This window comes from Bradyrhizobium elkanii USDA 76 (genome assembly GCF_023278185.1).
Classification (GTDB): domain Bacteria; phylum Pseudomonadota; class Alphaproteobacteria; order Rhizobiales; family Xanthobacteraceae; genus Bradyrhizobium; species Bradyrhizobium elkanii.
This window is the reverse complement of record NZ_CP066356.1, coordinates 5,517,275-5,631,769: the sequence shown is the minus strand read 5'-3', so window position 1 is coordinate 5,631,769 and position 114,495 is coordinate 5,517,275. Positions and strand designations below refer to the sequence as shown.

The 114,495-nt window shown below is 64.8% G+C and carries 102 protein-coding genes and 1 tRNA gene (2 of these 103 only partly in view); 64 read left to right on the top strand and 39 right to left on the bottom strand.

Going from position 1 to position 114,495, the window contains the following annotated elements; genetic code table 11:
• On the bottom strand, positions 1-534 hold the 5' portion of the coding sequence (locus tag JEY66_RS27425) for a TerC family protein (RefSeq protein WP_018271081.1). 99 nt of this gene lie to the left of the window's left edge; only the first 534 of its 633 coding nucleotides appear in the window; the start codon lies at positions 532-534; its stop codon lies off the left edge, out of view.
• Between the two features lie 178 nt (positions 535-712).
• Entirely contained in the window at positions 713-1,006 is a 294-nt protein-coding gene (locus JEY66_RS27420; RefSeq protein WP_026192632.1) for a hypothetical protein, read from the bottom strand.
• A gap of 325 nt (positions 1,007-1,331) precedes the next feature.
• On the opposite strand from JEY66_RS27420, the gene JEY66_RS27415 reads away from it, so the two are divergent.
• On the top strand, positions 1,332-2,159 hold the full coding sequence (locus JEY66_RS27415) for an SDR family NAD(P)-dependent oxidoreductase (protein WP_016846301.1): 828 nt from the start codon (positions 1,332-1,334) through the stop codon (positions 2,157-2,159).
• Here JEY66_RS27415 and pdxR read toward each other — a convergent pair.
• Positions 2,137-3,591 carry a MocR-like pyridoxine biosynthesis transcription factor PdxR gene (gene pdxR, locus JEY66_RS27410; protein WP_018271082.1) on the bottom strand — a complete coding sequence of 485 codons (1,455 nt, stop codon included), beginning with the start codon at positions 3,589-3,591 and terminating at the stop codon, positions 2,137-2,139. The genes JEY66_RS27415 and pdxR overlap by 23 nt on opposite strands.
• Positions 3,592-3,679: 88 nt before the next feature.
• Between pdxR and JEY66_RS27405 the strand changes: the two genes are divergently transcribed.
• From JEY66_RS27405 to JEY66_RS27385, 5 genes are all read left to right on the top strand, one after another.
• Positions 3,680-4,087: a cupin domain-containing protein gene (locus tag JEY66_RS27405; RefSeq protein WP_018271083.1), complete on the top strand. Its 408-nt coding sequence runs from the start codon at positions 3,680-3,682 to the stop codon at positions 4,085-4,087.
• Entirely contained in the window at positions 4,084-4,551 is a 468-nt protein-coding gene (locus tag JEY66_RS27400) for a carboxymuconolactone decarboxylase family protein (protein WP_016846305.1), read from the top strand. Before JEY66_RS27405 ends, JEY66_RS27400 begins: the two co-directional genes overlap by 4 nt.
• Before the next feature lie 697 nt (positions 4,552-5,248).
• Positions 5,249-8,239, top strand: coding sequence for a DUF5801 repeats-in-toxin domain-containing protein (locus tag JEY66_RS27395; protein WP_129964976.1), 2,991 nt, complete (start codon positions 5,249-5,251; stop codon positions 8,237-8,239).
• Positions 8,240-8,335: 96 nt separating this feature from the next.
• Positions 8,336-10,252 carry a type I secretion system permease/ATPase gene (locus JEY66_RS27390; protein WP_018271085.1) on the top strand — a complete coding sequence of 639 codons (1,917 nt, stop codon included), beginning with the start codon at positions 8,336-8,338 and terminating at the stop codon, positions 10,250-10,252.
• Positions 10,249-11,559, top strand: a complete 1,311-nt coding sequence (locus JEY66_RS27385; RefSeq protein ID WP_016846308.1) for an HlyD family type I secretion periplasmic adaptor subunit — start codon at positions 10,249-10,251, stop codon at positions 11,557-11,559. Before JEY66_RS27390 ends, JEY66_RS27385 begins: the two co-directional genes overlap by 4 nt.
• Positions 11,560-11,563: 4 nt before the next feature.
• Here the strand turns inward: JEY66_RS27385 and JEY66_RS27380 are convergent, their stop codons facing one another.
• The 3 genes from JEY66_RS27380 to JEY66_RS27370 all read right to left on the bottom strand — a co-directional run bounded on the left by JEY66_RS27380 (position 11,564) and on the right by JEY66_RS27370 (position 14,636).
• A complete protein-coding gene (locus JEY66_RS27380; protein WP_018271086.1) occupies positions 11,564-12,160 on the bottom strand; it encodes a DUF2889 domain-containing protein in 597 nt (198 codons plus the stop codon).
• Positions 12,161-12,334: 174 nt separating this feature from the next.
• Positions 12,335-13,891, bottom strand: coding sequence for an acyl-CoA synthetase (locus JEY66_RS27375; protein WP_018271087.1), 1,557 nt, complete (start codon positions 13,889-13,891; stop codon positions 12,335-12,337).
• Entirely contained in the window at positions 13,821-14,636 is an 816-nt protein-coding gene (locus JEY66_RS27370; RefSeq protein ID WP_018271088.1) for a TetR/AcrR family transcriptional regulator, read from the bottom strand. The genes JEY66_RS27375 and JEY66_RS27370 overlap by 71 nt, the downstream gene beginning before the upstream one ends.
• Positions 14,637-14,730: 94 nt before the next feature.
• On the opposite strand from JEY66_RS27370, the gene JEY66_RS27365 reads away from it, so the two are divergent.
• From JEY66_RS27365 to JEY66_RS27345, 5 genes are read left to right on the top strand one after another with little or no spacing between them, the layout of a single operon-like run.
• On the top strand, positions 14,731-15,915 hold the full coding sequence (locus tag JEY66_RS27365; protein ID WP_016848399.1) for a lipid-transfer protein: 1,185 nt from the start codon (positions 14,731-14,733) through the stop codon (positions 15,913-15,915).
• An 8-nt stretch (positions 15,916-15,923) separates the two neighbouring features.
• Positions 15,924-16,379 (top strand): MaoC family dehydratase N-terminal domain-containing protein, encoded by a 456-nt coding sequence (locus JEY66_RS27360; RefSeq protein ID WP_018271089.1) that lies wholly within the window; start codon positions 15,924-15,926, stop codon positions 16,377-16,379.
• A complete protein-coding gene (locus JEY66_RS27355) occupies positions 16,376-16,780 on the top strand; it encodes a MaoC family dehydratase (protein WP_016848405.1) in 405 nt (134 codons plus the stop codon). The genes JEY66_RS27360 and JEY66_RS27355 overlap by 4 nt, the downstream gene beginning before the upstream one ends.
• 8 nt (positions 16,781-16,788) lie before the next feature.
• On the top strand, positions 16,789-17,616 hold the full coding sequence (locus JEY66_RS27350) for an SDR family NAD(P)-dependent oxidoreductase (RefSeq protein WP_016848406.1): 828 nt from the start codon (positions 16,789-16,791) through the stop codon (positions 17,614-17,616).
• A 12-nt stretch (positions 17,617-17,628) separates the two neighbouring features.
• Positions 17,629-18,774 carry an acyl-CoA dehydrogenase family protein gene (locus tag JEY66_RS27345; protein ID WP_026192633.1) on the top strand — a complete coding sequence of 382 codons (1,146 nt, stop codon included), beginning with the start codon at positions 17,629-17,631 and terminating at the stop codon, positions 18,772-18,774.
• 20 nt (positions 18,775-18,794) lie between these two features.
• Here JEY66_RS27345 and JEY66_RS27340 read toward each other — a convergent pair whose 3' ends face one another.
• The gene (locus tag JEY66_RS27340; protein WP_038379838.1) at positions 18,795-20,285 is read right to left on the bottom strand and encodes a methyl-accepting chemotaxis protein; all 1,491 of its coding nucleotides are present in this window, start codon (positions 20,283-20,285) and stop codon (positions 18,795-18,797) included.
• A gap of 894 nt (positions 20,286-21,179) precedes the next feature.
• On the opposite strand from JEY66_RS27340, the gene JEY66_RS27335 reads away from it, so the two are divergent.
• Complete coding sequence (locus JEY66_RS27335; protein WP_016848410.1) at positions 21,180-22,841, top strand: thiamine pyrophosphate-binding protein; 1,662 nt, start codon at positions 21,180-21,182, stop codon at positions 22,839-22,841.
• A gap of 42 nt (positions 22,842-22,883) precedes the next feature.
• The gene (locus JEY66_RS27330; protein ID WP_026192634.1) at positions 22,884-24,155 is read left to right on the top strand and encodes an NAD(P)/FAD-dependent oxidoreductase; all 1,272 of its coding nucleotides are present in this window, start codon (positions 22,884-22,886) and stop codon (positions 24,153-24,155) included.
• A gap of 20 nt (positions 24,156-24,175) precedes the next feature.
• On the opposite strand, the gene JEY66_RS27325 is transcribed toward JEY66_RS27330, so the two are convergent.
• Positions 24,176-24,409, bottom strand: coding sequence for a hypothetical protein (locus JEY66_RS27325; RefSeq protein ID WP_016848412.1), 234 nt, complete (start codon positions 24,407-24,409; stop codon positions 24,176-24,178).
• 195 nt (positions 24,410-24,604) lie between these two features.
• Between JEY66_RS27325 and JEY66_RS27320 the strand changes: the two genes are divergently transcribed.
• Entirely contained in the window at positions 24,605-24,763 is a 159-nt protein-coding gene (locus JEY66_RS27320; RefSeq protein ID WP_157183449.1) for a hypothetical protein, read from the top strand.
• Positions 24,764-24,769: 6 nt separating this feature from the next.
• Here JEY66_RS27320 and JEY66_RS27315 read toward each other — a convergent pair whose 3' ends face one another.
• Both JEY66_RS27315 and JEY66_RS27310 read right to left on the bottom strand, forming a co-directional pair.
• Complete coding sequence (locus tag JEY66_RS27315; RefSeq protein WP_018271094.1) at positions 24,770-24,958, bottom strand: hypothetical protein; 189 nt, start codon at positions 24,956-24,958, stop codon at positions 24,770-24,772.
• Positions 24,959-25,251: 293 nt separating this feature from the next.
• The gene (locus JEY66_RS27310) at positions 25,252-26,232 is read right to left on the bottom strand and encodes an NADPH:quinone oxidoreductase family protein (RefSeq protein ID WP_018271095.1); all 981 of its coding nucleotides are present in this window, start codon (positions 26,230-26,232) and stop codon (positions 25,252-25,254) included.
• Positions 26,233-26,606: 374 nt separating this feature from the next.
• Between JEY66_RS27310 and JEY66_RS27305 the strand changes: the two genes are divergently transcribed.
• The 7 genes from JEY66_RS27305 (at position 26,607) to JEY66_RS27275 (ending at position 35,092) form a co-directional block, all read left to right on the top strand.
• A complete protein-coding gene (locus JEY66_RS27305; RefSeq protein WP_018271096.1) occupies positions 26,607-27,380 on the top strand; it encodes a motility protein A in 774 nt (257 codons plus the stop codon).
• A gap of 28 nt (positions 27,381-27,408) precedes the next feature.
• Entirely contained in the window at positions 27,409-28,239 is an 831-nt protein-coding gene (locus JEY66_RS27300; protein ID WP_018271097.1) for an OmpA/MotB family protein, read from the top strand.
• Positions 28,240-28,352: 113 nt separating this feature from the next.
• Positions 28,353-30,251, top strand: coding sequence for a potassium transporter Kup (locus tag JEY66_RS27295; RefSeq protein WP_026192635.1), 1,899 nt, complete (start codon positions 28,353-28,355; stop codon positions 30,249-30,251).
• Positions 30,252-30,405: 154 nt separating this feature from the next.
• A complete protein-coding gene (locus tag JEY66_RS27290; protein WP_018271099.1) occupies positions 30,406-32,331 on the top strand; it encodes a potassium transporter Kup in 1,926 nt (641 codons plus the stop codon).
• A gap of 137 nt (positions 32,332-32,468) precedes the next feature.
• Complete coding sequence (locus JEY66_RS27285; RefSeq protein WP_016848419.1) at positions 32,469-32,798, top strand: rhodanese-like domain-containing protein; 330 nt, start codon at positions 32,469-32,471, stop codon at positions 32,796-32,798.
• Positions 32,799-32,806: 8 nt separating this feature from the next.
• Positions 32,807-33,976: an aminotransferase gene (locus tag JEY66_RS27280; RefSeq protein ID WP_018271100.1), complete on the top strand. Its 1,170-nt coding sequence runs from the start codon at positions 32,807-32,809 to the stop codon at positions 33,974-33,976.
• 6 nt (positions 33,977-33,982) lie between these two features.
• Positions 33,983-35,092, top strand: a complete 1,110-nt coding sequence (locus JEY66_RS27275) for a polyamine ABC transporter substrate-binding protein (protein ID WP_016848421.1) — start codon at positions 33,983-33,985, stop codon at positions 35,090-35,092.
• A gap of 146 nt (positions 35,093-35,238) precedes the next feature.
• On the opposite strand, the gene JEY66_RS27270 is transcribed toward JEY66_RS27275, so the two are convergent.
• The 6 genes from JEY66_RS27270 to JEY66_RS27245 form a co-directional block, all read right to left on the bottom strand.
• Positions 35,239-36,174, bottom strand: a complete 936-nt coding sequence (locus JEY66_RS27270; protein WP_018271101.1) for a lipid A biosynthesis lauroyl acyltransferase — start codon at positions 36,172-36,174, stop codon at positions 35,239-35,241.
• A 17-nt stretch (positions 36,175-36,191) separates the two neighbouring features.
• Positions 36,192-37,469, bottom strand: a complete 1,278-nt coding sequence (locus tag JEY66_RS27265; protein ID WP_016848423.1) for a beta-ketoacyl-ACP synthase — start codon at positions 37,467-37,469, stop codon at positions 36,192-36,194.
• 27 nt (positions 37,470-37,496) lie between these two features.
• A complete protein-coding gene (locus JEY66_RS27260) occupies positions 37,497-38,681 on the bottom strand; it encodes a beta-ketoacyl-ACP synthase (RefSeq protein ID WP_018271102.1) in 1,185 nt (394 codons plus the stop codon).
• A complete protein-coding gene (locus JEY66_RS27255) occupies positions 38,674-39,150 on the bottom strand; it encodes a 3-hydroxyacyl-ACP dehydratase FabZ family protein (protein ID WP_016848425.1) in 477 nt (158 codons plus the stop codon). Before JEY66_RS27255 ends, JEY66_RS27260 begins: the two co-directional genes overlap by 8 nt.
• Before the next feature lie 9 nt (positions 39,151-39,159).
• Positions 39,160-39,459 carry an acyl carrier protein gene (locus JEY66_RS27250; protein ID WP_024582229.1) on the bottom strand — a complete coding sequence of 100 codons (300 nt, stop codon included), beginning with the start codon at positions 39,457-39,459 and terminating at the stop codon, positions 39,160-39,162.
• Positions 39,460-39,640: 181 nt separating this feature from the next.
• Positions 39,641-39,982, bottom strand: coding sequence for a hypothetical protein (locus tag JEY66_RS27245; RefSeq protein WP_026192636.1), 342 nt, complete (start codon positions 39,980-39,982; stop codon positions 39,641-39,643).
• A gap of 461 nt (positions 39,983-40,443) precedes the next feature.
• On the opposite strand from JEY66_RS27245, the gene JEY66_RS27240 reads away from it, so the two are divergent.
• Positions 40,444-41,070 (top strand): ParB-like protein, encoded by a 627-nt coding sequence (locus JEY66_RS27240; RefSeq protein WP_016848428.1) that lies wholly within the window; start codon positions 40,444-40,446, stop codon positions 41,068-41,070.
• Here the strand turns inward: JEY66_RS27240 and JEY66_RS27235 are convergent.
• The 3 genes from JEY66_RS27235 to JEY66_RS27225 form a co-directional block, all read right to left on the bottom strand.
• Positions 41,031-41,543: an MgtC/SapB family protein gene (locus JEY66_RS27235; protein WP_018271103.1), complete on the bottom strand. Its 513-nt coding sequence runs from the start codon at positions 41,541-41,543 to the stop codon at positions 41,031-41,033. The two genes, JEY66_RS27240 and JEY66_RS27235, sit on opposite strands and share 40 nt — an antisense overlap.
• 8 nt (positions 41,544-41,551) lie before the next feature.
• A complete protein-coding gene (locus JEY66_RS27230; RefSeq protein ID WP_016848430.1) occupies positions 41,552-42,130 on the bottom strand; it encodes a peroxidase-related enzyme in 579 nt (192 codons plus the stop codon).
• A gap of 97 nt (positions 42,131-42,227) precedes the next feature.
• Positions 42,228-43,976: an ATP-binding protein gene (locus JEY66_RS27225; RefSeq protein WP_026192637.1), complete on the bottom strand. Its 1,749-nt coding sequence runs from the start codon at positions 43,974-43,976 to the stop codon at positions 42,228-42,230.
• 397 nt (positions 43,977-44,373) lie between these two features.
• Here JEY66_RS27225 and JEY66_RS27220 point away from each other — a divergent pair, with 397 nt between their 5' ends.
• The 8 genes from JEY66_RS27220 (at position 44,374) to ggt (ending at position 54,013) form a co-directional block, all read left to right on the top strand.
• Entirely contained in the window at positions 44,374-46,266 is a 1,893-nt protein-coding gene (locus JEY66_RS27220; protein ID WP_370144021.1) for a putative bifunctional diguanylate cyclase/phosphodiesterase, read from the top strand.
• Between the two features lie 182 nt (positions 46,267-46,448).
• Positions 46,449-47,408, top strand: coding sequence for a catechol 2,3-dioxygenase (locus tag JEY66_RS27215; protein WP_018271106.1), 960 nt, complete (start codon positions 46,449-46,451; stop codon positions 47,406-47,408).
• A gap of 154 nt (positions 47,409-47,562) precedes the next feature.
• Entirely contained in the window at positions 47,563-48,033 is a 471-nt protein-coding gene (locus tag JEY66_RS27210) for a DUF1801 domain-containing protein (RefSeq protein WP_016848434.1), read from the top strand.
• 215 nt (positions 48,034-48,248) lie between these two features.
• Positions 48,249-49,526, top strand: a complete 1,278-nt coding sequence (soxC, locus tag JEY66_RS27205) for a sulfite dehydrogenase (protein ID WP_026192638.1) — start codon at positions 48,249-48,251, stop codon at positions 49,524-49,526.
• Positions 49,527-49,560: 34 nt separating this feature from the next.
• Positions 49,561-50,058 carry a c-type cytochrome gene (locus tag JEY66_RS27200; RefSeq protein WP_050999462.1) on the top strand — a complete coding sequence of 166 codons (498 nt, stop codon included), beginning with the start codon at positions 49,561-49,563 and terminating at the stop codon, positions 50,056-50,058.
• Positions 50,059-50,238: 180 nt separating this feature from the next.
• A complete protein-coding gene (locus JEY66_RS27195; protein ID WP_018271109.1) occupies positions 50,239-50,547 on the top strand; it encodes a BA14K family protein in 309 nt (102 codons plus the stop codon).
• A 146-nt stretch (positions 50,548-50,693) separates the two neighbouring features.
• The gene (locus tag JEY66_RS27190) at positions 50,694-52,193 is read left to right on the top strand and encodes an amino acid permease (protein ID WP_026192639.1); all 1,500 of its coding nucleotides are present in this window, start codon (positions 50,694-50,696) and stop codon (positions 52,191-52,193) included.
• Between the two features lie 83 nt (positions 52,194-52,276).
• On the top strand, positions 52,277-54,013 hold the full coding sequence (ggt, locus tag JEY66_RS27185; protein WP_026192640.1) for a gamma-glutamyltransferase: 1,737 nt from the start codon (positions 52,277-52,279) through the stop codon (positions 54,011-54,013).
• A gap of 114 nt (positions 54,014-54,127) precedes the next feature.
• On the opposite strand, the gene JEY66_RS27180 is transcribed toward ggt, so the two are convergent.
• The gene (locus JEY66_RS27180; RefSeq protein ID WP_016848439.1) at positions 54,128-54,463 is read right to left on the bottom strand and encodes a hypothetical protein; all 336 of its coding nucleotides are present in this window, start codon (positions 54,461-54,463) and stop codon (positions 54,128-54,130) included.
• A 558-nt stretch (positions 54,464-55,021) separates the two neighbouring features.
• On the opposite strand from JEY66_RS27180, the gene JEY66_RS27175 reads away from it, so the two are divergent.
• The 4 genes from JEY66_RS27175 to JEY66_RS27160 all read left to right on the top strand — a co-directional run bounded on the left by JEY66_RS27175 (position 55,022) and on the right by JEY66_RS27160 (position 58,792).
• Complete coding sequence (locus tag JEY66_RS27175; protein ID WP_018271113.1) at positions 55,022-57,502, top strand: penicillin-binding protein 1A; 2,481 nt, start codon at positions 55,022-55,024, stop codon at positions 57,500-57,502.
• A gap of 211 nt (positions 57,503-57,713) precedes the next feature.
• Positions 57,714-57,917, top strand: a complete 204-nt coding sequence (locus JEY66_RS27170; protein WP_018271114.1) for a hypothetical protein — start codon at positions 57,714-57,716, stop codon at positions 57,915-57,917.
• A gap of 221 nt (positions 57,918-58,138) precedes the next feature.
• Positions 58,139-58,212 (top strand) — tRNA-Gln (locus JEY66_RS27165).
• A gap of 172 nt (positions 58,213-58,384) precedes the next feature.
• A complete protein-coding gene (locus tag JEY66_RS27160) occupies positions 58,385-58,792 on the top strand; it encodes a GNAT family N-acetyltransferase (protein WP_018271115.1) in 408 nt (135 codons plus the stop codon).
• A 10-nt stretch (positions 58,793-58,802) separates the two neighbouring features.
• On the opposite strand, the gene JEY66_RS27155 is transcribed toward JEY66_RS27160, so the two are convergent.
• The 3 genes from JEY66_RS27155 to JEY66_RS27145 all read right to left on the bottom strand — a co-directional run bounded on the left by JEY66_RS27155 (position 58,803) and on the right by JEY66_RS27145 (position 63,733).
• A complete protein-coding gene (locus tag JEY66_RS27155; protein WP_050999463.1) occupies positions 58,803-59,309 on the bottom strand; it encodes an invasion associated locus B family protein in 507 nt (168 codons plus the stop codon).
• Positions 59,310-59,414: 105 nt separating this feature from the next.
• Positions 59,415-62,567: an efflux RND transporter permease subunit gene (locus JEY66_RS27150; protein ID WP_018271117.1), complete on the bottom strand. Its 3,153-nt coding sequence runs from the start codon at positions 62,565-62,567 to the stop codon at positions 59,415-59,417.
• The gene (locus JEY66_RS27145) at positions 62,564-63,733 is read right to left on the bottom strand and encodes an efflux RND transporter periplasmic adaptor subunit (protein WP_026192643.1); all 1,170 of its coding nucleotides are present in this window, start codon (positions 63,731-63,733) and stop codon (positions 62,564-62,566) included. The genes JEY66_RS27150 and JEY66_RS27145 overlap by 4 nt, the downstream gene beginning before the upstream one ends.
• Before the next feature lie 182 nt (positions 63,734-63,915).
• On the opposite strand from JEY66_RS27145, the gene JEY66_RS27140 reads away from it, so the two are divergent.
• The 7 genes from JEY66_RS27140 to JEY66_RS27110 all read left to right on the top strand — a co-directional run bounded on the left by JEY66_RS27140 (position 63,916) and on the right by JEY66_RS27110 (position 70,603).
• Positions 63,916-64,377, top strand: a complete 462-nt coding sequence (locus tag JEY66_RS27140; protein WP_016841339.1) for a MarR family winged helix-turn-helix transcriptional regulator — start codon at positions 63,916-63,918, stop codon at positions 64,375-64,377.
• A gap of 126 nt (positions 64,378-64,503) precedes the next feature.
• Entirely contained in the window at positions 64,504-64,743 is a 240-nt protein-coding gene (locus tag JEY66_RS27135) for a hypothetical protein (RefSeq protein ID WP_016841340.1), read from the top strand.
• A 258-nt stretch (positions 64,744-65,001) separates the two neighbouring features.
• Positions 65,002-67,569: a TonB-dependent receptor gene (locus tag JEY66_RS27130; protein WP_016841341.1), complete on the top strand. Its 2,568-nt coding sequence runs from the start codon at positions 65,002-65,004 to the stop codon at positions 67,567-67,569.
• A 20-nt stretch (positions 67,570-67,589) separates the two neighbouring features.
• Positions 67,590-68,279: a Fe2+-dependent dioxygenase gene (locus tag JEY66_RS27125; protein WP_018271121.1), complete on the top strand. Its 690-nt coding sequence runs from the start codon at positions 67,590-67,592 to the stop codon at positions 68,277-68,279.
• Positions 68,280-68,282: 3 nt separating this feature from the next.
• The gene (exbB, locus tag JEY66_RS27120; protein WP_018271122.1) at positions 68,283-69,329 is read left to right on the top strand and encodes a tonB-system energizer ExbB; all 1,047 of its coding nucleotides are present in this window, start codon (positions 68,283-68,285) and stop codon (positions 69,327-69,329) included.
• A gap of 3 nt (positions 69,330-69,332) precedes the next feature.
• Positions 69,333-69,797 (top strand): TonB system transport protein ExbD, encoded by a 465-nt coding sequence (exbD, locus tag JEY66_RS27115; protein ID WP_018271123.1) that lies wholly within the window; start codon positions 69,333-69,335, stop codon positions 69,795-69,797.
• 11 nt (positions 69,798-69,808) lie between these two features.
• Positions 69,809-70,603, top strand: a complete 795-nt coding sequence (locus JEY66_RS27110) for a cell envelope integrity TolA family protein (RefSeq protein ID WP_018271124.1) — start codon at positions 69,809-69,811, stop codon at positions 70,601-70,603.
• Between the two features lie 140 nt (positions 70,604-70,743).
• On the opposite strand, the gene JEY66_RS27105 is transcribed toward JEY66_RS27110, so the two are convergent.
• From JEY66_RS27105 to JEY66_RS27090, 4 genes are all read right to left on the bottom strand, one after another.
• Positions 70,744-71,979, bottom strand: a complete 1,236-nt coding sequence (locus JEY66_RS27105) for an ABC transporter substrate-binding protein (RefSeq protein WP_018271125.1) — start codon at positions 71,977-71,979, stop codon at positions 70,744-70,746.
• 195 nt (positions 71,980-72,174) lie between these two features.
• Positions 72,175-72,582: a hypothetical protein gene (locus JEY66_RS27100; RefSeq protein ID WP_026192644.1), complete on the bottom strand. Its 408-nt coding sequence runs from the start codon at positions 72,580-72,582 to the stop codon at positions 72,175-72,177.
• A 101-nt stretch (positions 72,583-72,683) separates the two neighbouring features.
• On the bottom strand, positions 72,684-73,364 hold the full coding sequence (locus JEY66_RS27095) for a site-2 protease family protein (RefSeq protein WP_018271126.1): 681 nt from the start codon (positions 73,362-73,364) through the stop codon (positions 72,684-72,686).
• 85 nt (positions 73,365-73,449) lie between these two features.
• Positions 73,450-74,352: a DMT family transporter gene (locus JEY66_RS27090; RefSeq protein WP_018271127.1), complete on the bottom strand. Its 903-nt coding sequence runs from the start codon at positions 74,350-74,352 to the stop codon at positions 73,450-73,452.
• Between the two features lie 93 nt (positions 74,353-74,445).
• On the opposite strand from JEY66_RS27090, the gene JEY66_RS27085 reads away from it, so the two are divergent.
• Positions 74,446-75,318 (top strand): LysR substrate-binding domain-containing protein, encoded by an 873-nt coding sequence (locus JEY66_RS27085; RefSeq protein ID WP_016847201.1) that lies wholly within the window; start codon positions 74,446-74,448, stop codon positions 75,316-75,318.
• Here the strand turns inward: JEY66_RS27085 and JEY66_RS27080 are convergent.
• The 4 genes from JEY66_RS27080 to gntR form a co-directional block, all read right to left on the bottom strand.
• Positions 75,315-76,061 carry an SDR family NAD(P)-dependent oxidoreductase gene (locus JEY66_RS27080; RefSeq protein ID WP_018271128.1) on the bottom strand — a complete coding sequence of 249 codons (747 nt, stop codon included), beginning with the start codon at positions 76,059-76,061 and terminating at the stop codon, positions 75,315-75,317. The two genes, JEY66_RS27085 and JEY66_RS27080, sit on opposite strands and share 4 nt — an antisense overlap.
• A 12-nt stretch (positions 76,062-76,073) precedes the next feature.
• Positions 76,074-76,808: an SDR family oxidoreductase gene (locus JEY66_RS27075; protein ID WP_018271129.1), complete on the bottom strand. Its 735-nt coding sequence runs from the start codon at positions 76,806-76,808 to the stop codon at positions 76,074-76,076.
• A gap of 113 nt (positions 76,809-76,921) precedes the next feature.
• Positions 76,922-78,760 (bottom strand): IlvD/Edd family dehydratase, encoded by a 1,839-nt coding sequence (locus JEY66_RS27070; protein WP_018271130.1) that lies wholly within the window; start codon positions 78,758-78,760, stop codon positions 76,922-76,924.
• A 212-nt stretch (positions 78,761-78,972) separates the two neighbouring features.
• On the bottom strand, positions 78,973-80,001 hold the full coding sequence (gene gntR / locus JEY66_RS27065) for an HTH-type transcriptional regulator GntR (RefSeq protein WP_018271131.1): 1,029 nt from the start codon (positions 79,999-80,001) through the stop codon (positions 78,973-78,975).
• Between the two features lie 206 nt (positions 80,002-80,207).
• On the opposite strand from gntR, the gene JEY66_RS27060 reads away from it, so the two are divergent.
• From JEY66_RS27060 to JEY66_RS26990, 15 genes are all read left to right on the top strand, one after another.
• Positions 80,208-81,275, top strand: coding sequence for an ABC transporter ATP-binding protein (locus JEY66_RS27060; RefSeq protein WP_018271132.1), 1,068 nt, complete (start codon positions 80,208-80,210; stop codon positions 81,273-81,275).
• Between the two features lie 76 nt (positions 81,276-81,351).
• Positions 81,352-82,671, top strand: coding sequence for an ABC transporter substrate-binding protein (locus tag JEY66_RS27055; protein ID WP_018271133.1), 1,320 nt, complete (start codon positions 81,352-81,354; stop codon positions 82,669-82,671).
• A 109-nt stretch (positions 82,672-82,780) separates the two neighbouring features.
• Positions 82,781-83,740, top strand: coding sequence for a carbohydrate ABC transporter permease (locus tag JEY66_RS27050; protein ID WP_018271134.1), 960 nt, complete (start codon positions 82,781-82,783; stop codon positions 83,738-83,740).
• Positions 83,733-84,656: a carbohydrate ABC transporter permease gene (locus JEY66_RS27045; RefSeq protein WP_016847193.1), complete on the top strand. Its 924-nt coding sequence runs from the start codon at positions 83,733-83,735 to the stop codon at positions 84,654-84,656. Before JEY66_RS27050 ends, JEY66_RS27045 begins: the two co-directional genes overlap by 8 nt.
• Positions 84,657-84,711: 55 nt before the next feature.
• Positions 84,712-85,698: a D-erythronate dehydrogenase gene (gene denD / locus JEY66_RS27040; RefSeq protein WP_026192645.1), complete on the top strand. Its 987-nt coding sequence runs from the start codon at positions 84,712-84,714 to the stop codon at positions 85,696-85,698.
• A 130-nt stretch (positions 85,699-85,828) separates the two neighbouring features.
• A complete protein-coding gene (locus JEY66_RS27035) occupies positions 85,829-86,785 on the top strand; it encodes a sugar kinase (protein WP_016847191.1) in 957 nt (318 codons plus the stop codon).
• Positions 86,782-87,432: a bifunctional 4-hydroxy-2-oxoglutarate aldolase/2-dehydro-3-deoxy-phosphogluconate aldolase gene (eda, locus tag JEY66_RS27030; protein WP_018271137.1), complete on the top strand. Its 651-nt coding sequence runs from the start codon at positions 86,782-86,784 to the stop codon at positions 87,430-87,432. The genes JEY66_RS27035 and eda overlap by 4 nt, the downstream gene beginning before the upstream one ends.
• Before the next feature lie 45 nt (positions 87,433-87,477).
• Positions 87,478-88,647, top strand: a complete 1,170-nt coding sequence (locus tag JEY66_RS27025; RefSeq protein WP_016847189.1) for an acetyl-CoA acetyltransferase — start codon at positions 87,478-87,480, stop codon at positions 88,645-88,647.
• Position 88,648: 1 nt separating this feature from the next.
• Entirely contained in the window at positions 88,649-90,187 is a 1,539-nt protein-coding gene (locus JEY66_RS27020; RefSeq protein ID WP_018271138.1) for a class I adenylate-forming enzyme family protein, read from the top strand.
• A 143-nt stretch (positions 90,188-90,330) separates the two neighbouring features.
• A complete protein-coding gene (locus tag JEY66_RS27015; protein WP_016847187.1) occupies positions 90,331-90,540 on the top strand; it encodes a hypothetical protein in 210 nt (69 codons plus the stop codon).
• 163 nt (positions 90,541-90,703) lie between these two features.
• Complete coding sequence (locus JEY66_RS27010) at positions 90,704-91,903, top strand: CaiB/BaiF CoA transferase family protein (protein ID WP_018271139.1); 1,200 nt, start codon at positions 90,704-90,706, stop codon at positions 91,901-91,903.
• 11 nt (positions 91,904-91,914) lie between these two features.
• On the top strand, positions 91,915-93,081 hold the full coding sequence (locus JEY66_RS27005) for an acyl-CoA dehydrogenase family protein (protein ID WP_016847185.1): 1,167 nt from the start codon (positions 91,915-91,917) through the stop codon (positions 93,079-93,081).
• Between the two features lie 13 nt (positions 93,082-93,094).
• The gene (locus JEY66_RS27000) at positions 93,095-94,231 is read left to right on the top strand and encodes a thiolase family protein (RefSeq protein WP_018271140.1); all 1,137 of its coding nucleotides are present in this window, start codon (positions 93,095-93,097) and stop codon (positions 94,229-94,231) included.
• On the top strand, positions 94,228-94,587 hold the full coding sequence (locus JEY66_RS26995; RefSeq protein WP_018271141.1) for a Zn-ribbon domain-containing OB-fold protein: 360 nt from the start codon (positions 94,228-94,230) through the stop codon (positions 94,585-94,587). The genes JEY66_RS27000 and JEY66_RS26995 overlap by 4 nt, the downstream gene beginning before the upstream one ends.
• Before the next feature lie 626 nt (positions 94,588-95,213).
• Positions 95,214-95,741 carry a carboxymuconolactone decarboxylase family protein gene (locus JEY66_RS26990; protein ID WP_018271142.1) on the top strand — a complete coding sequence of 176 codons (528 nt, stop codon included), beginning with the start codon at positions 95,214-95,216 and terminating at the stop codon, positions 95,739-95,741.
• A gap of 338 nt (positions 95,742-96,079) precedes the next feature.
• On the opposite strand, the gene glsA is transcribed toward JEY66_RS26990, so the two are convergent.
• The 4 genes from glsA to JEY66_RS26970 all read right to left on the bottom strand — a co-directional run bounded on the left by glsA (position 96,080) and on the right by JEY66_RS26970 (position 101,707).
• Complete coding sequence (glsA, locus tag JEY66_RS26985) at positions 96,080-97,939, bottom strand: glutaminase A (protein WP_018271143.1); 1,860 nt, start codon at positions 97,937-97,939, stop codon at positions 96,080-96,082.
• Between the two features lie 22 nt (positions 97,940-97,961).
• Positions 97,962-100,025 carry a TRAP transporter permease gene (locus tag JEY66_RS26980; RefSeq protein WP_018271144.1) on the bottom strand — a complete coding sequence of 688 codons (2,064 nt, stop codon included), beginning with the start codon at positions 100,023-100,025 and terminating at the stop codon, positions 97,962-97,964.
• Between the two features lie 142 nt (positions 100,026-100,167).
• The gene (locus JEY66_RS26975) at positions 100,168-101,331 is read right to left on the bottom strand and encodes a TAXI family TRAP transporter solute-binding subunit (RefSeq protein ID WP_018271145.1); all 1,164 of its coding nucleotides are present in this window, start codon (positions 101,329-101,331) and stop codon (positions 100,168-100,170) included.
• Between the two features lie 154 nt (positions 101,332-101,485).
• A complete protein-coding gene (locus JEY66_RS26970; protein ID WP_016847177.1) occupies positions 101,486-101,707 on the bottom strand; it encodes an acyl-CoA carboxylase biotin carboxyl carrier protein subunit in 222 nt (73 codons plus the stop codon).
• A gap of 129 nt (positions 101,708-101,836) precedes the next feature.
• Here JEY66_RS26970 and JEY66_RS26965 point away from each other — a divergent pair, with 129 nt between their 5' ends.
• On the top strand, positions 101,837-102,811 hold the full coding sequence (locus JEY66_RS26965; protein WP_026192646.1) for an IclR family transcriptional regulator: 975 nt from the start codon (positions 101,837-101,839) through the stop codon (positions 102,809-102,811).
• Positions 102,741-104,300, top strand: a complete 1,560-nt coding sequence (locus JEY66_RS26960) for an acyl-CoA carboxylase subunit beta (RefSeq protein ID WP_018271147.1) — start codon at positions 102,741-102,743, stop codon at positions 104,298-104,300. Before JEY66_RS26965 ends, JEY66_RS26960 begins: the two co-directional genes overlap by 71 nt.
• A gap of 105 nt (positions 104,301-104,405) precedes the next feature.
• Here the strand turns inward: JEY66_RS26960 and JEY66_RS26955 are convergent, their stop codons facing one another.
• Positions 104,406-105,569 (bottom strand): patatin-like phospholipase family protein, encoded by a 1,164-nt coding sequence (locus tag JEY66_RS26955; RefSeq protein ID WP_018271148.1) that lies wholly within the window; start codon positions 105,567-105,569, stop codon positions 104,406-104,408.
• A 261-nt stretch (positions 105,570-105,830) separates the two neighbouring features.
• On the opposite strand from JEY66_RS26955, the gene JEY66_RS26950 reads away from it, so the two are divergent.
• The 3 genes from JEY66_RS26950 (at position 105,831) to JEY66_RS26940 (ending at position 109,143) form a co-directional block, all read left to right on the top strand.
• Positions 105,831-106,616, top strand: a complete 786-nt coding sequence (locus JEY66_RS26950; protein WP_018271149.1) for an acetoacetate decarboxylase — start codon at positions 105,831-105,833, stop codon at positions 106,614-106,616.
• A gap of 142 nt (positions 106,617-106,758) precedes the next feature.
• Positions 106,759-107,778, top strand: coding sequence for a transporter (locus JEY66_RS26945; protein ID WP_018271150.1), 1,020 nt, complete (start codon positions 106,759-106,761; stop codon positions 107,776-107,778).
• Positions 107,779-107,826: 48 nt separating this feature from the next.
• Entirely contained in the window at positions 107,827-109,143 is a 1,317-nt protein-coding gene (locus JEY66_RS26940; protein ID WP_018271151.1) for a carbohydrate porin, read from the top strand.
• A gap of 27 nt (positions 109,144-109,170) precedes the next feature.
• On the opposite strand, the gene JEY66_RS26935 is transcribed toward JEY66_RS26940, so the two are convergent.
• The 3 genes from JEY66_RS26935 to JEY66_RS26925 form a co-directional block, all read right to left on the bottom strand.
• A complete protein-coding gene (locus tag JEY66_RS26935) occupies positions 109,171-110,475 on the bottom strand; it encodes an MFS transporter (RefSeq protein WP_018271152.1) in 1,305 nt (434 codons plus the stop codon).
• 216 nt (positions 110,476-110,691) lie between these two features.
• Complete coding sequence (locus JEY66_RS26930; protein ID WP_018271153.1) at positions 110,692-111,888, bottom strand: acetyl-CoA C-acyltransferase; 1,197 nt, start codon at positions 111,886-111,888, stop codon at positions 110,692-110,694.
• 314 nt (positions 111,889-112,202) lie between these two features.
• Positions 112,203-112,370, bottom strand: coding sequence for a hypothetical protein (locus JEY66_RS26925; protein WP_016846528.1), 168 nt, complete (start codon positions 112,368-112,370; stop codon positions 112,203-112,205).
• A 177-nt stretch (positions 112,371-112,547) separates the two neighbouring features.
• Here JEY66_RS26925 and JEY66_RS26920 point away from each other — a divergent pair, with 177 nt between their 5' ends.
• Positions 112,548-113,210 (top strand): hypothetical protein, encoded by a 663-nt coding sequence (locus JEY66_RS26920; protein WP_129964978.1) that lies wholly within the window; start codon positions 112,548-112,550, stop codon positions 113,208-113,210.
• A gap of 228 nt (positions 113,211-113,438) precedes the next feature.
• On the top strand, positions 113,439-114,495 hold the 5' portion of the coding sequence (locus tag JEY66_RS26915; RefSeq protein WP_018271155.1) for an MFS transporter. It continues 200 nt past the right edge of the window; the window shows 1,057 of its 1,257 coding nt (coding positions 1-1,057); the start codon lies at positions 113,439-113,441; its stop codon lies beyond the right edge, outside the window.

The window sequence follows — 114,495 nt, the reverse complement described above, 5'->3', positions numbered from 1 at the left end:
GTGGTTCTGCAGCAGCCGCGCGATGAAGGAGGCCGCTGCGCCCATCATCGCGATCGAGAGCGCGAGGCCGAACACCAGCACGATCGGCTGTTCCCGCGCCGCGCCCGCGACCGCCAGCACGTTGTCGAGCGACATCGAGACGTCGGCAACGATGATCTGTGTGGTGGCCTGCCACAGCGTCTTGCGCTGGCCCTTTGCGCCATCGGCATGTTCGGCCGTGGTCTCGTGCGCGTCGGCGCGCAGCTCGCGCCACATCTTCCAGCACACCCACAATAGCAGGATGCCGCCGGCCAGCAGGAGCCCGACGATCTGCATCAGCTGCGTGGTGACCAGGGCGAACAGGATGCGCAGCAGTGTCGCGGCACCGATGCCGATCAGGATCGCCTTGCCGCGTTGCTTCGCCGGCAGGCCGGCCGCGGCAAGGCCGATCACGACGGCATTGTCGCCGGCCAGCACGAGGTCGATGACGACGACTTGCAGCAATGCGCTGAGGGCGTCGAGTGAAAGCAATTCGGGCGAAAATAGTTCGGACATGGTCGCATTCCCCTTGAGGTCGGGGAGCGGACCCTTTCGACGAAACCGGCTCTTGCCGTCATGCGGACGGCAAATCCACCGCGACGCTTATTCGCGTCACGGGTCGAAGCAGGGCCACTCCAACTGAGTTCCAGTCCGACATCGCAGCTTGTGGCTGCCAGAGGGGCCCGGCCTGGGATTACGGTCGTGACACCGGACGCATTGCTGCTTCTTCCTCGAAGAACAGCGCCGCCTGATCAGGTTCGCCGAGGATCGCCGCAGCGCACCCCATGAAGGTGAACGCGCCGGCAAAATCCCACAGCGTGAGGTTCGCCACGCTTGTGCGCACGTGGATCACGCGCGCCGCAATCGCGGTAATGGCTGCCTGGACGAACAGCAACAGGCTGAGCACGGGCAGCGCGAGTGCGGGCTCAACCAGACGAAGCGTCAGGACGATCGGCAGTGCGGTCAGCGCGCCGAACAACAGGAGCATGCCGAACGGCTCCAGCGAGGGAGTCTTTCGCAAGGTCCTGTCTGGAATGGTCGAGGACATTCCGGTCCTTTGCCGATCTTGTGCCGATTTTGGCTTGTCACGTCGAGGATATCAGAACGCGATCTGCCTGACGCGCGACGCGGCGCCGCGCGACCGCCGGCCGCGCGACAAGAAGTACGTATGCGGTTCCCGAGAAGGCCGGTGCCCCGGGGCGATCCTGCACGCCGCTTTGGCGCCGCCGGCGCGGTGGCATGCCATGGCAAAGTCCGCGCGGCGCCTTTATCTTTGCTGACAGCGCTGGGTGAACGATCGAAAGGCAATTTCGATGAATATGGCAGGCAAGACGGTGCTGATCACCGGTTCCACCGACGGCGTCGGCCGTTATGTCGCGATGAAGCTGGCGTCGGCCGGCGCCCGGGTCCTGATCCATGGCCGCGATACCAAGCGGGCGCAGACGCTGGCCGACGAGATCAAGCGCCTCAGCGGCCGCGAGCCGATGTTCTACCAGGCCGATCTGTCCTCGCTGGCCGAGGTTCGCGAGTTCGCCCAGCTGGTGCTCGACGACCAGGAGCGCCTCGATGTGTTCGTCAGCAACGCCGGCATCGGTTCGCAAAACGAGGGGCCGGCGCGGCAGACCAGCAAGGACGGCCACGAGCTGCGCTTCGCGGTCAACTATCTCGCTGGCTTCCTGCTCGCGCATCTGTTGCTGCCGCGGCTCAAGGCGAGCACGCCGGCGCGCATCGTCAATGTCGCGTCGCTCGGCCAGCACCCGATCGATTTCGGCGACGTGATGATCACGAAGAACTACAGCGGCGCGCGCGCCTATGCGCAGAGCAAGCTGTCGCAGATCATGTTCACCATCGACCTGGCCGCGGAGCTCGAAGGCTCCGGCGTGACCGTCAATTCTCTGCACCCTGCGACCTATATGAACACCACGATGGTGCGCGCCAGCGGCGCGACGCCGATCTCGACCGTCGAGCAGGGCGGTGATGCCATCCTGCGTCTGGTCCAGGACGACGATGTGGCTGGCCGGAGCGGGCTGTTCTTTGACGGCAAGCGCGAGGCCCGCGCCCATGCTCAGGCCTATGACGCCGAGGCGCGCAAGCGGCTCAAGGCGCTGAGTCTTACGCTCACCGGGTTGCGGGCTTCCTGATCCGGAGCGGCGCCGGCCCCTCCTGGATGCGACTTTGGGCGCGGATCGCCTCGAACAGGCGCTTGCATGCGGCCGGAACGCCGCGATCCGGCACCGTTGCAATGCCGAGCAACAGACCCGGCTGCGCGCGCTTCGGTGAAACATACCAGGGCGAGAGCGGGGCGGGCGCCAGCCCGTGCGCGAGCAGTGCCCTGGCGATCTCGACATCGGCGGTCTTGTCCGGCAGCGTCAGCATGACCGCGAGTCCGGCAACCCGCGCGTCGTTGCTCCAGCTCCGCAGCGCCGTCGTCAGCGCATCGCGCCTGTCGCAATACGCCCGCTTGGTTCGCCTGAGATGGCGAATGTAGTGGCCGTCGCGCATGAACTCCGCGGTGGACAGCTGCACGGCCGGGCCGGGAGCAGGGACAAGGCACGTCGCGACATCGGCGAACTGCGCCGCCAACGGCTCCGGAGCAACCAGGAAGCCGAGGCGAAGCGTCGGCGAGATCGTCTTGCTGAAGGAGCCGAGATGGATCACCCGGCCGGCGCGGTCGAGCGAGGCAAGCGCCGGCGCGGCGCGGCCGTCGAGCTGCAACTCACCGAGATAGTCGTCCTCGATGATGAAGGCTCCGGATTGCGCGGCCCAGTCGAGCAGCTGCGCGCGCCGTTTCGGCGACAATGGCGGACCGAGCGGCGCCTGCTGGCCCGGCGTCACGACCGCGAGCGCCGCGTCGGGGGCGTGCTTGAGACCGTACTCGACATCGACGCCATTAGCATCGACAGGGATCGGGACGACCTCCAGCCGCGCGAGCTCGAGGCCCTTTCGCGTCAATGGAAATCCCGGGTCTTCCATCCACACGCGGCGGCCTTCGAGGCCGAGCACGCGCAGCGCAAGGCCGAGCCCGCCGCTGAATCCCGAGGTGATGACGATCTGCGCGGGCGAGCATTCGAGCCCGCGCGCGATCGCGAGGTGCGCCGCGATCTCGCGTCTCAATTCGAGCTCGCCGCGCGGATCGACATAGCGCATCACCGCGCTCAATTCCGCCCGGACGGCGCGCGCGCGGATTCGCGCCAGCAGCTTGGCGGGGAGGCTATCCTGCGCGGGGACGCCCATCCGAAAGTGTCCCTGACCGCTCAGATCGCGAAACATCTCCACGACCGATCCGCGAGCGACCGGCGCATCGGGCTTGGCGGCCTTCCTGGGCCGCCTCGCGACGGTGGTGCCGCCCGCCTTCGACGACACGATGTGCTGGGCGTCCGACAGTTTGTCGTAGGCCGCCCGCACGGTGCCGCGCGCAACGCCGAGCTGCGCGGCAAGGTCGAGCCAGGAAGGCAGCCGGGCGCCCGGCACCAGCACGCCGTTGTCGATCGCCGCCGCGATCGCCTTGCGGATCTGCTCGGAGAGCGGCGTCCTGGCCGACCGGTCGAGCGCGATGGGAAGCGGGGTGGGCATGGCTCGTGGTACACCAATTCGGTTCATTCTTGGTGCTTCTTTTTGGCGAGGCGTGCCCGCATCTATCCGGTAGCAATGGAGGCACGAGATGAAGACCTTGATGACGACGCTGCTGGCCTGCGCCGCGCTTGCGACCCCCGCCTTGGCGCAATCGGTGACGCCGAAGTTCGAGCATATGATCACGAACATTCCCGGCAAGTCGCTGATCGCGGTCGAGGTCAACTTCCCGCCCGGCGAGCCCTCGGCGCCGCATCATCACGCCAAATCGGCGTTTCTCTATGTCTACGTGCTCCAGGGCGCGATCGAGAGCCAGCTCGAGGGCGAGGCCGCGCACATCTATCGGGCCGGCGACAGCTTCTTCGAGCCGCCAAGCGCGCATCACGTGCTCGGGCGCAACGCCAGCGCGACCGAACCGGCGAAGCTGCTTGCGGTGTTCGTCGTCGACAGCAACGACAAGGCGCTGACCGTCTTCGACAAGGAAGGACACAAGCAATGAGCATGCGGATCGATTACAACAAGGTCGCGCCCGCGGGCATCAAGGCGCTCGGTGGCGTCTATGGCTACATCACGCAAAGCGGCCTCTCGGCGACGCTGATCGAGCTCGTCTATCTGCGCATCTCGCAGATCAACGGCTGTGCCTATTGCCTCGACATGCACACGCGCTCACTGCGGAAAATGGGTGTCGCGATCGAGAAGCTGGCGCTGCTGCAGGTCTGGCGCGAGGCGGAGGCGCTGTTCGACGCCGAGGAGCGCGCCGCGCTGGCCTGGGCCGAAACCGTCACCCGCGTGGCGGAGACCGCGATTCCGGACGACGCGTATGAAGCGGCGCGCGCCACCTTCAGCGAGAAGCAGCTGGTCGACCTGACCATCGCGATCGGCCTGATGAACACCTACAACCGCATCGCAATCGGCTTCCGCAACCCGCCGCAGGCCGTAGCCGAGCATTCCGCCGCGGCGTGATTTGGCAGGGCGGCTGGCGCGCGCACTCACGAGATCGCGAAGCTCCGCTTTTCGACTGAAAGACGTTGTTGAGGCCGACAGCACCCATGTCGGCCTTGTGCCAGGAGCTGATGTTCCGGCAACTCAGATTCCAGTGCACTTATTGCATGATCATCGCGCCGGCTTGTCCGCACGCTGTTGGCAGCATCCCGCGCCGTTTACACACGTGCAGCGCGACATTGTCGTCCTCATGTCAGAATAGATGTACGACGATGCGCCTTACCTCATAGGTGGTACTGCTTCTTTACCCTTTACCTTGAATTTTCTCACTCCTTTACTGGAAAAGTTCCATTGGGAGGCTTGGCCTCGAAATTCATTGAACGGTGTTTGCTTCTCCACTTGCGTTCGCAGCAGTTTGCAGCAGATCGAGGGAGAATAGCATGCAAGAGCATCTGATCATTCGATTGCAGGTACTTCTCTCCGCGACTGATTATTCAGGCAGCGTCGGAGGGGCGTAGCCGAAGTAGCGACAAGCTTCCGCTGCGCCCCATCTTAATGGACTGCCAGAAACTGACGTCTCCTCCGGCGACGGAATGTCGCCGACGAGTGCACGCACGCTTTTTTTGACGTGAAACCAGGGGCCGATCGCGCGCCCGGGCGGCTGTCGCTTGCGCCGGAGCAGGTGCGAGGCGAACCCGCCTTTCCCAGGGAGGAAATCATGGCAGTATTGACCATCAATGGCAATCTCATCATCGACGAAGCCGCGAGCTTGCAGACCAGCGGCACTGACAATGACACGGGCGTGCCGGCGGGGCCCGACAACGAAGTTGCCTGGTCTTACCTGCTTGCGAACATGAGCGCAGCGCTCAAGACCAGCCTGGGCATTGCGGACGGCTCCACCGGCGAAGAGTCGGGCAATACGAGCGTGGTGTTTCCGCAAGCTGCGGCACGGACGATCGGCAGTGCCGGCACCGATTTCATCCAGCTCGGCACGACCACCGTCACCGACCTGCAGTTCTCGAACTCCACGGGGGGGACGATCACCAACGGCACGCCGACCCAGATTTTCGCCACCGGCGATGGCGCGCAGATCTTCCTCTACACCGATTCCAACAGCCACATCCTGCTCGGGCGCGAGGGCCAGTTCAACGGCACGACCTGGATCCCCAACTCCAACGGCACCGTCGCCTTCACTATCGTGCTGGACGAGACCATCACCTCCGGCAACGTGACAGGCGGCAACGTCTGGACCATCCAGTACGAGGCGCTGAAGCACACCAACACCAGCGGGATCGACGACGCCGATACGCTTAACCTTTCCGGCCTCGTCGATGTGAAGGCCTCGTTCACCACGACGACGACCGTCAACTTCGGCGATTTCAGCCACGTGCCGTCCGGGTCTGACGACTGGTCGGCCATCGAGCAGACCGCGACCGCCGGGACGGACACCAGCGATCCCGACATGCTCATCACCGGCCTGGTGCCGGGCTCGAAAGTGACCGTCAGCACACAGGGCCTCGGCAACAATTCGCAGGCGCTCAATCCCGGAGAGGCGGTGCGCGTCGATGTCGTCAATCACGTGAACTACCCCGACTTCCCCCTGACAAATCCAGACGTGCATGATCTGACGAAGCTCAGCTACAGCACGCATGTGGCCTCGGTGACGGACGCGAGCTTTTCGTTGACCCAGGTGAACCCCGGGAACGCGAACACCACCGTCAAAGTGCACATATATGCCTTCAACGAAACGAGTGATCTTCAGGCCGGCAATCTTGTCTCGACCACCAGCATCGGCAGCAGCGGCTTGGCCGGCAACGACCAGACGCTGGTCCCGATCCTCGGCAACACGATCAAGGTGTATTCCGACCTCGCGAAGACCCAGCTGGTCACGACAGGCATCAACATTACGGCCGCGGGCGACGGATCGTACTTCATCGATGGCCTGAAAAAGAACTACACCGTCGACTTCCAGGTCGCTGAATCTAGCCACATGGATCGCTTCGTGGTCGGCAACGCCCAGCCGCTCAGCGGCAGCGGATCCAATGTCAGCTTCGACGCAGGCAATTTCACGTTCAGCGTCTCGAACACGACGAGCGGGACCGAGCATACCGGCGTCGGCGGCAACCTGTTGTTCGAGGACGATGGGCCGACCATCCTGGCGAACGGCACAGCCACCGCACTCCAGCTCGACGAGAGCTATCTTGCGGCCGGCTCCACCCCCAACGCCGCGAACACCAGCACGTCCGGCAGCTTCAGCGGCCTGTTCACACCCAACTACGGCGCCGACCAGGCTGGAACGGTCGGCGGGTACACGCTCGGCGTCAAGTCCGCCAATGTCGATTCCGGACTGATCGATTCACTGTCAACGCAAGCTGTCCTGCTGAGCGTTGCAAGTGCTGACGACGTCGGAGGCAAATTCCTCAAGGGAGACGTTATCGGCACGACGAGCACGGGCGGTGATCTCGTCTTCACCGTTCACGTCGATTCGACGGGCACCGTGACGTTCGCGGAATTCCGGGCCGTCCACGAGGCGACCGCCGACACCACGAGCACTGATGGGGCGGTCGGCGACAGTTCCGAAGCCAGCGCCACCATGGCCGCGGACCTGATCACGCTCTCGGCCACCGCCACCGACAAGGACGGTGACACGAGCGCCGCCGCGGCGGCTAACATCGGAAACAAGTTCCAACTTCTCGACGACGGTCCAAGCCTCAGCGGGGTGGAGAGCCTCTCCGGACAGGACGCCCAGCATCCGGCCGTCGGCTTCACTGCCGGCTCCTCGGGATCGGACTCGTTCACGTCACCCGACGGCGCCGACGGGGCCAAGGTCACGATCGATGCCGCCGCTGCCATCACCGGGCTCACGCAGTCATACAACACTGATCATACTGTCCTGACCTACAAGGATTCCGGCGGCAACGGTGTCTACCAGCTGAGCGTAACCGACACGGGTTACACCTTCACGGTGCTGCAGACGCTCGCCAACCCGCCGGAGACGCTCAACTTCAGCGCCATCAAGTCGGGGAGCCCGGTCGAGACGCTCAATGTCAGCACGAGCGGCGGCCACCACATCGTCTTCAACGGACTGCTGTTCCCCGCCGCCGATACAGGTGCTCTCGGACTCCAGACCCAGTCCCAGTTGCTGACCGCGGATCTCGGCACCTCGAACCCGGCCGACGACCTCAACCCCGACAATATCGGATTCGGAGTGAAGAACGGGCAGGCGTCGCAGATCAACATGAACGAGGGCTTCTTCTTCAATGAAGGCAGCGGCCTCAACCTCAAGAATCTGGCCTTCGACGTGGCTGGAATCGGCAACATCAACAGCATCAAGGCGGAGTATTGGCTGTTCAACTCCGCCGGCGATTTGATCGACTACGAGAACCCGACCATCAGCAATCTCAAGCAAGGCAACGCCCACGTCACCCTTGCGGACTTGGGCAATACTATCGTGCCCGGCACCAATCACGATGCTGCCGGAGAGTCGTTCTCGACCGGCTACATCCGGTTCTACTTCGATCCAGTCGACACCAATGCGGGGGTCCGCATCATCAACTTCACCACCCAGGTGGCGGCCCCGGTGAACGATCAGGACATCCAGTTCCGGATCGTCAACACCGACGCCGATGGCGATACGGCCAAGGCCACGTTCAACGTGCTGGTAGACAACCCGGACTCGACGACCGTGAGCCACTGGCCGTTGGCCTAATTCCGTCGCCCGCGGAGACGCATCCGACATGGGTGCGCCTCCGCGCCGCCGAGCCAAAGCCTCTCGAGTTCGAAAGCCTCTAGGAATCGATACGTGTTGGACATTCTCTCGGAGTGTTGGTCTCAAGTCGCCGCCAACGCGCAAGCCTGGTTCGGCCCGGCTCTCGACGGGCCGCGCGACTTCATGCTCCGCGCGGCCCTGCCTATCGTGGCGGCAATCATCATTCTCCGCTTGGCGCGACGGCGGCGGGCGCACGCGCGCCTTGCCTCTGCCAGCGATCACGAAGGTTCATCGCCCGCACACGATCTTCCTTCGCTGCTCCGCGCCTGCCGCGGCGTGCTGATCGGCATCGGCCTGATCACGGCCATGCTGAACGTGCTATATCTCACCAGTTCGTTCTTTATGCTGGAAGTCTATGACCGCGTGGTGCCGAGCCACAGCGTGCCGACGCTCGTCGGCCTCGTCGTCCTGGCCTGCGGCCTCTACCTCTTCCATGCATTCCTTGACATCTTGCGCGGGCGCATCCTGATCCGCATCGGCGACTGGCTCGATCGCGCATTCTCGGAGCGCGCTTATGACATCGTCGCCCGCTGGCCGCTGCGGGCGCGCATCAGCGGCGACGGGCTGCAGCCGATGCGCGACCTCGATCAGGTGCGCAGCTATCTCTCGGGGCTCGGGCCGACCGCGTTGTTCGACCTGCCGTGGATCCCGTTCTATCTCACAATCTGTTACCTGTTCCACCCGCTGCTGGGGCTCACCGCGCTGATCGGCGCGCTGCTGCTCGTTTTGCTGACGCTAGTCACCGACCGGCTGACGCGTGCGCACACCAGGGACATCACCGGGCGGGTAGCACAGCGCAATGCCCTGGCCGAGGCCAGCCGCCGCAATGCCGAGGTGTTGCAGGCCATGGGCATGCGCGGGCGGCTCTCCGCGCGCTGGACGGCGGCGAACGATGGTTACATGGCCAGCCAGAGGCGCGCCGCCGACATCGCCGGCGGTTTCGGCTCCGCCTCCAAAGTGCTGCGCATGGCCTTGCAATCGGCGGTGCTCGGCGTTGGTGGCTACCTGGTCATTCGACAGGAGGCGAGTGGCGGGATCATCATTGCCGGCGCCATCCTCACGTCGCGCGCGCTCGCCCCGGTCGAGCTCGCCATCGCGCACTGGAAAAGCCTGGTCGCCGCCCGGCAGAGCTGGAAACGTCTACAGCAGTACTGGGCGCAGCTCCCGGACGAGTCGGAGAAGACTCCGCTGCCGCCGCCGTGCAAGGGCCTCGCCGTCGAGACCGTCTCCGTGGCGCCGCCGGGCGATCAGCGCGTGGTGGTGCTCGAGGCTTCCTTCACGCTACAGCCCGGACAAGGGCTCGGTATCGTCGGCCCGAGTGCGTCGGGTAAGTCATCGCTGGTGCGCGCCATCGTCGGCGTGTGGACGCCGGCAGGCGGCAAGGTGCGGCTCGACGGCGCCGCGCTCGAACAGTGGAACTCGGAGACACTCGGGCCGCATCTCGGCTATCTGCCGCAGGACGTCGAGCTGTTCGCCGGCACTGTGGCCCAGAACATCGCCCGATTTGATCCCGAACCCGACGTGCCGGCGACCATCGCCGCCGCGACAGCGGCCGGTGTGCATGAGACAATCCTGCAACTGCCTGATGGTTACGACACGCAGATCGGCGAGGCCGGAGCTGCGCTCTCGGCCGGGCAGCGTCAACGCATCGCGCTCGCCCGCGCTCTCTACCGCGATCCTTTCCTGGTGGTCCTCGATGAGCCCAACTCCAACCTGGACATGGAGGGCGACCAGGCCCTGACGCAAGCCATCATGGGCGTGCGCGCACGCGGCGGCATTGTCATCGTCGTCGCACACCGAACCAGCGCGCTCGCCGGCGTCGACCAGTTGATGGTGATGTCGCAGGGGCGTGTGCAGACGCTCGGGCCGAAGGACGCGCTGCTGGCCAAGATGATGCAGCCGCGGCCGGCGCCGGTACCGCTCAAGGTCGTGAGCGAGGGAGCAAGCCCATGAACCGCGAGCCGGTCAACGTCGTGCCGCTCTCGATCCGCCGGCACCTCGGCGCGGGGCTGGCGGGGGTCATCCTCCTCGCCGGCGCCGTCGGCGGCTGGGCTGCCACGACGGAACTCGCGGGCGCCGTCATCGGCGCAGGCACGCTGGTGGTCGACAGCTACAGCAAGAAGGTGCAGCACCCGACCGGCGGCGTGGTGGGTGAACTCAATGTCCGCGAGGGCTCCAGGGTGAAGGCCGGAGACGTGCTGCTGCGCCTCGACGAGACGGTGACGCGGGCCAACCTTCTGGTCATTCTCAAGAGCCTCGATGAGCTGGCGGCGCGCCAGGCCCGGCTCGAGGCGGAGCGCGACGACCAAAAGCGCGTTGACTTTCCGGCGGACCTTATCGCGCGTATCTCGGACACGGACGTGGCGCGCGTGCTCCTCGGCGAGCACAAGCTGTTCGAGCTGCGCGGGACCGCCCGAGCAGGCAAGAAGGCACAGCTCAACGAGCGCATCGGGCAGCTGCGAGAGCAGATCCGCGGCTTGGAAGAGCAGATCGAGGCGAAAGACGGCGAGACGACGTTTGTCGACCAGGAACTCGTTGGCGTGCGCGAGCTGTGGCGCAAGAACCTGGTCCAGATCACGCGCGTGACCACACTTGAGCGCGATGCAGTGCGCCTGCACGGCGAACGCGGCGCTCTGGTCGCGTCTATCGCCGAAGCCAGGGGCCGGATCACCGAGACCGCGCTGCAAATCATGCAGATCGATCAGGATCTCCGCACCGAGGTGGGAAAGGAGCTTGCCGAGATTCGCGCGAAGACCTCGGAACTGGCCGAGAAGCGGGTGGCCGCCGAGGATCAGCTCAAGCGCATCGATATCCGCGCGCCGCAGGACGGCACCGTGCAGCAGCTCGCGCTACACACGATAGGCGGCGTCGTCACCGCCGGCGAGCTGATCATGCTGATCGTCCCCGCCCACGACTTGCTCGTCGTCGAGGTGCGCATCGCCCCACAAGAGATCGATCGCGTGTCCATCGGCCAGCCGGTGCTGCTGCGCTTCACCGCCTTCAACCAACGGACAACGCCCCAGCTCAACGGTGAAGTGAACCACGTGTCCGCCGATGTCACGAACGACCAAAAGAGTGGAGCCAGCTTCTATGTCACCCGCATTGCGGTGACGGAGGCGGAGATGGCCCGCCTCGGCAATGTGAAGCTAATCGCGGGCATGCCGGTCGAAGCCTTTATTCAGACCGGGCAGCGCACAGTGATGTCTTACCTCTTCAAGCCGTTCTCCGATCAGCTGATGCGCGCCTGGCGCGAGCGCTAGCGGCTCACGAACCCGGCTTCGCCTCGACCGGCTTCTTCGCGAACTGCGGAAAAGTCTCGGCCACGACCGGTCCATCCAGCCGCCATGAATAGCAGCCGCCGACGAAGAACGGTGGCTCGATGACATCGCGCTGATGATCGAGCGCGCCGCGGCCCTGCGGGTCCTTGCCGGAGGTTGCGGTCTGGAACAGCGTCGTCACCGCCGGTCCCAGGAGCTCGGCGAGATGCGTGCAGGTCTCGAGCTTGCCGATCTTGCGACGGACCAGTTCGCGCCAACCCTTGCCGATGCGTTCGCCGACCAGGCGCTGCAGGATGCCCTCGACGTCGAGGCAGGACGGGTAGGGCGTCGAGGCCATCGTGGTGCCGGTCTCGCGGATCGTAAAACTGTCGTCGACCGCAAGCCGCAGGCGGATGTCGTGCACGGGATCGTCGGGCTGCTGCAGCCCGCGATGCTTGTCCTGTCGGGCATAGGGTTTGGTGTCGACCAGCCGCGCCTCGACTTCCCACAATCCGTCGTCACGGAGATAGCCGAGACATTCGACGGAGCGGCGGTGCATCAGGCGGCGGGGCTTGCCGTCGGCATTGGTATCGGGTGCGGACATCGGAACTCGCTGGATTGAACCTATTGCCGATCCAATCGGTGGTGTGTCCCGATGTCAACGCTCGGGCTTGAATGGCGTCATGAGATGTCGTCATTCCGGGATGGCGCGTGAGCGCCAGATCCGGATCTCTCGATTCCGGGTTCGGAATGACGGGGGTGACGTCGAGAGCTGCCCTCAGCTCACGCGCCGTTCGCGGTTCTCCCAATACGGCTTGCGCAACTCGCGCTTCAAAATCTTGCCGGCGCCGGAGAGCGGCAGCGGGGTCGCTGTGATGTCGACGCTGCGCGGGCATTTGTAGCCGGCGATCAGCGCCTTGCAGTGCTCCATCAACTCTTCCGGCGTGGCGCTGGCACCGCCCTTCATCACCACGACGGCGTGAACCTGCTCGCCCCAGCGTTCGCTCGGAATGCCGATCACGGCGCATTGCGCCACCGCTGCATGCTGGGCGAGGGCGTTCTCGACCTCGGCCGAATAGACGTTCTCGCCGCCGGAAATAATCATGTCCTTGACGCGGTCGACGACGTAGACGAAGCCGTCCTCGTCCATGTAGCCGCCGTCGCCGGTGTGCATCCAGCCGTCGATCACGGCGCGCGCGGTCTCTTCCGGACGTTCCCAATAGCCCATCATCACCATGTCGCCGCGCACCGCGATCTCGCCGACGGTGCCCGTCGGCACCACCTTGTCCTCCGCGTCGACGATCTTGACCTCCGCGCCGAGCGTGGCGCGGCCGGCGCCGCGATGCCGTCCCTTGGCGCGGCCGTCGCCGATATGCTCCTTCCAGTGCAGCAGGGTCGCGATCGGCGACAACTCGGTCATGCCGTAGGCTTGCGTGAACTCGACATGCGGCAGCGCCTTCATGGCCCGCATCAACACGGCGTCGCTGATCACGGAGGCGCCGTAGGAGATCCGCTTCAAGGACGACAGATCGTAATTGCCGAGCGTCGGGTGATCGACGAACATCTGGATCATGGTCGGCACCAGCAGCACGTCGGTGATGCGCTCCTTCTGCACGGCGGCCGCGACGCCGTCAGGCGTAAAGCCCTGGATCACGACGTTGGAGCCGCCGGACAGCAGCACCGAATACATCGCCGCGCCATTGGCGAGGTGGAACATCGGCGCCGCGTGCAGATAGATCGTGCTGCTCGGCCACAGGCCTTCGCCGAGCGCGTTGAGCGCATTGGCCATCAGATTGCCATGGCTCAGCATCACGCCCTTGGAGCGGCCGGTGGTGCCGCCGGTGTAGAAGATGCCGGCGAGATCGTCACGGCTGCGCATGGCATCGGCCATCGGTGCGCTGCGCGCGATCAGCGTCTCGTAATTCTCCATGCCGGCCGGCGTCTCGCCCTCGTCGGCATAGACCAGCTTCAGGCCGGGGATGGCGCCTGCCAGCGCCGCGCCGACCGGCGCAAACGCCTTGTCGACGAACAGGATCGTTGCGCGGCAGTCGCGCAGCGCGTCCTCGTTCTCCAGCGGAGACCAGCGGATGTTGAGCGGCACGATCACGGCGCCGGCCCAGCCGACGGCGAGGTAGAGCTCGAGATAGCGGTCGGAGTTGAGCGACAGGATCGCGACGCGGTCGCCGTCCAGCGCGCCGAGGGCGCGGATCGCGGCGGCAAGGCGGGCGACGCGGTCGCCGACCTCGCGCCAGTTGCGCCGCCGCTCACCGCAGACGATTGCGAGCCCGTTTGGATTGACCTGCAGCGCGCGCCGCAGTCCGTGCGTGATGTTCACTCGTCTCCTCCCTTGATGCGTTTCCCTTGCGAGGCGGTTTGTCCGCCTTCTCTGTAGCCGGAACGGCTGCTTTGTGCGCCGTTGTCTTGCGCGATGATGTCATTTGCGTTGCCATTTTGGCGATGCCTTCGGTGAGGCGGATCGCGAATTCCTCGGCGACGGCGCGTCCGCTCAGTTCGCCGCCCGGCTGGAACCAGTGGCCGATCCAGTTCAGCGAGCCGGCAATGGCGAAAGCCGCGAGCTTCGGGTCGCAGGGTTTCACCGAACCGTCCGCGACGCCCTGTGCGATATAGTCGCGGAAGGCGCGGTCGATCCGCCGCTTGGCGGTCTGCACGATCTTGCGGTTGTCCTCGCTGAGATCACGGATGTCGAAGCGGACCAGGCTCTTGCCGTAGTCCGCGGTCATCAGCTCGGCATAGCGGACGGTGAGCTTGCGCAGCTTATCGAGCCCTGAGCCGCCGCCGGCCGATGTTTCGGCAATGCAGTCGTCGACCAGTTCGTTGCCGATCGACCAGCACTCGTACAGGATCTCGTCCTTGCCGCGGAAGTAGTTGTAGAGTGCAGGCTTGGTGATGTTCAGCCGCTTGGCGACTTCGTTCAGCGTGGCGCGGTGATAGCCCTGTTCGAGGAACAGCGCGACCGCGGTGCGCAGCACCGCTTCGCGCTTCTCGTCGCGGGCGCGGCGCCGGCTCTCGAACGGCAGCCAGGGTGACTCGGTGTTGGAGGAGGGAGGGCTGGCGTCCATCGCGTGGCTGTTGTCGCATTGACTCCGGAAGGTTGCCCGTATATTACCCATGGGTAATAAATAGTCCAGAGGGTAATTTCCGGGAGGACACGCGATGACGTCACGCACCTATGTTGCCGGGGTCGGCATGATCCCGTTCGTCAAGCCAGGCGCCAATGCGCCGTATCACGTGATGGGCGCGGAGGCCGCGAAGCTGGCGCTTGCCGATGCCGGGCTCGATTACGGCCGTGTGCAGCAGGCCTATGTCGGCTATGTCTATGGCGACTCCACCTGCGGGCAGCGCGCACTCTATCCGGTCGGCATGACCGGCATCCCGATCGTCAACGTCAACAACAACTGTTCGACCGGCTCGACCGCGCTGTTCCTGGCGCGGCAGGCGATCGAGTCAGGCGCGGCCGATTGCGTGATGGCGCTCGGCTTCGAGCAGATGAAGCCCGGCGCGCTCGGGGCCGTGTTCACCGACCGCCCGAGCGCGTTCGATGATTTCGACGCCGCGGCCGACAAGCTGGTCGACGCGCCCGGCGTGCCGCTGGCGCTGCGCTATTTCGGCGGTGCCGGCCTCAGCCATATGAAGAAATACGGCACGCCGCTCTCCGCCTTTGCAAAGGTGCGCGCCAAGGCGAGCCGTCATGCCAAGAACAATCCGCTGGCGCTGTTCCGGAAAGAGGTCACCGCCGACGACGTGATGAACGACCAGGTGATCTGGCCCGGCGTGATGACGCGGCTGATGGCGTGTCCGCCGACCTGCGGCGGCGCTGCCGCGATCCTGGTCTCGGAGAAATTCGCCGACCAGCACGGCCTCAACAAGCAGGTCCGCATCGCGGCGCAGGCGATGACCACGGATACGCCGTCGACCTTCGGTGCCTCAGACATGATGCAGGTGGTCGGCTACGACATGGCGCGCGATGCCGCCAAAAAGGTCTATGAGGCCGCCGGCATCGGGCCTGATGATCTCGACGTCGTCGAGCTGCACGACTGCTTCGCGCACAACGAGCTGATCACCTATGAGGGGCTCGGCTTGTGCGGCGAGGGCGAGGCTGCGAGATTCATCGACGACGGCGACAACTCCTATGGCGGCAGGATCGTCACCAACCCGTCCGGCGGTCTGCTGTCGAAGGGCCATCCGCTCGGCGCCACCGGGCTTGCGCAGTGCTTTGAGCTAACGCGGCAGCTGCGCGGCACCGCTGCGGCGACGCAGGTGGAGGGCGCGCGGATCGGCTTGCAGCACAATCTCGGCCTCGGCGGCGCCTGCGTCGTGACGCTCTACGAACGCGCCTGAGGCCGCCCATGGTCGATCAATCCGCTGTCGGGCGTACATTTACGCCGGTGACCGCGCGCGTGGAGCCGGGGCGCCTGCGCTTCTTCCTCGATACGCTCGGCGAGACGAATGCCGTCTATCGCGACGAGGCGGCCGCGCGGGCGGCCGGCTTCGCGGCGGCACCGGTGCCGCCGACCTATCTGTTCTGCCTCGAGATGATGGATGCACCTGACCCGTTCGAGTTCCTCACGGCGCTCGACATCGATCTGGCGCGCGTGCTGCACGGCGAGCAGCGCTTCGACTATCACGCTCCCGTCGTGGTCGGCGACACTTTGACCTTCCACCCGCGCGTCACTGGCGTGACCGACAAGAAGGGCGGGACGATGACGCTGATCGTGGTCGACACCCCGGTCACCAACCAGAACGGCGTCCATGTCGCCGATGTCTCGCGCACCGTCGTGGTGCGCAATGCGAGGCCGTCATGACCAGCTCTCCCGCGGTCGGCGACCGCATCGTCCGCAAGGAGTTTCCGCCGATCACCCGCCATCGCCTCGCGCTGTATTGCGGCGCTTCCGGCGATCACAACCCGATCCATGTCGATATCGATTTCGCGAAGGCGGCCGGCTTCCCCGACGTGTTCGCGCACGGCATGCTGGTGATGGGTTATCTCGGCCAGGCGCTGACCGACGCGGTGGCGCCGTCGCGTATCCGCTCGTTCTCGACCCGCTTTGCTGCGATCACCCAGCTCGGCGCGAAGCTGACCTGCGAAGGCACGGTGACGGAGCTGATCGAGCAGGGCGGCGAAAAGCGCGCAAAACTTGCGCTGACGACGAAGGATCAGAACGGCGAGGTCAAGCTCGCTGGCGAAGCGGTTATCGCGCTGTAGGAGAGATTATGTCGAAGCTGAAAGGGAAGGTCGCGCTCGTCTCCGGATCGGGTCGGGGCATCGGGCGGGCGATTGCGCTGAAGCTCGCCAGCGAGGGCGCGCGCGTCGTGGTCAACGATCTCGATGCCGAGCCGGGCGATGCGGTCGTTGCCGAGATCAAGGCCATGGGCGGCGAGGCGATCGCGGTCAATGGCAGCGTGACCGAGGCCGGGTTTGCCGATCGCTTCGTCGGCAGCGCGATCGAGCAGTTCGGCGGTCTCGACATCATCGTCAACAATGCCGGCTACACCTGGGACTCGACGATCCAGAAGATGACCGACGAGCAGTTCCAGGCGATGCTCGACGTCCATCTGGTCGCGCCGTTCCGCATCATGCGCGCGGCGTCGGAGCCGATCCGGGTGATGGCGAAGAGGGAGGCCGAGGCGGGCCGCGAGGTGTTCCGCAAGGTCGTCAACATCTCCTCGATCGCGGGCCTTTACGGCAATGCCGGGCAGGCAAGCTATTCCTCCGCCAAAGCCTCGCTGATCGGGCTGACGCGCACGATGTGCAAGGAGTGGGGCCGCTACAAGGTCAACGTCAATTGCGTCGCGTTCGGCCTGATCAACACCCGCCTGACCCAGCCGATCGAGAGCCAGCAGAAAACCATCGACGTCGCCGGCCGCGACATCAAGGTCGGCGTCCAGCCGCAGATGCTGGAGGCGATGGGCCGCATGATCCCGCTCGGCCGCGGCGGCACGCCGGAGGAGGCGGCCGATGCGGTCTATCTGTTCTGCGCTCCGGAATCGAACTACATCAGTGGTCAGGTGATCGTCGCCGGCGGCGGTCTGCTGATTTAATACGAGGGCAGAATGCACTACCGATCGTCCTGGATGACCGAGGAGCTGGACACCTTCCGCGACCAGTTCCGCAAATTCCTCGCCAAGGATCTGGCGCCGCACGCCGAAAAATGGCGCGAGCAGAAGCTGGTCGACCGCTCGGCCTGGCGCGCGCTCGGCGAAATGGGCGCGTTGCTGCCGAGCGTGCCCGAGGCGTATGGCGGCTTAGGGGCCAGCTTCGCCTATGACGCCGCCGTGCTCGATGACCTCGAGAGCACGGTGCCGGAGCTGACCACCGGCGTCTCCGTGCACAGCGCGATCGTCGCGCATTACATCGTCAACTATGGCTCGGAGGAGCAGAAGAAGCGCTGGCTGCCGAAGATGGCGTCGGGCGAGATGGTCGGCGCCATCGCGATGACCGAGCCCGGCACCGGTTCCGACCTGCAGGCCGTCAAGACCACGGCGAAGAAGCAGGGCAATTCCTATGTCATCAACGGCCAGAAGACTTTCATCACCAACGGCCAGGCCGCCGATCTCGTCATCGTGGTGGCGCGGACCGGGGCGCCGGGCGCCAAGGGCATCTCGCTGATTGTCGTCGAAACCGCGGGCGCCGAGGGCTACCGCCGCGGGCGCAACCTCGACAAGATCGGGCTGCACGCATCAGACACGTCGGAGCTGTTCTTCGATAACGTCACGGTGCCGCCGGAAAACCTGCTCGGCGCTGAGGAGGGCAACGGCTTCGTGCAGTTGATGCAGCAATTGCCGCAGGAGCGGCTGTCACTCGCGGTCGGCGCGGTCGCCTCGATGGAGCGCGCGGTCAGGATCACCGCCGAATACACCAAGGAGCGCACTGCGTTCGGCAAGCCGCTGCTCGAATTCCAGAACACCGCCTTCAAGCTCGCCGAGCGCAAGACCGAGGCGATGATCGCCCGCGTGTTCGTCGACTGGTGCGTCGAGCGCCTGGTCGCCGGCGACCTCGATACCGTGACGGCGTCGATGGCGAAATGGTGGTGCTCGCAGAAGCAGGTCGAGACCGCCGACGAATGCCTGCAGCTGCATGGCGGCTACGGCTACATGCAGGAATATCCGATCTCGCGCATGTTCATCGATTCCCGCATCCAGAAGATCTATGGCGGCACCAACGAGATCATGAAGCTCCTGATCGCGCGCTCGCTGTAGGCAAACGCGCGATCCGGCGCCTACATCGCGCGCACGTTCTTGAGGAACTTGTCGACCTGGACTTCCAGCTCGGACGCGTTGCTGGCGAGCTCTCCGGAGGCCGCCAGCACGTTCTCGGCGGCCTTGCTGGCGTCGTCGATCGCCTTGGTCGTGCCGTTGATGTTGGCGGTGACCTCCTTGGTGGCCGCGGCCTGTTCCTCGACGGCGCTGGCGATCACGGTCGAGATCTCGCTGATCTGGACGATGACCTGCGAGATCGCCTTCAGCGCCGTGGCGGTGTTGCCGGTCGCGGCCTGCATCTCGTTGATCTGCGCCGAAATGTCTTCCGTGGCCTTGGCGGTCTGGTTGGCCAGCGCCTTCACCTCGGAGGCGACGACGGCGAAGCCGCGTCCGGCCTCGCCGGCCCGCGCGGACTCGATGGTTGCGTTGAGCGCAAGCAGGTTGGTCTGGCCGGCGATCTGGCTGATCAGCGCGACGACGTCGCCGATCTTCTGCGCCATGGTCACGAGACCCGCGACCAGCTTGTCGGACTTCTCGGCTTCTTCGACCGCCATGCGGGCGATGCGGCTCGCCTCGGTCACCTGGCGGCTGATCTCGTTGACCGAGGACGACAGCTCCTCGGACGCGGACGCCGCGCTCGCCGAGCGCTGATTGACGAATTCGGCGGTCGTCGTCAGCGATCGGGCCGTGCCCTGCATTTGCGTCGAGGCCGACGCCAGCATCCCTGCAAGCCCCTTCACATCCTTCTCGAAATCGTCGGCCAGCTTCACATTGCCTGTCACGACCGACCAGCTCAGCATCGCGCCGGTGTAGTTGCCACGCTTGTCGGTCAGCCCGGAGACCCGCAGGTCGAGCGTTTCCGGCCCGAGCTTGATCTTGGCCGCATGCGGCAGGTTCTTGGGATCGCCGACGATGCGGCGCTGGTGCGACGGGTTCTTGTGGAAGATGTCGAACGAGTTGCCGAGGATCTTGTCCGGCGCCACCGGAAGCAGGTGCTTCACGGTGTCGAGCGTCTTGAGGCTGGTCTGGTTGATGTAGGTGATGTTGAAATCGGTATCGCACATCATGATGTTGATCGGCATGCTGTCGAGCATCTGCAACAGCCGTTCGGTCTGGGTTTCAAGCCGCGCCTTCTCGGTCGCGAGCTCCCAGGTCAGCATCGGGCCGGTGTAGCGGCCGCGCGAATTGGTCATGGCCGTCACGGTGAGATCGAGCGTCTCGCCGCCGATGGTGATGCGCGCCCTGTGCGGCAGGTTCTTCGGGTCGGACAGCAGCCGGCGCTGATGCTGCGGGTTCTTGTGAAAGATATCGATCGATTGCCCGATCAGCGCGTCGACCTTCACCGGCAGCACGTGCTCGATCTTCTTCAAGTTCTCCCGCGTCGACTCGTTGATGTAGGTGATTTTGAAATTGTCCAGCTCGCAGAGCATGACACTGATCGGCATGTCGTCGAACAGCCGGTACGAACTGTCCGAGCCGATCACGCTTGCGACGCTCTTCATCCCCAACATGCATTGTCCTCCAGCCTTGATAATGATCTTGGTGAATTGAAACGGTGCACCTGATCGGCAGCGGAATGCCTTCCATCGCCGGCTCCACGCAGGTGCGCTACACAATTTACAATTTCTGACTGCGTGGAACGGTAGGCGATTCGAATTCCATCAAGAAGGGCGTGCAATGCGCCGCGTGCGATCGCGCAAGACGCGCAAGACGCGATGCAGCGATGAGTGCAGTCGAAATCGCTGCGCAACACCGCGATTTGCTGCGTAATCCGCGCGATCCTGCGCTGCAAGGTGCGAAGCGACCGATCGCTGCACCGTAGTCTTACGGAAGCAGACGCGTGCGCTCCTAATGATTGTTATCGTGCACATGACGCGTTGGCTTATGCAGATTGTGCCACGCCATCGCGCGCAGCGGAGCGCTCCTGACTGCAATCGTCTCGGCGGCCGCGCGCTGTCGGTCTTGGCGATGTGGCGTGCGAGCATTGTTCCGCCTGCGCTCTGTTGCGGCGATCGGCGACCTCGCGATGATCGCGAGGTCGCCGCATCGTCGATAGGAGTGCCAATGAAAGAAGCACGCTCAGGTAGAGACCGTCGCGCGAAGCCCGATCGAGGCCGCGGACCGGCGTCGTGACGTCGGTCCCGCGAGCGCGACGAGATCGCCCTGGAGCCGAACGACGGCGAGCTGCGCTGCTGGCCGGCCGGCGGCTTCAATCCTGCCGGCGATCCTCCGCTCTGCGGAAATCGATGATGAAACAGCGTTGCCCATTGCCTACCGCATGGCTTGGCGCCGCTGCGACCGCGAGACGTAGCTTCGGCCTTGCACCCCATTTCCGTCTATCATACCCCGTAGGTCCACGATCCGCGCGAAGCCCAAGCGCGCGCCAGTACTTGCAGGGAGCCCTCATGACCAAAAGCAATGCCCGCACCGGAGGCCAGATCCTGATCGACCAGCTGGTCGCGCAAGGGGTGGAACGCGTCACCTGTGTGCCGGGCGAGAGCTATCTGGCCGCGCTCGACGCCTTGCACGACAGCCCGATCGACGTCGTGATCTGCCGCGCCGAGGGCGGTGCCGCGATGATGGCGGAGGCCTACGGCAAGCTGACGGGACGTCCGGGCATCTGCTTCGTCACCCGCGGTCCGGGCTCGACTAATGCCGCCCATGGCGTCCACATCGCGATGCAGGACTCCACCCCGATGATCCTGTTCGTCGGCCAGGTCGACACCGGCATGCGCGAGCGCGAGGCGTTCCAGGAACTCGACTACAAGGCGGTGTTCGGCACGATGGCGAAATGGGCGGTCGAGATCGATCGTCCGGATCGCATTCCGGAACTGGTCGCGCGCGCCTTCCGCGTCGCGCTGCAGGGCCGGCCCGGTCCGGTGGTGATCTCGCTGCCGGAGAACATGCTGACTGAAACCGCCGCGGTCGCCGACGCGCCGAAGGTCGAGCCTGCGGCGACCTGGCCGGCGCCGGCCGATCTCGAGCGCCTCGGCAGCATGCTCGCCGGCGCCAAGGCGCCGATCGTGGTGCTCGGCGGCTCGGCCTGGACCGCGGAGGCCGCCAAGGGCATCGCGCGCTTCGCCGAGCGCTTCGACCTGCCGGTTACAACCTCGTTCCGCCGCGCCTCGCTGTTCGACGCCGACCACTCGCATTATGCCGGCGATCTCGGCATCGGCCCGAGTCCGAAGCTCAGGGATCGCATCACCGGCGCCGATGTCATTCTCCTGATCGGCGGCCGCATGTCGGAGATGCCGTCGTCGTCCTACACGCTGCTCGACATTCCGGTGCCGAGCCAGAAGCTGATCCATGTCCATCCCGGCGCCGAGGAGCTCGGCCGTGTCTACCAGCCGGCGCTGGCGATCCAGGCGACGCCTGCGGCCTTTGCCGCCGCGGTCGAGACCATGAAGCCCGCGGCTGCGCCCGCCTGGAAGGGCGAGGCGGCCAAGGCACACGCGGATTACCTCGCCTGGACCGACAAGCCGCGCGAGCTGCCGGGCAGCTTCCAGTATGGCGAGGTCGTGACCTGGCTGCGCGATCGGCTGCCGAAGGATGCCATCGTCTGCAACGGCGCCGGCAACTACGCCGGCTGGATTCACCGCCACCATCGCTTCCACGCGTTCGCCGCCCAGCTCGCGCCGACCTCGGGCTCGATGGGCTACGGCGTGCCGGCGGCCGTGATGGCCAAGCGGCATCATCCGGACCGCGTCGTCGTGGCGTTCGCCGGCGACGGCTGCTTCCTGATGAATGGGCAGGAGTTCGCCACCGCCGTGCAGTACGACGCGCCGCTGATCGTCGTCGTCATCGACAACGCGCAATACGGCACCATCCGCATGCATCAGGAGCGCGACTATCCCGGCCGCGTCGTTGGCACCCAGCTCAAGAACCCGGACTTCGCGCTTTATGCCAAGGCGTTCGGCGGCCATGGCGAGCGTGTCGAGCGCACCGAAGACTTCGCGCCGGCGTTCGAGCGCGCGCTGGCCTCCGGCAAGCCCGCGATCCTGCACTGCCTGGTCGATCAGCGCGCGCTGTCGGTCGGCAAGGACTTTGTGCCGCAGGCCGCGCGCTAGGGCATGATCCGGAAAAGTGCGGAGCGGTTTTCCGAGGAGATCATGCCCAAACAAGAGTCCCGTCATGTCGCGATCATCGGGGCCGGCGCGGTCGGCGTGATCAGCGCCATCGAGGCGCTGCGTGACGGCCACAGCGTCACCTTGATCGATCCGGGCGAGCCCGGCGGCACCCAGGCGGCGAGCTACGGCAATGCCGGTTGGCTGTCGTCGCATTCGGTGATCCCGCCGGCCGAGCCGGGCACCTGGAAGAAGGTGCCGGGCTATCTGATGGATCCGCTCGGTCCGCTGGCGATCCGCTGGTCGTATTTGCCGAAGGCCTTGCCCTGGCTCGTCAAGTATCTGCTGTCGAGCCGGACCGAGGCGCAGGTCGAGGCCACCGCGCGGGCGATGCGCGATCTGTTGAAGGATGCGCCGCTGCTGCACCGGCAGCTCGCCGAGGAAGCCGGCGTGGGCGAATTGATCGAGCGGCGCGGGGTGATGCATGTGTTTCCCTCGCGCGTGCCGTTCGACCGCGATCTCGGCTGGCGCATCCGCAAGCGTGTCGGCATCGAATGGCTGGAGCTCGATGAAGATGAGATGCGCCAGCGCGAGCCCGATCTGCATCCGCGCTACAAATTCGGCGTCGTGGTGGAGGAGGCGGGACGCTGCCGCGATCCCGGCGCCTATGTCGCGGCGCTCGCCGCCCACGCCATCGCAAACGGCGCCGAGCGCGTCGCCGCCAAGGCCACGGGCCTCAGGCTTGCCGGCAACAGGCTGGTCGCCGTGGTCACCGAGAGCGGCGAGATCGCCTGCGACGCGGCTGTCGTCGCCGCGGGCGCGCGCTCCAGGCAACTGACCGCCTCGATCGGCGATCCGCTGCCGCTGGAGACCGAGCGCGGCTATCACGTCATGATCGAGAATCCGGAATCCGGCCCGCGCAATTCGATGATGGCCTCCGATGCCAAGATGGTCGTCAACTGGACCGACAAGGGCCTGCGCGCCGCCGGTACGGTGGAGATCGCGGGGCTTGACGCCGCGCCGAACTGGAAGCGCGCCGAGATCCTGCGCGAGCATCTCTTCAGCATGTTCCCGAAGCTGCCGAGGGATATTCCGCCATCGCGGATCAACACCTGGTTCGGCCATCGGCCGAGCATGCCCGACGGGCGCCCTTGCATCGGTTATGCCCGTGCGACGCGCGATGTGGTTTACGCCTTCGGCCACGGCCATGTCGGCCTGGTCGGATCGGCCCGCACCGGCCGGCTGGTCGCGCAACTCCTGAGCGGCAAGGCGCCGGAGATTCCGCTCGCCCCGTTTGCCCCCTCGCGCTTCCTGTAGGAGGCAACGGCGGCGAAGCCTCAGCTGTCGCCGGCCCAGGCCGTGATCGCGGCCGGCGCGATCACGCGTCTCGGTATGTGCGGATTGATCGTTCCGGCGCTGATGTCCTGCGTCTGAACGAGCAGCGTGCGCGCAAACGCCTTGGCATCCTGCTCGGTCGTGAAGGTACGGGTCTGGCGCGCGAAACGGTGATGTCCGGCGTCAGGATTTCGCATGGCGAACGAGACGTACCAGATGGCCTTGTCGGTCTTCATCGCGCCTCTTTGGTGGTAATCCGCCCGCGCGATCGCGACGTCCTGCTCGATGCTCGATGTGCAAAAAGTGCCAAGACAAAGAATCCTGAAATACAACACATTGCGGCGAATAGACTCCTCGGCGAACCAGCGATGCTAAAGGATCGGCACGTCTACCGATACTGGCGGCATACTACTTGTCAACCGATGGGTGAAATGACAATGCGCCGTTGCGACGTTGGTTCCATCCGGCAATTTGCCATGTCGGACAAGGCGCTGGTCGCGGCCCGCGAGGGCGAAGCGGCGGCCCTGAAGCCCGTGAACTGGTGGCGAGCCGTCACGACAAGTGTCGATACTTTCGAACGCACGACGTAGGCCTCGCTAGATGACTTGGTCCCCCTTGCGTGCTGCGTTGATGGTTTCCTCCACCTCGGCGGCGAGGGCCGTGAGATGTTCGGCGAGCTTGCTGAACAACTCGCGCTTGCGCATGTCAGTCGCCAGGTCGCGGATCAACGCACACTCCGCCGCGTCGCGGCGAAGCTTTTCGAGATGCGTCAGCATGTCCTGCATTTTTCGTCCCCGAATGCCGTACGCCGCAACGCTAAGGCGGCACAGAACCGCGCAACAATAACCTGTGATAGTTTTCGCGGACCTTGGCGACGGTCGCGTATCTCTCCGACCTCTAGGCAGGCTTGGCTTGCGACATTCAGTGTCGTCCCTGCGAAAGCAGGGACCCATAGCCACAAGTGCTGATTGGTGTGCTTCGCTGGAATGACTAGCTCTGTTCACAACATCCGCCGCGGCGTATGGGTTCCTGCTTTCGCAGGGACGACAGCGAGGATGAGGCGATAGTGCTGCCTCTCTCACGACCCGATCCGCACCACCATCTTGCCGAGCGCCGCGCGGGTCTGCATCGTGGTGAAGGCCGCGCGAAAATCGTCGAATGCGAACACCTTGCCGACAACAGGCGTCAGTCGACCATCGTTCAGCCATACCGATAATTGCGTCATCACGCGCGCCTGCGCCTCGGGCTCGCGCCGCGCGATCTGGGCGGCATCGACGCCGATCAGGAGGCCGCCTTTCAGGAGCGGCAGATTGAACGGCAATGCGGGAATGCTGCCGGCCGCGAAGCCGACCACGACATGGCGGCCGTTCCAGGCGATCGAGCGGAACGCCTGCAGCGAGACCTCGCCGCCGACCGGATCGAAGATGACGTCAGGGCCATGGCCGCCGGTCGCGTCCTTCAGCGCCTCGCGCCAATCGGGCTTCGTGTAGTCGACGACCGCGTCGGCACCGAAGCTTGCGGCGAAGCTACGCTTCTCCTCCGTCGAGGCCGCGGCGACGACGCGCGCGCCGAGCAGCTTGCCGACTTGAATGGCGGCGATGCCGGTGCCGCCGGCGGCGCCGAGCACCAGCAACTGCTCGCCGGCCTTGAGCGAGCCGCGCTCGCCGAGCGCATAGAGCGCGGTGAGGTAATTGGTGCGAAAGGCCGCGGCGGCCTCCATCGAGAGTCCGTCGGGCATGATCTCGACGGCATCGGGCGGCACCACGATGTGCTCGGCCAGCGCGCCCGAGCGCGTCGCGCCCATCACCCGCATGCCCGGCGCGATGCCGGCGACGTCGCCTGCGACCGCATCGACCACGCCGGCGAATTCCGCGCCCGGCGTGAAGGGCAGGGCATCCTTGGTCTGATAGCGGCCCTCGACCTTCAGGCCATCGACGAAGCCGATGCTCGCGGCGTGGACCTGGACGCGGATCTGTCCGGGGCCGGGTTCGGGGGTGGCGATCTCCCTCAGCCCGATCTGATCGATGGGTGCGTATTGCTCGACGACAACCGCCTTCATCCTGTCCTGCTCATTGGTTGGTTTCCTCAAGGGGCTTTTCCGTTCCGATTGAATCGGAACGGGGCCCCGGATTCTTGTGTTGACGCGTTTTCTTCACGCGGGCCGGTAGCCAGCTTGTGCGAAAACGCTTCCGGCAAACCTATCCCATGTCCGTTGTTCTACGGGGAGGGGTTTTGCGCATGCAACGGCAGGCTCGCTTGCGGAAAGCCAGCATCTTCAACGACATCGCGAAAAGAACGTCGTTTACCCGTTGTTATCCCTACCAAATTCGGTAACGCGTCCTTAATGGCGTTAACGTTAGGGTTTTCCACGCGGCCCGCCTTGGGCTGCGCGCCGTCCAGGACGGGCAGGTTGCGTACGCGTTGGAGTCTCCTATGGATATCATGACTGGCGCCGGGTTGTTGGCTGGCATCATTGTCATCGCGGTGATGATGTTCATGGGCGGCGACCTGCACATGTTCATCTCCGAACATGCCATGATCATCATCTTCGGCGGTTCGATTTCGGCGACGATGATCCGCTTTCCGCTCGGCGTGATGCTGCATGGCCTGCCGCTCGGCGCCAAATATGCCTTCACGATGAGCCGGCTGTCGGCGCGCGACCTCGTCGACGAACTTGCCCGCATCGCCGAGATCGCCCGCAAGCAGGGGCCGGTCGGCCTGGAAAAAGTCGAGACCGACGAGCCGTTCCTCGCCAAGGGCATCCGTTACGTCGCCGACGGTTACGACCTCGAATTCATCCGCGACAACATGGAACGCGACCGCGACAACTTCCTGATGCACCTCGACGAGGGCAGCAAGATCTATCGCGCGATCGGCGACTGCGCGCCGGCATTCGGCATGATCGGCACGCTGATCGGCATGGTGCAGATGTTCGCCAACATGACCGACCCCTCCAAGCTCGGCCCGTTCATGGCGACCGCCCTGCTTGCGACGCTGTACGGCGCGCTGGTCGCCAATTTGTTCTGCCTGCCGATCGCCGACAAGCTGCATGGCAAGCTGCTCGACGAGGAGACCAACCGCACGCTGATCATCGACGGCATCCTGATGATCCGCGACTCCAAGAGCCCCGCGCTGGTGCGCGAGATGTTGCTGGCCTATCTGCCGGAGAAGCATCGCCAGGAGGAAGGCGAGCCGGTTCCGGCCTGACCGGACCGCGCTTTCGGGAAACGCAGCGATGGCCAAGAAAAAGCGCGGCGACGCCCATACCGGAGGTCACGGCTGGTTCGTGACCTTCGCCGACCTGATGGGCCTGATGATGAGCTTCTTCGTGATGCTCGTCGCGTTCTCCACCATGGACAACAACAAGCTGAAGATCGTCGCCGGCTCGATGCGCGATGCTTTCGGCGTGCAGACCAATGTGCGCTATTCCGGCATCGTCGAATCCGACGGCCTGCCGACCCGGCCGAAGCTGAAGAACGTCGAACACATCTCGCCGGAGGACTCTTCGGCCAATCCGACGCCGGACGAGAAGGAGCGCAGCCAGATCAACGGCGCGCGGCTGAAGATCGACCGCGAATTCGCGCTCGCCTCGGCCTCGCTCCGCCAGGCGCTGCAGGACATGCCGGAGCTGACCGAGATCTCCAAGAACATCATGTTCGAGGAGACCAAGGAGGGGCTCAACCTCGAGATCGTCGACCAAGACGGCCGCTCGATGTTCGCCGACGGTTCCAGGGAGCCGTATGACCGCACCCGCCGGCTGATCCAGAAGCTGGCCGCGCCGTTGAAGGCGACGCCGCTGCGGGTCGCGATCGTGGGGCATACGGCCGCAGGCTTCGTGCCGGCGCGCAGCGATTATGACGGCTTCGACCTGTCCGCGGACCGCGCCAACGCGGTGCGGCAGATCCTGGAGCGGGAAGGGCTGCCGCCGTCGCATATTTTCGCGGTTTCCGGCAAGGCCGACGGCCAGCCGCTGTTTCCCGACGATTCGACGCTGCCGGCCAACCGTCGCGTGACCATCACGTTGATGCGGGAAAATCCGCCACTGCCGCCGGATCTGAAGCCGTAGCTCCGGGTTACCATGCTACCGTCAACTACCACCTGTTGCGCGGTTGACACGCGAAGCGGAAGCGTCGATAGCCGCGCGGATCAAATCAACCGATCGGGCGTTCCAACCTCGCCATGGCTGTCAGCGTCTCATCTACCGAAGCTCAGGAAGGGCAACCCACCTCCAGCTTCTGGGCCCTGACACTCGGCAGCATCGGGGTGGTGTTCGGCGACATCGGAACTTCGCCGCTCTATGCATTCCGCGAAGCGGTCGGCGGCGCCGCGCACGGCCAGCCGGTCACCCGCATCATGGTGCTGGGCGTGCTCAGCCTGATCCTGTGGGCGCTGTTCACCGTCGTCACCGCGAAATACGTGCTGCTGCTGCTGCGCGCCGACAACAATGGCGAGGGCGGCACGCTCTCGCTGATGGCGCTCGGCCAGCGCGCGATCGGACGACGCAGCTGGCCGCTGCTCGCGCTCGGCGTGGTCGGCGCCTCGATGTTCATCGGCGATTCCATGATCACGCCGGCGATCTCGGTGCTGTCGGCGGTCGAAGGCCTCAAGCTCGCCACCCCGCATCTCGAGCACTATGTGGTGCCGCTGACGATCCTGATCCTGGTCGTGCTGTTCTCGGTGCAGAGCTCCGGCACCGCGCGCGTCGCTTCCGCCTTCGGTCCGGTGATGGTGGTGTGGTTCGCCTCGCTGGCGGTGATGGGGCTCGTCCACATCATGGACGACCCGTCGGTGCTGGCGGCGATCAATCCTTATTACGCGCTCCAGTTCATGCTGACCCACGGCACCATCGGCCTGGTGACGCTGGGCGCGGTGTTCCTCGCGGTGACCGGCGGCGAGGCGCTGTATGCCGATCTCGGGCATTTCGGCCGCAAGCCGATCCAGTCCGGCTGGCTGTTCTTCGTGCTGCCCTCGCTGCTGCTGAACTATTTCGGGCAGGGCGCGCTGGTGCTGTCCGATCCCAGCGCGATCGAGAACTCGTTCTACCGCATGGTGCCCGACGTGCTGCTGCTGCCGCTGGTCGGGCTCGCCACCGCCGCGACGGTGATCGCGAGCCAGGCGGTCATCACCGGCGCCTATTCGCTGATCAGCCAGGCGGTGCAGCTCGGGCTCTTGCCGCGCTTCGAGGTCCGCTACACCTCGGAGACCCATGCCGGCCAGATCTACTTGCCGCGCGTCAACCGGCTGCTGCTGATCGGCGTGCTGCTGCTGGTGCTGCTGTTCCGCACCTCGAGCGGGCTGGCGTCGGCCTACGGCATCGCCGTCTCCACCACCATGGTCGCCGACGGCATCATGGGCTTCATCGTGATCTGGAAGCTGTGGAACTGGCGCGTGGCATCGGCCGCCGCGTTGATCCTGCCGTTCGTGATCGTCGACATGACCTTCTTCAGCGCCAATCTGTTGAAGCTGTTCGAGGGCGCCTGGGTGCCGCTGCTGTTCGGCGTCGTGATGGCGACGATGATCTGGACCTGGCGCCGCGGCGCCGCGATCCTGGTCGCCAAGACCCGACGCATCGAGGTGCCGCTGCGCGACCTGATCCACAGTCTGGAGAAGCGGCCGCCGCATATCGTCAAGGGCACCGCGGTGTTCCTGACCAGCGATCCGAGCTTCGTGCCGACCGCGCTGCTGCACAATCTCAAGCACAACAAGGTGCTGCACGAGCACAATGTGATCCTGACCATCGAGACCGCCCCGACGCCGCGCGTCGATCTGTCCGAGCGCGTCAACATGGAGAAGGTGAGCGACAAGTTCACCGCGGTGCGGCTGCGCTTCGGCTACATGGAATCGCCGAACGTGCCGAAGGCACTGGCGGTCGCGCGCAAACTCGGCTGGCAGTTCGACATCATGTCGACCTCGTTCTTCGTGTCGCGGCGGTCGCTGAAGCCCTCGGTCCAGTCCGGCATGCCGCAATGGCAGGACCACCTGTTCATCGCGATGAGCCGGTCGGCTAACGACGCCACCGACTATTTCCAGATCCCGACCGGGCGGGTGGTTGAAGTGGGTACTCAGGTAACTATTTGAGCTGGCAGCGAATTCCGGCGTTGAAAAGCCGCGATCTATGCGTGATGCGCATAGTGGAGGCCTGAATCCGTGCTAACCTATGCATTCCTGCCGGGAGTATAGGCCTGCAACCCGGCATTGTGCAGTGCGGCAGAAGACAGAGGCGCAGCTTCCCATGTCATCCGAGAATGCGATCACCGCGGCGGAAACGCCCGCGGCAAACGGCCATGGCGAGGCGCATTCAACCGCCACCTTCAAGGCATTGATGCTCGGTAGCATCGGTGTCGTCTATGGCGATATCGGCACCAGCCCGCTCTACGCGCTGCGCGAGGCCGTCGTCGCTGCTGCCGGCGGCGAGGGCGCCGTGACGGCGCATGCGGTGCTCGGCGTGCTCTCGCTGATCCTCTGGGCGCTGATCGTCGTCGTCACGCTGAAATACGTCGTGATCCTGCTGCGCGCCGACAACAATGGCGAGGGCGGCACGCTGGCGCTGATGGCGCTGGCGCAGCGCGCGGCGACCAAGGGCGGCGCCGCGATCGTGCTGCTCGGCATCATCAGCGGCGCGCTGTTCTATGGCGACGCCGTCATCACGCCGGCGCTCTCGGTGCTGTCGGCAATCGAAGGCATCAAGCTCGTCACCTCGACATTCGATCCCTATGTCGTGCCGCTCACGGTGGTGATCCTTGTCATGCTGTTCGCGGTGCAGTCGCGCGGCACCGCGCGCGTCGCGGCCTTTTTCGGCCCGGTGATGTGCGTGTGGTTCGCCCTGATCGCGGTCGCGGCGCTGCCGCAGATCGTGCGGCATCCCGAAGTGCTGTACGCGTTCAATCCGATCCTCGCGGTGTCGTTCATGCTGCATCACGGCGTGATCGGCTTCATCACGCTCGGTGCGGTCTTCCTCGCGGTGACCGGCGCCGAGGCGCTCTATGCCGACCTCGGCCATTTCGGCAAACGCCCGATCCAGACCGCGTGGCTGTTCATAGTGCTGCCGTCGCTGGCGCTGAACTATCTGGGGCAGGGCGCGCTCTTGATCGGCAATCCCAAGGGCATCGAGAACCCGTTCTTCCTGATGTTCCCGGACTGGGCCCTCATCCCGATGGTCGCGCTGGCGACCATGGCGACCGTGATCGCGAGCCAGGCCGTCATTACCGGCGCGTATTCGCTGACGCGGCAGGCGATCCAGCTCGGCCTGTTGCCGCGGTTCGAGATCCGTCACACCTCGGAAGCGCATTCCGGGCAGATCTACATGCCGCGCATCAACCGCTTCCTGTTCATCGCGGTCATCGTGCTGGTGCTGATGTTCCGCTCGTCGAGCGCGCTGGCCTCGGCCTACGGCATCTCGGTGACCGGCACCATGGTGGTGACGGCGATGATGGGTTTTGTCGTGATCTGGAAAGTGTGGCGCTGGTCGCCGATCGCGGCCGCCGCGCTGGTCGCGCCGTTCCTGTTCCTGGACATCACCTTCCTGGCCGCCAACCTGCTCAAGGTGTTCGAGGGCGGCTGGGTGCCGCTCGCACTTGGCGGCGCCATGATCGTGGTGATGTACACCTGGCGGCGCGGCAGCCGGCTGTTGTTCGAGAAGTCGCGCAAGCTGGAATTCCCGCTCGCCGATCTCGTCGCGATGCTGGAGAAGCGGCCGCCGCAGCGGGTCTCCGGCACCGCGGTGTTCCTGACCAGCGACCCCGTCAGCGCGCCGACCGCGCTGATGCACAGCCTCAAGCACTACAAGGTGCTGCACGAGAAGAACGTCATCCTGACCATCGAGACCGCGCCAACGCCGCGCATCGATCCGTCCGAGCGGGTGCGGATGGAGCAGCTGAGCGAGACCTTCTCCAAGGTGACGCTGAAGTTCGGCTTCATGGAACAGCCGAACGTACCGAAGACGCTGGCGATCGCCCGCAAGCTCGGCTGGCAGTTCGACATCATGTCGACCTCGTTCTTCCTGTCCCGCCGTGCGCTGAAGCCGGCGGCGCATTCGGGCATGCCGAGTTGGCAGGACCATCTGTTCATCGCGCTGAGCCGCTCCTCGAACGACGCCACCGACTATTTCCAGATCCCGACCGGGCGGGTGGTCGAAGTCGGCACGCAGGTCACGATCTAGGGGCCACGATCCAGCTTTTCCGCGTGGCATCTAACCCGTTTCGGACGCTTGATTTTCTCTGCGCAAGAGGCGACTTTGCGGCCCGGAACGGCGAGCCGCGCGACGCTCGCCAAAGATGATGTCGGGAGGATATTTCCGTGGCGGACCACAAGGTGGAAGATTTGTTTCCGGACGAGGTGTCGAAGGGCATAGCGGAAGGCCGCTATCTGCTGGTCGACGTCCGTGAGCCCAATGAGGTCGCCGTCGAGGCCTATCCCGACGGCGTCGTGGTGCCGCTGTCGACGTTCGATCCGGCGGCGATTCCCGATCCGCAGGGCAAGCAGGTGGTGTTCGCCTGCCGCTCCGGCAAGCGCTCGGTGACGGCCTCGCTGGCCGCCCAGGCCGCGGGCCTGCCCTATGACAAGCATCTGGCGGGCGGCATCATCGGCTGGAAGGCGGCGGGACTGCCGACCAAGACCGGCGGCTGATCCCTGACATGACCTCCATGAACAAGGTCTTCGCGGACCTTCCTGTCACCATCTTCGAGGCGATGTCGCAGGCCGCGCGCGACAACAACGCCATCAATCTCGGCCAGGGCTTTCCCGACGATCCCGGTCCGGAGGACATCCGCCGCGCCGCCGCCGACGCCTCGATCAACGGCTATAATCAATATCCGTCGATGATGGGCATCCCGGAGCTCCGCCAGGCGATCGCATCGCATTACGGCCACTGGCACGGGCTCGAGCTCGATCCGATGACCGAGGTGATGGTCACCTCCGGCGGCACCGAGGCGCTGACCTCCTCGATCCTCTCCGTGGTCGAGCCCGGTGACGAGGTGGTGTGCTTCCAGCCGGTCTATGATTCCTATCTGCCGATCATCCGCCAGGCCGGCGGCATTCCGCGGCTGCTGCGGCTCGAACCGCCGGAATGGCGGCTGAGCGAGGAGATGCTGCGCAGCGTCTTCAATCACAAGACCAAGGCGGTGCTCTTCAACAATCCGCTCAATCCGGCGGCGGTGGTCTATCCGCGCGAGGACCTCGAACTGCTGGCGCGGTTCTGCCAGGAATTCGACGTGGTCGCGATCTGCGACGAGGTCTGGGAACACGTGGTGTTCGACGGCCGCGAGCACATCCCGCTGATCACGATCCCGGGCATGCGCGACCGCACCATCAAGGTCGGCAGCGCCGGCAAGATCTTCTCGCTGACCGGATGGAAGATCGGCTTCGTCTGCGCCGCGCCGCCGCTGCTGCGCGTCGCTGCGAAGGTGCACCAGTTCCTCACCTTCACGACGGCGCCCAATTTGCAAGCGGCGGTGGCATATGGTCTCGGCAAGCCCGACGGCTATTTCCTCGACATGCGCAAGGACATGGCGCGGAGCCGCGACCGCCTGACCAGGGGGTTGGAGAGCATCGGCTTTCCGGTGCTGAAGTCGCAGGGAACCTACTTCCTCACCGTAGACCTGTCGCCGCTCGGGCTCAACGAGACTGATGCCGAGTTCTGCTGGCGGATCGTGCAGGACTACAAGGTTGCGGCGATCCCGGTGTCGGCGTTCTACGAGCAGGATGCGGTGACGTCGGTCGTGCGATTTTGTTTCGCCAAGAAAGACTCGACGCTCGATGCGGCGCTGGAGCGGTTGTCCGACGCCGTCCACCGCCGCAAGAGGTAGGCCAGAATGCGAGAGCAGAACCGTCGTCTCGTCAGCTTCGTCGGCGCGGTCGCGACGGTCCTGCTGCTCTCGGCCTCCGCTGACGCCGAGGAGCGCACGGTCAACTTCTACAACTGGTCGAACTACATGGCGCCGGAAGTCCTGGAGGACTTCACCAAGGAAACCGGCATCAAGGTCGTCTACGATACGTTCGACGCCAACGAGACGCTGGAGACGCGGTTGCTCGCTGGCAAGTCGGGCTACGATGTCGTGGTGCCGACGGGCTACTTCCTGCAGCGCCAGATCACCGCGAAGGTGTTCCTCAAGCTCGACAAGTCGAAGCTGCCGAACCTCGCCAATGCATGGCCCGTGGTAACGAGCCAACTTGCCACCTACGATCCCGGCAACAATTACGGCGCCAACTACATGTGGGGCACCACCGGCATCGGCTACAATGTCAAGATCGCGGAGAAGATTCTCGGTCCCGACGCGAAGATCGACAGTTGGGACATGGTGTTCAAGCCGGAGAACCTCGCCAAGTTCAAGGATTGCGGCATCCACATGCTGGATTCCGCCGACGACATCCTGCCGGCGGCGCTGAGCTATCTCGGCCTCGATCCGAACTCGACCAAGCAGGCCGACCTCGAGAAGGCCGCCGATCTCGTCATCAGGATCCGGCCCTATGTGCGCAAATTCCACTCGTCCGAATATCTCAGCGCGCTGGCCTCGGGCGAAATCTGCTTCGTGGTCGGATGGTCGGGCGACATCATGCAGGCGCGCAGCCGGGCGGCGGAAGCCAACTCCGGCGTCGAGATCGGTTACACGATCCCGAAGGAGGGCGCGCAGATGTTCTTCGACAATCTGGCGATTCCGTCGGATGCGAAGAACGTTGCAGAGGCCTATGAGCTGATCAACTACCTCTACCGTCCCGAGGTCGCGGCGAAGAACTCGAACTTCCTGTCCTACGCCAACGGCAATCTGGCGAGTCAGAAGCTGATCGATCCGAAGATCTTCACCGACAAGAACATCTATCCCGACGAGGCGATGCAGAAGAAGCTGTTCGTGATCACCGCGCGCGATCCCGCGACGCAGCGGATCATCAATCGCTTGTGGACGAGGGTGAAAACCGGGAAGTGACGCGACGCGTCATTCCGGGATGGTGCGTCAGCACCAGACCTGAGATGCGCAATTGCGCATCGGGGAATCTCGAGATTCTCGGTGCGCAATTGCGCACCTGAGGGTTCGATGCTTCGCATCGCCCCGGAATGACAAGTCGGATGAGCCTATCGCCAGCGCCGGTGCAGCCAGAGCCATTGATCGGGATACTCACGGATCCAGCCCTCGACGACGTCGGTGACCGCCTGCATGGTGCCCTGGATATCGATCTGGCCGGATGCGTCGAACACCGGCTTGACTTCCTCGGTGACCTCGCCGCGGAAGCGACCGTCGGGCAGGCGGATGATCCGCGTGCCGTGGATGGGGCAATCGATCTGCCGGCGCAGGCGCGCCAGCAGCGGATTGGCCGTAGTCTTGCGGCCGAAGAAGGTGACGGGAACGCCGTTGGTCAAATACTGATCGACCAGCATCGCGACGTGCTGGCCGTTCTTCAGCGCCTGCGCCAGCTTGAGCGGCGCGTCGCGGCCGGCCGGCACCAGTGTGCCCAGATTGACCGCGCGGATGCGCTCGATGGCGCGGTCGGCGGCTTCGATGTTCGGCCGCCGAAACAGGATGGTGGCGTCGAGCCCATGCGCTGCTGCGGCAATTGGAGAGAGCTCCCAGTTGCCGAGATGTGCGGCGAAGAACAGTGCCGGCTTGCCGTCGTCACGCAACTGGTCGAACAGCTGCTTGCTGCGCGCCGAGAATTCGACGCGACCCGGCTTGTCGGGATTCTGGGGATCGTGATCCCAGATGCGGTCGATGTGCGCGAATTCAGCGCCGATGCGTCCGAGGTTGTGCCAGACGCCCGTCAGGATCTCCTCGATCTCCTCCGGTGACTTTTCTGGAAATGCGGCCGTGAGATTCTCGCGACCGATGCGATCCTCACGCAGCCGGCGGCCGATGAAATGGGCGGCACGGCCGAAGAACCTTGCGGTCTTCTCGGGATCGAAATAGCGCGTTGTACGCAGCAGGCCGATCGTCAGCCCGCCGATCGCCGCGTCGGTCACGGGCTTCGCGGCGTCACGCAGGTGCGCCCTGGCGCGAAGGAGCAGACGTTTCATCTGATGAGGCGAGGGCGCTAAGCCGGCTCGCGCGTCAAGATCAGTGAGGCGTTCTGCCCGCCGAACCCGAACGAGTTCGACATCACGGCGGTCACCTTGGCATCGCGCGCCTTGTTGCCGACCACGTCGAACGGGATCGCGGGATCAGGCACCTCGTAGTTGATCGTCGGCGGAATCCGCTGATGCTCGAGCGTGAGCAGCGAGAAGATCGCCTCGACTGCACCGGCGGCCGAGATGGTGTGGCCGACCATCGACTTGTTCGACGACACCGGAATGTTTTTGGTGTGTTCGCCAAACACGGCCGAGGTCGCAAGATACTCCATCTTGTCGTTTTCCGGCGTCGAGGTCCCGTGCGCGTTGATGTGATCGATTTGCTCGGGCTCCATTCCAGCATCGGCGAGCGTCTTGCGCACGCAGCCGATCGCCGGCTTGCCGTCCGGGCTCGAGCGGGTGCGGTGGAAGGAATCGGTGAGCTCGCCGCAGCCGGCAACGACGCCGAGGATGCGCGCGCCGCGCGCCATCGCGGCGTCGTAGCTCTCGAGCACCAGCGCACCGGCGCCCTCGGCCATCACGAAGCCGTCGCGGTTCTTCGAGAACGGTTTTGAGGCGGCCTGCGGCGGGTCGTTTTGGGTGGAGAGAGCCGACAGCAGCGAGAAGCGCACCATGGCTTCGGGATTGACCGAGCCGTCGGTCGCGATGCACAGCGTTGCATCGGTTTCACCGCGGCGGATCGCCTCGACGCCGAGCTGGATCGCGGTCGCGCCGGACGCGCAAGCCGTCGACAGCGAAATCGGCGACCCTTTGGTGCCGAAGGTCTCGGCGAGGTGGAGCGCGACGGAGCCGAAGGTGAAGCGCCGGTGAAAGTGCGCGAACTTCCCGCCGCTGCAGGTCGCCAGGTATTCGATGATTCCAAAGTCCTTGGTCGGAACCTCGCGCGCGACTTCGAGCCGCTGCGGCCACTCGGTCTCGATCGGTGCGACTGCCAGGAACAGCGGGCCGGGAAAGTCGCCCTTGCTGCCGATGCCGGCTTGCTCGAGCGCTTCTTCGGTCGCGATCTCCGCCAGACGCTGCGACAGGCTGGTCGAGGAGAACGGGTCGACGGTGACGAAATCGACGGCGCCGGCCATCGTCGTCTTCATACTGTCGAGTGGGAAGCGTGTCACGGTCTTGATGCCGGACTCACCCGCGGTGAGGCGCTTCCAATTGTCGGTCTTGCCGCCGCCGAGCGACGTCACGATTCCCATGCCGGTCACGACGACGATCGGTCGGCCGAATTTATCGCGTGGTGCTGTCATGGTGTCCCCGTCGGTGCTTGCGCCGAATTACTTGACGGCCTCGACCAGTGCCATGCCTTCGCCCTGCCAGTGGCCGACCCCCACGACAACAATCTGGGTTGGCGCTTCGGTTTTTTCAACCTCCAGCCCGGTCGGGTCGTTGGCCGGATAGAGCGCGCCGCGCGAGATCGACAGCGCGGCCAGCGCGAGCCCGAGCGGGAACTGCGCCTCCATGGTGTGGCCAAAGGTCGTTCCGGTGGCGCGGACGGCAAAGCCGGCATGCTGGCTGAGGAATGCGCGCTCTTCGGCGGTCGCAGGCTCGGCGCCGGTCGCGCCCGTGATCAGGATACCGTTGTCGCCGCTGACGCCGAGCTGCGGCCACAACGCCTGCAGCGATTTCGTCACGGCGCCCGGCTCCTTGCGTCGGGCAAGGTCGGCGACCACCTTGGTCAGCTTGGCGTACGGCTCGGCGCCGCGGGCCTCGGCATGTTCGCGCGATTCCATCACCAGGAAGGCGCCGGCGGAGCCGATGGCAAAGCCCGGGTTGTTCCTGCGGGCCCAGACCGAGCTATGCTGGTCCTTGAGGGCGAGATCGCCGAATGCATAAAGCATCAAGAGGTCGCCGCGATCGCCGTTATGAGCGGCGCCGACCAAGGCGATGTCACTTTGGCCGGCCCCGATGCGCGCGACCGCGATCCGTGCCGCGTCGATGCTTGAGGCTTCCTCGCCCATGAAGGTGCGCGAGGTCCCGCACACGCCGTGAACGATCGCGATGTTGCCGGCGAGCAGGTTGGAGAGCTGCGCCAGGAACAGCGTCGGGCGCAGCTCGTTCATCAGCTTCTCGTTGAGCAGGGCGGGCGGCAGCTTGCCCTGCGCGTCGGCGTTCATGATCGCCAGGTCGACATTGAGGTCACGCTCGCCGCCACCGGCTGCGATGATCATGTCCATCCGCGACAGGATTTCCTGATTGCCTTTGACGCCGGCGGAATCGAGCGCCAGCCCGGCGGCATAGGTACCGATCCGCTGCCACGTTTCCATCTGACGCTGATCGCCTTTCTTCGGGATCTGGGCGTCGAAGCTGACGGGGGCGATCGGATGGATCACGTATGGCGCGAGACGCTTCTCGTCGGCATTGACGCGCCGGGCGCCGAGCGCCTCCCAATGCGCATCCAGCCCTTCGCCAAGCGAGGAGAGCAGGCCTACGCCGGTGATCCAGACTTCCTTCTCAGCCATGACTCATTGCCTGCTGCGGAAACCCGATCTTGGTGGCCATCGCATCCATGTGCACGCGCAAGTCCGGGCTGGGAAAGGGGATATGACGGAAGGTCAGCTCGGCATTGCACTTGAGCTCCTTGCCGACGCGAACCTTCGCCGAGGTCACGGCGAAGCCTGAACCTTCGTGCTCGATCTTGGCCTCGATGGTCAGGAGCGAACCGGGGCTGACGAAGCCGCGCATCTTGGCTTCCTTGACCATGGCGAGGAAGGGCATGCGCTCGAACTTGGTCAGACCGAGGATCAGCCAGCCCGAGCTCTGGGCCATTGCTTCGGTCAGCAGCACGCCGGGCATGATCGGATAGCCCGGGAAGTGCCCTGCGAACACCGAATGGCTGTCGGGCGGGACATCCGCCTCGACGACAATGGTCCTTGCGTCGAGGTTGAGGTCGACGATCCGATCAATCAGCTGAAAGATTTCGAGCTGCATGATGGGCGATTACGAGCCCGTGCCCGTGCCCGCGTTCTTGGCTGCAACCAGCTCGTCGATGCGGTCGGCGAGATTCTTCAACACGAAATACTGCTCCGTCGTGGCCTTGCCGTCGTTGACCTCCTGGGTCCACTTTTCGAGCGGCATCTTGATCCCAAAGGCCTTGTCGATGGCAAACGCGATGTCGAGGAAGTCGAGGCTGTCGATCCCCAGATCGTCGATCGCGTGGCTCTCCGGCTTGATCGTGTCGCGCGGGATGTCGCAGGTCTCCGCGATAATGTTGGCGATCTGCTCGAATGTGGAGGACATCATTAAGCCTTTGATATATTGAAGGTAATTCAGGGTCGGCTCAGAGGAGGCGGGCGCGTTGCCCCGGAATGCCCGATTGCTGGTGCCGGAGTCGTGTGCCCGTATATCGGAGCAGGGCCGTTAGTTCAATGGAGCTTGGCCGGCCTCGCAAGGACGCTTTTTGGGCAGGGTTCCGGCCAGCCTAGCTGCGCGGCATCACCGTAATCTTCGCGCAATCCCGGCGGCCCATCAGCACGCAATCCTGCGTCTTGCGCAAATCGGCGATGCTCATGGCAAGCCAGATGCCGATCGCGGTGAGCGCCACCGTGAAGGCGAAGGCGGCGATATTGGCGAGCATGCGCTGGCGGAAATCGTCCGGCTCCTCGCGCGGCTTCTCATAACGAGAGAGATCGTTGGCAACGGAGGCCGGGCGAGTCGATCGGAGCGGCCCCTCGCGCTTGCCGGGCGGCTGCGCCGAGGTACGCGGCCGGAATTTGAGCACTACGTGCTCGTCATCCGAGGAGATTGGCCGCTGCGTCTTCACTGTTGTCAGTCCGGTCGCGTCGCCGATTATGTTTAGCATGTTCGCTGCACTTCACACCTAAAATCTTGGTGCGCGCAGAGGTGGTATTCATGCTTCGATCACCTCCAGGAACTGGCTTGCCGTCGAGGCGACTGCTGCGCGGCGTCACGCGGGATGTTCGGCATTGCGATGAGCAGGCCGATGTCGACACATTCGTTCGACCTTCGCGCATGCACAGTTTGCGCTGCAACGCCGTCACGGAGATTGAAGCTGCACGCCGGGCATTGGCAGCCTGCGCGTTGACTGCCTGGGCATCGACAGCCCGAGGGCATCGACAGCCCGGCGGCCGAGGCTGGACCATCCAGCCGTCGGCCCCACCGCTTCGTGAAGCCATTCCGGCAAACCGGACTCTTTCACCCGCCTGCGGGCTCATGACATAGTGGAACCCGTTCCGGAGTGCCGGTCAAAAGGGAGCATGAATCATGGCCCACACGCGCGAGCCTTACGTCAAACCGGTCCCGATCCTGTCGCTGCGGCCGACCCAGATGACGGTCGGCATGCAGGAGGTGACGGAGAAGCGGAAGCGCTGGCGCGAGCACAAGTCGGACAAGAAGCGCGCCGAACTGCTGGGCAAGCACATGATCCCGGTCGTCCATGGTCCCGACGATCGCTACTACGTGGTCGATCACCATCACATGGCGCGGGCGCTGCACGAGGAGGGCGTCAAGGACATCCTGGTCACGGTAATCGGCGATCTCACGATGGTCGAGCGTGACGTGTTCTGGGGCGTGATGGACAACAAGCGCTGGGTCTACCCCTACGATTCCAAGGGCGAGCGCCGCCACTTCAAGGACATTCCGAAATCGATCAAGGATCTCAGGGACGATCCGTTCCGCAGCCTCGCCGGCGAGATGCGCCGGGCGGGCGGTTTTGCCAAGGACACGACGCCGTTCAGCGAATTCCTGTGGGCCGATTTCCTGCGCCGCCACATCCCGCGCAAGACGGTGGAGAACAATTTCGCCAAGGCGCTGGAGAAGGGACTGGCGCTCGGCCGCAGCAAGGACGCGGTCTATTTGCCCGGCTGGTGCGGGCCGGCATCCGACGACTGATCTGCCGCGGCCTCCGGCCTGTGCTGATCCTCCTTGCCACCGAGCGCGTGGTGCAGCCATCGCTCGGTCCGCTTGCCGAAGGTCAACAGCAGGAACGCCAGCACGACGGCGGTGACGACGATCGGCCAATGTCCGGCGCCGCAGACGATGCCGACGCAAGCCGCGAAGAATGCGCACGCGGCGCTGGTCAGGCCGCGGACCTGGAAGCGGTCGCCGTGCCGCACGATCACGCCGGCGCCGAGAAATCCGATGCCGGTCAGCACGCCCTGGATCACGCGGCTCACCGCGTCGGTGAACTTGCCGGGCTCGACGGCCTGCAATGCCAACAGCACGACCATCGCCGTCGAAAGGCTGACGAGACCCAGCGTCTTCAGGCCGATCGGCTTGCCGTGCAGGTCGCGGTCGAGCCCGATCGCGCAGCCGGCAAGGGTGGCCGCGCCGAGACGCAGGATGATCTCGCTCCAGTCCGCCAAGGCGTCCTCTATTTCGGCTGCCGGCCGAGCATGTAGAACTCGCCGTTCGGCCGCATGCCGGTGACGTTGGCGAGCCGGTTCGACAGCGCGAAGAACGCCGCAACCGCGGCGATGTCCCAGACGTCGTCGTCGCTGAAGCCGTGGGCGGCAAGCGCGGCGAAGTCCGCCTCCGAGACTTCCTCGGCCGCGCGGCTCACCTTCATGGCGAAGTCGAGCATCGCGCGCTGCCGCGGCGTGATGTCGGCCTTGCGGTAGTTGACCGCGATCTGGTCGGCGATCTCGGGATTCTTGGCGCGGATGCGCAGGATCGCGCCGTGGGCGATCACGCAATACTGGCACTGGTTGGCGGCGCTGGTCGCCACCACGATCATCTCGCGCTCGGCCTTGGAGAGGCCGGAGTCCTTTTCCATCAGCGCGTCGTGATAGGCGAAGAAGGCGCGAAACTCGTCGGGGCGATAGGCCAAGGTGAGGAAGACGTTCGGCACGAAGCCGGATTTCTCCTGCACCGCCAGGATGCGGGCGCGGATATCCTCGGGGAGCTTGTCGAGAGCGGGCGTCGGGAAGCGTTTTGCGGTCGGCTGGGTCATGAGATGGTTCCGGCGTGCCGCCTGGATGCGGCGTCACGCGAGACCATAGTGGATGACGGGTCGGGCGCAAGGCGCATCGTGCCTTGCCGCGATGATGCTAGCGCAACGGCTTCTTCAGCAGCGAGAAGCGGTCCGGATCGAGGCCGAGCGAGGGCTGCAGCATCGGGGCCTCGGCCGGCGCCATGGTGCGCGCCGGCGCCGCAGAGTTGAAGTTGGCGTCGCCGCTTGGGCTGTCGCGATGCGAGGTGGCGCCGCGCCAGCGCTCCAGCACGGCGCTGACGAAATGCATGTCATGGCCGGCGGTGACCGACGGTACCGTGGCGATGGTGGCCTCGCCGCGCGGCAACTGGTGCGGCGGCACCTCCTTGAAGCGCAGCCGGGTCGGCAGCGCTACGCCTTCGCCGAACGCCAGCACCTCGCGGGTGCCGAGCGAGGGTACGAAGGACAGCAGGTTGGCGGCGGCGTCCGAGACCGCGGAGCGGAGCAGCGCCTGGTCGCGGTCGTTGGCGAGGCGCATCGTGAACAGCGTGTTGCACTGGGAGATGATGGTCGCGTCGAGCTCGGCCGGACGCTGGGTGATCAGGCCGAGATAGACGCCGTATTTGCGGCCTTCCTTGGCAATGCGCGACACCGCCTTGCGGGTCGGCCCGAAGCCGATATTGCGGTCGGCGGAGGCGTAGCGGTGCGCTTCCTCGCAGACGAACAGCATCGGCGAGACGCCGTCGCTCCACAGCCCGAAATCGAACGCCATGCGGCACAGCACCGACACCACGGAATCGACGACTTCGGCAGGGAAGCCGGCGAGCTGCATGATGGTCATCGGCTTGCCGTTGGCGGGCAGGCGGAACAGATGGCTGATCACCTCGGCCATGGTATCGCCGCCGACATTGGCATTGTCGAACATGAAGGCGTAGCGCGGATCGTTGCGCACCGCGTCGATGCGCGAGATCAGCTTGTGATAGATGATGCGCGAGGAGCGGTTCTCCAGCTTGCCCATGCGCTCGTCGATCAGCGAGATCAGGTCGACCAGCCGATAGGGCACCGGCGTATCGACGGTGTAGCCGACCTGCTTGGGATCGATGCGCTTCAGCCCGAGACCGACCCGGTCGGAGTTCTGGTACTGGGTGTAGATGCCCTTCGCCATCGGAATCACTTCGGCGAGGATGTCGAGCTCCTCGGGCACGCCGGGCCGGCCGCCGAAGAGCACGTCGACGATCTCTTCGAAGTTGAACAGCCAGAACGGCAGCTTCAGGTTTCGCGGGTTGAGCACCTGGGCGCGCTCGCCGAAGCAGCGGCCATATTCGTTGTGTACGTCGAGCAGGAAGATGCGCAGGTTCGGCCGCGACTTCAGGATCTCGTTGAGCAGCAGCGACACGCCTGTCGACTTGCCGACGCCGGTCGAGCCGAGCACCGCGAAGTGCTTGGACAGCATCTCCTCGACGTCGACGTAGGCGATCACAGAACGATCCTGCTGCAGCGTGCCGACATTGATCTGGTCTGAGCCGCTCGGCGCATAGACCGTGCGCAGCTCCTGGTTCGTGATCAGATCGGTGCTGTCGCCGATGGTCGGATAATGGGTGACGCCGCGCTGGAATTTCGGGCGATCGCCGCCCAGGATCTCACCCAGCAGATCGACCGAGGCGGTCGCCATGTATTCGTCGGATGCCGGCAGGTTCTCGCACGTCACTTCGGTGATCATGGCGACGATAACCGAACTCGCGCAGCGGATACTGACGAACCGGCCGACGGTCGCTCGCATCTCTGAAAGTTGCATCTGGCCGCCCGCCAGCAGCCCAACCCGGGCCTGCGAGCCGCGCACAGAGATCACACGTCCGAAGGGTGTCACAGTTCCAGCCTGGCTCGTTCTCAAAATCTAAATGTCCGGACCAATATGCCCGCCCGGGATTGGAAAAACCGTTAAATCGCCGGGGTTCCGCATCCGCTAAATCTACACCTTCCCGGTGACGATTTGTTTCTGTCGTACCGGGAGATGACGCCCCCTCGTGTGCATCGGCGGCGGAATCGTCGCTTTCCGGCACAGCCGCGTTTGTTTCCCGGTTTTTCCGTTAACGCGGGATTCACCATCTCCGAGGAGTGCATCGGCAGCTCCGTAGGTTTACGGGAGATGGGGCGCGATTTGTCATACGCTGTCACCCGGTATCGCGTAACCGATTGCTAACTGCGAGTTGTAACGACCTTTCCATTTGTGCTGCGTAACGATGCCGCGCCCGGGAGAGATCAGCGTGCGCATCGAACACCGCAATTCATCGTCAGGACATGCCGACGCCGGCTCGACCAAGGGGCTGGCGTTCTGTGCCGGCCTGTTGGTCGGCAGCCTGCTCGGAAGCGCGACCGCGCAATGGAGCGAGCGCGAAGGCCTGCTGATGGCGGCATTCGCGATCATGGCCGTGATCGTCTTCCTGTTGCTCAAGCGGCACGAAATCTCCGACGAGCGGCTCGCCACCGAACGCCGCAATCTCATGACTGCCGTGAACAACATTCCGCAGGGCCTCGTGCTCTACGATGCGTCGGCGCGCATCATCATCTGCAACCGTCCCTACATCGAGATGTTCGGGCTTTCGCCCGACGTCGCCAGGCCCGGCTGCACCATGCACCGGCTGATCGCGCACAGGCAGGAGACCGGCTCGTTCGACGGCGACGTCGACGACTTCTGCGACGCCATCATCGGCAACGTGAAGCTTGGCCGCGCCACGCGTCAGCTGACGCAGGCGCCGGGCGGGCGCGCGATCGAGATCGTCAACAAGCCGCTGCCGGAAGGCGGCTGGGTGGCGACCATTCAGGATGTCACGGAGCGCACGCGCACCGAGAACAAGATCGCCCACATGGCGCATTATGATGCGCTGACCGACCTGCCGAACCGCGTGCTGTTCCGCGAGCGCCTGGAGCGGGCCCTGAAGGCGATCCGGCCGGATCAGCAGCTCGCGGTCATGTATATCGACATCGACGAGTTCAAGGCCGTCAACGACGCGCTCGGCCATCAGATCGGCGACGAATTGCTCAGGGCGATCGCCGACCGCCTGCGCGGCTGTGTCGGGGACACCGACGTCGCGGCGCGGCTCGGCGGTGACGAGTTTGCCGTGATCCAGACCGCCGTCCGCGATCAGACCGAGACCATGCAGCTCCTCGCTGCGATCTATCAGGCGATCCGCCGGCCGATCGACTGCAGCGGGCATCTGATCACCACCGATGCCAGCATCGGCATCGCCGTTGCGCCCGCCGACGGCCTCGACATCGATCAATTGCTGCGCAATGCCGACCTCGCGCTCTACGGAGCCAAGAGCGACGGCCGCCGCACCTACCGGTTCTTCGAGGCCGGCATGGACGCACGCGCCAAGGCGCGGCGCAGCCTCGAGCTCGAGCTGCGCCAGGCGATCGCCGACGGCAGCTTCGAGCTGCATTATCAGCCGCTGCTCCATCTCGAGGAGGGGCAGGTCAGTTGCTGCGAGGCGCTGGTGCGCTGGCGTCATCCGGAACGCGGCACCATCTCGCCGGCGGATTTCATCCCGATCGCCGAGGACACCGGCCTGATCAACGATCTCGGTCACTGGGTGCTCAACACCGCGTGCCGCGAGGCGATGAACTGGCCGGAGCATGTTCATGTCGCGGTCAATGTGTCTCCGATTCAGTTCAAGAGCCAGACACTGGCACTCAACGTCGCCGCCGCGCTCGCCGCGACCGGTCTTGCACCTTCGCGGCTCGAGCTCGAGATCACCGAGGCGGTGCTGATCCGCGACGACGAGGCCGCGCTCGATATCCTGCATCAGCTGCGCGAACTCGGCGTCCGTATCGCGCTCGACGATTTCGGCACCGGCTATTCCTCGCTGAGCTATCTGCAGCGCTTCCCGTTCGACAAGATCAAGATCGACCGCGCCTTCATCAAGGATCTCGCCGGGACCGGCGCGTCGTCCACGATCGTCCAGGCCGTCGTCAACATCGCCGCTGCCAGCGACATGACCACGACCGCGGAGGGCGTCGAGACCGAGCAGCAGCGCAACCTGCTGCGCATCCTCGGCTGCACCGAGATGCAGGGCTATCTGTTCAGCCGGCCGGTGGCATCGGCTGACATCCGCAAGCTGCTGTCGTCGCATCGCGAGACGGCTGTCTCGGTCGTCTGACACCGCGCTCGACCGCTTTCACGAGGTGATTCCGGCCACGGAATGCCGTGCGAGCGCAATTGCCGTCGCCAGTAATTTGTTGACGGGACCTAACCATTTGTACACTAGTACAAATCGACGCGCCGCTCACCTCCAGCCGCAAGTCGGCGATCCGGCGGCGTCGTCGCGGAGGGAGACCGTCCATGGAGCAGTCGGAACCGATCTTCGATCTCGCGCATCTCGGGCACATGGAGCTTTTGACGCCGAAGCCGGACGAGAGCCTGAAATTCTTCATCGACGTCATGGGCATGACCGTCAGCGGCCGCAACGGCGAGTCGGTCTATCTGCGCGGCTGGGATGATTACGAGCGCTATTCGCTGAAGCTGACGGCGTCGAAGACTTCAGGAATGGAGCACATGGCGCTGCGGGCGCGCAGCCCGCAGGCGCTCGAACGCCGCGTTGCCGCGCTGAAGGGTTCGGGCTTCGATATCGGCTGGATCGATGGTGACATGGGGCAGGGGCCGGCATTCCGCTGCCGCGATCCCGACGGCCATGTCATCGAGCTCTATTACGAGACCGAGTGGTACGAGGCGCCGTCCGAGCTGAGGCCCGCGCTGAAAAACCAGGCGCAGCGCTTTCCGGCGCGCGGCGTCAATGTCCGGCGGCTCGACCATCTCAATTGCCTCGCGGTCGACATCAAGGCCAACCGTCTGTTCTTCGAAGACTACCTCGGCTGCCGCACCACCGAGCAGATCGTGCTCAACGACGGCACGGAAGCCGCGATGTGGATGACGATGTCGAACAAGAGCTACGACTTCGCCTATACGCGCGACCATTACGGCAAGCGCGGCCGGTTTCACCATGTCACCTACGCGCTCGACAGCCGCGAGGAGATCCTGCGGGCCGCGGATATTTTTCTCGAGCACGGGGTGCATATCGAGACCGGGCCGCACAAGCACGCGATCCAGCAGACCTTCTTCCTCTATGTCTATGAACCCGGCGGCAACCGCGTCGAGGTTGCCAACGCCGGCGCACGCCTGATCCTCGCGCCGGACTGGAAGCCGATCGTGTGGACCGAGGAAGAGCGCAAGAGGGGACAGGCGTGGGGGTTGAAGACGATCGAGTCGTTCCACACCCACGGCACCCCGCCAGTGATCGACTAGATGCCGGACCGCCGCACGGCCGCCTGAGCGCGTCGATACGCCGCCGCGAACACCCGCGCTCGCTGACGACAACACCGACGTGCAACCGATATGATCCGGTTCGCGACGGCGGGCGCTGGGCCGCGCGAGACGTGAACCGGTGAGAACGAGCACAATGGCTGGCAAGACGCAAAAGACGTCGGCGAAGGGGGCGAAAAAGAGCGCCGCGAAGCGTGGCTCTGCAAAGCCGCGTCTGCTCGCGGGCGGTAATCCGCAGATCGCAAAAGGCTATGGCGATGCTCCGGTGCAAGCCTATATCGCCGCGATGCCGGGGTGGAAGCGCGACGTCGGACGCAAGCTTGACGCGCTCATCGTGCGTACCGTCCCCGGCGTGTACAAGGCGGTGAAGTGGAACTCGCCGCTCTACGGCATGGAAGGGGACGGCTGGTTCCTCGGCATCCATGTCTTCACGCGCTACGTCAAGGTGGCGTTCTTTCGCGGCGCGTCGCTGCATCCGGTGCCGCCGGGCGAGTCCAAGCAGCAGCACACGCGCTATCTCGACATTCACGAGAACGACGAGCTCGACGAAGCCCAGTTCACCGCGTGGGTGAAGCAAGCCAGCCAATTGCCCGGCGAACGGATGTGAACGCAAGCAAGACTGTCGAACAACGGCCATCACGCGCCGTCGATGCGGCTATGCGCCGTGGAGCATTGCCTCGCCTCGGGCGTTTGGTGCTAGGCTGCACCGGAGCGCGATGAATCGTCATCGCGCTTTGGATTGTTGTCTTGGCATGATCTCTTCGGAAAACCGCTTCGCACTTTTTGCGGATCATGCCCTGGTAACGTCAGAGGAAAACGTCGATGAGCGAACACACGACGGACAAGCGCGTGCGAGAGGCGTCTCGCAGGCGATTCCTTCAGGCCGGTGCAGCACTGGCCGGTGGCTCCGCGATATCGGGAGTTGCCGGTTCTACCGCGCTTGCCGAACAGGGGAATAATCTTCCGCCCAATGTGCCGGAATGGATGAAAGCGCCCGGCGACCCGATGGGAAGCCAGCCCTATGGCACGCCGTCGGTTCACGAGAAGGCTGTCGTCAAGAACATCTCGAAGACGCTGCCGCAATACATTTCCGCCTCGGGCCGCACGCCGTTGCAGGAGCTCGACGGCATCATCACACCGAACGGTTTGTTCTACGAACGGCACCATGGCGGCGTGCCGACCATCGACCCGGCCGAGCACCGGCTGGTGCTGCACGGCATGGTCGATCGCCCGCTGGTGTTCACGATGGAGGACATCCGCCGCTTTCCGTCGCAGTCGCGCATCCACTTCCTCGAGTGCTCCGGCAATCCGGTTTACACCAAGCCCTACGGCAAGACGGCCTCCGACCTCGTCGGCCTCCTGAGCTGTGCGGAATGGACCGGCGTGCCGCTGAAGACAGTGCTGGACGAGGCGGGCCTGCAGGCGGGCGCCAAATGGATCGTGGCCGAAGGCGCCGACGCGGCTGCGTTGACGCGCTCGATCCCGATCGAGAAATGCCTCGACGACGCCATGCTGGTCTACAGCCAGAATGGCGAGCGGCTGCGCCCGCAGCAGGGCTATCCGCTGCGCCTGTTGCTGCCTGGCTTCGAGGGCAACATGAACGTGAAGTGGCTGCGCCGGCTCAAGGTCGTCGCGGAGCCGGCCTATTCGCGCGAGGAGACCTCGAAATACACCGACCCGATGCCCGACGGCACCTCGCGCGAATTCACCTTCTACATGGAAGCCAAGTCGATCATCACGCGGCCGTCCGGCGGGCAGAAGCTGACCACGCAGGGCTTTCACGAGATCACCGGCATCGCCTGGAGCGGTCACGGCAAGGTCAAGAGCGTCGAGGTCTCGCTCGACGAGGGTAAGAGCTGGCAGCAGGCCGAATTGCAGGAACCGGTGCTGACGCGCGCGCTCACGCGCTTCCGCTTGCCCTGGCATTGGGACGGCAAGCCTGCCGTGATCCAGAGCCGCGCCATCGACGAGACCGGATACGTCCAGCCGACGCTGGCGGAATTGGTCAAGGTGCGCGGTCTCAACTCGTTCTACCACAACAACGCGATCTGGCCCTGGCGTATCGATGCGAATGGTGAGGTGACCAATGGCCAGGCGTAAGCTCAAGGCGGCGTTCCTTGTGAGTGCGGTCGCGATGCTCGCCACTGCCGGGCACGCCGAGGATCGCTTTGGCATCGGGCGTGCGGCGACGCCTGCCGAGATCGCCGGCTGGAACATCGATATCGGCCGTGACGGCTCCAACCTGCCGCCGGGCGGCGGCAGTGTCGAGCGCGGCCGCGCGGTGTTCAGCGAGCAATGCGCGGCGTGCCATGGCGACAGCGGGCAGGGCGGCGTCGGCGACCGCCTGGTCGGCGGACAGGGCACGCTGGCGAGCCCGAAGCCGATCCGCACCGTCGGCAGCTATTGGCCCTATGCCCCGACGCTGTTCGACTACATCCGCCGTGCGATGCCGCAGAACGCGCCGCAGTCACTGAGCAATGAGGACGTCTACGCGGTGTCCGCCTACATCCTCAGTCTGAACGGCATCGTGCCGGCCAATGCGGTGCTCGACGCGAAGTCGCTCGCCGCCGTCAAGATGCCGAACCGCGACGGCTTTGTTTCCGACCCGCGGCCCGACGTGCACAACCACTGAAGCGTCGGCTGGACGTATGTCTCGGGCTGCGGTTGCGGTGCCGGGCAGACGGCTGGGCTCGCGCCATTGTGACCTCCTGGTCCCTGTGTCCGGTCCTTGGCCGTCACCACATCAATCGCGGGCACAAGAGCAACGCCGCCGCTCTTGGACAGTTTTCAGGTGATGTATCGGAGAGGTCATATGGCCGGATTCAAGGCCGTTGCAGCCGTTGCGCTGCTTGTGGGAATGACGTTTACGCCGGTCGCGGCCCAGATGTCGGAGCCGGCATATTTCGACGCGCAAAATCCCGGACGCAGCGCGATCAACGGCGGCGCCCTGACGCCATGGGGCGAGGCCCAGGAGGCCGCGCGACATGGCGGCAATCCGGCGAACGCCTACGGTGCCATGCCCGCGGCCGAGCCATCTTCCGCCTGCACGCGTTACCGTTCATTCGATCCGGCGTCCGGCACCTTCCTTGGCCGCGACGGCCGCCGCCATCCCTGCCAATAAGGCCCTGCACCATGCTTGGCGGTGGATAAGGGCGCCGGCATTCGCCCGGCGCGCGAACGACTGGACGTTAGCCGCGTTATAGTCTGCCGATCGCGTCGGGTCCCGCCGGACCCGAGCGGCGGAGGACACCCGGCGTGACAGACACCCTGGCCGGTTTCTGGGACCGAAAGTCGACCTCCGACCTGTTGCGGGAGGCGGCGCGGGCCGACGGCGACGCGGAGACGCCGGTCTTCAGGCGCTCGCTGTCGGCATTGCAACTGGTCACGCTCGGCATCGGTGGCATCATCGGCGCCGGTATCTTCGTGCTGACGGGCCACGCGGCCGCCGCCAATGCCGGTCCCGCGGTCACGCTCTCCTTCATGCTTGGTGCGGTGGCCTGCGCCTTTGCCGGCCTGTGCTACGCCGAGATGTCGTCGACGGTGCCGATCTGCGGCAGCGCCTACACCTATGCCTATGCCACGCTCGGCGAACTGATCGCCTGGATCATCGGCTGGGACCTGATCCTTGAATACGCGGTCGGCGCGATCGCGGTCTCGGTCGGTTGGTCCGGCTATTTCGTCAGTTTGATGCGCGATTTCGGCATCAACCTGCCGCAGCAATTCACCTCGGCGCCGCTCGCCTACGACGTCAACACCGGCGTGTGGTCGTCGACCGGTGCGGTCGTCAACATCCCGGCGATGGCGATCATCGCCTTCGTGACCACGCTGCTGGTGGTCGGCATTCGCGAGTCCGCGCGCTTCACCAGCTTCGTCGTCGTGGTAAAGCTCGTCGTGATCGCGCTGTTTCTCGCCACCGCGGCTTCCTCGGTGACGCTGGCGAACTGGGTGACGGCGAGCAACCCGGAGGGCGTGCTGATCCCGCCGAATGCCGGTCCTGGCGTGTTCGGCTGGTCCGGCGTGGTCCGCGGCGCGGCGGTGGTGTTCTTCGCCTATATCGGCTTCGACGCGATCTCGACCGCGGCGCAGGAAGCGAAGACGCCGGAGCGCGACATGCCGATCGGCATTCTCGGCTCGCTCGTGATCTGCGCCGCGCTCTATGTCGCGGTCGGATTCGTGCTGACCGGCATCGTGCCCTATGACCGGCTCGGCGTGCCCGATCCGATCGCCGTCGGCATCGACGCGATCGGCATCGGCTGGCTCGGTCCGTTCATCAAGCTCGGCATCCTGTTCGGATTGACGTCGGTGATCCTCATCATGCTGCTGGCGCAGCCGCGAATTTTTCGCGCCATGGCGCATGACGGATTGCTGCCGGGCTTTGCCGCAAAGATCCATCCGCGCTTCCAGACCCCCTATGTCTCGACCATCTTCGCCGGCACCGTCGCCGCTCTTCTCGGCGGGCTGTTGCCGATCGGGCTGGTCGGCGAACTGGTCTCGATCGGCACGCTGTTCGCATTCACGGTGGTCTCGATCGGCACGCTGGTGCTGCGCGTGCGCGATCCGGAATTGCCGCGTCCGTTCAAGGCGCCGGCGATCTGGCTGGTGGCCCCGGCTGCCGCTGCAACCTCGCTGTTCCTGATGTTCGGGCTGCCGCTCGACACCTGGATCAGGCTCGCGGTGTGGCTAATGATCGGGCTTGTGATCTATGCGGCCTATGGCAGACGGCACAGCCGGCTGCGGGCGAGCGGCGGGGACCACGCGGGCCTATAGTACGCGCGCGTGCGGCCTGCTAGATGTACGCGTTGAGATAGCGCCGCAAGCCGCGACAGTCGGCGCAGGTCCCGGGAGGCTTCATGAAAAATCCAAATGCACGCGCGCGGTGGATGGTCGCCGCGCTTGTCTCGATCGCCATCATGGCGCCTGGTCCCGGCCATGCGGCGTCGGTTGCGCCGGTCGCCGCCGAGAACGGCATGGTGGTGTCGGCGCAACATCTTGCCACGCAGGTCGGCGTCGAGGTGTTGAAGCGGGGCGGCAATGCGGTCGATGCGGCGGTCGCCGTTGGTTATGCGCTTGCAGTGGCTTATCCCGCCGCCGGCAATCTCGGTGGCGGCGGATTCATGACCATCCAGTTCGCCGACGGCCGCAAGACCTTCCTGGATTTCCGGGAGACCGCCCCGAAGGGCGCCACCGCCGACATGTATCTCGACAAGGAAGGCAAGATTGTCGCCGGCCTCTCCACCAAGGGCCATCTCGCCGTTGGCGTGCCCGGTTCGGTCGCGGGAATGGAATATGCGCGCGAGAAATACGGCACCATGAAGCGCGCCGACGTGATCGCGCCGGCGCTGCAACTCGCCGAGGACGGTTTCGTGCTCGATCGCGGCGACATTCAGATGTTGGATTCTGCGGTCGACGATCTTCGCCAGGATCCGCCCTCGGCCGCGATCTTTCTCAACAATGGAAAGCCGTTCCAGGTCGGCGAGCGGCTGACGCAGCATGAGCTCGCCGAGACGCTGCGCGAGATCAGCAAGCGCGGCACGGATGGCTTCTACAAGGGTTGGGTCGGTGCGGCGATCGTCGCCGCGAGCCAGGGCGGCAAGGGCCTGCTGACGCAGGAGGATCTGGACAACTACAGGGTTCGCGAGCTGGCGCCGGTCGAATGTGACTATCGCGGTTACCACGTGGTCTCGGCGCCGCCGCCTAGCTCGGGCGGGGTGGTGATCTGCGAGATGCTCAACATCCTCGAAGGCTATCCGCTGAAGGAGCTCGGCTACCATTCGGCGCAGGCGGTGCACTACCAGATCGAGGCGATGCGCCACGCCTATGTCGACCGCAACAGCTATCTCGGCGATCCGGACTTCGTGAAGAATCCGCTCGAGCGCCTACTCGACAAGACTTACGCCGCGAAGATCCGTGCCGCGATCGACCCGGCAAAGGCCGGCGTCTCCAGGGACATCAGGCCCGGCGTTCCGCCGCATGAGGGCAGCAACACCACGCACTATTCGATTGCCGACAAGGACGGCAATGCGGTGTCGGTCACCTACACGCTGAACGACTGGTTCGGCGCCAAGGTGACGGCGGCCAAGACCGGCGTGCTGCTGAATGACGAGATGGACGACTTCACCGCCAAGGTCGGCGTGCCGAACCTGTATGGGCTGGTGCAGGGGGAGGCCAATGCGATCGTCCCCGGCAAGCGTCCGCTGTCCTCGATGAGCCCGACCATCGTCTCCAAGGACGGCAAGCCGGTCATCGTGATGGGCACCCCGGGCGGCAGCCGCATCATCACCGCCGTGCTGCTGACGATGATCAATGCCATCGACTACGGCATGAACGCGCAGGAGGCCGTGGACATGCCGCGCTTCCACCAGCAATGGCTTCCGGAGGCGACCAACCTCGAGGACTTCACGCTGTCGCCGGACACGCGGAAGATCCTGGAGGGCATGGGCCACAAATTCGGCCCGCCGCAGCCGGCCAACCACCTCGCGGTGATCATCGTCGGCGCGCCATCGCTGGGCGGCAAGCCGGTCGGCAACAACCGCTTCTATGGCGCGAACGACCCACGCCGCAATTCGGGGCTCGCTGCGGGGTATTGAGCGTGACGCCCAATGCCAACCCGTAGCCCGGATGAGCGAAGCGATACCGGGTCTTGTTGAGCTCCCGCATGTCGCTCGGCTCATGCGGGCTACCGCTCCAATTGATCCCGCGCGTCAGGCGACGGCCGCCGACCTGCCGTCGTCGTGCCCGCTGGTCAGCAGCAGGCGCCGGCGGATCGCGTCTTCGACCAGGGCCAGGGATTGCTTGGCTTCGCGCGCCTCGGCCTCGGCGGCCTGGGCCCGGAATTCGGCCGCATCGAGCTGCTCCTGTTGGGACTCGATGCGCCGTCGGGCTTCCTCGAGCGCCCGCGACGCGTCCCTCAATTTGCGCTCGGTGGCGGCGATGATTTCGAGCTGCGCCTGTTCGGCGGCCTCGGCGCGGGCTTCGCCGGCGCGGGCCCGGTCCTCGATGCTGCGGAACAAATCCGCCGCCTGATAGACGAGGTCCAAGGCTTCTGTGCCCATGGCCGATGTGGGTGGTCTTGGAAATCCAACGACATTCGGGTCGGCCGCAAATGGCCGTCTAAATCCGCGCAGTGCCATCCAAATCAGCCCGTCGCGAGTCGGTGTATGCCAACAACTTGCGGTAGTTATAGTTAACAAATCCTTAATCTGATCGGCGCGCCGGCCCTGTCCACCGGTTTCTGATGTCGCAGCCCCCAAATCGGCGGCCGGATAGGGAATCGATCCGTCAGGCCCGCGCTTTTCCTTCGTAACGTGCTTTCCGCGCAAGCGCAGCGAGACCGCAGCGCTATCAGGCGCGGAGCGCGAATCGCGCAGCGCTGCAGCGGAGATCGACGCAGCCTCCACGGGGCACGGCCAGTCGGCGAGGTCTGCCGATTTGGCTGCGGGTGCGAGCCGGGCTCTATGGCATAAGTTTGACGCCTGGCTTGCTTTAATTCTCCGGTGTTGAATTGCAGGTCCATGGAGCGACCGATATACCGGGCGGCCTAAGTGGCACGCAGCGCGCTCAGAACGAGCGACGTATTCGCCACGGAAATCTGATCGATGAAATTTCTGTTGCGGTTCTTCGGGTTCCTGTTCACCGCAGGCACCATCCTGTTCCTGGCCGGTCTGGCCGCGGTCGCAGGGCTGTTCTGGCATTTCTCCAAGGACCTGCCCGACTATTCGCAGCTCCAGAACTACGAGCCGCCGGTGATGACCCGCGTGCACGCGGCCGACGGCTCGCTGCTCGGCGAATACGCCAAGGAGCGCAGGCTCTATCTGCCGATCCAGGCGGTGCCGAAGCTCGTGATCAACGCGTTCCTCGCCGCCGAGGACAAGAATTTCTACGAGCATGGCGGCGTCGACTACACCGGCATGGCGCGCGCCGGCGTCGCCTACATCCAGAACTTCGGTTCCAACCGGCGGCCGCAGGGCGCCTCGACCATCACCCAGCAGGTCGCCAAGAACTTCCTTTTGACCAACGAGGTGTCGTTCACCCGCAAGATCAAGGAAGCCTTGCTGGCGATGCGAATCGAGCGGGCTTACTCCAAGGACAAGATCCTCGAGCTCTATCTCAACGAAATCTATCTCGGCCTTGGCGCCTACGGCATCGCGGCGGCCTCGCTGGTGTATTTCGACAAGTCCGTCAATGAACTGACGGTCGCGGAAGCGGCCTATCTGGCGGCGCTGCCGAAAATGCCGGCCAGCCTGCATCCGGTGCGCAACCGCGCGCGCGCCGTCGAACGCCGCAACTACGTGATCGACCGCCTGCAGGAGAACGGCTGGATCACCGCCGCCGACGCCGACAAGGCGCGCAAGGAGCCGCTGACCGTCACCAACCGCAGCAATGGCGCGCACACCTTCGCCGGCGAATATTTCTCGGAAGAAGTCCGCCGCGACATCTTCGAGCGCTATGGCGAGAAGAAGCTCTATGAGGGCGGCCTGTCGGTGCGTACCACGCTCGACCCCAAGGTCCAGGTGATGGCCCGCAAGGCCATGGTGGCTGGGCTCGTCAACTATGACGAGCAGCAGGGCTATCGCGGTGCGATCCAGAAGCTCGACCTGACCAGTGACTGGGGCGTGCCGCTCGCCGAGATCAAGTCGCTGTCCGACATCTCGCCGTGGCGGATGGCGGTGGTGCTGGAGAGCAACGACCAGTCGGCACGGATCGGCTTCCAGCCGGGCCGCGAGCTCGGCGGCGCCATCAGCAAGCAGCGCGAGACCGGCATCATCACGATGGACGGCGTGCGCTGGGCCAAGAGCAAGGGCAAGACGCCGACATCGGTGGCGCAGGTGCTGCAGCCCGGCGACGTGATCTACGCCGACCCGCTCTTCAGCAAGGACGGCCAGCGCGTCGAAGGCCAGTACCGGCTGCGCCAGATCCCTGAGCTGTCGGGTGCGATGGTGGCGATGGATCCGCATACCGGCCGCGTGCTGGCGATGGTCGGCGGTTTCTCGTTCGACCAGAGCCAGTTCAACCGCGCGACGCAGGCCTACCGGCAGCCCGGCTCGACCTTCAAGCCGATCGTCTATTCGTCGGCGCTCGACAACGGCTACACCGGCTCGACCATGATGATCGACGCCCCGATCGAGATCGACCAGGGGCAGGGCAACATCTGGCGGCCCGAAAACTTCTCCACCGGCAAGTATCAGGGCCAGGTGACGCTGCGCAACGCGCTGCGGCTGTCGCTCAACACCGTGACCGTGCGGCTGGCGCAGGAAATCGGCATGCCGCTGATCGGCGAGTATGCAAAGCGCTTCGGCGTCTATGACGAGTTGCCGAACTATCTTGCCTATGCGCTCGGCGCCGGCGAGACCACAGTGATGCGGATGGCCACGGCCTATTCGATGATCGCCAATGGCGGCGTCCGCGTGAAGCCGACCCTGATCGATCGCATCCAGGACCGCTACGGCCACACCATCTTCAAGCACGATCAGCGCGAATGTCGCGGCTGCGACGCGCCGGAGGGCTGGAAGAACCAGCCGGAGCCGCAGCTCGTCGACCGCCGCGAGCGGGTGCTCGACGCGATGTCCGCCTACCAGATCACCTCGCTGATGGAGGGCGTGATTCAGGCCGGTACCGGCACCGCGCTGAAAGAGGTCGGCAAGCCGCTCGCCGGCAAGACCGGCACCTCGAACGAGGCCAAGGATCTCTGGTTCGTCGGCTTCTCGCCGGACCTCGTGGTCGGTCTCTATGTCGGCTACGACAAGCCGCGCTCGCTCGGCCGCAACGCGCAGGCCGGCCATACCGCGGCGCCGATCGCGCGCGACTTCCTGAAGCTCGCGCTGGCCGACAAGCCCGCCACCCCGTTCAAGCAGCCGGTCGGTATCCGGCTGGTCCTGGTCGATGCCAAGACCGGCCAGCGTGCCCCGCCTGGCCAGAACAGGGGCGTGGTGCTCGAAGCCTTCAAGCCGGGCCAGGCGCCGCCGTTCAATGATCCCGGGATGGTCGCCGGCACCGACGTGATCGACGGCACCCAGCAGGGCATTTCGCCGGACGCCGATCGGGCCGTGATGCGGTCAGGGACGGGCGGGCTGTACTGAGGCCGGGCGGCGGGGGCATCCGCCGACTAGAACCGTATGGCCTCGTGCGCCGCCGCGGCAACGCGATGGTGCGGCGCTTTGTCAGGGGACGTGCGGAGCGCAGCGGTTGAACGCGCCGCTTGCAGGATCGACCTATCAGAGAGGTCGGCAGAATTGCCGGAGATTGAGCAGGGCTTCCGCGTGGGAGGTGTGTCCCGACGGTGGATCGCGAATGATCAAGGTGCTCAAGGTCGTCGCCCACATCGGGTGGGCGGTTTCCATGATCGGGCTCGGGACGCTGATCGGCGCGAGCTATGGGTGGGCGCATCATGGCTGGATCGGCGCGATCGCGCTCGGCATTGTTGGGTTCAGCGTCGGGGCATTCCTTGCCATCGATCCGCTCATCGTCCTTGAATTCCTTCATGGAAGCCTTTGACGCCGCGACCGGAGGGGAAGCTGCCGCCTGTCGATGCTCGCATTCGGGTGGTCGGCGGTCCGGCCGCGATTTTCACGCCCATTCCTTGCCAACAATGCTTGCCAAGCGTGGGACCAAGCGGGTAGAAGGTCGCTCTCGCGCGGGCGCTGATTTGGCAGGCGAACCCGCTGCGCCGAGATGTCCAGTCATCCAGCTAAGCTGTTGATACCACGGACTATTCTTGGGGAATGGTGTAACGGTAGCACAACAGACTCTGACTCTGTTTGTCTTGGTTCGAATCCAGGTTCCCCAGCCAATCTGCCTCGGTGGCGCGGTCATCCTCTGAAATGTCGACGAGATTGCCGGGCGCGGCCTGCGCCTGATGCAGGACGCGGTGTGCCATCACGACATGAGGGTGGATCAGTTCGGCGTAATCCACCATGGTCTCGCGCGTGTGGTCCGGCCCGTTGCGACAGAGGTTTAAGGTGATGGACGAAATTCTCTACGCCCGCGAAGCGTCGATCGGCGTCGACGAGTTCATCGAGGTGCTGCGGCAGTCGGGCCTCGGCGAGCGGCGACCGCTGGCGGATACCGACCGGATGGAGCGCATGATCGCCAATGCGAATCTGATCGTGACGGCGCGGAAGGCAGGCAAGCTGGTCGGCGTGTCGCGCGCGCTGACCGATTTCGCTTATTGCTGCTATTTGTCCGACCTTGCGGTCGATCGCGGGTATCAGGGACATGGCATCGGCAAGCGCCTGATCGCGGAAACGCGGCGCCTCGCCGGACCTGAATCGATGTGCCTGCTGTTGTCGGCGCCGGACTCGATCGGGTTCTACAAGACCATCGGCATGCCGCAGCCGGACAACGCGTTCCTCTACAAGCGGGAGCGATAATTGCGCGGCGTTACTTGATCTTGTCGTAGACCGTCGCGAAGTCGGCGAGCGGCATCGGGATCGAGATGGTTTCCTTGCCGAGATTCTGGAACGACACCTTGAGCTGCTTGCCCGATTTCAGCTGGCTCAGGACATCGGCGGAGATCGGCGTATTGATGTAGCAGCCGCGCGCCTCGCAGGTCTGGATCGGCACGTCGACAGCCTTGCCGTCGTCGATCTGCAGCTTGGCGCCGACAGGCAGGTTCAATCCGAGTGGAAGCTGGATCAGCGCAACCGGCGTGCGGGTGTCGCCGGGAACGCGGATATTGACCAGCACGATGAGCTGGCCGGTCTTGGTGAGCACCGCGGTCTGTTCCATCGCGCATTCGAGCGGGGCATCGCGGCTCGCACTGGTGCAGCGCGCGATCCAGCCGGAATTGTTGGGGGCTGCTGCATCACCCTGAGGCGCGGCGGGAGCGGCTGCCGGAGCGGGCGCGTTCTTGCTCTTGGCTGTCTGGGCGTGGCCAGCGTGGGCCATGCCGAACAAGGTCAACAGGACGAAGAGCGACTTTGCGACAATCTTCACGGTACCGGCTCCGAAATGGACATCTTTCGGATGTGCCGTGATGCCGGCAAAGTCAAGTCACTCGGCGGCCTCCTTGACCGATCCATGCTCGCCGTCGTCAGCGTCGTGGTCGGCGGGCGGCGAGCGGCCCCAGTTGGCAAACGCGTTGGAGAGCTTGTCGAGATAGAGATAGACGACCGGCGTCGTGAACAGCGTCAGCGCCTGGCTGACGATCAGGCCGCCGACCATGGCGTAGCCGAGCGGCTGGCGGATTTCCGAGCCGGTGCCGGTCCCGAGCATCAGCGGCACGCCGCCGAGCAAAGCGGCCATCGTCGTCATCATGATCGGGCGGAAGCGGAGCAGGGCGGCCTGGCGGATCGCCGCCACCGGCTCCATGTGCTGGTCGCGCTCGGCCGCGATCGCGAAGTCGACCATCATGATGCCGTTCTTCTTCACGATGCCGATCAACAGGATGATGCCGATCAGCGCGATCAGCGAGAAGTCGAAGCCGGCCGCCATCAGGATCGCGAGCGCGCCGACGCCGGCCGACGGCAGCGTCGACAGAATCGTGATCGGGTGGATGTAGCTTTCGTAGAGAATGCCGAGGATCAGGTAGACGACCACGAGCGCCGCGAGGATCAACAGCGGCACGGTCGACAGCGATTGCTGGAACGCCTGCGCTGTGCCCTGGAAGCTCGAGCTCAGGGTTGGCGGCGCGCCAAGATCGACCATCGCCTTCTGCACCGCTTCGGTCGCCTGTCCGAGCGCAACACCCTGCGCCAGGTTGAACGAGATGGTGATCGCCGGGAACTGGCCCTGGTGGCTGATCGAGAGCGGCCGGACCGGCACGCTGGTCCAGGTCGCGAATGTCGAGATCGGCACCTGTTCGCCGGTCAGCGGCGACTTGATGTAGATATTGTTCAGCGTGTCGATCGCGCCCTGCAGCTCCGGCAGCACCTCGAGGATCACGTGGTAGCTGTTGAGCTGGGTGAAGTACTGCGTCACCTGGCGCTGGCCGAACGCATCATAGAGCGTGTCGTCGATCAGTTGCGGCTGGATGCCGTAGCGCGAGGCGGTGTCGCGGTTGATCTTCAATTCGAGCGTGGTGCCGTTGGTCTGCTGGTCGGTGGCGACGTCGCGCAGCTGCGGCAGCGTCTGCATCTTGCCGAGAATCTTCGGCGCCCATTCGTTCAATTCGGCGAGGTTGGCATCCTGCAGCGTGAATTCGAACTGGGTGCGGGTCGGGCGGCCGCCGAGGCGGACGTCCTGCGCCGCCTGCATGAACAGCCGGGCACCCTCGACCTTCTCCAGCTTCGGCCGCAGCCGGGCGATGACCTGCTGCGCGTTGGCGTCGCGATCCTTCAGCGGCTTCAGCGTGATGTACATCGCGCCGTTGTTGCCGGCGCGGCCGCTGCCGCCGATCGCCATCGCCACCGTCGCCACCGCGGGATCCTGCTGCACGATCCTGCCGAGCTCCTCCTGCTTCCGCTTCATGTCGGCGAAGGAGATGTCCTGGTTGGCTTCCGAGGTCGCGGTGATCAGGCCGACGTCCTGCTGCGGGAAGAAGCCCTTCGGGATGATGACGAACAGGTAGACCGACAGCGCCAGCGTCCCGAAGAAGATCATCAACGTCGTGAACTTCCAGCGCAAGGCGAGGTCGAGCACGCTCTGATAGCCGCGCAGCATGGCGTCGAAGCCGCGCTCGCTGAGCTGGTAGAACCGGCCGTGCTTCTCGTCATTGTGGGCGCGCAGGAAGCGCGAGGCCATCATCGGGGTCAGCGTCAGCGACACGAACATCGAGACGAAGATGGTCATCGCCAGCACTACCGCGAATTCGCGGAACAGGCGGCCGATGATGCCGCCCATCAGGAGCAGCGGGATCAGCACCGCGACCAGCGAGATGCTGATCGAAACGATGGTGAAGCCGATTTCCTGCGAGCCCTTGAAGGCGGCAGCCATCGGCTTCTCGCCCTCTTCGATGTAGCGGCTGATGTTCTCCAGCATCACGATGGCGTCGTCGACCACGAAGCCGACCGCGATCGTCAGCGCCATCAGCGACAGATTGTCGAGCGTGTAGCCGAACACCCACATCAGCGCGCAGGCGCCGAGCAGCGCCAATGGCACCGTGACCGTCGGGATCACGGTCGCCCAGAAACTGCGCAGGAAGACGAAGATCACCATGACGACCAGGAAGATGGTCAACAGCAGGGTGAACTGGACGTCCTCGACCGCCGCGCGGATCGTGGTGGTGCGGTCGCTGATGACGTCGATCTTGATCGCCGGCGGGATCGCGGCGACCAGCCGGGGCAGCGTCGCCTTGATCTTGTCGACGGTGTCGATGACGTTGGCGCCGGGCTGCTTGAAGATGACGAGGAATACGCCGCGCTTGCCGTTGGCCCAGGCGGCCTGCTTGGCGTCCTCGGGCCCGGTGACGGCCTGGCCGATGTCACGGATCCGCAGCGGCCCGCCATTGCGGTAGGCGATGATGACGTCGTTCCACGGGCTCGCCGTGAGCAACTGGTCGTTGGCGTAGATGGTATAGGCGCGGGTGGCGCCGTCGATATTGCCCTTCGGACTGTCGACGGTGGCGATGTTGATCGCGGCGCGGACGTCTTCCAGCGACAGGCCCTTGGCGACGAGCTTGGCCGGGTCGATCTGGACGCGAACCGACGGCTTCTGCTGGCCGCCGATGATGACCTGCGCAACGCCCGAGATCTGGCTGATCTGCTGCGCCAGCTGGGCGTCGACAGCGTCGCTGACCGTCGTCAGCGGCAGCGTATCCGATGTCGCCGACAGCAGCATGATCGGCGAGTCGGCCGGGTTGACCTTGCGGTAGGTCGGCGGCGAGGGAAGGGTTTTCGGCAACTGGCCGCTGGCCGCGTTGATGGCGGCCTGCACGTCATTGGCGGCGCCGTCGATGCTGCGGTTGAGGTCGAACTGGATGGTGACCGCCGCCGTGCCGAGATAGCTCGTCGAGGTCATCTGCGCGATGCCCGGGATCTGCGCGAACTGGCGCTCCAGCGGCTGGGCGACCGATGTCGCCATCGTTTCCGGGCTGGCGCCGGGCAGGGTCGCGGTGATCTGGATGGTGGGGAAGTCGACCTGCGGCAGCGGCGCGACCGGCAGCAGGGGATAGGCGACGAGGCCGACGAACAGGATGCCCGCCATCAGCAGCGAGGTGCCGATGGGGAAGCGAATGAATGGTGCGGAAATTCCGGCGCCGACGCTCATTCCTGCGCAACCTTCGACTGGGACGGATCCGAGCTCGCCACCGCCGTTGTCACCAGGGTTCCCGGCGAGACCTTGTACTGGCCCGCGGTGATCACCTGCTGTCCGGGCGACAGGCCCTCGTCGATCACCGACTTGCCGTCGATCGACTGGCTGACCTTGATCTTGCGAAGCTCGGCCTTGTTCTCCTGATTGACTGAATACGCGTAGAGGCCATCGGTGCCATGCTGCACCGCGTCATCCGGGACGACGGTGGCATCCTTCAAGGTTCTGACCAGAAGGCGAGTCGAGACCGACTGGCCCGGCCACAGCGCGTGGTCCTTGTTATCGAACACCGCCTTCAGCCGGACAGTCCCGCTTGACGTGTCGACCTGATTGTTGATCAGCGCCAGGGTTCCGGTGGACAGCACCCGCTTGCCGTCGGTGGTCAGGGCAATGGTCTTGGGCGGCGCCACGGCCAGCGCCGCCTTGATATCCGGCAACTGGTCCTCCGGCGCGGTGAAGATCACCGTGATCGGCTCGATCTGGGTGATCGTGACAATGCCGGTCTGCGCCGAGGCATTGACGATGTTGCCGATATCGACCAGTCGCAGGCCGACAATCCCGTCGATCGGGGATTTGACGGAGGTGTAGTCCACCTGGGTCTGGGCGTTGAAGATGGCGGCCTCGTCAGCCGAGATCTGGGCGGTCAGCTGAGCCACCGTGGAGCGCTGGGTGTCGAGTTGCTGACGCGTCGCGAACTCGCCGAGCTTGGTGTAACGCTGCAGGTCGAGATTGGCGTTGGCGAGATTGGCTTCGTCCTGGGCCTTCTTGGCCTTGGCCTGGTCGAGCGTCGCCTGATAGGGGCGCGGATCGATCTCGACCAGCGTGTCACCCGCCTTGACGAACTGACCTTCCTTGAAAGCGATCCTGGTGATCTGGCCGTCGACCCGGGTGCGGACCTGGACGGTGTTGAATGCCTGCACGGTGCCGAGACCGGTGAGATAGACCGGGAAGTCGGCCTTCTCGACCGGCGAGATCTTGACCGGGACGGCCGGGCGTTGGGCGGAGCGCTTCTGCGCGGCTTCGGCCGCTTGCTGGTTGCTCGTGTGTTTCTGCCAGCCGAAATAACCGGCGGCGCCGACCGCAGCGATCACTAAAACCCAACCGATGGTGCGTGACTTTGACATGCGGACTCTTGGGTTCGACGTAACAATAAAGGCTGATCGAAACGGTTCACAGAGCTTGCGGATATAATATGCGTGCACTTAATGTGTAAACACACCAAGGCTTGAGAATCCTAAACATTTGGAAAGGTTTAGGTCAGAAACGAGCAGAAACATTTCGCCTGGGAAACGCACCGAGGACCCCTATGTCGCTCGATCTCAAACGCCAGTTTATCGCGCAGCTCGTCGAGAGTTCCCGGCTGCTGCGCAATTATATCGATCATCGCGCCAAGGCGCGAGGCACCACGCGCGCGCAATGGATCGTGCTCTTCCGCTTGCGCGAGCAGGAGGGACTGTCCCAGGTCGATCTCGCCGACGTCCTCGAATTGCAGCCGATCTCGCTGGTGCGGCTGCTCGACCGCCTTGTCGAGCATGGCTTGCTCGAACGCCGTCCCGATCCCAGGGATCGCCGTGCCAATCGCCTGTTCCTGACCAGGAGCGGGCGCCGCCTCGTCGACGATCTCGACAGTTTGCGCGACGCGATCGCCGGCGACGTGTTGCGCGACGTCTCGGACAAGCATGTCGAAAGCGGCCTCGCCACGCTGCGCGAGGTCAAGGATCGCATCAAGGCGCTCGGCGAGGAGGCGGAGCGCATCGCCGCGAAATAGCGCGTCTCATCGCGCGCAAACACTGCTCTCCATCGGTTCATCTGTTTCAGCTTGCGCGACCCGGTTGAAACACCGCGGGATGTCGTTCATATCGCGCAGCGACGATGCGAGAGGATGAGGGCCGCGATGGATGAGTTGAACGGGCGCATGATGGCATGCCAGATCCTGGTCACCGGATTGATCGCGCGCGTCGCCAACGAGCAGCGGGACCCGCTGCGTTTTCTCACCGACTTCCGCGACGAGATCAAAGCGGTCGTCAACGGCGTCAATATCGCCGGCCTTGAGAACAGCGACAGCGTGCGGCAGGTCGCGCAGCGGACGATCGACGAGCTGTTTTCGCTGATGAAGCCACCAAGTGCCGAGTGATCGCGTGGACGCATGGACAGCACCGCAAGCGGCGGCCAATGACGGGAAGCACCGATTTAGAACGATTATTAGAACGCTTAAAAACTCTAGTTTAGAACGATTTCAAACCGCAGATTAGAATCGCTTTGAATTGGGGCGATTCAAGCCGATTGTTGCGCTCGTCGCATTGATAAAAAAACTCACGCTCGATAACCGAAAGAGACAGTTCGTCGCAGCTTCATTCCGCGAACGGGCTGACTTTTCTGGGGCGAGCAAGACATGAGCAATATGAAGGCGCCGAGATCGCTGCGCTTTGATGCAGCGATCGGTTCGGCTGATGACACCGGTTATTCCGCCACGAAGGTCTCCGCAGTCGCGAGCCTGATCGCGGTGGCGTCGTTTTCGGGGGCCGAAGCGCAGCAATCCAACCTGCCGCCGGTGAATGTCGATGCCCCGGTCGCTCGCCCGCGGCCCGTGACGTCAAAGCCCACTGCGGACCAGGTCCGTGCCCGCAACGCGTTGCGCCGCGCCGCGCGTCGCAACAACCAGCAGGCACAGCAGGCGCCGGTGCCGTTTCCCAACGCCGGCGGTCTTCCCGCCGACCGCGATCCCTATGCGGATCCGGCCGCGCCGTACAAGGGCGACCGTTTGCAGTCGTCCGGGAAATATCCCGAGCCGATCTTGAACACGCCGAAATCGGTCACGGTGCTGACCAAGGACGTGCTCGAAGACAAGAACGCCACATCGCTGAAGTCGGCGATCCTGTCGACGGCCGGCGTCACGCTCGGCACGGGCGAGGGCGGCAATGCGTTCGGCGACCGCTTCTTCATCCGCGGCTTCGACGCGCGCAACGACATCTTCATCGACGGCGTGCGCGACTCCGGCGTCAGCGTCCGCGAGAACTTCTTCACCGAGCAGGTCGAGATCCTGCGCGGCCCGGGCTCGTCCTTTGCGGGCCGCGGCACCACCGGCGGCGCGATCAACATCGTCACCAAGCAGGCGACGACGCAGAACAGCTTCTACAACATGGACACCACGTTCGGCACCGATCGCACCAAGCGCGTGACGCTCGACGTCAACCAGGTGATCAGCCCGACGCTGGCGATCCGCGCCGGCGGCCTGTTCCAGGATGCCGGCGTCGCCGGCCGCAGCTATATCACCGACGACCGCAACGGCGCGTTCGTCGCCGGCACGTGGAAGCCGGTCGACGCGGTGAAGATCACCGGCAACTACATCCACACCGAGCTCACCGGCATCCCGGATTTCGGCGTGCCGTACTATCGGCCGAGCACCGCGAGCACGGCCGGCGGTCCGTTTCCGGATTTCGGCGTCAACCGCAACAATTTCTACGGCTTCGTCAATCGCGACTTCTTCAGGACCGGGCAGGACATCGGTACGATCAACGCCGAGGTGCAGATCACGCCGGACCTCGTGGTCAGCAACAAGATCCGGGAATCGCGTTCGACCCAGAACTACATCGGCACGCTGCCGGAAGCGCCGACGCTGGCCGCGGGCGCTCCGTTCACGGCGTATACGCTGAGCGCCAATCCGCAAAGCCGCTACCAGGTCACCGACGTGTTCGCCAACCAGACCGAGGCGACCTACAAGTCGGTCGACGGGCTCGGCTTCAAGCACACGACGACGGCCGGCGTCGAATACGACAACGAGCGGTCCTCGATCGACAGATATCTCGGCCTGAGCTCGGAAATAACGACCGGCACGTCGGCCTTCACGGGAAGCGGATCGCTCTCGGGCGTCAGCGTGTTCAATCCGCAATACACCAACATTCCATTCCCGATTCCGTCGGGGCTGTCCGGGATGCCGACCAAGATCGGGATCGACACCACCAGCGGCTACATCATGGATACCGCGAACTACAATGACTTCGTGATCCTCAATGGCGGCATCCGCTACGACGACTACAAGATCAACACGTCCGGATATCTGACGTCGGGCAACAGGACCACATTCGGCAGTCAATCGGCCGACTTCGGGATGCCGAACTTCAACCTCGGCCTCACGTTGAAGCCGTTGCCGAACGGCAGCGTCTATGCGGCCTATGCGACCTCGTCGAACCCTGTCGGCGCCGAGTTCGACGGCACCAGCACTGCGTATGGCGGCCTGTCTCCCGTGCTGAACGGTGGCAATACCCAAATCTTTGGGCCGGAAAAGAACAAGGCGATCGAAGTCGGCACCAAGTGGGAATTGTTCGATCGTCATCTGCTGGTGACGGCGGCGCTGTTCCAGACCGAGAAGGAAAATGCGCGCGAATCGCAGAACGTGAACAACGCAACCGCGGCCGCGGCGCTCGGCTGCTCCTATCCGACCGGGACGACCGGCAATATCTCCTGCATCACCGCGGGCGCGGCCTACCGCATCCGCGGCATCGATCTCGGCGTCGGCGGCAAGATCACCGACAAATGGAGCGTGTTCGGCGGTCTCGTGCTGATGCAGTCGGCAGTGACGAGGTCGCTGGCGCCGCCGGCCAACACCATCCTGTACTCCAGCAATGTCGGACTGCCGCTCGCCAACGTCGCGCACCAGTCGTTCAGCATGCTGACCAAGTACCAACTCACCGACATGTGGGAGGTTGGCGGTCAGGCGGTGTACCGCTCGAAGGTCTATGGCGGTACGCTGCTCGCGGCCAACCAGGGCACCTCGATCCCGAGCTACTGGCGCTTCGACGCCTTTGCCGAAGCAAAGATCGACAAGCACTGGACGATGAAGCTGTTCGTCAACAACATCTTCGACAAGCGCTACTACGACGCGCTGTACCAGAGCGCGGCGCCGTTCGTACTCGAAGCGCCGGGACGCGCCGCGTATCTGGTTGTTTCTGCGCGTTACTGACGGAGGCTTCGCGGCGACAGATGCTGGTCTGTGTTCCCAACGTATTGAGCAAGGCTGATGTGGCGGACTTCCGCCGCATCATGGAGCAAGCCGAATGGGAAGACGGCCGCTCGACTGCCGGCGCCGCATCCGCGATGGTCAAGCGCAACGAGCAGCTGCCGCCCGACAGCGAGGTCGCGCGGCAGCTCGGCACCCGCATCCTGTCGGCGCTGTCGGCGAGCCCGCGCTTCATCTCGGCGGCAATCCCGCTTAGAATCTTTCCACCCTTGTTCAACCGCTATGCCGCCAGCGACGGGCACCATTTCGGCCTGCACGTCGACAATGCGGTGCGCGGCGACAGGCTGACCGGCATGAGGATCCGCACCGACCTCTCGGTCACGCTGTTTTTATCGGAGCCGGAGGACTACGACGGCGGCGAGCTCGTCATCGAAGACCTCTACGGATCCCATGAAATCAAGCTGCCGGCGGGCGATCTGGTAGTTTATCCTGCTTCCAGCTTGCATCTGGTCACGCCGGTTACGCGGGGGACGCGGGTAGCGTCTTTTTTCTGGCTGCAGAGCATGGTACGGGATGCACACGCGCGCAGCCTGATCTTCGATCTCGATACAGCGATCCAGGCTCTGGTGGAGCGGCTGGGGCGCGATGACCCCGAAACGGTCAAATTGACCGGGATTTATCACAACCTGATCCGTCACTGGGCTGAAGTGTAACTGATGATGACATTCAAGTTCCCCGTTGCATCCGCCATGATCGCCTCGCTGGCGATGCTGATGCTGGCCGCGCCGTCTTCGGCGCAGCAGCAAACGGCGCCTGTAGCGCAGCCCGCGCCCGTGACCCGGCCTCAGCCCGCACCCGCAGCCCAGCCGGCGGCAGCCCAGCCTGCGGCAGCTGCCCAAGCCGCGCCGGTGGCCGCCCAGCCGGCACAAGCGGCGGCGCAGGCGCAGGCCGCGCCGACCCCTGCCGCGGCAGCTCCGGCTCCGACGGCGAACGAGGCGTCCCTGGCTGCGCCCGCGAGCGGCGACAGCAAGTCGCTGAAGTCGACCTCGACCGGCCTGCACGAATTGTCGCCGTGGAATATGTTCTTGAACGCCGACATCATCGTGAAGGCGGTGATGCTTGGTCTCGCTTTCGCCTCGCTCGTGACCTGGACCGTATTCATCGCCAAGATGGTCGAGCTGACCGTAGCGCAGCGCAAGCTGCGTGGCGCGCTGGCCAAGATCGCTGAATCGCGGTCGCTGGCCGAAGCGCAGTTCGCGCTCGGCGCCAAGGGCAGCGTGCTGTCGTCGTTCATCGCGGCTGCGATGCGCGAGGGGCGCCTGTCGGCGGGCATCTCGAGCGACAGCGGCATCAAGGAGCGCGCGGCGTCGAGCTTCGCCGAGATCGTGCGCGCCGAAGCCCGCAAGATCCGCATCGGCATGGGCCTGCTCGCGACCATCGGCGCGACGTCGCCCTTTGTCGGCCTGTTCGGCACCGTCTGGGGCATCATGAACAGCTTCATCGGCATCTCGAAGTCGCAGACGACGAACCTTGCCGTGGTGGCGCCGGGCATCGCGGAAGCGCTGCTCGCGACCGCGATCGGACTCGTCGCGGCGATCCCGGCCGTGATCATCTACAACCACTTCTCGCGCGTCACGAAGGTCTATCTCGAGCTCGTCAACCGCGCCTCGGGTGCCGCGGGACGGCTGTTGTCGCGCGACCTCGACCGCACCCATGGCGACGTTCCGCGTAACGCGCATGCGCGCGCCGCGGCGGCGGAGTAGGCGATGGCAGTCTCGATCTCCGAGAACGATGGCGACGACGATTTCGCGGAATCCCACGAGATCAACGTCACGCCGTTCATCGACGTCATGCTGGTGCTGCTGATCATCTTCATGGTGGCGGCACCGCTCTCGACCGTCGATCTTCCGATCGATCTGCCGACCTCCAGCGCGACGCCGCAGAAGAAGCCGGACAAGCCGACCTATCTCAGCATAAAGCCGGATCTCACGCTGGCGATCGGGGAGAACGCGGTGAAGCGCGTCGACCTGGTCAATTCGCTGGATGCCATACCCGACATGAGCCGGGACAAATACGTGTTCCTGCGGGCCGATCGGATGGTACCCTATGGCGAGCTGATGGGCGTGATGGAGCTGCTGCGCGCCGGCGGCTACACGCATGTGAAGCTGGTTACGCTTGAGGGCGTTCCGGGAGCGCCTGCGGCCGCGCAGGCCAATCCGGCCAAACCCTGACGGCGAACGCGATGTCCACCGACCCCGATCTTGACCTGCGGACCTCGAAGCGGCTCTGGGTGATCGCTGCCGTGACGGCAGTCGGGCTGCATCTGGGCGGTGCCGCGCTGGCGCTGACCAATTTGCGCGGCGACGACGGCGACGAGGGGCTCGGCGCTGCCGGCGCGGAGTACGCCGTCGAGCTGGCTTCCGCGGATGCGACCGAAGAGGCCCTACCGCCCGGACCGCTGGCTGACGAGCAGCAGGCTGTGCAGGAAATGGCGCAGCAGAAGGCCGAGGTGAAGGACACCGACCTGCCTCAGGAAAAGCCGGTGGAGTCCGACGACCCCGATCGCATCGTGACGGAAGACACCGCCAAGAAGCAGAAGGAGGAGGAGGCCAAGGTCGCCAAGGTCGAGACCAACGCGCAGGAAGCGCAGCAGGCCTCGGAGGCGGCCGCGCCGACCAAGCTGGAGGACGCGCGTCAGTCGGAAACCACCAAGGCACCCAACCCAGGCATCGGCAAGGATAAGCTGCTGCTGACCGCCAAGTGGGGCAAGAAGATCAGCGCTTATCTCGATCTGCACAAGAAATTCCCGGAGAAGGGTAAGGCCAAGGAGGCCAAGGTGAAGGTCGCCCTGGTGCTGAATCGTCTGGGCAAGGTGCTGTCGGTTGCCGTGCTGGAATCGTCCGGAGATGCGGCCTTTGACGACGCGGCGATCTCGATGGTCCACCGGTCCGATCCGGTCCCGGCGCCGCCGGCCGACCTGACCGACGATCAGTTCTCCTTCAGCCTCGACGTCAATTACAACAAGCCGAAGAAGTAGCGAGCCGCGGCTGCCTGCGATCAGACGCCGGTGTCATTCCGGGGCGCGACAAGTCGCGAACCCGGAATCCATTTCTCCATTGAATGTGCCGCTGGTCGATTCCTGGTTCGCCGTTTCACGCGGCCCGGAACGACGTCGCCTCAGCTCTTCTTCACCAGCGGGCAGACGCTCTTCTCGAGCGGGAGAAAGGCTTCGTCCGCCGGGATGGTGGCGACCAGCTTGTAATAGTCCCACGGATATTTCGAGTCCGACGGCTTCTTCACCTCGAACAGATAGGCCGGGTGGATCTTGCGGCCGTCGACGCGGATCGAGCCCTTGCCGAACAGGGGATCGTCGGTCGGCAGCTCCTTCATCTTGGCCACCACGGCGCGGCCGTCATGCGGATTGCCGCCGAGCGCGTCCAGTGCCTTGAAATAGTGGATCAGCGACGAATAGACGCCGGCCTGCACCATGGTCGGCGGGTTCTTCTTGAAGCGCTCCATGAAGCGCTTGGTGAAGGCGCGGGTCTGGTCGTTCATGTCCCAGTAGAATGTCTCGGTGAAGTTCAGCCCCTGCGCGACGTTGAGGCCGAGCGCGTTGATGTCGGTGATGAACAGCAGCATTCCGGCAAGCCGCTGGCCTCCGGAGACGATGCCGAATTCCGCGGCCTGCTTGATCGCGTTGGTGGTGTCGCCGCCGGCATTGGCGAGCCCGACGATCTTGGCCTTCGAGCTTTGCGCCTGCAGCAGGAAGGACGAGAAGTCGGCATTGTTGAGCGGATGCTTGACGCTGCCGAGCACCTTGCCGCCATTCGCGGTGACCACCGCCGAGGTGTCGCGCTCGAGGGCCTGGCCGAACGCGTAGTCGGCGGTGAGGAAGAACCAGGTGTCGCCGCCGGATTTCACCAGCGCCTTGCCGGTGCCGTTGGCGAGCATGTAGGTGTCGTAGACCCAGTGCACCGTGTTCGGCGAACATTGCGCGCCGGTGAGATCGGACGAGGCGGAGCCCGAGTTCAGGTTGACGACGTTCTTCTCCTTGGCGAGGTTGGCAATCGCGAGCCCGACATTGGAGGCCGCGAGATCGACGAACACGTCGACCTTCTCGACATCGATCCACTGCTTACCGATGTTGACCGCGACATCGGGCTTGTTCTGGTGATCGGCCGAGATCAGATCGATCTTCCAGCCCTTCGCCAGCAGCCCGGAATCCTCGACCGCCATCTGCGCCGCCACCGTCGAGCCGGGACCGCCGATATCCTGATAGAGGCCGGACTGATCGCCGAGCGCGCCGACCTTGGCGACCTTGTCCATCGTCTGCGCCGACGCACCGCCGCAGAACGCAAGGCTCGTGGTCATGACCAAGGCCGTCGTGACCGAGGCTGCAATGGAACGCTTCATCTTCCCTCCAGTATGATTTTGTTTTTTGAGTTCCGCATTATGCCCGGCATCGGGTGCATCGCCTAGAGCGCCGGCGCAATCGCTCGCGCGCGATATTCCACGCCACGGCGATTGCGAAGCCGGTGACGCGCGACGGGATGCCGCGGTGTGCGGAGTTCGATCATCAGACGCGGATAGGGTGAAGCGCGGACGGCGCTATTTCCAGTAGTACCGGATCGCGACGTAGACCACGACGAGGCAGGCGAAGATCAGTGCCACCGGCATCGAACGCTTGGCGTTCGGGTCGGAGGTGCTCGTCTTCTTGGGGGGCAGGCGGCGGAACGTCGTGACGTTGCCGCTGTCGGCGACCGGCTCGCGCGCGCGCGCTGGAACCTCCGGCGCTTTGCCCGCGCCGCCCATCTCGACATAGTAGGTGCGGTACATCTCCTGGATGGTCGCCTCGCCGGCGTCGGCTTCGCTCATCTGTCCCAGCAGCTTGTTGTAAATGGCCAGGAAATTCTGCGCCTCGGGCGGCAAAGCGGAGGCGCCGTTCAGCTTGGCCATCATCTTCCAGGTCGCAAAGTCGGCCCGCGCGCGGGTGTCGGCGCGTCGTGCAATCAGCATATCGGCAGCTTTGATCACCATGGCCTCGAAGCGTTCCCGTCCTTGCCCATGATCCAGAAAGTGGCACCGATGTCCGGTCAGATCATGCGCTAAATCAAAGGCTATGTGTTTCCGGTAATGAGGAGAAGGGCGTTGATTACATAGCCGGTCAGAGTTCGCAGTATCGTTGAAATAACATCAAGATTTAGGCCGACTTGCCGGCCAATCACCGGCAGCAGGATCAACAGCCCGATCAGGATCAGCATGCCGTAGGGCTCCAGCCGGGCGAGCGGGATCGCCAGCGGCCTTGGCAGCAGCCCGACGGCGACCCGGCCGCCGTCCAGCGGCGGGATCGGCATCATGTTGAAGATCGCGAGCACGATGTTGATCAGGAAGGCGTTTTTCAGGTTGTCCGCGGTCCATTTTGCGGCATCGGCCGGCACCAATGGCAGCGCGTGGAATGCCAGCGCCGCGGCGATCGCCAGGATGATGTTGGTGGCCGGGCCGGCCAGCGCCACCCACACCATGTCGAGCTTGGGATGATTGAGCTTGCGGAAGTTCACCGGCACCGGCTTGGCGTAGCCGAACAGGAACGGCGAATGCGCGAACAGCAGCACCGCAGGCAGGATCAGCGTGCCGAACGGATCGATATGCTTCAGCGGGTTGAAGCTGACGCGGCCGAGCTGCCAGGCAGTGTCGTCGCCGAGCCGATGCGCGACGAAGCCGTGCGCGGCTTCGTGAAACGTGATCGCAATGACCACCGGCAATACCCAGACGGAGATGTCATAGAGGGAGATGTTCAATGGCGTGCCGCCTCAGGTTCGCTGGGACCGGACCTCAGGCTAGCACGGATTCGCTGAAGGCCTTGCCGGCGAGCGTTGCCGCAGGTCAGCGCATGTCGGGGGCGACCGCGTGCGCCAGGGGCGGCTGGGTGGTCGCGATCCAGATGCCGGCAAAAACGGTGACGATGCCGGCAACCAGATTCCAGCTCAGCGGCTCGCCGAGCAGCGCGGCGCCGACCAGCGATGCCGCGATCGGATTGACGGTGACCGAGATCGCCACCCGGGTCGGCGTCGTCCGCTCCAGCGCGAAGGCCCACAGAAAGAAGGTGAGTGCGGCGCCGAAGGCGCCGAGATAGATCGCGCCGAACCATTGCGGCGCGCCGAAATCGGCAACCGGCGCAAAACTGCCGCGCAGCAGCGACGCTGTTATGAGGACAACAGCCCCGGCCGCCATCGCGAGCGTGGTGAAGGGGATCGGGCCGGAGCGGCGGATATAGGGTTTTGACCAGATGCTGTAGAGCGCCATGCACAGCGCGGCTGCGATCATCAAGAGGTCGCCGCGCCAGGCGCCAGGTGGCGCCGTGGCGAGGCCGGAAAGCAGCGCCATCGAGACGCCGAGAATGGTGATCAGCACGCCTGCGGTCTTGCGCGCGGTGAGCGCTTCGGCGCCCAGCACCGCGCCGACCAGCATGGTCAGCAGCGGCAGCGTCGACAGCGCGAGGGCGCCGCGCGCGGCGGTGGTGAAGATCAATGAGGCGTTGAACAGGACCGGAAACGCCGCAAAGAACAGCAGGCCGAGGCCGACAACGCCGGGCCAGTCGTGCCGCGTCGGCCAGCTCCGGCGTTGCAGCAGTGCCAGCGGCAGCAGCAGCAAGACGCCGATGCCGAAGCGGAACGCGCCGATCGCCAGCGGGTCGATGGCGCCGACCAGAAACCGTGTCGCCCCGATCGATGTGCCGCCGAGCGCGCTCGATGCCACCGCCGCCAACACGCCCCAGATCTCGCCCATTCCGTTCCAATCCTCGGTTTCGCTTGCGCAATCTAGGGACGGGGACATAATCAGGGAATGGAATAGATTTGATCGGCTAAATCACAGACCGTTATGAGCGCGCCCATCCTGGACCCGGATCTTCTGCAGGCCTTTGTCGCGGTGGCGGAGCATCGCTCCTTCACCCGCGCGGCCTCGGCGCTGAACCGGACCCAATCCGCCGTCAGCATGCAGGTGAAGCGGCTGGAAGAGCGGCTGCAGGCCGAACTGTTTCACCGCAGCACGTCAAGCGTCGATCTGAGTGCGGCAGGCGAGGGGTTGCTCGGCTATGCCCGCCGCATTCTGAGCCTCAACGCGGAGGCGGTCGGCCGGGTGCGCGCGCATGGCACCGATGGACAGGTTCGCCTTGGCGTCATGGACGACTATGGGACGATGATCGTCCCGCCGCTGCTCAAGGACTTCATCGCCAGCTATCCGCTGATCCACGTCGAGATGGAGACGGGGCTGACGTCGACAATGACCGATCGGCTCGGCGAAGCCTATGACCTCGTGATCGCGATGCACCCCGAGGGACGCGGCGAGGGCGAGTTGCTGCGCACCGAGCAGGCGGTGTGGGCCGCGAGCGCCGCGCATCGCGTCGAGGAGCTCGATCCGCTGCCGGTCGCGCTCTATCCGCAGGGCTGCCTGTTCCGGAGCTGGGCGATGCAGGCGCTGGATCAGGCGAACCGGCCGTGGCGGCTCGCCTTTGTCAGCCACAGCCTGTCCGCGGTCGAGGCGATCGCGGCACAGGGGCTTGCCGTGACCGTGGTCAAGTCGGGGACCTTTCCGCCGACGCTGCGTCGGCTGACCGCGCGCGACGGCATGCCGCGGCTGCCGCGGGCCGAGATACGGCTGCATCGTGCGCAAAACCTGTCGCACGCGGCGTCACTCCTGGCCGATCATCTCGTCGCGACGCTGCGGCAGCCGGCGAGGCGAGCGGCGATCTAATAGGTCGCGCGGCCGCCGGAGATGTCGAACACCGCGCCGGTGGAGAAGGCGCAATCCTCTGATGCCAGCCACGCCACCATCGAGGCGAGTTCCTCGACCTGCACGAAGCGGGCTTTCGGGATCTTCGACAGCATGAAGTCGATGTGCGCTTGCGTCATCTGGTCGAAGATCGCGGTCTTCGCCGCGGCCGGCGTCACCGCATTGACCAGGATGTCGTGTTGCGCGAGCTCCTTGCCGAGCGATTTGGTCAGCGCGATCAGGCCCGCCTTCGACGACGAATAATGCGCGGCGTTCGGATTGCCTTCCTTGCCGGCGATCGAGGCGATGTTGACGATGCGGCCGTATTTCTGGCCGATCATGGCCGGCACGATCGCCTTGCAGCAGACGAAGGGACCCTCGAGATTGATGCGCATCACCCTGCGCCAGTCGTCGAGATCGGTTTCCCATACCGGCTTGTTGGCTCCGGTGATACCGGCGTTGTTGACGAGAATGTCGATCTTGCCGAACGCCCGCAGCGTTTGATCGCGTGCGGCGTCGACCGCGTCAGGATCGGTGACGTCGGTCTTGATCGCGATCACGTTCTCGCCGATCGCCCGCGCGGTCTTCTCGGCCAGCGGCTGGTCGAAATCCCAGATCGCGACCTTGGCGCCCGATGCGACAAAGCGCTCGGTGATGGCGCGGCCAAATCCCTGCGCGCCGCCGGTGACGACGGCACAGCGGCCATTGAGATCGATCTTGTTCATGTTGCCTCCCGATTAAAGCGTCCAGCCGCCGTCGATGACATGCGCGACGCCTGTGGTGAACGAGCTTTCGTCGCTGGCAAGATAGACGGCGAGCGCGGCGATTTCCCCGGCGGTGCCGAGCCGGCCCATTGGCTGGCGCGCAACGAACATCTCGCGTCCCTGCGGGCCGGCAGCCGCCGCACGCTCAAGCATCGAAGGCGTCTCGATGGTGCCGGGGCAGATGCAGTTGCAGCGGATGCCCTTGGTGATGAAGTCGGCCGCGACCGAACGCGTCAGTGCCGCGACCGCGGCCTTGGTGGCGCTATAGACGTAGCGGTTCGGCGCCGCCTTCACCGCGCCGGCGGCGGAGGCGATGTTGACGATGGCGCCGCCGCCCTGCGCCAGCATGCCGGGCAGGAAAGCGCGCGTGGTGCGGTGCATCGACTTGACGTTGAGGTCGAAGGAGAAGTCCCAGTCGTCGTCCGAGCACTCCAGCGCCGTGCCGTGATGCACGAAGCCCGCGGCATTGAGCAGGATGTCGGTCTTGCCGGCGCGTTTTGCGATTGCCTCGACGGCTGCGGTGTCGCGCACGTCGAGCTTCGCAACCTCGGCGACGCCCTCCTCCTTGAGCAGCGCAAGCTTGCCTTCGTCGATATCGGTCGCGAACACGGTCGCGCCCTCGCGAGCAAAGGCCAGCGCGCAGGCGCGGCCGATGCCGACGGCCGCTGCGGTTACGAATGCGCGTTTGCCCTTCAGGCGGTCTGACATGCGTTTCTTCCTTCTTTGGCGATTTGCAGTGTCATGCGCGGGCTTGACCCGCGCATCCATCTTTCGAAGAACGATGGATTGCCGGGTCGAGCCCGGCAATGACGGTTTGCGTCCTAGTGATTATCGCGCGCCACGCCGACCTTGCCGGCGATGTCGTGGTAGCGCGTCGCGAGCTCGAGGCAGGCGCCGGTCGCGTGCTGGCCGACGGTCTTGCGGTAGAGCTCCTGCCACGGCGTCTGGTTGGCCGGGTGCGGGAAGCCGCCCTTGGCCTTCAGCTCGGCGCGGCGGGTGCGCAGCTCATCCTCCGAGATCATGATGTTGGCGCTGCCCTTGTTGAGGTCGATGCGCACCTTGTCGCCGGTCCTCAGGATCGCGAGCCCGCCATCGGCGGCGGCCTCCGGCGAGGCGTTGAGGATCGAGGGCGAGCCCGAGGTGCCGGACTGCCTTCCGTCGCCGATGCAGGGCAGGGACAGGATGCCGCGTTTGATCAGCGCCGCGGGCGGCTGCATGTTCACCACCTCGGCGCCACCGGGATAGCCGATCGGGCCGGTGCCGCGGACGAACAGGATGCAATGCTCGTCGATGTCAAGCGCGGGATCCTCGATGCGGTTGTGATAATCCTCCGGCCCCTCGAACACGATGGCGCGGCCCTCGAAGGCATTGAGGTCCTTCGGGTTGGACAGGTACCGGTCGCGGAATTCCTTCGAGATCACGCTGGTCTTCATGATCGCGGAGTCGAACAGATTGCCGCGCAGCACGATGAAGCCGGCGTCCTTCACCAGCGGCTTGTCGTAGCCCCAGATCACGTCGCCGTCGGGCGCAGGTGCTTCCTTGCAATTCTCGCCCATGGTGCGGCCGTTGACGGTGAGGGCGCCTTCGTGGATGCGCTTGTGCTTGATCAACTCGCGCACCACCGAGGGCACGCCGCCGGCGCGGTGATATTCCTCGCCGAGATAGAAGCCGGCCGGCTGCATGTTCACCAGCAGCGGCACGTCATGGCCGTATTTCTGCCAGTCGTCGATCGACAGCTCGACGCCGACATGGCGCGCCAGCGCATTGATATGGATCGGTGCATTGGTCGAGCCTCCGATCGCGGAGTTGACCACGATGCAGTTCTCGAACGCCTCGCGCGTCAGGAAGTCCGACGGCTTGAGGTCTTCCCAGACCATGTCGACGATCCGCTTGCCGGTCTCGTAGGCGATCTGGCCGCGCTCGCGATACGGCGCCGGGATCGCCGCGCAGCCCGGCAGCGAGAAGCCGAGCGCTTCCGCGAGCGAGTTCATGGTGGATGCGGTGCCCATCGTATTGCAATGGCCGACCGAGGGGGCCGAGGAGGCCACGATCTCGATGAATTGCTCATAGTCGATCTCGCCGGCGGCGAGCCGCTCGCGCGCCTTCCACACCACGGTGCCGGAGCCGGTACGCTGGCCTTCGTGCCAGCCGTTCAGCATCGGGCCGCCCGACAGTACGATCGCCGGCAGGTTGACGGTCGCCGCCGCCATCATGCAGGCCGGCGTGGTCTTGTCACAGCCGGTGGTCAGCACCACGCCGTCGAGCGGATAGCCGAACAGCACCTCGACCAGGCCGAGATAGGCGAGGTTGCGGTCGAGCGCCGCGGTCGGGCGCTTGCCGGTCTCCTGGATCGGATGGGTGGGAAACTCCATGGCGATGCCGCCGGCGGCGCGGATGCCCTCGCGGACGCGGTGTGCGAGCTCGAGGTGATGCCGATTGCAGGGCGACAGGTCGTTGCCGGTCTGCGCGATGCCGATGATCGGCTTGCCCGACTGCAATTCCTCGCGCGTCAGGCCGTAGTTGAGGTAGCGCTCGAGATAGAGCGCGGTCATGCCCGGATTGTGCGGGTTGTCGAACCATTCCTGGGAGCGGAGCCTGCGGCCCTTGCCCTTGCTGGTCGCGCCTGCGGCGTCGTGCCCGTTGGTGGGGGGTTTTGTCATTGGTTTCTCCCGCAATGCAAACTCTGGTGGGCCCATTCAAGGGCTCTGGTTCAGCGTCGTTGCTACCTTGCGCAAATCGTCGTGCATTACAAACCCGACCGATCACGCACAGGTGTTTCGTGTGATGGATTGGACCTTAGTTGAAGGGTCTTGGTTGCGCTATCATTTTATCATTTTTCGCTTCCCTTGTGACGGGCACGTACCGGGCGGCATCAATTGCGTCGCGCCGAGCTCTGCCGTTCCATGACACTGAAGCCGAGATCGACGACGGGTTCGGCGGGCCGGCGCCCTTCCAGCGTCTCGATCACCATCACGGCAGCGTTTCTGCCCATTTCGTAGCGATTGGTGCGCACGCTGCTCAAGGTCGGCTCGCTCGACGCCATGAATTCGAGGTCATTGAAGCCGACGATCGCCATCTGCTCCGGCACCGCCATGTGCCGGCGCTTGCATTCGAACAGCGCGCCGAGCGCAAGGTCGTCATTGACGCAGAACACGGCGTCGATGTCGGGCGCCTTGGCGAGCAGGTCGGCAAACAGCGTGCCGCCGAGCGTGACCGAGGTCGGGATCGCCGTTGTCACAATAAGCTGTGGATCGAACAGCGCGGCTTCCGTCATCGCAAAGCGATAGCCGTCGAGCCGCCGCTGCACCCGCGGGTCCATTCGCGCGCCGAGGAATCCGATCCGCCGGTAGCCCTGCGCGAGCAGGTGGGCGATGGCCGCTTTTGCGGCGTCAAAATGCGAGAATCCGATCATCATGTCGATCGGGGAGGGACCGACCTCCATGATCTGGACGATCGGACAATCGACCGTCTCCATGATGCGGTGGGAATCGGCGGTCTGGTTGATGCCGGTAATGATCAGCCCGGCGGGCTTCTGTGCCAGAAACAGACGCAGCAGGCGCTCTTCCTGCAGGATGCTGTAGCGGGTGTTGGCGAGCTGAATGCTGTAGCGACTGCCGTCGAGCGCGTCATAGATGCCGCGCAGCACGTCGGAGAACACGTTGTTGGTAAGCGACGGGATCAGGACACCGATCACCTCGGTGCGCTGCGACGCAAGCGCGCGTGCCGCGAGATTGGGCACGTAACCGAGTTCTTTTGCCGCACTTTCGACCCGCGCGCGCTTGCCGGCCGAAAGTGCTTCGGGATTCCTGAAGAACCGTGAGGCCGTGATCGGACTGACACCGGCGAGCTTCGCGACTTCGGCGAGCCGGATCTTGCCTGGCGTGATGCGCTTTCGGGCCATTTGCCGCTCATATCACGACGTTCGTCGCAGACAAACTGATATTGACAGCGCTACCAAGCGATTGCTAATCGAACGATTGCCAAAACCGGATAAACTGCGGACAATAACCCCAGTCCAACAGCGCCGCGCACCCAGCGCGGCCGGAACAAAACAGAGCGGTGGCGGCACTCGTCGTACGTCGTCGGGAACTTGAGGGAGGGAAGTGGATGTCGTCGGTCCAGATTCGCGACGTGCGGAAATCGTTCGGCAATTTCGAGGTCCTGCACGGCGTGTCGATCCCGATCGAGGACGGCGAGTTCGTCGTTCTGGTCGGCCCCTCCGGCTGCGGCAAGTCGACCCTGCTGCGCATGCTGGCGGGGCTCGAGAACATCACCTCCGGCACGATCTCGATCGGCGACCGCGTCGTCAACAATGTCCAGCCCAAAGAGCGCGACATTGCGATGGTGTTCCAGAACTACGCGCTGTATCCGCATATGACGGTCGCCGACAACATGGGCTTCTCGCTCAAGCTGCGCGGCGCCAAGCCCGAGGAGATCTCGACCGGCGTCAAGCGCGCCGCGGAAATCCTCGCACTGACGCCGCTGCTCGAGCGCTATCCCCGCCAGCTTTCAGGCGGCCAGCGCCAGCGCGTCGCGATGGGCCGCGCCATCGTGCGCGATCCCCAGGTGTTCCTGTTCGACGAGCCGCTGTCGAACCTCGACGCCAAGCTGCGTGTTGCGATGCGCACCGAGATCAAGGAACTGCACCAGCGGCTGAAGACCACGACCGTCTACGTCACCCACGACCAGATCGAGGCCATGACCATGGCCGACAAGATCGTGGTGATGCATGACGGCATCGTCGAGCAGATGGGCTCGCCGCTCGAGCTCTACGACACGCCGGCGAACCAGTTCGTGGCCGGTTTCATCGGTTCCCCGGCGATGAATTTCCTCAAGGGCAATGTGAAGGTGAACGGCGCCGCCTATTTCGAGGGACCAAACGGCGTCAAACTGCCGCTGAAATCGGCGCCAGCCAATTCCGACGGCAAGCCCGCGGTCTACGGCGTGCGGCCCGAGCACTTCACCATCGCCGATGACGGCGCCGAAGCCGAGATCGTGGTGGTCGAACCGACCGGCTCGGAGACCCAGGTGTTCGCCAAGCTCGGCGGCGAGCAGGTCGTCGCCGTGTTCCGCGAGCGCCATCTGTTCAACCCGGGCGACAAGGTTCGGCTCAAGCCGGATCCGTCGCTGGTTCATCTGTTCGACGATTCGACGGGGAAACGACTGAACAGCTGACGGAGCGATCGATCTCAATGGCCGACCAACAGGCCAGATCAAAAACAACAAAAACACAATCATAGGGAGAAGGACGATGCACGATTTTACTCGCCGCTCGCTACTTCAGGGCGGCACGGCGCTGGCTGCAACCGGCATACTCACCGGGCCGGCGCTGTTCGACTTCGCCAAGGCCTGGGCGCAGAGCGCGCCCTGGAAGGCGGAGCCCGGCGCCAAGCTCACCGTGATGCGCTGGAAGCGCTTCGTGCCCGCGGAAGACGACGCATTCAACGCCATGGTCGCGGCCTTCAAGTCGGCAACCGGCACCGAGATGAACGTGTTCAGCGAGTCCTTCGAGGACGTGCAGCCGAAGGCCTCGGTCGCCGCCAACACCGGCTCGGGTCTCGACCTCGCCTGGGGCCTGCACACGCTGCCGCAGCTGTTCCCGACCAAGGTTCTCAAGATGAACGACGTTGCCGATTATCTCGGCAACAAATATGGCGGCTGGACCGAAGCCGCGGCCAAGACCTGCAAGCAGGGCAATGACTGGCTCGGCATTCCCGTCGCGACCGTCGGCGGCTATTTGACCTATCGCAAGTCGGCGGTCCAGAAGGCCGGCTTCAAGCAGGTGCCGTCCGATTTCCCGGCCTATCTCGAACTGTGCAAGGCGCTGAAGAAGAACAACACGCCGGCCGGCTTCGCGCTCGGCCACGCCACCGGCGACGCCAATGCCTGGGTGCATAACATCCTCTGGGGCCACAACGCCTGGACCGTCGACAAGGACGACAAGGTCATCATCAACTCGCCGGAGACGATGAAGGCGCTGGAATATGCCAAGGCGCTGTCGGAGACCTTCATTCCGGGTGTCGCATCCTGGAACGACTCTTCCAACAACAAGGCCTTCCTGTCCGGCGAGCTGTTCCTGACCTCGAACGGCATCTCGATCTACGTCGCGGCCAAGGACGATCCGAACAAGAAGGAGCTCGCCGAGGACATCGACCATGCGCTGTGGCCGGTCGGCCCGATCGGCAAGCCGACCGAGCTGCAGCTCGCGGTTCCGATCCTCGCCTTCAACTTCTGCAAATATCCGAATGCAGCGAAGGCGTTCATCGCCTTCATGCTGGAGAAGGAGAATTTCGAGAAATGGCTGTCGGGCGCGCGGGGCTATCTCACCCACACGCTCAATGCCTACGACTCGGCTCCGGTATGGACCGCCGATCCGAAGAACGCGGTGTTCGGCCAGGCGTCGAAGCGCGCGCTGCCGGCCTCCGGCATCGGCACGCCCGGCGAGAAGGCCGCGACCGCGATCGCCGACTTCATCGTGGTCGACATGTTCGCGAACTACTGCACCGGCGCCAAGGACGGCAAGGCCGCGATGGCCGAAGCCGAACGGCAGCTGAAGCGCATCTATCGCTGATGTGATGGACGCGGGCGGCGGAGCGCCGCCGTCCGCGTCATCATTGGAATGCCATCATTGGAATATTGCGTAGTCATGCTCAATCCGTTGAGCAATCGGGACATCGCCTATGGCTGACATCGCCCTTGCGCCGCGACGTGCGAAGACCGAAATCCGCGAAGCGACCGCGTGGGATCAGCTCCGCCACAACAAGAACTGGCTCGGCTTCTGGTTCATGTTGCCGGCGATGGCGTTCCTGATCTTCTTCCTGGCCTATCCGCTGGGGCTCGGCATCTGGCTGTCCTTCACCGACACCCGCATCGGCCGCGTCGGTCATTTCATCGGCACCGAGAACTATGAATGGCTATGGGACGACGCCATCTTCTGGCTGTCGGTCTTCAACACGCTGCTCTACACCTTCATCGCCAGCGCCGTGAAGTTCGCGGTCGGGCTCTATCTGGCGCTGCTGCTCAACGAGCGCATGCCGTTCAAGGCGCTGTTGCGCGCCGCGGTGCTGATCCCCTTCATCGTGCCGACCGTGCTGTCGGCGCTGGCGTTCTGGTGGATCTTCGATTCCCAGTTCTCGATCATCTCCTGGTCGCTGAAGCATCTCGGCCTGATCACGCAGAACATCAATTTCCTCGGCGACACCACCTGGGCCCGGATCTGCGTGATCTTCGCCAATATCTGGCGCGGCGTGCCGTTCGTCGCGATCACGCTGCTGGCGGGCCTGCAGACCGTGCAGCCTTCGCTGTATGAGGCGGCGACGTTGGATGGCGCCTCGCGCTGGCAGATGTTCCGCTACATCACCTATCCCTTGCTGACGCCGATCATCGCCGTCGTGATGACGTTCTCGGTGCTGTTCACCTTCACCGACTTCCAGCTGATCTGGGCGATGACCCGCGGCGGCCCGGTGAACGCCACTCATTTGATGGCGACGCTGTCGTATCAGCGCGCGATTATCGCGGGGCAGCTGGGCGAGGGCGCCGCGATCTCGAGCGCGATGATCCCGTTCCTGCTCGCCGCGATCATGGTGTCATGGTTCGGCCTGCAACGCAGGAAGTGGCAGCAGGGAGAGAGCAATGACTGATCTTCCTGCCTCCAAAGTGGACCTCAAGAGCATCCTGTCGACGCCGTCGCGCGTCGACAACAGCGAGGGCATGAGCTACCTGCAGTCGGTGCCGCGGCGGATCGTGACGCTCTACATCCCGCTGTCGATCATCGTGATCATCCTGCTGTTCCCGTTCTATTGGATGGGGCTGACGGCGATCAAGCCGGACGAGCAACTGCTCGATCTCGACAAGTATAATCCGTTCTGGACTTGGAATCCGACCTTCAAGCACATCCACAAGCTGCTGTTCGAGAGCTACTATCCGCACTGGCTCTGGAACACGATGTATGTGGCGGTGGGCGCCACCGTGCTGTCGATCATCGCGAGCGTGCTTGCGGCCTATGCGATCGTGCGGCTGCGCTACAAGGGCGCCAACGTCGTCGGCGGCCTGATCTTCCTGGCCTATCTGGTGCCGCCGTCGATCCTGTTCATTCCGCTCGCGACCGTCGTGTTTCAGTACGGCCTGTTCGACTCGCCGCTGGCGCTGATCCTGACCTATCCGACGATCCTGATCCCGTTCTCGACCTGGCTGTTGATGGGATATTTCAAGACCATCCCGTTCGAGCTCGAGGAATGCGCACTGATCGACGGCGCCAGCCGCTGGCAGATCCTGATCAAGATCGTGCTGCCGCTCGCCGTCCCCGGCCTGATCTCGGCCTTCATCTTCTGCTTCACGCTGTGCTGGAACGAGTTCATCTACGCGCTGACGTTCCTGCAATCGACCCCCAACAAGACCGTGCCGGTCGCCATCGTCAACGAATTCGTTGACGGTGACATCTATCGCTGGGGCTCCCTGATGGCAGGGGCGCTATGCGGCTCGCTGCCGCTGGTTATTCTTTACGCGTTCTTCGTTGAGCATTATGTCTCGGCGATGACGGGTGCCGTGAAGGAATGAGCGCGCAAGGCCCGCAGCTGAATTCGAACAACAAGACAAGAAAAGGAGCAGGGTCGTGCACATTCTGATTCTGGGCGCCGCCGGTATGGTCGGCCGCAAGCTGACCGAGCGTCTCTTGCGCGAGGGCCGCCTCGGCCGGCAGGAGATCACTCGGATGACGCTGCAGGACGTGGTCGCTCCGGCCAAGCCCGCGAATGCCTCGATCCCGGTCAATGTGGTCGCATCCGATTTCGCCGATGCCGGCGCCGCGGCGCCGCTGATCGCCGAGCGTCCCGAGGTGATCTTCCATCTCGCCGCTATCGTCTCGGGCGAGGCCGAGGCCGAGTTCGACAAGGGCTACCGGATCAACCTCGACGGCACCCGCTATCTGATCGACGCCATCCGTGCCGTCGGCGGCGGCTACAAGCCGAGGCTGGTGTTCACGTCCTCCATCGCGGTGTTTGGTGCGCCGTTCCCCGAGAAGATCGGCGACGAATTCTTCCATACGCCGCTGACCAGCTACGGCACCCAGAAGTCGATCTGCGAGCTCCTGATCAACGACTACACCCGCAAGGGCCTCCTCGACGGGATCTCAATCCGCCTGCCGACAATTTGCGTGCGTCCGGGCAAGCCGAACAAGGCGGCGTCCGGCTTCTTCTCGAATATCATCCGTGAACCGCTGGCGGGCGAGGAGGCGGTGCTGCCGGTTTCCGAGGACGTCCGGCACTGGCACGCCTCGCCGAAATCGGCGGTCGGCTTTCTGGTTCACGCCGGCACCATGGATCTCAACGCGATGGGGCCGCGGCGCAATCTCAGCATGCCCGGGATGTCCGTCACCGTCGGCGAGCAGATCGCTGCGCTGGAGCGCGTCGCAGGCAAGAACGTCACCGCGCGGATCAAGCGGGTGCCCGATCCGACCATCATCAGCATCGTCTCGGGCTGGCCGCGCGATTTCGCCACCGACCGCGCGCTGAAGCTCGGCTTCACCACGGCCGAGAAGACCTTCGACGACATCATCCGGATCCATATCGAGGACGAGCTCGGCGGCAAGTTCGCCGCCTGAGCGGCGTCCGGGCTCAAGCATGATCCGGAGAAGTGCGAAGCGGTTTTCCGAGAAGATCATGCTCAGACAAGGGGCTAAGGCGCGATGATGATTCAACCAGGCATCATCGCGCTTTAGCGCGGCTCGTGAGATGACCAGAGTTGCCAGCATCGGCGAATGCATGATCGAGCTGCGCCAGGCCCCTGGCGGCCAGCTCGGCGGGTTGTATTCGCGCTCCTTTGGCGGAGACACGCTCAACACCGCGGTCTATCTGTCCCGGCTCGGCGTCCACGTCGATTACTTCACGGCGCTCGGCGATGATGCGCTGAGCGATGAGATGATCGCGGGCTGGGCGAGCGAAGGCATCGGCACCAAGCATGTCGCGCGATCGGCGGGCAAGCTGCCCGGCCTCTATCTGATTCAGACCGACGACAGGGGCGAGCGGCGCTTCTTCCACTGGCGTGACAGCGCTGCCGCCCGCGACCTGATGGATCTGCCCGAAACGGAAGACATCCTGAACTCGCTCGCGACCTATGACGTCGTCTATCTCTCGGCGATCACGCTCTCGATCCTGCGCGAGGATGGGCGGGAGCGATTGCTGGCGGCGCTGAAGCGTGCTCGGCTGCTGGGGACGCGGTTCGCGTTCGACACCAATTTCCGCGCCCGAGGCTGGTCGGACCTGAACGTCGCGCGGAAGGTCTTCAGCAGCGCGTTCGAGACGGCCGATATCGTGCTGGCCTCGACCGAGGATCTGGCGCCGCTTTACCCCGGCGAGACCAACACGGCGCTGCTGGCAGGCATCTCGAGCCCCGAGGTCGTGCTGAAGCTGGCCGAGCCGGCGTGCATCGTCCGCTCGGCCGGCGGAACGCGCGAGGTGAGGGCGGAGCAGCTCACCAAGCCGGTGGTCGATACCACCGCGGCCGGCGACAGTTTTGCCGCTGCCTATCTCGCCGCGCGGCTCGGCGGCGCCGAGCCCGAGGAGGCCGCGCGCGCCGGCCATCGGCTGGCCGGTGTCGTGGTGTGCTATCCCGGCGCGATCATTCCGCGTTACGCCATGCCGCCGAAAAAGGCGCTTCGTCTCCCACCATCCCGCAAGGCCTCGCAATGACAACGACATCGAAGCAGGACCACATCGCCGAGCTGATCCGCCAGGCCACCGTGATCCCGGTGCTGACCATCGAGCGGCTCGAGGACGCGGTGCCGCTGGCGAAGGCGCTGGTCGCCGGCGGCGTGCGGACGCTCGAGGTGACGCTGCGGACGGCGGTCGCGGTCGAGGCGGCCAGGGACATCATCGCCGGTGTGCCGGAGGCGATCGTCGGGATCGGCACGATCCTCAATGGTGACGACTTGGCGCGCGCCGAGGCGCTGGGCGCCAAATTCGGCATCAGCCCGGGGGCGACGCCCGAGCTGTTGACGGCGGCAGCCTCGAGCCGGCTACCCTTCGCGCCGGGGATCGCGACCGCCTCCGAGCTGATGCAGGCGCTGGCCCACGGCTTCGACGTCGTCAAATTCTTCCCGGCCGAGCAGGCGGGCGGTATCAAGGCACTGCGGGCTCTGGCCGGACCATTTCCGCAGGTCAGGGTCTGCCCGACCGGTGGGGTCAGTGAGGCCAATGCGGCGACCTGGCTCGCCGAGCCGAATGTGCTGGCGGTCGGCGGTTCCTGGCTGTGCCCGGCGGCCGATATCCGCGCCGGCAATTGGGCGGGCATAACCGCCATGTGCGCGACGGCGATGAAAACGCTGAAAGCCGCCTGAAGATACGCTACATAACTCTCCGAACAGGAACAGGGAGATACGGCCATGACCGCCAGCATCGTGGGTTGGGCGCACACGCCATTCGGAAAGTTCGACGCGGAGACCGTTGAGGGTCTCGTGGTCAAGGTCGCCAACGAGGCGCTGGCTGACGCCGGCATCGCCGCGTCCGATGTCGACGAGATCATGCTCGGCCATTTCAACGCCGGCTTCTCGCCGCAGGATTTTACGGCCTCGCTGGTGCTGCAGGCCAATCCGGCGCTGCGCTTCAAGCCGGCCACCCGCGTCGAGAATGCCTGCGCCACCGGATCGGCCGCCGTGCATCAGGGCATCCGCGCCATCGAAGCCGGCGCCGCGAAGATCGTGCTGGTGGTCGGCGTCGAGCAGATGACGAAGACGCCGGGCCCGGAGATCGGCAAGAACCTGCTCAAGGCGTCGTATCTGCCCGAGGACGGCGACACGGTCGGTGGCTTCGCCGGCGTGTTCGGCAAGATCGCGCAGGCCTATTTCCAGAAATACGGCGACCAGTCCGATGCCCTGGCGATGATCGCCGCCAAGAACCACAAGAACGGCGTCGCCAATCCCTATGCGCAGATGCGCAAGGATTTCGGCTTCGAGTTCTGCCGCGCCGAGAGCGACAAGAACCCGTTCGTCGCCGGTCCCTTGAAGCGCACCGACTGCTCGCTGGTCTCGGACGGCGCTGCCGCGCTGGTGCTGACCGACGCCGAGACGGCCAAGACCATGGGCAAGGCGGTGAACATCCGGGCCACCGCGCATGCGCAGGATTTCCTGCCGATGTCCAAGCGCGACATCCTGCAGTTCGAGGGCTGCACCACCGCCTGGCAGCGCGCGCTGCAGAAGGCCGGCCTGCAGCTCTCCGACCTGTCCTTCGTCGAGACCCATGACTGCTTCACCGTCGCCGAACTGATCGAATATGAAGCGATGGGCCTGACGCCGAAGGGACAGGGCGCGCGCGCGATCATGGAAGGCTGGACCCAGAAGGACGGCAAGCTGCCGGTCAATCCGTCCGGCGGCCTCAAGGCCAAGGGCCACCCGATCGGCGCCACCGGCGTCTCCATGCATGTGATGAGCGCGATGCAGCTCACGGGGCAGGCGCCCGAGGGCATGCAGCTCAAGAACCCGCAGATCGGCGGCATCTTCAACATGGGCGGCGCCGCGGTCGCCAACTACGTCTCGATCCTCGAGCCGGCGAAGTAGCTTGAACATTGCCGAATGGCTGGCGGCGACGGCACGGGCGCGTCCCGACGCGCCGGCGCTGCTGACCGGCTTCGATCTGGACGCCGACTACGCCACCTTTGCCCGCCGCGCCGCCTCGATCGGGGCGGCGCTGGCGCGTGATCACGGCATTGCCGCCGGCGACCGCATCGCGCTGTTTGCGTCGAACTGCACGCAATATCTCGAATGCCTCTACGGCATCTGGTGGATCGGTGCCGCCGCGATCCCGATCAACGCCAAGCTGCACGGCCGCGAGGCGGCGTGGATCTGTGGCAATGGCGGCGCCAAGCTCGCCTTCGTCTCCGATGACACGATCGGCGCGTTGAACGAGGCGAAAGACGACTGCCCCACCGGCATGACCATGGTGTCGGTCGACGGCGGCGCCTACAAGACGATGCGAGGCGGCGAGGGACCACCTGCGCCGCTGCCGCGCGAGAGCAATGATCTCGCCTGGCTGTTCTACACATCGGGTACCACCGGTCGCCCGAAGGGCGTGATGCTCAGCCACGGCAATCTGGTCGCGATGTCGCTGTGCTATCTCGCCGACGTCGATCCGGCGACGCCGCACGATGCCTCGCTCTATGCCGCGCCGATCTCGCATGGCGCCGGCCTCTACAATTTCCCGCACGTCCGGATGGGCGGCCGTCACGTCGTGCCGGAGTCCGGCGGCTTCGATCCGGATGAGGTGCTCAACCTCGGCCGCCAGCTCGACAATGTCGTGATGTTCGCGGCCCCCACGATGGTGCGCCGCCTGGTCGATGCCGCCAAGAAGCGCGGCGAGAACGGCGAGGGGCTGCGCACCATCATCTATGGCGGCGGTCCGATGTACACGGCCGACATCACCGATGCGATGGCGACGATGGGCCAGCGCTTCGTGCAGATCTACGGCCAGGGCGAGTCGCCGATGACTATCACGGCGCTGTCGCGCGGCTGGCACGCCCGGAGCGATCATCCGCGCTATCTCGAACGGCTGGCCTCGGTCGGGCTGGCGCAGAGCGTCGTCACCGTGCGGATCACCGGCAAGGACGGCACGCCGCTGCCTGCCGGCGAAACCGGCGAGATCGAGGTCAAGGGCGCGACCGTGATGCTCGGCTACTGGAACAATCCGAAGGCCAATGCCGAGACGCTGAAGGACGGCTGGCTGCGCACCGGCGATGTCGGCCGGCTCGATGCCGATGGCTTCCTCACGCTGTCGGACCGCTCCAAGGACGTGATCATCTCCGGCGGCACCAACATCTATCCGCGCGAGGTCGAGGAAGCCCTGCTGACCCATCCCGATGTCCGCGAGGTCTCGGCCGTCGGTGTGCCGGATCCGGAATGGGGCGAGATCGTCGTCGCCTGCGTCGTGCTGGCGGACGGCGCTACCGCCGACGACGGCAAGCTCGACGCGCATTGCCTTGCCTCGATCGCCCGCTTCAAGCGGCCGAAGCGCTATGTCTATCTCGATGCACTGCCGAAGAACAATTATGGCAAGGTGCTGAAGACCGCGCTGCGGGAGATGCTGGCCAAGGGCATGGGCTAAAGCGCGGCGAGGCTGGGTTGAATCGAAAACATCGAAAACAACCCCATGCACAGTAGGGATTGGGGTCACCAGAGCGGTTAAGGGATAGGCCGGGACCTCCCGCCGCGCTAAGCTGCCTGTGCTTGTCACCGGGAGAACGGACCATGGGAATCGAGACGTCTCTGTCGCTGTCGGAAGTGAACGATCGCATCGCGATCCTCCGGGACAATATCAGGCAGCTGATCGAGCAGGCCGCGGGCGCAGCCGGCGCCGAAGTCGAGGAGCGCATCGCCGAGCGGCTCGAGCAACAGAATGCGGAACTGGAAAGGCTCCTGAAGGCGCGCGAGGTGATGACGGGGCAGTCGCCGGCATAAGGGCGGCGGTGAATACGCTTCGTTTTGCCCACCCCGCGTTCCGCCGCACGGAAGCGGCCCGGCCGCAGCCATGCATACGCCCATACGCCCGGCGCAGCTTGATCTCTTTGAAAAGCTCCCGTTACTAGCTCCATAACCACGACATCCGGGAGCGAACAGGACGATGGGACCACTGCAGGGTATCAAGGTCGTCGACATGACGACCGTGCTGATGGGACCCTACGCCACGCAGATGCTTGGCGATTACGGCGCCGACGTCGTCAAGGTGGAATCGCCCGATGGCGACGTGACGCGTCAGATCGGTCCGACGCGGCATCCCGGCATGGGACCGGTGTTCCTCAACACCAACCGCAGCAAGCGCTCGGTTTGCCTCGATCTGAAGAAGGCGGCGGGGCGCGAGGCGGTGCTGCGGCTGATCGCGAAGGCCGACGTGCTGGTCTACAATGTGCGCCCGCAGGCGATGGCGCGGCTGCAACTCGGCTATGACGTCGTTTCCAAGGTCAACCCGCGGCTGATCTATGCCGGCGTGTTCGGCTTCGGCCAGGAGGGACCCTATGCCGCCAAGCCCGCCTATGACGACCTGATCCAGGGCGCGACCGCGCTGCCGGCGCTGATGGCGCAAACCTCGGACGGTGTGCCGCGCTATGTGCCGAACGCGTTGGTCGACCGCATCGTCGGCCTCACCGCGGTCGGCGCGATCTGTGCGAGCCTCGTGCATCGCGACCGTACCGGGCAGGGCCAGCGCGTCGACATTCCGATGTTCGAGACCATGGCCGGCTTCGTCATGGGCGACCACATGGGCGGTCTGACCTACGATCCGCCGCTCGACAAGGGCGGCTATGCGCGGCATCTGTCGCCGGACCGGCGACCGTACAAGACACTCGACGGCTATATCTGCGTGATCGTCTACAACGACAAGCAGTGGGAGAATTTCTTCAAGGCGACCGGCCGCGACGATCTGCGCAGCGATCCGAAATTCGCGACCTTCGCCGGCCGCGCCAGCAATATCGATGTCGTCTACGCCGAACTCGCGCGTATTCTCCAGACCAGGACCACTGCCGAGTGGAACGAGATCCTCGAGAAGGCCGACGTGCCCGTGATGCCGATGCACGATCTCGAGAGCCTGCTCGAGGACCCGCATATGGTCGCGACCGGCGTCTTCCCCGTGGTCGATCACCCGACCGAGGGCCGGATCCGCAGCATGACGCCGTCGGCGCGGTGGTCGGAGACCAGGGTCGAGCCGAGCCGGCTGGCGCCGCGGCTCGGCGAGCACAGCGCGGAGATTTTGCGGGAGGCGGGTTTCTCCACCGAGGAGATCGCGGCGATGGTGCGCGACGGCGCGGTTAAAGCGGTGCAGGCATAGGAGCACGACAGATGGATTTCGCACTCTCCGCCAACCAGGAATCGATCCGCGATGCCGTCGCCAAGATCTGCTCGCGCTTTGACGAGGCCTACTGGCTGAAGAAGGACAAGGAGGGCGGCTATCCGGCCGACTTCCACCGCGCGCTGGCCGATGCCGGCTGGCTCGGCATCTGCATTCCGGAGGAGTATGGCGGCTCCGGGCTCGGCATCACCGATGCCGCGATCATGATGCGCACGATCTCCGAATCCGGCGCCGGCATGTCCGGCGCGTCCGCGGTACATATGAACGTGTTCGGGCTCAATCCGGTGGTGGTGTTCGGCACCAGGGAGCAGTGCCAGCGCATGCTGCCGCCGATCATCGACGGTCGCGACAAGTCCTGCTTCGCGGTGACCGAGCCCAATACCGGCCTCAATACCACGCAGCTCAAGACCCGCGCGGTGCGCCAGGGCGACAAATACATCGTCAACGGCCAGAAGGTGTGGATCTCGACCGCGCAGGTCGCCAACAAGATCCTGCTGCTCGCGCGCACCACGCCGCTGGAGGAAGTGCGCAGCCCGACCCATGGCCTCAGCCTGTTCTACACCGATTTCGACCGCAAGCGCGTCACCGTGCACGAGATCGAGAAGATGGGCCGCAAGCCGGTCGATTCCAACGAGCTGTTCTTCGAGAATTTCGAGATCCCGGTCGAAGACCGCATCGGCGAGGAGGGCCGCGGCTTCGAATACATCCTGCACGGCATGAATCCGGAGCGCATCCTGATCGCGGCCGAAGCGGTCGGCCTCGGCCAGATCGCGCTGAAGCGGGCGTCGGAATATGCCAAGGGGCGCATCGTGTTCAACCGGCCGATTGGCATGAACCAGGCGATCCAGCATCCGCTGGCGAAGTGCTGGATGGAGCTGGAGGCTGCCTGGCTGATGGTGCTGCGCGCCGGCTGGCAATATGACCAGAACCTGCCGTGCGGCCCCGCGGCGAACTCGGCAAAATATCTCGCCGCGGAAGCCGGCTTCCATGCCTGCGAGCAGGCGGTGATGACCCATGGCGGCTTCGGCTACGCCAAGGAGTATCACGTCGAGCGCTATTTGCGGGAATCGCTGATCCCGCGCATCGCGCCGATCAGCCCGCAGCTGATCCTCAGCTTCATCGGCGAGAAGGTGCTCGGCCTTCCGAAGTCGTATTGATGGTCATAATGCGATGAGCTTCGTCACCGGCGTCGGCCTCACGTCCTACGGCAAACATGAGGGCCTGTCCTCGCTCGACCTGATGAGCAAGGCGGCCGAGCTTGCGATCTCGGATGCCGGGCTGAAGCGCTCCGACATCGACGGCATCCTCTGCGGCTACTCCACGGTCTCGCCGCACATCATGCTGGCCACGGTATTCGCCGAGCACTTCGGCATTCGCCCGGCTTACGCGCACGCCGTACAGGTCGGCGGCGCCACCGGGCTTGCGATGACCATGCTGGCGCATCACCTGGTCGATGCCGGCGTCGCAAAACACGTGCTGGTGGTCGGCGGCGAGAACCGGCTGACCGGGCAGAGCCGCGACGCCTCGATCCAGGCGCTGGCCCAGGTCGGGCATCCCGACTACGAGGTGACGCTGGGGCCGACGATTCCGGCCTATTACGGGCTGGTCGCGACGCGCTACATGCATGAATACGGCCTCACGCAGGAAGACCTTGCCGAGTTCGCGGTGCTGATGCGCAAGCACGCGCTGACGCATCCCGGCGCGCAATTCCACGAGCCGATCACGGTTGCCGACGTGATGGCCTCCAAGGCCGTGGCGATGCCGCTCAAGCTGCTCGATTGCTGTCCGGTGTCGGACGGCGGCGCAGCGTGCGTCATCAGCCGCGAGCCGACCGGCGAGCGGCAGGTCCGCGTCCGCGGCTGCGCCCAGGCGCATACCCATCAGCATATCACCGCCGCGCCCGCGCTCAGTGAGCTCGGTGCCGAGATTGCGATCGCGAAGGCGAAAGAGGTGTCGGGCATCGCGATCCCGGACGTGCGCTACGCCGCGGTCTATGACAGCTTCACGATCACGCTCGCGATGCTGCTGGAGGATCTCGGCCTTGCCGGACGCGGTGAGGCGGCGGCGCGGGTGCGCGCCGGCTATTTCAATCAGGATGGCGAGATGCCGCTCAACACCCATGGCGGCCTCCTCAGCTACGGTCATTGCGGCGTCGGCGGCGCGATGGCGCATCTGGTCGAGACCCATCTGCAGATGACCGGCCGCGCCGAAAATCGTCAGGTGCGCGACGCCTCGGTGGCGCTGCTGCACGGCGACGGCGGGGTGCTGTCGTCGCATGTCAGCATGTTCCTGGAGCGCGTGCGATGAGCGGACCGATCGTGGACTGGACCAAGGGCATTGAAGCCATCGTCTACCAGACCTGCAACGGCTGTGGCGCGCGGCAATATTTCCGCCGCAGCTTTTGCGCCGCCTGCGGTTCGCCCGATCTTGCCGAGCATCGCGCGAGCGGGGCGGGGACGGTGTATGCGACCTCGCTGGTCTGCCGCGCCGCGACGCCTGAGACGCGAGCGCATGTGCCGTACAACATCGTGCTTGTCGATGCCGACGAGGGCTTTCGCATGATGGCCCATGGCGACAACGACCTCGCCATCGGCGACAAGGTCGCGGCGCGCTTCACGCAATTCGCGGGACGACTGGTTCCATATTTCGCAAAGGCGAAATGAGGGGCTGAACGATCCAGTCAGAACGCGAGACCAAGCTGAACTGGTTCGCTCTTGCCCCTCATAGTTTGCGGATACTAAAGCGCGATGAGATCAGGTTGAATCATCATCGCGCTTTAGCTCCTTGTTTGAGCATGATCTTCTCGGAAAACCGCTTCGCACTTTTCCGGATCATGCTTTAGTGCCAATAGAAGATGACGCTGGCGATGACGAGCATCGCCGTCACCGCCAGCATTTGCGCAAGCGCTTCCGAGGCCGCCCTCTTGGTGGCTTCCTTCATGCGTTTCCCCTAGACTTGGGCATGACTCGTCGTTGCGCGAATTGCGCGCAAGACGGCCGGATTTTTTACTCGGAACACCCCGCGTCGAGCATTCGCTTTTGACGAGTCCCCACTCAGCGAATATCGACTGTGACAAGGTTGTCTGGGAATGCGGCGGCAATTTGACTCGCGCGTGTTGCTCCTGCGACAGCGGCCCGTACAGAGTGTTTTCGAGCGAAGTGGATACCGGTTCGCGTGAAGAAAACGCGTCAAAACAAGGATCTAGAACCCCGTTCCGATTTCATCGGAGCGGAAAAGGCTCTAGTGTTTCGGAACCCGACAGAAACGACAGCAAGATCAAGGTTAGGAAATGGCCCGTATCGACTACTCCGATCCCGCGAAGGCAAGCCCGCGTACCCGCGAGATCCTCGACAAGAACCGCAACGCCAACATCTTTCGCATGATGGCGCATTCGCCAAGCTACTTTGAACAGTACTGCCGGCTCGGCGGCGCGATCCGCCACAAGGGCGAGCTCGATCCCGTCGTCCGCGAGCTTGCGATCACCCGCACCGGCATTCTCTGCGAGGCGCCCTACGAGATCGTCGCGCACAAGCGCATCGGCAAGAATGTCGGCGTCACCGACGAGCAGAACGCTGCGCTCGAGGATTGGCAGTCCGCGATCTGCTTCAACGAGGTGCAGCGCGCGGCGCTCGCCTTCACCGACGAGATCGTCAAGCTGAAGAAGCCGACCGATGCGACCTTCAAGACGATCGCGGCGAAGCTGACGCCGGCCGCACTGATCGAGCTGCAGCTCTCGGTCGGCTTCTACATCATGACGTCGAAATTTCTCGAGACCTTCGAGATCGACTTGCAGCCGGTGACGGAAGTGGTGAGCTAGGCGGATCGCGTCACGGAGTTGTTCGCCTCGCCCCGCCTGCGGCAGGGCAATCGCATATGGAATGAACCGATTCTTCCGCGCCGTCATGGCCGGGCTTGTCCCGGCCATCCACGTCTTTTCTTCGCGTGGAAACGAAGACGTGGATGCCCGGGACAAGCCCGGGCATGACGAGTTTGTGGGAACTCCGATTACCTCAAACGCCATATGCGATTGCCCTGCCGCCTGCGGTCCGGGTGAGGGGGAATCTCCGCGAGTCTAACTCGAAGTTATTTTGCGGATGCTGCCCCTCACCCCAGCCCTCTCCCCGCGAAGGGCGGGGAGAGGGAGAACAGAGAGACCTACCCCGACGTCAGCAGATCCACCTTGGCATTCGCCACGATCAGCCGATCGGCGAGGATCTGCGCGAGGTTGCGCATGATCCGCTCGCCGGCGCGCGGGTGCTGCTCGCGGAAGCGCTCGAAATCCCTGATCGCGACCTCATATGCGGTCGCCGACATGTCGGCGAGCACATCCGCGGAGCGCATCGGCTCCAGGAGCGCCATCTCGCCGAATGCCATGCCGGCAGTCAGCGTCGCGAGCCGGATGCCGTCGGGCAGGGTGACGTGAACCACGCCGCTGCGCAGGAAGAACAGCGAGGTGGCCTCACTGCCCGCGGCGATGACCTTTTCATTCTGCTGGTAGGTCCGGACGGCGCAGAGCGCGGCGAGATCGGCGATCTCGGCTTCGCTCAATCCGGCGAGCAGGGGCTGCTCGGAAAGCTCCGTGGTCTCGAGGAAGTCGATCGAGCCGCCATAGCGGTAGACGATCTGGTCCTCGGCCCACTCGATCGCGGTGTCGAGCAGGTAGAAATCCCTGATATTGCCGAGCCGCCTGGTCCACTCGCTGATCGTCGCCCATGCGCGCGAGGTCCGTTTGATGCCGGAGAGGATCACCGTGACGCCGAGCTCGGCGAGCTCCTGGAACGCTTCGGCCACCAGCCTTGCACCCGCGCGGGTCGTCGCGGTGACGCGGCGTAGATCGAAGATCACGAATTCGGGCCGGGGGCTTCCGGCGAGGCGGCGCGAGACATAGTCGACGTTGGAGAGCGACAGCGTGCCGACCAGCTCGATCACGCGCACCTCCTGGAAGTGCCTTGCCAGGATCTCCTGCTCCTGCGGCCGGCGCACCCGCCGCGACGGGTTCTTGCCGATATTGTAGTCGGCGATGATGCTGTGGCGGGCGTCGTCGCTGCGGTTCAGTATATGCAGGTCGTAATGCGCCGACAGCGTCTCGCACACCTTGATGCCGCGCACGCTGTTGCCGTGCTTGTCCAGTTTTGGCGAATAGCTGCCGAGCCCGAGCCGCGCCGGCAGCGCCGCCAGAATGCCGCCGCCGACGCCGCTCTTGGCGGGAATGCCGACGCGATAGATCCATTCGCCGGCGTAGTCGTACATGCCCGACGAGGTCATCACCGACAGCGTGCGCGCGATCGCGTAGGGCGTTACGACCTGCTCCTCGGTCAGCGGGTTGATGCCGCGGTTGGCGAGCGTCGCCGCCATCACGGCGGTGTCGCGCGCGGTGACCAGGATGGAGCATTGCCGGAAATAGACGTCGAGCACCGCAGGCACGTTCTCGGTGATCACGCTGTTGGTGCGCAGGAGATAACCGATCGCCCGGTTGCGGTCGCCGGTGGCGCTCTCGGAGGCGTAGACCGCCTCGTCGACATCGAGCTCACGCCCGGCGAAGCGGCCGAGCGCCTGGCGGATATAGTCGAACGCGCCGTCGCCCTTGTCGGCGTGGAGCAGGCCGGAGCAGGCGATCGCGCCGGCATTGACCATCGCATTGAACGGGTGGTTCTCGGCATTGAGCCGGATCGAATTGAAGGGGTCGCCGGACGGCTCGACCCCGATCACGCTTTCCACCCGTTCGGCGCCCAGCGTGTCCAGCGCCAGCGCAAACACGAACGGCTTCGACATCGACTGAATGGTGAACGGCACGCCGGTGTCGCCGACCTCGTAGACATGGCCGTCAAGCGTCGCCAGGCTGATGCCAAAATGGGCAGGGTCGGCCTTGCCGAGCTCGGGGATGTAGTCGGCAACCGCGCCAGCGGCCTCCGGCAAGAAGTCTGCGTAACAAGTGTGCAGAAACCGCAGCAGCGGCGGCTTCGAGCTGGACCAGGCCGTGGTGGTGGCGGTGACGGGAGGAGGCGATCGTTTCATCGCTTCCTGTTGTGCATCGCAATCAGGGCGCGCGCAACTGGTTCGGAACCAGCGCCTGACGGCGGACCAGCACCAAGGCGATCAGCACCGTCGGGGCGAGGATCGCGAGCCCCAGCAGCGACACCTGCAGCTGCGACAGCGGGTTGATGCCGCCGCCGGGCGTCGCGAGCACGAAGCCGCCGATCACCAGCAGCACCCGGAGCGGCCATTCCAGGGCACCGGCGCCGCGGAGGTCGCCGACGAAGACTTGATAGCCCTGGATGCCGCCGCAGATGAACAGCGTGCCGCACGCCGCGAGCGCCATCAGGCCGAGGCCGGCGAGATAGGGGCTCGGCCCCTGCATCACCAGTGCCGGATTCAGCACGAAGAAGAACGGGATGAAATAGATGATGCTGCCGACCCACATCGATTCCCATCCGGTCTTCATCGCGGGCGAGCCGGCGATGCCGGCTGCAGCAAAGGAGGCGATCGCCACCGGCGGCGTGATCGACGAGAGCATGCCCCAATAGAAGATGAACATGTGCACCGCCATCCGGTTCAGCCCGAGCTTCTCCAGCGCGGGCGCGACCAGGATGGCGAGGAAGATGTAGCAGGCGGTGGTGGTCAGCCCGAGGCCGAGGATCAGGCTGGTGAACGCGCACATCACGAGCAGCAGGAACGCGTTGTCGCCCGCAAGCGTCAGAAGATCGTTGGCGAGGCTCGAGACCACGCCGGTCATTGAGAACGCCCCGATCAGCAGGCCGCAACCGGCGAGAATGCCGACCAACTCGACGAAGGTGCGGCCGTTGACCTCGAGGAATTTTCCGATCGTCCCGAGCGTCCAGCGGCTCTCCTTGGAGAAGATCTGGTTCAGCACCAGCAGCAGGGCGGTGGCGTAGAACGGCGCGTGGCTTTCGCGCTTGAAATACAGCAGCATCACGATCAATAGCGCGATCACGAAGACGTAGTACCAGCCGTCCTTGATCGTATCCATCACGCGCGGCAGCTCGGCGCGCGGGATGCCCTTCAGCCCGTGGCGCGCGGCGTAGGAATCGACCTGCATGAACAGGCCGACATAGTAGAGCGCCGCAGGGATGATCGCGGCCACCGCGACCTCCGCGTAGCTGATATTGAGGAACTGCGCGATCACGAACGCGGTGGCGCCCATCACCGGCGGCGCCAGCACGGCGCCGGTCGAGGCGCAGGCCTCGATCGCGCCGGCATAGGAGGCGCGGAAGCCGCTCTTCTTCATGACCGGGATCGTCATGGTGCCGGCGGTCAGCACGTTGGAGACGATCGAGCCCGACATCATGCCGAGCAGGCCGGAGGCGAAGATGCAGACCTTGGCGGCGCCGCCGCGGAACGTGCCGCACAGCGCGAAGGCCAGGTTGATGAAGAATTTTCCGGCGCCGGTCATCATCAGCGCGGTGCCGAACACCAAGAAGCCGATCACGGTGTCGGCGAAGGCCTGGATCGGAATGCCGAGCAGGCTCTCGCCCGACAGCACGTGATAGGCCGTGGTCTGGTCGAGTGTCAGCTGCGAGCCGCGGAACGGGCCGAGCCAGCTGGCCTCGGCGAACAGCGGATAGACGGTGAAGGGCAGCACGCTGAGCAGGAGGCTCCAGCCGCCGGTCCGGCGCAACGCCTCCATCAGCATCACCCACATCACGAGGCCGGCGATGATGACGTTCCTCGGGGCGCCGTCGGACTCCCAGCCATATTGCGCCGCCTTGCGCACGTTCAGCATCAGCCAGATCGAGGCGGCGAAGGTCGCAACGGCAAGCGCGAGATCATACCAGGGAATGCGGTTCAGCGGCGCGCGCTCCGTCCCGGGGAAGATCAGGAACGTGAAGGGCAGCATCAGCGCGATCAAGAGATAGAAATATTCGGTGTTGAGCTGGGTATAATCGATGAAGAAGCGCAGCGAGAATTGCTGGTTGATGCAGAGCAGGATGGTTGCGGCGGCTGCGACTACCAGCGCCGAGCGCCACACCCCGCGCAGGGTGCGCACGCGCGTGACCTCGGCCTCCTGCAGATTGTCGAGACCGGCATGCGGATCTTCAAACTCGATTCTTTTCGCAGGCGCAGCCGCGGCGTTCTCGGGCATTACGCATCCCCCAATGTTGTCGGTTTTGCCGTAGCCTAGAGCATGATCCGGAAAAGTGCGAAGCGGTTTTCCGGAAGCACCATGCTCAAACGGACGGAAGCGCGATGACGATTAACCCGATCTCATCGTGCGTTGGCGGGCCTCACTCGAAGCCGTTGGGCATATTGGCCTTCGCGAGCGCGCTGGCGCGTGCCTTCATCCAGCCATCGAGGAAGGCCTTGTCATCCGACGGCGGGTTCGACTTGCCGTAATCCGCCCAGGCGGCGGCCAGCACTTCCTGGCGCTTGTAGAGCGCGTTGTTGTGCGCCTCCTGCTCGTCGCTCCAGTGACCGGCTTCCTTGAGCGCCTTCACCGCGCCGGGATGCACGGGGACGACCCAGTTCTTGGTCTGCCGGTCGGCGCCGAGCCCGGCGGCGCCCGGCGCCGAATCCTTGTAGGCGTCGTAGTTGACGATCATCGCCTTGGTGATCGCATAGATCTGGTCGGCCGGCTGCGCAGCATAGGCGACGAAGATCGGATAGGGGTAATTGCCGAGCTGGATCGGCTTGTCCGGCGAGATGCCGGCGCCGCATGTTGCGGTTTGCGGGAAGAAGAACGAGCCGACCTTTTTCACCCGTGCCCAGCCTTCCTTGTCGTCGGCGGGCAGCGGCGGCCACATCAGGCCGCGCGGCGAGGTCTCGGCTTCCTTGGCGGGGCCGGTGATCGTGGTGCCGAAGGCGGCATCGGTGTCGTTGTTGATCAGGCCTTTCCACATCGCGCCGTAGCTTGCGAACTCGACGATCTTGACGTCCTTCTGGGTGAGGCCGCCGAACGCGAGCATCGCGAGCGAGTTCTGGTTCAGCGCCGGCGAGCCGACCACGAAGCCGACGCGCTTGCCGCGAAGGTCCTTTATTTCCTTGACGCCGGCATCGGCTGCCACGCCAAGCGCGCCGCAATTGCAGTCCACCGACGACAGCATGAGCTGCAGCGGCTGCGGGCCCCATTCCTTGGCGCCGAACTCGAACACGCCTTCCTGCGCGAAATAGGTGCCCGATCCCATCGCAGAGGAGACCGCGCGCTTGGCGCGCAGCGGCGCGAGCCGCGCGACGTCGTTGCCGGCCGGCAGCACGCGGACGTCGGTGCCGTATTTGTCCTTCATCATCTTGCCGACGCCGACCGCGATGTTGAAGCCGGCGGTGCCGGTGTCGTAGGCGGTCACCGCCATGGTCGGCGGCAGCTTGATGTCCTCGGCCGAGGCGGGCAGGGCAGCGAAGATCGAAATGCCGGCAAGAGCGGCAGGCGCGAGCGCCATCAGCCGATGGATCATAATTCCTCCCTTTGTTTCGCTGTGCGAAACTTTTCCGGGCGGGATGATTGCATCGTGATCCGGCGATGGCAACGCTACCTCCGGCGCAAGCCGGCGATTTCGGCCGCTGCATCACCGGACAGATTGTCGCGGCCGGACGGCAGGGGGTGGGATCTCAGGTCTCGACGATCGCGACCGCCTGGCCTTCGGCGATGACATCGTCGATCTTGACCAGAATCGACTTGATTTTGCCTGCTGCCGTCGACGTGACCGGTATTTCCATCTTCATCGCTTCGACGAACGCAATCTCGTCGCCATTGCCGATGCTGCTACCGGTCTCGACAGGAAGCGCGCAAACGCGCCCGGCAACTTCGGTCACAACCTTGATCTCTGGCATTCCACTCTCCGATACCGTCTTGCGGAAATTTCATCCGGCGAACGGCTTTTTGTTGTGGCGGCAGATTGCCTGAGGTAGCTTCTTCTGCAAGTGGAATTTTATTCCGCAAGACGGAATGGAGCCAAACAGATGGGAAGGCGCTCGGAACGGCTTAGCAGGCAGGGAATGCTCGCCAGCGAGACAGGCGATGGCGATGTCATCCAGGTGGTGTCGCGCGCCTTTGACGTGTTGCGGTGCTTCGAGGGACACGAAGCCCGGCTCGGCAATCTCGAGATCTCGAACCGCTGCGGCCTGCCGCGTTCGACGGTGTCGCGACTGACGCACACGCTGACGCGGATGGGACAGCTGGTCTATCTGCCGCGCGACCAGAAATATCGCATCGGCCCGAGCGCGGTCGCGATGAGCACCACGATGATGAAGGGGCTGCAGCTGCGCAATCTGATCCGGCTGCGCCTGCAGGACGTCGCCGATCAGTTGCCCGGCACGGTGGGCTTCGTCATCCCCGACCGCTTTCATCTGGTCTATCTGGAGTTCGCCCGCGCGGCCAACGCGCTCGGCCTGCACGAGGCCACCGGCAGCCGGATCTCGATGGCGACCACCGCCGCCGGCCACGCCTATACGGCTGCGCTCGATCCCGCGGTCGGCGACGCGCTGATCGCGGAGATGGAAGGCGAGTTGCCCGAAAGCGCCAAGATGCTGACGCCGCGCATCGAGGCCAATCGCCGGCATTTGCAGGAGCACGGCTACGTCGTCGCCTGCGGCCTGTGGAGCCCGCATATCAACGGCGTCGCGGTGCCGCTGTGGTCGCCGCAGTATCAGACCTATGTGGTCACCACGATCGGCCTGCTCTCGGCGATGTATGACGAGGCGCGGCTGCATCGCGAGGTCGCACCGCAAATGGTCGAACTCGCCGCCGCGCTCGGCAGCCTGCTCGAGGGCGCCGACGGCGACATCTTCAGCAATCGGATCGAGCGCAAGACGCTTCCGGTGACCGCCCATAACAACAACAAAATCCTCAAGACGGGAGCAGTGAATGAACTGGAAGCCGGAACTCGACGACCTCGCCCGCCGCGAAGCGTTCGCGCGGGAGATGGGAGGCGTTGACAAGGTCAAGCGGCAACGCGACCAGGGCCGGCTCACGGTTCGTGAGCGTATCGACAAGCTCGTCGACCAGAACAGCTTTCACGAGGTCGGTGCCATCTCCGGCATCGCCGAATACGACGAGAACAACGAACTCAAGCAGCTGACGCCGGCGAACTGCGTGTTCGGCCGCGCCAGGGTCGACGGCCGCACCGTGGTCGTGGTCGGCGACGATTTCACCGTGCGCGGCGGCTCGGCGGATGCATCGATTTCCACCAAGCCGTTGATGGCGGAGGAGATGGCGCATGACTTCCGCCTGCCGATCATTCGCATGATCGAAGGTTCGGGCGGCGGCGGCTCGGTGAAGACGATCGAGACCAGGGGCGCGGCCAATCTGCCCGGCGGCGTCGGCGGCACGCGTGCTTACTGGTACATACTGGCCAATCTGGCGCAGGTGCCCGTGGTCGGGCTCGGGCTCGGCTCGGTCGCGGGCCTTGGTGCCGCGCGGCTTGCCGCCACGCATTACTCGGTCATGACCAAGAGCTCCGCGATGTTCGTCGCCGGCCCGCCGGTGGTGAAGCGCCTGGGGCAGGATCTGACCAAGCAGGAGCTCGGCGGCGCCGACATCCAGACCCGCGCCGGCGCGATCGATCAGGCCGTCGAGACCGAAGAGGAGGCGTTCGACTACGCGCGGCGCTTCCTGTCCTATCTGCCGTCGTCGGTCTACGACCTGCCGCCGACCGTTCCCTGCGCCGACGATCCGGAGCGTGCCGAGGAATCGCTGCTGAAAGCCGTGCCGCGCAACCGCAAGCAGGTCTACAAGATGCGGCCGATCATCGATGCCGTCGTCGACAAAGGCTCGTTCTTCGAGGTCGCGAGCAATTTCGGCCGGCCTGTGATCACCGGGCTGGCGCGGCTCGAGGGCAGGGCGGTGCTGCTGCTCGCCAGCGATCCGTTCCATTATGGCGGCTCGTGGACCGCGGACGCCTGCCAGAAGGTGGTGCGCTGGGTCGACTTCGCCGAGACCTTCCATCTGCCGGTGGTCTATCTGATGGACTGCCCCGGCTTCATGATCGGGCTCGAGGCGGAGAAGACGGCGACCATCCGCCACGGCGTGCGGGCGATGGCGGCGGTCAACCAGAGCACAGTGCCGTGGTGCACCATCATCATCCGCAACGCCTTCGGCGTCGCCGGCGTGGTGCATCAGCCGGCCAACCGCTTCTCGATGCGCTATGCGTGGCCGTCGGCCTATTGGGGCTCGCTGCCGCTCGAGGGCGGCATCGAGGCGGCCTATCGCGCCGAGATCGATGCGGCCGCCGATCCCGCCGCCAAGCTGCGCGAGATCGAGGATCGCCTCAACAAGCTGCGCTCGCCGTTCCGCTCGGCCGAGAAGTTCTGGGTCGAGGAGGTGATCGACCCGCGCAAGACACGCTCGCTGCTCTGCGAGTTCGCGCGCCTCGCCGAACCGATTCGCAAGGCCGGGCCGCCGAGCAACATGTCGACGCGGCCGTAAGCGGCGCCTCAATCGTCATTGCGAGCGTAGCGAAGCAATCCATATCACCATGTGCTGAGGTATGGATTGCTTCGTCGCTGCGCTCCTCGCAATGACGACACGTAATTACTCCGCCTCCCGATGCACGTCGTGGATCACGATGCCCATGCCGTTCTCGGGCATCTTGATCCATTCGCGCCGCTTCAGCGAGCGCTTGGTGTCCTCGTGCCCGCTCACCCAGTGCTCGCGCATCGAGGTGCCGGAGAATTCGTGGTCCTTGGCGTCGCCCTCGTAGGCCTTCTGCTGATAGATCAGCTGCAACAGCGTGATGCCCGGCAGCCGGGCGTTTGCCTTCTTGAGCTGGCGCTCCTCGTCCGAGAGCTGATCGTCGGGGATTTTTCCCAGCGCGTTGTGCAGGGCGGTGCGCAGATTGTAGGTCTTGCGATAGACGTCGGTGTTGTAGCGGGTACGCGACGAATACATGATGTCCTTGTGCCGGGCCATCACGTCCTGGATATCGCGGGGCAGCGCGCCGCGCGCCGAGAACAGGTCGACCTGGAACACCAGCGAGTTCATGTTGTCTTCCTGGTCGAGCAGATGCTGCAGCGGCGTGTTGGAGACGATGCCGCCGTCCCAGAAATGATCGGTGCCGACCTTCACCATCGGCAGCGCCGGCGGCAGCGCGCCGCTCGCCATGATGTGTTCGGCGATGATCTCGTCATGGGCATTGTCGAAATAGATGAAGTTGCCGGAGAGCACGTTCACCGCGCCGACCGCGAAGCGCATTGTCTTGGAATTGATGCGGTCGAAATCGACCAGCTCGAGCAAGGACTCGCGCAGCGGCGTGGTGTCGTAGTAGCTGGTGGCGGTGCGCGCGCCGGCCTGGCTGAACCACGGATTGGTCTGATGCGGGGTGAAGAAGCCGGGCTGCCCGAGCGTCGTCGTCAGCCATGAGCTGGTGAGATTGCGCGCCTTGCGGAAGATGTCGCCGTCCGGCGTGTAGTGCCAGATCTTGCGGCTGGTGATGCGATCCCAGAATGTGTGCAGCCGTTCCAGCCGCTTCTCGGGCGGATTGCCGGCGATGATCGCCGAGTTGATTGCGCCGATCGAGACGCCGCACACCCAGTCGGGCTCGATGTTGGATTCATGCAGCGCCTGATAGACGCCGGCCTGATAGGCGCCGAGTGCGCCGCCGCCCTGCAGGACCAAGGCCACGCGATCACAGCCTTCCGGACGCCAGCCGGGCGTCGCGTGATCGATATCGTCGAAATGCGGGGTTCGCGCGTCCATATCAGACACTCCAAAAATTCGCGGCGAGAATTCAGCGCGCCGATGACGAGGTGATGACAATTGCGGCGCCCACGCTCGGCGCATCCGGCATGCCTGCCTGCATGGTTAGCATTGGCCTCGGCAGCGCGACGCGGGTCACGCAAGCGCAACCTGGGTCGCGCAGGCGTAACCGAGGTCATGCACCTGACGGAAATCCCTCACATCGCTGTCAATCTCGGCCGTTAGCTTCCGGGCAAATTTTTCAAACAGGGGGTTATTGCGATGCGCAGGGAAGATCTGCTCAAGCTTCCGTCCATGCCGGCCGCCGGCCCGAGCTATCCTGCCGGTCCGTATCGCTTCATCGATCGCGAATTCCTCGTCATCACCTATGAGACCGATCCGGAGTTGATCCGCGCCGGCCTGCCCGAGCCGCTGGAGCCGATCGAGCAGGCGATCGTGCATTACGAATGGATCAAGATGCCTGACAGCTCCGGCTTCGGCAGCTACACCGAGTCCGGCCTCGTGATCCCCGCGCGCCTGCATGGCGAAGAGGTCAACTTCGTCTGCCAGATGTATCTCGACGATGATCCGCCGATCGCGGCCGGCCGCGAGATCTGGGGCTTTCCGAAGAAGTACGCCCATCCCAAGCTCGAGATCGTCAAGGACACGCTGACCGGCACGCTGGAATATGCCGGCCAGCTCGTTGCGATGGGCACGATGGGCTACAAGCACGAGAGCATGGCAGGCAATGGCGACGTCACCCGCGCCACGCTTTCGAAGACGCAAGTTAATCTGAAGATGATCCCCGGCGTCGACGGTCATCTCGAGGTCTGCCAGCTGGTCGCGATCAACCTGACCGACATCGTCGTCAAGGGCTCCTGGATCGGACCGGGCCGGCTGCATCTGGTGCCGCATGTCAATGCACCGGTCGCCGATTTCCCGGTCAAGCGTGTCGTCGGCGCGCATCACTTCCTCGCCGATCTGACGCTGCCGTTCGGCCGCGTCGTGCACGACTACAACAAGGAGGCCGCGGAGGCGGCGGCGCCGACAGGCCTGGCCGCGGAGTAGGGCGGTCGCTGACATAAAACTGTAACAGGCGCGTCCTCCTATGTTGCGTCGAGGGGACGCGCTTGCTCAGCGTTGCGCGTGGCCGAGGTCTTGAACATGTTATTTCGCGCGGTTGCGTTGTCGATTGCCCTGGGGGCCGGCCATGCTGGCTAATCCACCTCCCGCTCCGGTCGGGTCGCTGCTGACCCGCGAGGCGGTCCCCGGTCTGGTCTGGGCGTTCCGCCTGCATCACGACGGCCGCGCCGAGGCGCTTCCGATCGATGCGCCGATCGAGCCGAGCCATGACGGAAGGCTGTGGCTGCACTTCAACCTGACCGACGTCCGCACCCGGGCATGGCTCGCCAACATGCACATCCCGCAGCTCGCGCGGGACCTCTTGCTGTCGAATGACAATTTCCAGCAGATCCACGTCGTCGACAATTGCGTCTACGGCGTCTTTTCCGACCTGGTGCGGGATGTTGAAGCCGCGACCCGGGAGACCGGCTTTCTCCGCTTTGCGATGACCGAGCGTCTCCTGATCAGCGGCCGCCATCAGGCGCTGTGCTCCGCCGATGCGACGCGCCGCGTGCTCGAGGGCGGCCATCGCGTCAGCAGCGTCGCGGCGCTGCTGGAGAAGATCGTCGACGAGATCGCCGACACCATGGACCGCATGGCGGACAAGATCGGCACCGATATCGACGCGATCGAGGAGCGGGTGCTCGCCGAGGATACCGGATCCGAGCTGCGCAAGAATCTGAGCCGGATGCGCCGCACCTGTGTGCGCCTGCATCGCCAGCTCGCGGGCTTGCGCGTGCTGTTCCATCGCCTCGAGCAGAAGAACACCGACAATCTCAGCCCGGCGCTGCGGCTGCAGGCCGGCAAGCTCGCGCAGCGGCTCGACGGCCTCGACCACGACATCGTCGAACTGCACGAACGCAGCCGCCTGCTGGAGGAGGAGCTGCGCTTCAAGCTCGAGGAGGAGAGCAACAAGCACCTCCACGCCTTGTCCGTCGTCACCATGATGCTGCTGCCGCCGACGCTCGTCACCGGCATCTTCGGCATGAACACCAAGGGATTGCCGCTGACCGACGTCGACAGCGGATTCCTGGTCGCGGCCGGCCTTCTGGTCGGGTCGGCGCTGCTGGCCTATCTGCTGATGCGGCGGCTCGGCATCGTCAAATAGCGCGAGCGCACCGCGGCAATTCCGATGTGCAGAGTTATTTCCCGCGCGATGTTGGTGGCCGCGGCCCTCGCGCTCGGCGCGCCGGCGCATGCGGAAGACAAGCCCGTCGCCGATCGGATCGCCGATACCCGCGCTACGCTCGAGGAGGCCGGCTACCAGTTCAGCCTGACCTATATCGGTGAGGGGTTCTCCGACGCCTCCGGCGGCGTCAGCAATGGCGCGGTCTATACCGGCCGTCTCGATCTCGGCACCACCATCGACCTCGAGAAGGTGATGGGCTGGACCGGCGCGACCCTCCACGCCAACATGTACCAGATCCACGGCGACGGGCTGTCGCGGAGCTATGTCGGCAACCTGTTCCTGGTGTCCGGCGTCGAGTCGCTGCCGGCGACGCGGCTCTATGAATTCTGGATCGAGCAGAAGCTGCTCGGCGGCAAACTCTCGGTGCGCGTCGGCCAGCAGGGCTCGGACGTCGAGTTCATCGACAGCCAGTACGACGACATCTTCATCAATTCGGCGCTGGGCTGGCCCGGCATTGTCGGCACCATTCTGCCGACCGGCGGACCGTCGCCGCCACTTGCCGTGCCCGGCATCCGGATCAAGGCCAATCTGTCCGACCGCATCACCGCCTATCTGGCTCTGTTCGACGGTTCGGCTTCGCCGCCGCAGGGGACCGACGATCCGCAGATCTTGAACGCCCACGGGCTGAATTTTCGCGTCAACGATCCGCCATGGTGGATCGGCCAGCTCAAATACAAGTTCGAGATCGGCGAGAGCAGGCTGCCGGCGACCATCACCGGCGGCGCCTGGTATCACATGGGCTCGTTCGCCGACCAGCGCTTCTCGGCCGACGGGCTGTCGCTCGCCGATCCCGACAGCTCCGGCGACACGCGATGGCTGCGGCGGGACAACGGCATCTTCATGGTCTATGAGCAGCTGCTTGCGCGCGCCAGGCCGGACGCTGACAAGGGCGTCGCGTTCTTCATGCGCGCCTCGGTCAGCCCGTCGGACCGCAACCTGATCAGCACCTATGTCGACGGCGGCTTCCTGTTCACCGGCTTCAGCGAGACCTATCCGGACGATCGGTTCGGCATCGCCGCGATCTATGCCAGGATTTCGGACGCCGCGCGCGCGCTCGACCGCGACACCCAGATCTTCACGGGCACGCCGTATCCGATCCGCGACTACGAGGCGATCCTCGAAATCACCTACCAGCATGTGGTGAACCCGAATTTCACCATGCAGCCGATGTTTCAATACATCACCCATCCTGGCGGCGGCGCCGTCGATCCCAACGATCCGACGCAAACGCATCGGATCAAGGACAGCGTGGTGTTCGGGCTGCGCACCATCCTGTCGTACTGACCGGCGCTCGTCGCGCAGGCAGCGGCTTCAGGCCGCGACCGGCTTCGGCTCCGCCACCGATTTCGGCTGCGGCCGCGCGATCGCCAGCGCGGTCAGCGCGGCAAAGATGCACAGCGCGCCGGCAATGAAGAACGCCGGCAGGTAGCTTTGATAGATCGTGCGCGACAATCCGGCGCCGAACGCGGCGGCGCCTGCGCCGAGCTGGTGGCCGGCGAAGATCCATCCGAACACCAGATTGGCGCGCTCGGCGCCGAAGCGCTGCGCGGTGAGGCGCACCGTCGGCGGCACCGTCGCGATCCAGTCGAGGCCGTAGAACATCGCGAACAGCGACAGCCCGTAGAACGTGAAGTCGGAGAACGGCAGGAACAGCAGCGACAGGCCGCGCAGGCCGTAATACCAGAATAGCAGATAGCGGTTGTCGTAGCGGTCCGACAGCCAGCCCGAGACGATGGTGCCGAAGAAATCGAAGATCCCCATCGCGGCGAGCAGGCTTGCCGCCTGCACCTGCGGGATGCCGTAGTCGAGGCACATCGGGATCAAATGAACCTGGACCAGGCCGTTGGTCGAGGCGCCGCAGACGAAGAAGGTCGCGAACAGGATCCAGAACACCGACGATTTCGCGGAGTCGCGCAGCGTGCCGAGCGCTGCGGCCACGATCGGCGCATTGGCCGGCGGCGGCGCGGGAAGCGGCGCGGTGCCCTCATCGCCGAACGGACGCAGGCCGACGTCGCTCGGCCGGTCGCGCATCACCATCAGCACGGCAAAGGCGGCAACGGCGAGCATGACGCAGACCAGCCCAAGCGCGACACGCCAGCCGTAGCGCTCGGTCAGCGTCGCGAGCAGGGGCAGGAAGGCGAGCTGTCCCGTCGCGACGCTCGCGGTGAGGATACCGACCACGAGGCCGCGTCGCGCCACGAACCAGCGCGCCGCGATGGTCGCGCCGAGCACCAGCGCGGTCATCCCGGTGCCGATTCCGATCACGACACCCCACAGCAGGATGAGCTGCCAGACCTGGGTCATGGCGAGCGAGGCCAATAGTCCGGAGACCACGATCAGCTGCGCCGCCAGCGTCACGTTGCGCAGGCCGTAGCGGTTCATCAGCGCGGCGGCGAACGGCGCCATCAGCCCGAACAGGATGAAGCGGATCGACAGCGCGGAGGAAATCTCGGCGGTGGACCAGCCGAACTCCTTCTGCAGCGGCACGATGAACACGCCGGGCGCGCCGACGGTGCCGGCCGAGATCAGCGCGGCAAGGAAAGTCACGGCCACCATCACCCAGCCGTAATGGATGTTGCGGCGGGCGAGGGTGGAAGCAAGCCAGTTCGAGATCATTGTGTTCCAGATCGATTGCGGTGAAAGCTTTGCGTGATGCGCAATATGGCACGGGGGAGCCATGTCTAAAATGCCATAGTTCCCTCGTTTTAGGACTCTGTACAACCTCATCCTGAGGAGCCCGCAGAGCGGGCGTCTCGAAGGATGCAGGCCGGGAACCGGGCCTCATGGTTCGAGACGTGCTTCGCACTCCTCACTATGAGGGCAGGCGGTGGATCAGTGAGCGACCCGTTCGACGGCGATCGCGGTGGCTTCGCCGCCGCCGATGCACAGCGCGGCAACGCCGCGCTTCAGGTTCTGCGCCTCCAGCGCGTGCAGCAGCGTCACGATCAGCCGCGCGCCGGTGGCGCCGATCGGATGGCCGAGCGCGCAAGCGCCGCCGTTGATGTTCAGCCTGTCCCTGGGAATGCCGAGGTCGCGCTGCGCCGCCATCGCGACCACCGCGAACGCCTCGTTGATCTCGAACAGGTCGACATCGCCGACGCTCCAGCCGACCTTGTCGAGCAGTTTTCTGATCGCCGGGATCGGCGCTGTCGTGAACCACTGCGGCTCCTGGCTGTGGGTGGCGTGGCCCTTGATCTCGGCCAGAACAGGCAGTCCATCGCGATCGGCGAGCGAGCGCCGGCTGAGGATCAGCGCTGCGGCGCCGTCGGCATTGGCCGAGGAGGCGGCCGGCGTGATGGTGCCGCCCGCTCGGAACGCGGGCTTTAGGCCGGGGATTTTTGCCGGATCGACCTTCAGCGGGTGCTCGTCATTGGCGACGATGCGCGGGCCGGCCTTCTCGGCGAGTGTGATCGGTGCGATCTCGGCCTTGAAGGCGCCGCCCTCGACCGCCTTGCGGGCACGGCTCAGCGTCTCCATCGCAAACGCGTCCTGGTCGGCGCGGGTGAACTGATAGGCCTCCGCGGTCGCCTCGCCGAAATCCCCCATCGAGCGGCCGGTCTCGTAGGCGTCCTCGAGCCCGTCCATCATCATGTGATCGATGATGCGGTCGTGGCCGGCGCGATAGCCGCCGCGCGCCTTCTGCAGGAGATACGGCGCGTTGCTCATGCTCTCCATGCCGCCGGACAGCACGATCTCCGCCGAGCCGGCCTTGATGATGTCGTGGGCGAGCATGGTCGCCTTCATGCCGGAGCCGCAGACCTTGTTGACGGTGGTGGCGCCGGTGGCATCCGGCAGTCTGGCGCCGCGGGCGGCCTGGCGGGCAGGGGCTTGGCCCTGGCCGGCGGGCAGCACGTTGCCCATGAACACCTCGTCGATGCGCTCGGGCGCGAGTCTTGCGCGCTCCAGCGCCGCGCCGATCACATGCGAGCCGAGCTTGTGCGCCGGCAGCGGCGCGAGCTCGCCCATGAAGCGGCCGAGCGGGGTGCGGGCGGCGGAGAGGATAACGATGGGATCGGTGCTGGTTGCCATGGCAGGAGTCCCTTCAATGCCGGGGATTTGATTGAATTATTGTCATCATATGATGCAATGCAAAAAATGCAACTGCGGCCCTCATGACAAAATGTCGTGTTCGCATGAGTTGGGATGGGATGCTCCACAATTACCAGTGTCGTCCTGGCGAAAGCCAGGACCCATAACCACCGCCTTCAGTGACGAACCGGATCGTGGCCCCAGCGCCGCGCAACAATTGAGATTTGGGGCAATGGGTCCTGGCTTTCGCCAGGACGACGATGAGGATGCGAGTCTCCACCGGTGTCGTCCCTGCGAAAGCACTGCGACCTGACCTAATCCGACCGCCAGGCGCCGAGCAGAAATCGTCGCTTCGGCGCGGAGCCCGCTTGTTTTTGCACGTCCGGCAGGTCGACGGCATGGCGTTTCATCAGCAGCCGGATTGCGATCGCGATGACCACAAAGGGCGCCAGGTAGATCGCGAAAACTTCGAAGGCGTTCATGTCGTCCTCCGCTGCTTCGGAACAGGCATGCTAGCACGATTACCTCGCGCGCGGGCGCCTAAAACTGTAGCGGCGCCGCTGAGTTGGCGTTGACCGGATTCCCGAACGCCGATCAATTCAAGGTTGCGGAGTACGGGTCTGTTTACCGATCCGGCGCTAGGGCTGGCGGATTGTGCAATGGAAAGTCCCGCCGCAATGTCCGTGATCGCCGTCGAGCAGCCGTCCGCCCGCATTCCGCTCTCCGTCAAGATCGGCTTCAGCGCCTTCATGGCCGTCCTGGTGCCGGTGTACACCTACTGCTACGGGCCGACCAACTTTCTGTATTTCTGCGACGTCTGCCTGATCCTCACCATGATCGGGGTCTGGACCGAGAGCGCGCTGCTGATTTCGATGTGCGCCGTCGGACTCCTTGTGCCGCAAACCTTTTGGGTGATCGACTTTCTCGCCCATGTCGCCGGCTACTCGCTCACCGGAATGACCGACTACATGTTCGACCAGAACCTGTCGCTGTTCCTGCGGTTCCTGTCGGGCTTCCACGGCTGGCTGCCGTTCCTGCTGCTGTTCCTGGTCTGGCGGCTCGGCTATGACCAGCGCGCGCTGATCGCCTGGAGCGTGCTGGCATGGGCGCTGCTGCTGATCTGCTACTTTGTGATGCCGGGACCGCGGCCGGACCCGGGCATGACTCCGGTCAACGTCAACTACGTCTTCGGCACCAGCGACAGGGCGGCGCAAGGCTTCGTGCCGCCGCTGGTGTGGCTGGCCGGCCTGATGATCGGCCTGCCGCTGCTCGCTTTCATACCCACCCATTTCATGCTGCGGCGCGCCGTGCGGCCGATGTAGGCCTGCGACTCGCGAGGATACGCCGTCCCGTCGCTGCGGATACCATCGTGCATGGCCGCATGCGGCGGCTTCGATTGACACCAATCGCCTCGGCGCTACGCTGCCGGAACAGGGCGTTTTCCCAAGCGACTCAAGACAGATTCAAAGCGCCGCAAGCACGACCAAGAACCAAGACCCAGAAGAACAAGGAAAAAGGGCAGGACACGCCGTGACACGCGTCATCGCGTCTTGAGCGGGACCACGCGGACCTCCGCGCTCGCGCCATTTCGCATCCGCAGCTATCGCTTTCAATGGCCGTCCGATCTGCTCACCTCCTGGGCGTTCGAGGTCGAGACGCTGGTGCTCGGCTGGTACATCATGGTCGAGACCGGCTCGGTGCTGCTGCTGACCGTGCTGGCGTCGCTGCAATATGTCGGCACGCTGGTCGCGCCGGTCGTCGGCATGATCGGCGACCGCATGGGGCACCGCGATCTCCTCGCCGTGATGCGCTTTGCCTATACGGCGCTCGCCGGCACCATCATGACGCTGGCGCTGACCGGGCATCTCGCCCCGCTGAACGTCATGATCATCGTCGCGATCATGGGCGTGATCCGCCCGTCGGATCTCGGCGTGCGCGGGGCGCTGCTCGCCGACATCATGCCGCCGGAGCAACTGGTCGGCGCCATCAGCCTGGCGCGCACCACGCAGGACTCGGCGCGTATCGCAGGAGCCCTGACCGGGGCCGGATTGTTCGCGGCGCTCGGCATCGGCTACGTCTATGTCGGGATCGCCGGCTTCTATTTCGTCGCCGCCATCCTGATGCTCTGCATGAGCCGCCCGAAGTCGCATGGCACGACCGATCTCGCGGCCGACGCGCCGGGTTCAAAGCTGCTGCGCGACCTCAAGGAGGGCATCGTCTATGCCTGGAGCGGTCCGGGCATGCGCGCCGCGCTGTGCGTTGCGTTCCTCGCCAACCTCACCGCGTTTCCGCTCACCAACGGTCTGTTGCCCTATGTCGCGCGCGACATCTTCCATGCCGACCAGACCGGGCTCGGCTATCTCTCGGCAAGCTTTGCGGTGGGCTCGCTGATCGGCTCGATCACGCTCAGCATGGCCGGCGGGGTACGCATCGCGCGGCTCCTGATCGGCGCGACGCTCGCCTGGTACGCCATGCTCCTGGTGTTCGTCGAGCTCCGGACCATGCCGGTCGCGATGGCCTGCCTGCTGCTCGCCGGCATCGCGCAGAGCATGTCGATGATCTCGGCCGCCGTGATGCTGATGCGCAATGCCAGCGCGCATCTGCGCG

Bases quoted from the DNA above. Each gene is read 5' to 3' on its own strand.
- JEY66_RS27000 (WP_018271140.1), top strand. From the start codon at position 93,095: ATGAGCTTCGTCACCGGCGTCGGCCTCACGTCCTACGGCAAACATGAG.
- JEY66_RS27305 (WP_018271096.1), top strand. From the start codon at position 26,607: ATGGATATCATGACTGGCGCCGGGTTGTTGGCTGGCATCATTGTCATC.
- JEY66_RS27265 (WP_016848423.1), bottom strand. From the start codon at position 37,469: ATGACAGCACCACGCGATAAATTCGGCCGACCGATCGTCGTCGTGACC.
- JEY66_RS27110 (WP_018271124.1), top strand. From the start codon at position 69,809: ATGTCCACCGACCCCGATCTTGACCTGCGGACCTCGAAGCGGCTCTGG.
- JEY66_RS27145 (WP_026192643.1), bottom strand. From the start codon at position 63,733: ATGTCAAAGTCACGCACCATCGGTTGGGTTTTAGTGATCGCTGCGGTC.
- soxC (WP_026192638.1), top strand. From the start codon at position 48,249: ATGAGCGAACACACGACGGACAAGCGCGTGCGAGAGGCGTCTCGCAGG.
- JEY66_RS26950 (WP_018271149.1), top strand. From the start codon at position 105,831: ATGCGCAGGGAAGATCTGCTCAAGCTTCCGTCCATGCCGGCCGCCGGC.
- JEY66_RS26960 (WP_018271147.1), top strand. From the start codon at position 102,741: ATGAACTGGAAGCCGGAACTCGACGACCTCGCCCGCCGCGAAGCGTTC.
- JEY66_RS27355 (WP_016848405.1), top strand. From the start codon at position 16,376: ATGACCAGCTCTCCCGCGGTCGGCGACCGCATCGTCCGCAAGGAGTTT.
- JEY66_RS27080 (WP_018271128.1), bottom strand. From the start codon at position 76,061: ATGAACAAGATCGATCTCAATGGCCGCTGTGCCGTCGTCACCGGCGGC.
- JEY66_RS27250 (WP_024582229.1), bottom strand. From the start codon at position 39,459: ATGTCCTCCACATTCGAGCAGATCGCCAACATTATCGCGGAGACCTGC.
- JEY66_RS27275 (WP_016848421.1), top strand. From the start codon at position 33,983: ATGCGAGAGCAGAACCGTCGTCTCGTCAGCTTCGTCGGCGCGGTCGCG.
- JEY66_RS27050 (WP_018271134.1), top strand. From the start codon at position 82,781: ATGGCTGACATCGCCCTTGCGCCGCGACGTGCGAAGACCGAAATCCGC.
- JEY66_RS27125 (WP_018271121.1), top strand. From the start codon at position 67,590: ATGCTGGTCTGTGTTCCCAACGTATTGAGCAAGGCTGATGTGGCGGAC.
- JEY66_RS27385 (WP_016846308.1), top strand. From the start codon at position 10,249: ATGAACCGCGAGCCGGTCAACGTCGTGCCGCTCTCGATCCGCCGGCAC.
- JEY66_RS27400 (WP_016846305.1), top strand. From the start codon at position 4,084: ATGAGCATGCGGATCGATTACAACAAGGTCGCGCCCGCGGGCATCAAG.
- JEY66_RS27240 (WP_016848428.1), top strand. From the start codon at position 40,444: ATGGCCCACACGCGCGAGCCTTACGTCAAACCGGTCCCGATCCTGTCG.
- JEY66_RS27330 (WP_026192634.1), top strand. From the start codon at position 22,884: ATGCCCAAACAAGAGTCCCGTCATGTCGCGATCATCGGGGCCGGCGCG.
- JEY66_RS26935 (WP_018271152.1), bottom strand. From the start codon at position 110,475: ATGATCTCGAACTGGCTTGCTTCCACCCTCGCCCGCCGCAACATCCAT.
- JEY66_RS26970 (WP_016847177.1), bottom strand. From the start codon at position 101,707: ATGCCAGAGATCAAGGTTGTGACCGAAGTTGCCGGGCGCGTTTGCGCG.
- JEY66_RS27060 (WP_018271132.1), top strand. From the start codon at position 80,208: ATGTCGTCGGTCCAGATTCGCGACGTGCGGAAATCGTTCGGCAATTTC.
- JEY66_RS27055 (WP_018271133.1), top strand. From the start codon at position 81,352: ATGCACGATTTTACTCGCCGCTCGCTACTTCAGGGCGGCACGGCGCTG.
- JEY66_RS27150 (WP_018271117.1), bottom strand. From the start codon at position 62,567: ATGAGCGTCGGCGCCGGAATTTCCGCACCATTCATTCGCTTCCCCATC.
- JEY66_RS26920 (WP_129964978.1), top strand. From the start codon at position 112,548: ATGGAAAGTCCCGCCGCAATGTCCGTGATCGCCGTCGAGCAGCCGTCC.
- JEY66_RS27415 (WP_016846301.1), top strand. From the start codon at position 1,332: ATGAATATGGCAGGCAAGACGGTGCTGATCACCGGTTCCACCGACGGC.
- JEY66_RS26965 (WP_026192646.1), top strand. From the start codon at position 101,837: ATGGGAAGGCGCTCGGAACGGCTTAGCAGGCAGGGAATGCTCGCCAGC.
- JEY66_RS27210 (WP_016848434.1), top strand. From the start codon at position 47,563: ATGGCTGGCAAGACGCAAAAGACGTCGGCGAAGGGGGCGAAAAAGAGC.
- JEY66_RS27300 (WP_018271097.1), top strand. From the start codon at position 27,409: ATGGCCAAGAAAAAGCGCGGCGACGCCCATACCGGAGGTCACGGCTGG.
- JEY66_RS27070 (WP_018271130.1), bottom strand. From the start codon at position 78,760: ATGACAAAACCCCCCACCAACGGGCACGACGCCGCAGGCGCGACCAGC.
- JEY66_RS27025 (WP_016847189.1), top strand. From the start codon at position 87,478: ATGACCGCCAGCATCGTGGGTTGGGCGCACACGCCATTCGGAAAGTTC.
- JEY66_RS26955 (WP_018271148.1), bottom strand. From the start codon at position 105,569: ATGGACGCGCGAACCCCGCATTTCGACGATATCGATCACGCGACGCCC.
- JEY66_RS27370 (WP_018271088.1), bottom strand. From the start codon at position 14,636: ATGGACGCCAGCCCTCCCTCCTCCAACACCGAGTCACCCTGGCTGCCG.
- JEY66_RS27160 (WP_018271115.1), top strand. From the start codon at position 58,385: ATGGACGAAATTCTCTACGCCCGCGAAGCGTCGATCGGCGTCGACGAG.
- JEY66_RS27170 (WP_018271114.1), top strand. From the start codon at position 57,714: ATGATCAAGGTGCTCAAGGTCGTCGCCCACATCGGGTGGGCGGTTTCC.
- exbD (WP_018271123.1), top strand. From the start codon at position 69,333: ATGGCAGTCTCGATCTCCGAGAACGATGGCGACGACGATTTCGCGGAA.
- JEY66_RS26975 (WP_018271145.1), bottom strand. From the start codon at position 101,331: ATGATCCATCGGCTGATGGCGCTCGCGCCTGCCGCTCTTGCCGGCATT.
- JEY66_RS26995 (WP_018271141.1), top strand. From the start codon at position 94,228: ATGAGCGGACCGATCGTGGACTGGACCAAGGGCATTGAAGCCATCGTC.
- JEY66_RS27360 (WP_018271089.1), top strand. From the start codon at position 15,924: ATGGTCGATCAATCCGCTGTCGGGCGTACATTTACGCCGGTGACCGCG.
- JEY66_RS27340 (WP_038379838.1), bottom strand. From the start codon at position 20,285: ATGTTGGGGATGAAGAGCGTCGCAAGCGTGATCGGCTCGGACAGTTCG.
- JEY66_RS27310 (WP_018271095.1), bottom strand. From the start codon at position 26,232: ATGAAGGCGGTTGTCGTCGAGCAATACGCACCCATCGATCAGATCGGG.
- JEY66_RS27215 (WP_018271106.1), top strand. From the start codon at position 46,449: ATGGAGCAGTCGGAACCGATCTTCGATCTCGCGCATCTCGGGCACATG.
- JEY66_RS27345 (WP_026192633.1), top strand. From the start codon at position 17,629: ATGCACTACCGATCGTCCTGGATGACCGAGGAGCTGGACACCTTCCGC.
- JEY66_RS27270 (WP_018271101.1), bottom strand. From the start codon at position 36,174: ATGAAACGTCTGCTCCTTCGCGCCAGGGCGCACCTGCGTGACGCCGCG.
- JEY66_RS27015 (WP_016847187.1), top strand. From the start codon at position 90,331: ATGGGAATCGAGACGTCTCTGTCGCTGTCGGAAGTGAACGATCGCATC.
- JEY66_RS27320 (WP_157183449.1), top strand. From the start codon at position 24,605: ATGACAATGCGCCGTTGCGACGTTGGTTCCATCCGGCAATTTGCCATG.
- JEY66_RS27280 (WP_018271100.1), top strand. From the start codon at position 32,807: ATGACCTCCATGAACAAGGTCTTCGCGGACCTTCCTGTCACCATCTTC.
- JEY66_RS27010 (WP_018271139.1), top strand. From the start codon at position 90,704: ATGGGACCACTGCAGGGTATCAAGGTCGTCGACATGACGACCGTGCTG.
- eda (WP_018271137.1), top strand. From the start codon at position 86,782: ATGACAACGACATCGAAGCAGGACCACATCGCCGAGCTGATCCGCCAG.
- JEY66_RS27335 (WP_016848410.1), top strand. From the start codon at position 21,180: ATGACCAAAAGCAATGCCCGCACCGGAGGCCAGATCCTGATCGACCAG.
- JEY66_RS27135 (WP_016841340.1), top strand. From the start codon at position 64,504: ATGGATGAGTTGAACGGGCGCATGATGGCATGCCAGATCCTGGTCACC.
- gntR (WP_018271131.1), bottom strand. From the start codon at position 80,001: ATGGCCCGAAAGCGCATCACGCCAGGCAAGATCCGGCTCGCCGAAGTC.
- JEY66_RS27420 (WP_026192632.1), bottom strand. From the start codon at position 1,006: ATGCTCCTGTTGTTCGGCGCGCTGACCGCACTGCCGATCGTCCTGACG.
- ggt (WP_026192640.1), top strand. From the start codon at position 52,277: ATGAAAAATCCAAATGCACGCGCGCGGTGGATGGTCGCCGCGCTTGTC.
- JEY66_RS27350 (WP_016848406.1), top strand. From the start codon at position 16,789: ATGTCGAAGCTGAAAGGGAAGGTCGCGCTCGTCTCCGGATCGGGTCGG.
- JEY66_RS27155 (WP_050999463.1), bottom strand. From the start codon at position 59,309: ATGGCCCACGCTGGCCACGCCCAGACAGCCAAGAGCAAGAACGCGCCC.
- JEY66_RS27045 (WP_016847193.1), top strand. From the start codon at position 83,733: ATGACTGATCTTCCTGCCTCCAAAGTGGACCTCAAGAGCATCCTGTCG.
- pdxR (WP_018271082.1), bottom strand. From the start codon at position 3,591: ATGCCCACCCCGCTTCCCATCGCGCTCGACCGGTCGGCCAGGACGCCG.
- JEY66_RS27005 (WP_016847185.1), top strand. From the start codon at position 91,915: ATGGATTTCGCACTCTCCGCCAACCAGGAATCGATCCGCGATGCCGTC.
- JEY66_RS27365 (WP_016848399.1), top strand. From the start codon at position 14,731: ATGACGTCACGCACCTATGTTGCCGGGGTCGGCATGATCCCGTTCGTC.
- exbB (WP_018271122.1), top strand. From the start codon at position 68,283: ATGATGACATTCAAGTTCCCCGTTGCATCCGCCATGATCGCCTCGCTG.
- JEY66_RS27395 (WP_129964976.1), top strand. From the start codon at position 5,249: ATGGCAGTATTGACCATCAATGGCAATCTCATCATCGACGAAGCCGCG.
- JEY66_RS27100 (WP_026192644.1), bottom strand. From the start codon at position 72,582: ATGCTGATTGCACGACGCGCCGACACCCGCGCGCGGGCCGACTTTGCG.
- JEY66_RS27255 (WP_016848425.1), bottom strand. From the start codon at position 39,150: ATGCAGCTCGAAATCTTTCAGCTGATTGATCGGATCGTCGACCTCAAC.
- JEY66_RS27405 (WP_018271083.1), top strand. From the start codon at position 3,680: ATGAAGACCTTGATGACGACGCTGCTGGCCTGCGCCGCGCTTGCGACC.
- JEY66_RS26940 (WP_018271151.1), top strand. From the start codon at position 107,827: ATGTTGGTGGCCGCGGCCCTCGCGCTCGGCGCGCCGGCGCATGCGGAA.
- JEY66_RS27325 (WP_016848412.1), bottom strand. From the start codon at position 24,409: ATGAAGACCGACAAGGCCATCTGGTACGTCTCGTTCGCCATGCGAAAT.
- JEY66_RS27200 (WP_050999462.1), top strand. From the start codon at position 49,561: ATGCTCGCCACTGCCGGGCACGCCGAGGATCGCTTTGGCATCGGGCGT.
- JEY66_RS27075 (WP_018271129.1), bottom strand. From the start codon at position 76,808: ATGTCAGACCGCCTGAAGGGCAAACGCGCATTCGTAACCGCAGCGGCC.
- JEY66_RS27195 (WP_018271109.1), top strand. From the start codon at position 50,239: ATGGCCGGATTCAAGGCCGTTGCAGCCGTTGCGCTGCTTGTGGGAATG.
- JEY66_RS26925 (WP_016846528.1), bottom strand. From the start codon at position 112,370: ATGAACGCCTTCGAAGTTTTCGCGATCTACCTGGCGCCCTTTGTGGTC.
- JEY66_RS26980 (WP_018271144.1), bottom strand. From the start codon at position 100,025: ATGCCCGAGAACGCCGCGGCTGCGCCTGCGAAAAGAATCGAGTTTGAA.
- JEY66_RS27090 (WP_018271127.1), bottom strand. From the start codon at position 74,352: ATGGGCGAGATCTGGGGCGTGTTGGCGGCGGTGGCATCGAGCGCGCTC.
- JEY66_RS27130 (WP_016841341.1), top strand. From the start codon at position 65,002: ATGAGCAATATGAAGGCGCCGAGATCGCTGCGCTTTGATGCAGCGATC.
- JEY66_RS26990 (WP_018271142.1), top strand. From the start codon at position 95,214: ATGGCCCGTATCGACTACTCCGATCCCGCGAAGGCAAGCCCGCGTACC.
- glsA (WP_018271143.1), bottom strand. From the start codon at position 97,939: ATGAAACGATCGCCTCCTCCCGTCACCGCCACCACCACGGCCTGGTCC.
- JEY66_RS27035 (WP_016847191.1), top strand. From the start codon at position 85,829: ATGACCAGAGTTGCCAGCATCGGCGAATGCATGATCGAGCTGCGCCAG.
- JEY66_RS27105 (WP_018271125.1), bottom strand. From the start codon at position 71,979: ATGAAGCGTTCCATTGCAGCCTCGGTCACGACGGCCTTGGTCATGACC.
- JEY66_RS27140 (WP_016841339.1), top strand. From the start codon at position 63,916: ATGTCGCTCGATCTCAAACGCCAGTTTATCGCGCAGCTCGTCGAGAGT.
- JEY66_RS27295 (WP_026192635.1), top strand. From the start codon at position 28,353: ATGGCTGTCAGCGTCTCATCTACCGAAGCTCAGGAAGGGCAACCCACC.
- JEY66_RS27315 (WP_018271094.1), bottom strand. From the start codon at position 24,958: ATGCAGGACATGCTGACGCATCTCGAAAAGCTTCGCCGCGACGCGGCG.
- JEY66_RS27175 (WP_018271113.1), top strand. From the start codon at position 55,022: ATGAAATTTCTGTTGCGGTTCTTCGGGTTCCTGTTCACCGCAGGCACC.
- JEY66_RS27260 (WP_018271102.1), bottom strand. From the start codon at position 38,681: ATGGCTGAGAAGGAAGTCTGGATCACCGGCGTAGGCCTGCTCTCCTCG.
- JEY66_RS26945 (WP_018271150.1), top strand. From the start codon at position 106,759: ATGCTGGCTAATCCACCTCCCGCTCCGGTCGGGTCGCTGCTGACCCGC.
- JEY66_RS27380 (WP_018271086.1), bottom strand. From the start codon at position 12,160: ATGTCCGCACCCGATACCAATGCCGACGGCAAGCCCCGCCGCCTGATG.
- JEY66_RS26930 (WP_018271153.1), bottom strand. From the start codon at position 111,888: ATGGCAACCAGCACCGATCCCATCGTTATCCTCTCCGCCGCCCGCACC.
- JEY66_RS27290 (WP_018271099.1), top strand. From the start codon at position 30,406: ATGTCATCCGAGAATGCGATCACCGCGGCGGAAACGCCCGCGGCAAAC.
- JEY66_RS27085 (WP_016847201.1), top strand. From the start codon at position 74,446: ATGAGCGCGCCCATCCTGGACCCGGATCTTCTGCAGGCCTTTGTCGCG.
- JEY66_RS27230 (WP_016848430.1), bottom strand. From the start codon at position 42,130: ATGACCCAGCCGACCGCAAAACGCTTCCCGACGCCCGCTCTCGACAAG.